Origin of the sequence: Mesobacillus maritimus, from assembly GCF_044803185.1 — a bacterium.
GTDB lineage: Bacteria > Bacillota > Bacilli > Bacillales > Cytobacillaceae > Mesobacillus_B > Mesobacillus_B maritimus_B.
The window spans coordinates 2,076,172-2,191,514 of the sequence record NZ_CP085225.1; the positions used below are offsets into that span (position 1 = coordinate 2,076,172).

Annotated in this window: 97 protein-coding genes, 22 tRNA genes, 3 rRNA genes and 2 pseudogenes (2 of these 124 only partly in view); 80 read left to right on the forward strand and 44 right to left on the reverse strand. The window is 40.3% G+C overall.

All coding sequences use genetic code 11. From position 1 onward, the window contains the following. From LG336_RS09790 to LG336_RS09810, 5 genes are all read right to left on the reverse strand, one after another. Positions 1-639, reverse strand: partial view of a hypothetical protein gene (locus tag LG336_RS09790; RefSeq protein WP_404332388.1) — the 5' portion only. 615 nt of this gene lie to the left of the window's left edge; 639 of the gene's 1,254 nt are visible here — the first part of the coding sequence; the start codon lies at positions 637-639; its stop codon lies beyond the left edge, outside the window. Beyond that, on the reverse strand, positions 626-1,702 hold the full coding sequence (locus LG336_RS09795; protein WP_404332389.1) for a glycosyltransferase: 1,077 nt from the start codon (positions 1,700-1,702) through the stop codon (positions 626-628). Before LG336_RS09795 ends, LG336_RS09790 begins: the two co-directional genes overlap by 14 nt. Positions 1,703-2,047: 345 nt before the next feature. Further along, a complete protein-coding gene (gene ahpF / locus LG336_RS09800) occupies positions 2,048-3,577 on the reverse strand; it encodes an alkyl hydroperoxide reductase subunit F (RefSeq protein WP_404332390.1) in 1,530 nt (509 codons plus the stop codon). Between the two features lie 14 nt (positions 3,578-3,591). Continuing rightward, positions 3,592-4,155 (reverse strand): alkyl hydroperoxide reductase subunit C, encoded by a 564-nt coding sequence (gene ahpC, locus LG336_RS09805; RefSeq protein ID WP_404332391.1) that lies wholly within the window; start codon positions 4,153-4,155, stop codon positions 3,592-3,594. Positions 4,156-4,790: 635 nt separating this feature from the next. Further along, a complete protein-coding gene (locus LG336_RS09810) occupies positions 4,791-5,264 on the reverse strand; it encodes a CBO0543 family protein (RefSeq protein ID WP_404332392.1) in 474 nt (157 codons plus the stop codon). 273 nt (positions 5,265-5,537) lie between these two features. Here LG336_RS09810 and LG336_RS09815 point away from each other — a divergent pair, with 273 nt between their 5' ends. The 11 genes from LG336_RS09815 (at position 5,538) to LG336_RS09865 (ending at position 19,471) form a co-directional block, all read left to right on the forward strand. After that, positions 5,538-6,968 carry an amidase gene (locus LG336_RS09815; protein WP_404332393.1) on the forward strand — a complete coding sequence of 477 codons (1,431 nt, stop codon included), beginning with the start codon at positions 5,538-5,540 and terminating at the stop codon, positions 6,966-6,968. Positions 6,969-7,740: 772 nt separating this feature from the next. Further along, on the forward strand, positions 7,741-9,105 hold the full coding sequence (locus LG336_RS09820; RefSeq protein WP_404332394.1) for a spore germination protein: 1,365 nt from the start codon (positions 7,741-7,743) through the stop codon (positions 9,103-9,105). Beyond that, positions 9,102-10,196, forward strand: coding sequence for a GerAB/ArcD/ProY family transporter (locus LG336_RS09825; RefSeq protein WP_404332395.1), 1,095 nt, complete (start codon positions 9,102-9,104; stop codon positions 10,194-10,196). The genes LG336_RS09820 and LG336_RS09825 overlap by 4 nt, the downstream gene beginning before the upstream one ends. Next, positions 10,193-11,314 carry a Ger(x)C family spore germination protein gene (locus tag LG336_RS09830; RefSeq protein WP_404332396.1) on the forward strand — a complete coding sequence of 374 codons (1,122 nt, stop codon included), beginning with the start codon at positions 10,193-10,195 and terminating at the stop codon, positions 11,312-11,314. The genes LG336_RS09825 and LG336_RS09830 overlap by 4 nt, the downstream gene beginning before the upstream one ends. 142 nt (positions 11,315-11,456) lie before the next feature. Further along, positions 11,457-12,935 carry a YcdB/YcdC domain-containing protein gene (locus LG336_RS09835; RefSeq protein WP_404332397.1) on the forward strand — a complete coding sequence of 493 codons (1,479 nt, stop codon included), beginning with the start codon at positions 11,457-11,459 and terminating at the stop codon, positions 12,933-12,935. Positions 12,936-12,957: 22 nt separating this feature from the next. Continuing rightward, positions 12,958-14,160: a DUF4085 family protein gene (locus LG336_RS09840; RefSeq protein WP_404332398.1), complete on the forward strand. Its 1,203-nt coding sequence runs from the start codon at positions 12,958-12,960 to the stop codon at positions 14,158-14,160. Positions 14,161-14,558: 398 nt separating this feature from the next. Then, entirely contained in the window at positions 14,559-15,140 is a 582-nt protein-coding gene (locus LG336_RS09845; RefSeq protein WP_404332399.1) for a histidine phosphatase family protein, read from the forward strand. Positions 15,141-15,385: 245 nt separating this feature from the next. Beyond that, positions 15,386-16,177 carry a DUF2935 domain-containing protein gene (locus tag LG336_RS09850; RefSeq protein WP_404332400.1) on the forward strand — a complete coding sequence of 264 codons (792 nt, stop codon included), beginning with the start codon at positions 15,386-15,388 and terminating at the stop codon, positions 16,175-16,177. A 182-nt stretch (positions 16,178-16,359) separates the two neighbouring features. Then, a complete protein-coding gene (locus tag LG336_RS09855) occupies positions 16,360-17,079 on the forward strand; it encodes a 3-ketoacyl-ACP reductase (RefSeq protein WP_404332401.1) in 720 nt (239 codons plus the stop codon). Between the two features lie 129 nt (positions 17,080-17,208). Then, positions 17,209-19,080: a dihydroorotate dehydrogenase gene (locus LG336_RS09860; RefSeq protein WP_404332402.1), complete on the forward strand. Its 1,872-nt coding sequence runs from the start codon at positions 17,209-17,211 to the stop codon at positions 19,078-19,080. A gap of 13 nt (positions 19,081-19,093) precedes the next feature. Further along, complete coding sequence (locus tag LG336_RS09865; RefSeq protein ID WP_404332403.1) at positions 19,094-19,471, forward strand: enoyl-CoA hydratase; 378 nt, start codon at positions 19,094-19,096, stop codon at positions 19,469-19,471. A gap of 73 nt (positions 19,472-19,544) precedes the next feature. On the opposite strand, the pseudogene LG336_RS09870 reads toward LG336_RS09865, so the two are convergent. After that, a pseudogene (locus LG336_RS09870) lies at positions 19,545-19,970 on the reverse strand (peroxiredoxin-like family protein); the annotation flags it as partial. Positions 19,971-20,106: 136 nt separating this feature from the next. After that, entirely contained in the window at positions 20,107-20,550 is a 444-nt protein-coding gene (locus tag LG336_RS09875) for a MarR family winged helix-turn-helix transcriptional regulator (protein WP_404332404.1), read from the reverse strand. Positions 20,551-20,850: 300 nt separating this feature from the next. Between LG336_RS09875 and LG336_RS09880 the strand changes: the two genes are divergently transcribed. The 4 genes from LG336_RS09880 to LG336_RS09895 are packed head-to-tail and all read left to right on the forward strand — an operon-like array spanning position 20,851 to position 28,902. Then, a complete protein-coding gene (locus LG336_RS09880) occupies positions 20,851-22,353 on the forward strand; it encodes a TIGR02677 family protein (RefSeq protein WP_404332405.1) in 1,503 nt (500 codons plus the stop codon). A 44-nt stretch (positions 22,354-22,397) separates the two neighbouring features. Next, positions 22,398-23,513 (forward strand): TIGR02678 family protein, encoded by a 1,116-nt coding sequence (locus LG336_RS09885; RefSeq protein ID WP_404333128.1) that lies wholly within the window; start codon positions 22,398-22,400, stop codon positions 23,511-23,513. Continuing rightward, entirely contained in the window at positions 23,514-27,626 is a 4,113-nt protein-coding gene (locus LG336_RS09890; protein WP_404332406.1) for a TIGR02680 family protein, read from the forward strand. Next, entirely contained in the window at positions 27,619-28,902 is a 1,284-nt protein-coding gene (locus LG336_RS09895; RefSeq protein ID WP_404332407.1) for a TIGR02679 family protein, read from the forward strand. Before LG336_RS09890 ends, LG336_RS09895 begins: the two co-directional genes overlap by 8 nt. 123 nt (positions 28,903-29,025) lie before the next feature. Here LG336_RS09895 and LG336_RS09900 read toward each other — a convergent pair whose 3' ends face one another. Further along, positions 29,026-29,211, reverse strand: coding sequence for a hypothetical protein (locus LG336_RS09900; protein ID WP_404332408.1), 186 nt, complete (start codon positions 29,209-29,211; stop codon positions 29,026-29,028). A 533-nt stretch (positions 29,212-29,744) separates the two neighbouring features. On the opposite strand from LG336_RS09900, the gene LG336_RS09905 reads away from it, so the two are divergent. Genes LG336_RS09905 through LG336_RS09915 form a run of 3 tightly spaced genes read left to right on the forward strand, consistent with a single transcriptional unit; the run spans position 29,745 to position 31,730 of the window. Beyond that, positions 29,745-30,290, forward strand: coding sequence for a GNAT family N-acetyltransferase (locus LG336_RS09905; RefSeq protein WP_404333129.1), 546 nt, complete (start codon positions 29,745-29,747; stop codon positions 30,288-30,290). Positions 30,291-30,310: 20 nt separating this feature from the next. Next, positions 30,311-31,138 (forward strand): GNAT family N-acetyltransferase, encoded by an 828-nt coding sequence (locus LG336_RS09910; RefSeq protein ID WP_404332409.1) that lies wholly within the window; start codon positions 30,311-30,313, stop codon positions 31,136-31,138. A 19-nt stretch (positions 31,139-31,157) separates the two neighbouring features. Further along, a complete protein-coding gene (locus LG336_RS09915; protein ID WP_404332410.1) occupies positions 31,158-31,730 on the forward strand; it encodes a hypothetical protein in 573 nt (190 codons plus the stop codon). A gap of 65 nt (positions 31,731-31,795) precedes the next feature. On the opposite strand, the gene LG336_RS09920 is transcribed toward LG336_RS09915, so the two are convergent. The 5 genes from LG336_RS09920 to LG336_RS09940 all read right to left on the reverse strand — a co-directional run bounded on the left by LG336_RS09920 (position 31,796) and on the right by LG336_RS09940 (position 35,902). Further along, positions 31,796-32,212: a hypothetical protein gene (locus tag LG336_RS09920; RefSeq protein ID WP_404332411.1), complete on the reverse strand. Its 417-nt coding sequence runs from the start codon at positions 32,210-32,212 to the stop codon at positions 31,796-31,798. Positions 32,213-32,249: 37 nt separating this feature from the next. Continuing rightward, the gene (locus tag LG336_RS09925) at positions 32,250-33,701 is read right to left on the reverse strand and encodes a DUF4153 domain-containing protein (RefSeq protein WP_404333130.1); all 1,452 of its coding nucleotides are present in this window, start codon (positions 33,699-33,701) and stop codon (positions 32,250-32,252) included. 78 nt (positions 33,702-33,779) lie between these two features. Then, complete coding sequence (locus LG336_RS09930; RefSeq protein ID WP_404332412.1) at positions 33,780-34,418, reverse strand: hypothetical protein; 639 nt, start codon at positions 34,416-34,418, stop codon at positions 33,780-33,782. Next, positions 34,399-34,746 (reverse strand): PadR family transcriptional regulator, encoded by a 348-nt coding sequence (locus tag LG336_RS09935; protein WP_404332413.1) that lies wholly within the window; start codon positions 34,744-34,746, stop codon positions 34,399-34,401. The genes LG336_RS09930 and LG336_RS09935 overlap by 20 nt, the downstream gene beginning before the upstream one ends. A 166-nt stretch (positions 34,747-34,912) precedes the next feature. Next, positions 34,913-35,902, reverse strand: coding sequence for a DUF4003 family protein (locus tag LG336_RS09940; RefSeq protein WP_404332414.1), 990 nt, complete (start codon positions 35,900-35,902; stop codon positions 34,913-34,915). Between the two features lie 197 nt (positions 35,903-36,099). On the opposite strand from LG336_RS09940, the gene LG336_RS09945 reads away from it, so the two are divergent. After that, positions 36,100-36,603 (forward strand): RNA polymerase sigma factor, encoded by a 504-nt coding sequence (locus LG336_RS09945; RefSeq protein ID WP_404332415.1) that lies wholly within the window; start codon positions 36,100-36,102, stop codon positions 36,601-36,603. Continuing rightward, positions 36,596-37,543 carry an anti sigma factor C-terminal domain-containing protein gene (locus LG336_RS09950; protein ID WP_404332416.1) on the forward strand — a complete coding sequence of 316 codons (948 nt, stop codon included), beginning with the start codon at positions 36,596-36,598 and terminating at the stop codon, positions 37,541-37,543. Before LG336_RS09945 ends, LG336_RS09950 begins: the two co-directional genes overlap by 8 nt. 178 nt (positions 37,544-37,721) lie before the next feature. On the opposite strand, the gene LG336_RS09955 is transcribed toward LG336_RS09950, so the two are convergent. The 3 genes from LG336_RS09955 to LG336_RS09965 are packed head-to-tail and all read right to left on the reverse strand — an operon-like array spanning position 37,722 to position 39,618. Continuing rightward, positions 37,722-38,489 (reverse strand): ABC transporter permease subunit, encoded by a 768-nt coding sequence (locus LG336_RS09955; RefSeq protein ID WP_404332417.1) that lies wholly within the window; start codon positions 38,487-38,489, stop codon positions 37,722-37,724. Beyond that, a complete protein-coding gene (locus LG336_RS09960; protein WP_404332418.1) occupies positions 38,486-39,391 on the reverse strand; it encodes an ATP-binding cassette domain-containing protein in 906 nt (301 codons plus the stop codon). Before LG336_RS09960 ends, LG336_RS09955 begins: the two co-directional genes overlap by 4 nt. Before the next feature lie 29 nt (positions 39,392-39,420). Continuing rightward, positions 39,421-39,618 (reverse strand): PLD nuclease N-terminal domain-containing protein, encoded by a 198-nt coding sequence (locus tag LG336_RS09965; RefSeq protein ID WP_404332419.1) that lies wholly within the window; start codon positions 39,616-39,618, stop codon positions 39,421-39,423. A gap of 233 nt (positions 39,619-39,851) precedes the next feature. Here LG336_RS09965 and LG336_RS09970 point away from each other — a divergent pair, with 233 nt between their 5' ends. Then, a complete protein-coding gene (locus LG336_RS09970; RefSeq protein ID WP_404332420.1) occupies positions 39,852-40,283 on the forward strand; it encodes a YtxH domain-containing protein in 432 nt (143 codons plus the stop codon). An 896-nt stretch (positions 40,284-41,179) separates the two neighbouring features. Here the strand turns inward: LG336_RS09970 and LG336_RS09975 are convergent. Together LG336_RS09975 and LG336_RS09980 are read right to left on the reverse strand one after the other, a co-directional pair. Further along, positions 41,180-42,004 carry an ABC transporter ATP-binding protein gene (locus tag LG336_RS09975; protein ID WP_404332421.1) on the reverse strand — a complete coding sequence of 275 codons (825 nt, stop codon included), beginning with the start codon at positions 42,002-42,004 and terminating at the stop codon, positions 41,180-41,182. A gap of 234 nt (positions 42,005-42,238) precedes the next feature. Continuing rightward, positions 42,239-43,204, reverse strand: a complete 966-nt coding sequence (locus tag LG336_RS09980) for an iron-hydroxamate ABC transporter substrate-binding protein (RefSeq protein WP_404332422.1) — start codon at positions 43,202-43,204, stop codon at positions 42,239-42,241. Between the two features lie 122 nt (positions 43,205-43,326). Here LG336_RS09980 and LG336_RS09985 point away from each other — a divergent pair, with 122 nt between their 5' ends. The 4 genes from LG336_RS09985 to LG336_RS10000 are packed head-to-tail and all read left to right on the forward strand — an operon-like array spanning position 43,327 to position 47,430. After that, positions 43,327-44,340 carry a FecCD family ABC transporter permease gene (locus LG336_RS09985; protein ID WP_404332423.1) on the forward strand — a complete coding sequence of 338 codons (1,014 nt, stop codon included), beginning with the start codon at positions 43,327-43,329 and terminating at the stop codon, positions 44,338-44,340. An 8-nt stretch (positions 44,341-44,348) separates the two neighbouring features. Next, complete coding sequence (locus tag LG336_RS09990; protein ID WP_404333131.1) at positions 44,349-45,362, forward strand: FecCD family ABC transporter permease; 1,014 nt, start codon at positions 44,349-44,351, stop codon at positions 45,360-45,362. 36 nt (positions 45,363-45,398) lie between these two features. After that, positions 45,399-46,802 carry a M14 family zinc carboxypeptidase gene (locus LG336_RS09995; protein ID WP_404332424.1) on the forward strand — a complete coding sequence of 468 codons (1,404 nt, stop codon included), beginning with the start codon at positions 45,399-45,401 and terminating at the stop codon, positions 46,800-46,802. After that, a complete protein-coding gene (locus LG336_RS10000) occupies positions 46,795-47,430 on the forward strand; it encodes a pyridoxamine 5'-phosphate oxidase family protein (protein WP_404332425.1) in 636 nt (211 codons plus the stop codon). Before LG336_RS09995 ends, LG336_RS10000 begins: the two co-directional genes overlap by 8 nt. 115 nt (positions 47,431-47,545) lie before the next feature. On the opposite strand, the gene LG336_RS10005 is transcribed toward LG336_RS10000, so the two are convergent. Then, the gene (locus LG336_RS10005; protein WP_404332426.1) at positions 47,546-47,761 is read right to left on the reverse strand and encodes a hypothetical protein; all 216 of its coding nucleotides are present in this window, start codon (positions 47,759-47,761) and stop codon (positions 47,546-47,548) included. A gap of 230 nt (positions 47,762-47,991) precedes the next feature. Here LG336_RS10005 and LG336_RS10010 point away from each other — a divergent pair, with 230 nt between their 5' ends. The 3 genes from LG336_RS10010 (at position 47,992) to LG336_RS10020 (ending at position 51,109) form a co-directional block, all read left to right on the forward strand. After that, the gene (locus LG336_RS10010; protein ID WP_404332427.1) at positions 47,992-48,711 is read left to right on the forward strand and encodes a FadR/GntR family transcriptional regulator; all 720 of its coding nucleotides are present in this window, start codon (positions 47,992-47,994) and stop codon (positions 48,709-48,711) included. Between the two features lie 189 nt (positions 48,712-48,900). After that, positions 48,901-50,685 carry an L-lactate permease gene (locus tag LG336_RS10015; protein WP_404332428.1) on the forward strand — a complete coding sequence of 595 codons (1,785 nt, stop codon included), beginning with the start codon at positions 48,901-48,903 and terminating at the stop codon, positions 50,683-50,685. Positions 50,686-50,878: 193 nt separating this feature from the next. Next, positions 50,879-51,109 carry a glutaredoxin family protein gene (locus tag LG336_RS10020; protein WP_404332429.1) on the forward strand — a complete coding sequence of 77 codons (231 nt, stop codon included), beginning with the start codon at positions 50,879-50,881 and terminating at the stop codon, positions 51,107-51,109. 124 nt (positions 51,110-51,233) lie between these two features. Here LG336_RS10020 and LG336_RS10025 read toward each other — a convergent pair whose 3' ends face one another. The 3 genes from LG336_RS10025 to LG336_RS10035 all read right to left on the reverse strand — a co-directional run bounded on the left by LG336_RS10025 (position 51,234) and on the right by LG336_RS10035 (position 54,018). Then, positions 51,234-51,482 carry a DUF2535 family protein gene (locus LG336_RS10025; protein ID WP_404332430.1) on the reverse strand — a complete coding sequence of 83 codons (249 nt, stop codon included), beginning with the start codon at positions 51,480-51,482 and terminating at the stop codon, positions 51,234-51,236. Positions 51,483-51,659: 177 nt separating this feature from the next. After that, entirely contained in the window at positions 51,660-52,787 is a 1,128-nt protein-coding gene (gene nspC / locus LG336_RS10030; protein WP_404332431.1) for a carboxynorspermidine decarboxylase, read from the reverse strand. A gap of 4 nt (positions 52,788-52,791) precedes the next feature. Next, the gene (locus tag LG336_RS10035) at positions 52,792-54,018 is read right to left on the reverse strand and encodes a saccharopine dehydrogenase family protein (protein ID WP_404332432.1); all 1,227 of its coding nucleotides are present in this window, start codon (positions 54,016-54,018) and stop codon (positions 52,792-52,794) included. Between the two features lie 806 nt (positions 54,019-54,824). Between LG336_RS10035 and LG336_RS10040 the strand changes: the two genes are divergently transcribed. Further along, positions 54,825-55,007: a hypothetical protein gene (locus LG336_RS10040; RefSeq protein WP_404332433.1), complete on the forward strand. Its 183-nt coding sequence runs from the start codon at positions 54,825-54,827 to the stop codon at positions 55,005-55,007. Between the two features lie 280 nt (positions 55,008-55,287). Next, positions 55,288-55,530, forward strand: a complete 243-nt coding sequence (locus tag LG336_RS10045) for a hypothetical protein (protein ID WP_404332434.1) — start codon at positions 55,288-55,290, stop codon at positions 55,528-55,530. A 109-nt stretch (positions 55,531-55,639) separates the two neighbouring features. On the opposite strand, the gene LG336_RS10050 is transcribed toward LG336_RS10045, so the two are convergent. Then, a complete protein-coding gene (locus LG336_RS10050; protein ID WP_404332435.1) occupies positions 55,640-56,506 on the reverse strand; it encodes a nitroreductase family protein in 867 nt (288 codons plus the stop codon). A gap of 259 nt (positions 56,507-56,765) precedes the next feature. Here LG336_RS10050 and LG336_RS10055 point away from each other — a divergent pair, with 259 nt between their 5' ends. Both LG336_RS10055 and LG336_RS10060 read left to right on the forward strand, forming a co-directional pair. Further along, positions 56,766-57,680: an LD-carboxypeptidase gene (locus LG336_RS10055; RefSeq protein WP_404332436.1), complete on the forward strand. Its 915-nt coding sequence runs from the start codon at positions 56,766-56,768 to the stop codon at positions 57,678-57,680. Positions 57,681-58,024: 344 nt separating this feature from the next. Beyond that, positions 58,025-58,987: a LacI family DNA-binding transcriptional regulator gene (locus tag LG336_RS10060; protein ID WP_404332437.1), complete on the forward strand. Its 963-nt coding sequence runs from the start codon at positions 58,025-58,027 to the stop codon at positions 58,985-58,987. A 139-nt stretch (positions 58,988-59,126) separates the two neighbouring features. Here LG336_RS10060 and LG336_RS10065 read toward each other — a convergent pair whose 3' ends face one another. Both LG336_RS10065 and LG336_RS10070 read right to left on the reverse strand, forming a co-directional pair. Further along, on the reverse strand, positions 59,127-59,270 hold the full coding sequence (locus tag LG336_RS10065; RefSeq protein ID WP_404332438.1) for a hypothetical protein: 144 nt from the start codon (positions 59,268-59,270) through the stop codon (positions 59,127-59,129). 236 nt (positions 59,271-59,506) lie between these two features. Then, on the reverse strand, positions 59,507-59,797 hold the full coding sequence (locus LG336_RS10070; RefSeq protein ID WP_404332439.1) for a hypothetical protein: 291 nt from the start codon (positions 59,795-59,797) through the stop codon (positions 59,507-59,509). Between the two features lie 402 nt (positions 59,798-60,199). Here LG336_RS10070 and LG336_RS10075 point away from each other — a divergent pair, with 402 nt between their 5' ends. The 4 genes from LG336_RS10075 to LG336_RS10090 all read left to right on the forward strand — a co-directional run bounded on the left by LG336_RS10075 (position 60,200) and on the right by LG336_RS10090 (position 64,302). After that, positions 60,200-60,769, forward strand: a complete 570-nt coding sequence (locus LG336_RS10075; RefSeq protein ID WP_404332440.1) for a DUF2179 domain-containing protein — start codon at positions 60,200-60,202, stop codon at positions 60,767-60,769. A gap of 168 nt (positions 60,770-60,937) precedes the next feature. Beyond that, positions 60,938-61,408 (forward strand): hypothetical protein, encoded by a 471-nt coding sequence (locus LG336_RS10080; protein WP_404332441.1) that lies wholly within the window; start codon positions 60,938-60,940, stop codon positions 61,406-61,408. A gap of 175 nt (positions 61,409-61,583) precedes the next feature. Beyond that, entirely contained in the window at positions 61,584-61,955 is a 372-nt protein-coding gene (locus LG336_RS10085; RefSeq protein ID WP_404333132.1) for a HEAT repeat domain-containing protein, read from the forward strand. Between the two features lie 358 nt (positions 61,956-62,313). After that, positions 62,314-64,302, forward strand: a complete 1,989-nt coding sequence (locus LG336_RS10090) for an FAD-dependent oxidoreductase (protein ID WP_404332442.1) — start codon at positions 62,314-62,316, stop codon at positions 64,300-64,302. Between the two features lie 180 nt (positions 64,303-64,482). On the opposite strand, the gene LG336_RS10095 is transcribed toward LG336_RS10090, so the two are convergent. Continuing rightward, a complete protein-coding gene (locus tag LG336_RS10095; protein ID WP_404332443.1) occupies positions 64,483-64,677 on the reverse strand; it encodes an IDEAL domain-containing protein in 195 nt (64 codons plus the stop codon). A gap of 644 nt (positions 64,678-65,321) precedes the next feature. Between LG336_RS10095 and proC the strand changes: the two genes are divergently transcribed. The 5 genes from proC to LG336_RS10120 all read left to right on the forward strand — a co-directional run bounded on the left by proC (position 65,322) and on the right by LG336_RS10120 (position 70,720). Next, complete coding sequence (proC, locus tag LG336_RS10100) at positions 65,322-66,164, forward strand: pyrroline-5-carboxylate reductase (RefSeq protein ID WP_404332444.1); 843 nt, start codon at positions 65,322-65,324, stop codon at positions 66,162-66,164. Positions 66,165-66,204: 40 nt separating this feature from the next. Then, positions 66,205-67,329 (forward strand): glutamate 5-kinase, encoded by a 1,125-nt coding sequence (proB, locus tag LG336_RS10105; protein ID WP_404332445.1) that lies wholly within the window; start codon positions 66,205-66,207, stop codon positions 67,327-67,329. A 46-nt stretch (positions 67,330-67,375) separates the two neighbouring features. Next, positions 67,376-68,641: a glutamate-5-semialdehyde dehydrogenase gene (locus LG336_RS10110; protein WP_404332446.1), complete on the forward strand. Its 1,266-nt coding sequence runs from the start codon at positions 67,376-67,378 to the stop codon at positions 68,639-68,641. A 392-nt stretch (positions 68,642-69,033) separates the two neighbouring features. Next, complete coding sequence (locus LG336_RS10115; protein ID WP_404332447.1) at positions 69,034-69,432, forward strand: VOC family protein; 399 nt, start codon at positions 69,034-69,036, stop codon at positions 69,430-69,432. 172 nt (positions 69,433-69,604) lie between these two features. Then, positions 69,605-70,720 carry a DUF5667 domain-containing protein gene (locus LG336_RS10120; RefSeq protein WP_404332448.1) on the forward strand — a complete coding sequence of 372 codons (1,116 nt, stop codon included), beginning with the start codon at positions 69,605-69,607 and terminating at the stop codon, positions 70,718-70,720. A gap of 148 nt (positions 70,721-70,868) precedes the next feature. On the opposite strand, the gene LG336_RS10125 is transcribed toward LG336_RS10120, so the two are convergent. From LG336_RS10125 to LG336_RS10135, 3 genes are read right to left on the reverse strand one after another with little or no spacing between them, the layout of a single operon-like run. Continuing rightward, a complete protein-coding gene (locus LG336_RS10125) occupies positions 70,869-71,534 on the reverse strand; it encodes a PspA/IM30 family protein (RefSeq protein WP_404332449.1) in 666 nt (221 codons plus the stop codon). Next, positions 71,534-72,052, reverse strand: coding sequence for a hypothetical protein (locus LG336_RS10130; RefSeq protein WP_404332450.1), 519 nt, complete (start codon positions 72,050-72,052; stop codon positions 71,534-71,536). Before LG336_RS10130 ends, LG336_RS10125 begins: the two co-directional genes overlap by 1 nt. 39 nt (positions 72,053-72,091) lie before the next feature. Next, positions 72,092-73,384 (reverse strand): S1C family serine protease, encoded by a 1,293-nt coding sequence (locus LG336_RS10135; protein ID WP_404332451.1) that lies wholly within the window; start codon positions 73,382-73,384, stop codon positions 72,092-72,094. Between the two features lie 252 nt (positions 73,385-73,636). Here LG336_RS10135 and LG336_RS10140 point away from each other — a divergent pair, with 252 nt between their 5' ends. After that, positions 73,637-73,789 carry a hypothetical protein gene (locus LG336_RS10140; RefSeq protein WP_404332452.1) on the forward strand — a complete coding sequence of 51 codons (153 nt, stop codon included), beginning with the start codon at positions 73,637-73,639 and terminating at the stop codon, positions 73,787-73,789. A 145-nt stretch (positions 73,790-73,934) separates the two neighbouring features. Here the strand turns inward: LG336_RS10140 and LG336_RS10145 are convergent, their stop codons facing one another. Both LG336_RS10145 and LG336_RS10150 read right to left on the reverse strand, forming a co-directional pair. Beyond that, positions 73,935-75,146 carry a SpoIIE family protein phosphatase gene (locus LG336_RS10145; RefSeq protein ID WP_404332453.1) on the reverse strand — a complete coding sequence of 404 codons (1,212 nt, stop codon included), beginning with the start codon at positions 75,144-75,146 and terminating at the stop codon, positions 73,935-73,937. After that, positions 75,146-75,973 (reverse strand): alpha/beta fold hydrolase, encoded by an 828-nt coding sequence (locus tag LG336_RS10150; protein ID WP_404332454.1) that lies wholly within the window; start codon positions 75,971-75,973, stop codon positions 75,146-75,148. The genes LG336_RS10145 and LG336_RS10150 overlap by 1 nt, the downstream gene beginning before the upstream one ends. Before the next feature lie 218 nt (positions 75,974-76,191). Here LG336_RS10150 and LG336_RS10155 point away from each other — a divergent pair, with 218 nt between their 5' ends. Both LG336_RS10155 and LG336_RS10160 read left to right on the forward strand, forming a co-directional pair. After that, positions 76,192-77,382, forward strand: a complete 1,191-nt coding sequence (locus LG336_RS10155) for a MalY/PatB family protein (RefSeq protein ID WP_404332455.1) — start codon at positions 76,192-76,194, stop codon at positions 77,380-77,382. Between the two features lie 175 nt (positions 77,383-77,557). Beyond that, entirely contained in the window at positions 77,558-78,904 is a 1,347-nt protein-coding gene (locus tag LG336_RS10160; RefSeq protein WP_404332456.1) for a diguanylate cyclase domain-containing protein, read from the forward strand. Between the two features lie 366 nt (positions 78,905-79,270). Here the strand turns inward: LG336_RS10160 and LG336_RS10165 are convergent, their stop codons facing one another. Beyond that, positions 79,271-79,630, reverse strand: coding sequence for a hypothetical protein (locus LG336_RS10165; RefSeq protein ID WP_404332457.1), 360 nt, complete (start codon positions 79,628-79,630; stop codon positions 79,271-79,273). A 132-nt stretch (positions 79,631-79,762) separates the two neighbouring features. Continuing rightward, on the reverse strand, positions 79,763-81,445 hold the full coding sequence (locus LG336_RS10170; protein WP_404332458.1) for a hypothetical protein: 1,683 nt from the start codon (positions 81,443-81,445) through the stop codon (positions 79,763-79,765). Positions 81,446-81,622: 177 nt separating this feature from the next. Here LG336_RS10170 and LG336_RS10175 point away from each other — a divergent pair, with 177 nt between their 5' ends. Further along, entirely contained in the window at positions 81,623-82,375 is a 753-nt protein-coding gene (locus LG336_RS10175) for an AAA family ATPase (protein WP_404332459.1), read from the forward strand. Between the two features lie 55 nt (positions 82,376-82,430). Here LG336_RS10175 and LG336_RS10180 read toward each other — a convergent pair whose 3' ends face one another. Both LG336_RS10180 and LG336_RS10185 read right to left on the reverse strand, forming a co-directional pair. Next, positions 82,431-82,751 (reverse strand): hypothetical protein, encoded by a 321-nt coding sequence (locus LG336_RS10180; protein ID WP_404332460.1) that lies wholly within the window; start codon positions 82,749-82,751, stop codon positions 82,431-82,433. A 464-nt stretch (positions 82,752-83,215) separates the two neighbouring features. Next, a pseudogene (locus LG336_RS10185) lies at positions 83,216-83,550 on the reverse strand (glutathione peroxidase); the annotation flags it as partial. Between the two features lie 345 nt (positions 83,551-83,895). Here LG336_RS10185 and LG336_RS10190 point away from each other — a divergent pair. From LG336_RS10190 to LG336_RS10310, 25 genes are all read left to right on the forward strand, one after another. Further along, positions 83,896-85,494: ribosomal RNA gene (locus LG336_RS10190) — 16S ribosomal RNA — on the forward strand. Between the two features lie 273 nt (positions 85,495-85,767). Continuing rightward, a 23S ribosomal RNA gene (locus tag LG336_RS10195) occupies positions 85,768-88,724 on the forward strand. A 220-nt stretch (positions 88,725-88,944) separates the two neighbouring features. Continuing rightward, positions 88,945-89,060: ribosomal RNA gene (gene rrf, locus LG336_RS10200) — 5S ribosomal RNA — on the forward strand. Together the 16S, 23S and 5S rRNA genes with 22 tRNA genes alongside form the textbook arrangement of a ribosomal RNA operon. Positions 89,061-89,096: 36 nt before the next feature. Continuing rightward, positions 89,097-89,171, forward strand: a tRNA-Glu gene (locus tag LG336_RS10205). A 70-nt stretch (positions 89,172-89,241) separates the two neighbouring features. Continuing rightward, positions 89,242-89,317, forward strand: a tRNA-Val gene (locus LG336_RS10210). 37 nt (positions 89,318-89,354) lie between these two features. Continuing rightward, positions 89,355-89,430, forward strand: a tRNA-Thr gene (locus LG336_RS10215). Positions 89,431-89,461: 31 nt separating this feature from the next. After that, a tRNA-Lys gene (locus LG336_RS10220) sits at positions 89,462-89,534 on the forward strand. 38 nt (positions 89,535-89,572) lie between these two features. Then, positions 89,573-89,657: transfer RNA gene (locus LG336_RS10225), tRNA-Leu, on the forward strand. Positions 89,658-89,693: 36 nt separating this feature from the next. Further along, positions 89,694-89,770 (forward strand) — tRNA-Arg (locus LG336_RS10230). A 6-nt stretch (positions 89,771-89,776) separates the two neighbouring features. After that, positions 89,777-89,853 (forward strand) — tRNA-Pro (locus tag LG336_RS10235). A gap of 27 nt (positions 89,854-89,880) precedes the next feature. Beyond that, positions 89,881-89,953, forward strand: a tRNA-Ala gene (locus LG336_RS10240). A 25-nt stretch (positions 89,954-89,978) separates the two neighbouring features. Continuing rightward, positions 89,979-90,052: transfer RNA gene (locus tag LG336_RS10245), tRNA-Ile, on the forward strand. A gap of 7 nt (positions 90,053-90,059) precedes the next feature. Beyond that, positions 90,060-90,152: transfer RNA gene (locus LG336_RS10250), tRNA-Ser, on the forward strand. 172 nt (positions 90,153-90,324) lie between these two features. After that, positions 90,325-90,401 (forward strand) — tRNA-Met (locus LG336_RS10255). Between the two features lie 29 nt (positions 90,402-90,430). Then, a tRNA-Asp gene (locus tag LG336_RS10260) sits at positions 90,431-90,507 on the forward strand. A gap of 60 nt (positions 90,508-90,567) precedes the next feature. Then, positions 90,568-90,640, forward strand: a tRNA-Phe gene (locus tag LG336_RS10265). Positions 90,641-90,649: 9 nt separating this feature from the next. Next, positions 90,650-90,733, forward strand: a tRNA-Tyr gene (locus LG336_RS10270). A 26-nt stretch (positions 90,734-90,759) separates the two neighbouring features. After that, positions 90,760-90,833: transfer RNA gene (locus LG336_RS10275), tRNA-Trp, on the forward strand. 8 nt (positions 90,834-90,841) lie between these two features. Beyond that, positions 90,842-90,917, forward strand: a tRNA-His gene (locus LG336_RS10280). A 41-nt stretch (positions 90,918-90,958) separates the two neighbouring features. Further along, a tRNA-Gln gene (locus LG336_RS10285) sits at positions 90,959-91,033 on the forward strand. Between the two features lie 10 nt (positions 91,034-91,043). Beyond that, a tRNA-Cys gene (locus tag LG336_RS10290) sits at positions 91,044-91,115 on the forward strand. A 4-nt stretch (positions 91,116-91,119) separates the two neighbouring features. Continuing rightward, positions 91,120-91,201 (forward strand) — tRNA-Leu (locus tag LG336_RS10295). Between the two features lie 12 nt (positions 91,202-91,213). Continuing rightward, positions 91,214-91,287 (forward strand) — tRNA-Gly (locus LG336_RS10300). Positions 91,288-91,322: 35 nt separating this feature from the next. Beyond that, positions 91,323-91,396, forward strand: a tRNA-Ile gene (locus tag LG336_RS10305). 69 nt (positions 91,397-91,465) lie between these two features. Continuing rightward, positions 91,466-91,539: transfer RNA gene (locus LG336_RS10310), tRNA-Arg, on the forward strand. Between the two features lie 110 nt (positions 91,540-91,649). Here LG336_RS10310 and LG336_RS10315 read toward each other — a convergent pair. Further along, positions 91,650-93,233: a glutathione ABC transporter substrate-binding protein gene (locus LG336_RS10315; RefSeq protein WP_404332461.1), complete on the reverse strand. Its 1,584-nt coding sequence runs from the start codon at positions 93,231-93,233 to the stop codon at positions 91,650-91,652. Between the two features lie 363 nt (positions 93,234-93,596). Here LG336_RS10315 and nikC point away from each other — a divergent pair, with 363 nt between their 5' ends. The 4 genes from nikC to LG336_RS10335 are packed head-to-tail and all read left to right on the forward strand — an operon-like array spanning position 93,597 to position 97,468. After that, a complete protein-coding gene (gene nikC, locus LG336_RS10320) occupies positions 93,597-94,496 on the forward strand; it encodes a nickel transporter permease (protein WP_404332462.1) in 900 nt (299 codons plus the stop codon). A 19-nt stretch (positions 94,497-94,515) separates the two neighbouring features. Next, positions 94,516-95,439, forward strand: a complete 924-nt coding sequence (locus LG336_RS10325) for an ABC transporter permease (RefSeq protein WP_404332463.1) — start codon at positions 94,516-94,518, stop codon at positions 95,437-95,439. A gap of 8 nt (positions 95,440-95,447) precedes the next feature. Further along, positions 95,448-96,467, forward strand: a complete 1,020-nt coding sequence (locus LG336_RS10330) for an ABC transporter ATP-binding protein (RefSeq protein WP_404332464.1) — start codon at positions 95,448-95,450, stop codon at positions 96,465-96,467. Continuing rightward, a complete protein-coding gene (locus tag LG336_RS10335; protein ID WP_404332465.1) occupies positions 96,464-97,468 on the forward strand; it encodes an ABC transporter ATP-binding protein in 1,005 nt (334 codons plus the stop codon). Before LG336_RS10330 ends, LG336_RS10335 begins: the two co-directional genes overlap by 4 nt. Positions 97,469-97,732: 264 nt before the next feature. On the opposite strand, the gene LG336_RS10340 is transcribed toward LG336_RS10335, so the two are convergent. After that, positions 97,733-98,941, reverse strand: a complete 1,209-nt coding sequence (locus LG336_RS10340; RefSeq protein WP_404332466.1) for an MFS transporter — start codon at positions 98,939-98,941, stop codon at positions 97,733-97,735. A gap of 208 nt (positions 98,942-99,149) precedes the next feature. Continuing rightward, positions 99,150-99,614 (reverse strand): hypothetical protein, encoded by a 465-nt coding sequence (locus LG336_RS10345; protein ID WP_404332467.1) that lies wholly within the window; start codon positions 99,612-99,614, stop codon positions 99,150-99,152. A gap of 206 nt (positions 99,615-99,820) precedes the next feature. Between LG336_RS10345 and LG336_RS10350 the strand changes: the two genes are divergently transcribed. The 3 genes from LG336_RS10350 to LG336_RS10360 all read left to right on the forward strand — a co-directional run bounded on the left by LG336_RS10350 (position 99,821) and on the right by LG336_RS10360 (position 102,830). Continuing rightward, entirely contained in the window at positions 99,821-101,848 is a 2,028-nt protein-coding gene (locus tag LG336_RS10350) for an ABC transporter permease subunit (RefSeq protein ID WP_404332468.1), read from the forward strand. Positions 101,849-101,920: 72 nt separating this feature from the next. After that, the gene (locus LG336_RS10355) at positions 101,921-102,199 is read left to right on the forward strand and encodes a hypothetical protein (protein ID WP_404332469.1); all 279 of its coding nucleotides are present in this window, start codon (positions 101,921-101,923) and stop codon (positions 102,197-102,199) included. A gap of 106 nt (positions 102,200-102,305) precedes the next feature. After that, entirely contained in the window at positions 102,306-102,830 is a 525-nt protein-coding gene (locus LG336_RS10360) for an ankyrin repeat domain-containing protein (RefSeq protein ID WP_404332470.1), read from the forward strand. Positions 102,831-102,917: 87 nt separating this feature from the next. On the opposite strand, the gene LG336_RS10365 is transcribed toward LG336_RS10360, so the two are convergent. Further along, complete coding sequence (locus LG336_RS10365; protein WP_404332471.1) at positions 102,918-103,298, reverse strand: VOC family protein; 381 nt, start codon at positions 103,296-103,298, stop codon at positions 102,918-102,920. A 178-nt stretch (positions 103,299-103,476) separates the two neighbouring features. Between LG336_RS10365 and LG336_RS10370 the strand changes: the two genes are divergently transcribed. Beyond that, positions 103,477-104,391, forward strand: coding sequence for a LysR family transcriptional regulator (locus LG336_RS10370; RefSeq protein WP_404332472.1), 915 nt, complete (start codon positions 103,477-103,479; stop codon positions 104,389-104,391). 105 nt (positions 104,392-104,496) lie between these two features. On the opposite strand, the gene LG336_RS10375 is transcribed toward LG336_RS10370, so the two are convergent. Then, positions 104,497-107,853, reverse strand: coding sequence for a gamma-glutamyltransferase (locus LG336_RS10375; protein ID WP_404332473.1), 3,357 nt, complete (start codon positions 107,851-107,853; stop codon positions 104,497-104,499). A gap of 263 nt (positions 107,854-108,116) precedes the next feature. On the opposite strand from LG336_RS10375, the gene LG336_RS10380 reads away from it, so the two are divergent. Beyond that, positions 108,117-109,160: a hypothetical protein gene (locus tag LG336_RS10380; RefSeq protein WP_404332474.1), complete on the forward strand. Its 1,044-nt coding sequence runs from the start codon at positions 108,117-108,119 to the stop codon at positions 109,158-109,160. A gap of 295 nt (positions 109,161-109,455) precedes the next feature. Here LG336_RS10380 and LG336_RS10385 read toward each other — a convergent pair whose 3' ends face one another. Beyond that, a complete protein-coding gene (locus tag LG336_RS10385; RefSeq protein ID WP_404332475.1) occupies positions 109,456-111,081 on the reverse strand; it encodes an ATP-binding protein in 1,626 nt (541 codons plus the stop codon). Between the two features lie 338 nt (positions 111,082-111,419). Next, positions 111,420-111,704 carry a DUF202 domain-containing protein gene (locus LG336_RS10390; RefSeq protein ID WP_404332476.1) on the reverse strand — a complete coding sequence of 95 codons (285 nt, stop codon included), beginning with the start codon at positions 111,702-111,704 and terminating at the stop codon, positions 111,420-111,422. A 183-nt stretch (positions 111,705-111,887) separates the two neighbouring features. Between LG336_RS10390 and LG336_RS10395 the strand changes: the two genes are divergently transcribed. Next, positions 111,888-113,285: a hypothetical protein gene (locus LG336_RS10395; protein ID WP_404332477.1), complete on the forward strand. Its 1,398-nt coding sequence runs from the start codon at positions 111,888-111,890 to the stop codon at positions 113,283-113,285. A gap of 125 nt (positions 113,286-113,410) precedes the next feature. On the opposite strand, the gene LG336_RS10400 is transcribed toward LG336_RS10395, so the two are convergent. Next, positions 113,411-114,004 carry a TIGR00730 family Rossman fold protein gene (locus LG336_RS10400; RefSeq protein WP_404332478.1) on the reverse strand — a complete coding sequence of 198 codons (594 nt, stop codon included), beginning with the start codon at positions 114,002-114,004 and terminating at the stop codon, positions 113,411-113,413. A gap of 48 nt (positions 114,005-114,052) precedes the next feature. After that, positions 114,053-115,343: the 3' portion of an ABC transporter ATP-binding protein gene (locus LG336_RS10405; protein ID WP_404332479.1), read on the reverse strand. 443 nt of this gene lie beyond the right edge of the window; only the last 1,291 of its 1,734 coding nucleotides appear in the window; the start codon falls outside the window, past its right edge; its stop codon occupies positions 114,053-114,055.

Here is a 115,343-nt window from a genome sequence, read left to right on the forward strand (position 1 = left end):
TTCAACCTTTACACCTTTGCCTGATCCGCCCGAGGTAACCGGAATGTTTTTATAATCGAAACGGTTGTCTTTGAAATAGTTATCCCATAGTTGATACGTTTCTGGCTCTAGTTGCTTTACTCTGGATAAAAAAGAGTCTTTTAATAGAATAATGTTTAAGTCCCTTAACAGCTTTAGCGGGACAGGGTGAATTCTTTTGAACGCATTTACGTGGTCAACAACTTTTAATACTTCATTTTCAAGGACAAAAATGTGTCTAAGAGGAGCATCAAGCATCGTGAATTTTGCTTTTTTCATTTCTCTCAGTATCGTCAAGAGTTTTCGAGTAATAGATTCCGGGATATAGGTGGAATTCCGAAGGTACTCTTTTAGTGTAGGAGCATTAAAATATTCCATCACAATATAGTTTGGACCAGTGTCAAATAATTTTGGGAAGAAGGGGAAATGTTGTCCAGCTTTAAGGGCTTCTGCTTCCATTTTGGCTTGAATGGAGTCGGTGTAAATTTTGACGCATTTTTCGTCTGACAGTTTAAAGACCGCTCCTTGTGAGCCCATCCCAATTAAAGGGTAAGCAGTAGGGTTATCAATGGCTAAAGATTTTATGCCTTTTGTGACTTTAATGGTTTTAAAATCTTCCATGATTTCTGCCTCCTAACAGTTCATCGTAATAGTTCGCTTGTAAAAGCAGCTGTTTTTTCGCATCAAAAGAAAGTTCGACTTTTTTTCTTGCAGCTATTGTAAACGCTTCCCAAAGTTCCTGTCGGGTTAGCATAAATTCAAGGCCCTCTACAAGTTCGTCCACATTGTTTTCTTGAACTAAAAAACCTTCCTGATTATGAGTAATCAATTCAGGGATGCCGGCATGATTGGTGGAGAGGACGGGTACACCTAAAGCCATTGCTTCCTTAAGGGTATTGGGGATTCCTTCTACATCTCCATTTGACGCTTCTAAACTAGCAGCACAAAATAAATCAGCTTTTTTCATATACTCTTGAACCTGTTCTTTAGTAAGATGCTGCAATAGACGGAAGGATTCTCCTAAATTTAGTTGAGTTGCCAATGAAGTAAGCTCTTCTTGAAGTTCTCCGCGGCCAATTATGGTTAAAGTGGCTTGTGGGAATTTCATTTTTAGTTTTTGAAACGCCTTCATTAAAATATGGTGGCCCTTTTTTTCTACTAATCTGCCAACTGAGAGTATATTTTGGGTACCTTTCAAAATTGGTGTGCTGTATTGGTACTGACTTAGGTCAACGCCCCCGTAGAGAACTTTGATTTTCTCTGGAGGACAGCCCCAAGCTAGAATTTTATTAGCTAAATACTGACAGACAGGATAAAACTCCTCTCCTATATCAAAAAGCATTTTCATATTTTCTAAATAACCTACAGGTTGATTCGCTAGGGTTGCATCTCTACCGCGAATGCTGGTCACCAACGGAAGGTTGGTCTTTTCCTTAAAAGGAAGTAATAGGATACCTAATTGCCCGTGATGGGCATGTAAAAGGGAAACTTTGTTTTTATCAACAAACTCTTCAGGCAAGAAAATCTCATTGAGATAATGAACCTTCTCATTTAGTAACGAGAGGTCAATCATATATTTGGGTTGACGAACTAGATGAATATAGTCATAACCAGGGACTTGACGTATCTGAGGAATATATTGGGTGGGGTCCACCCTTAAATTCAAATGCATAACGGTTGCCAATTCACTTATCTCCTTTCCATAAAATAACAGTGATAATGTAGAGTATGCATAGGATAAAGGAGGAGTTGTGGACAAAGTGGTAATGAAATTCACATTAAGAGTTAACAGTGATAGCTTATGGAAAAACCAAGGTCAGGTTTATAAATAATTCCGTGCATTAAATTTACCCGTCAATATTTAGAACAATCCTAGTCATTCTCGGTAATCAGCCAAAATTGGGGAGGGAAGGGAGGTAGTATTGAAAATCATAAAAAAAAGTCACTAAATTATCAATCAGATAATCTAGCGACTTTCTTACTGGGACAATGAACCTGTCCCTATGTCCCACTTGGAACCTATATCTCATTAATTTCGGATGAGGTAGTCAAATGCTCCTAGTGCTGCGGTTGCACCTGATCCCATGGAAATAATGATTTGGTTGTAGGCGCTATCTGTACAATCTCCTGCAGCGAAAACTCCAGGCATTGTCGTAGATCCGTTTTTCTCGACGATGATTTCACCGATGCGATTGCGCTCTAGTGTTCCTTCTAACCATTCTGTGTTCGGAACAAGACCGATTTGGACAAATACACCTTGTAATGCAACATGATGGTCTTCGCCTGTTTCACGATCTTTATAAGTAATCCCCGTTACGTTGTCTGTACCAGTGATTTCTGAAGTGGCTGCGTTCGTGACAACTGTTACGTTTGGTAGGCTGTGAAGACGTTCTTGAAGAACTTGGTCTGCTTTTAATTCAGGAGCAAACTCAAGAACTGTTACGTGTTTCACAATGCCTGCCAAGTCAATTGCTGCTTCGATTCCGGAGTTTCCGCCACCGATAACGGCTACGTCTTTTCCTGCAAACAATGGACCATCACAGTGTGGGCAATACGCGACCCCTTTGTTTTTAAGTTCTTGTTCACCAGGGACGTTCACATTACGCCAACGAGCACCAGTTGAAATGATCACGGATTTACTTTTCAGAACAGCACCGTTTTCAAGTTCAAGCTCGAAGAGTTCTTTCTTTTCTAAGCCTTTCGCACGCACCAAGTCCATGACATCAATGTCATACTCTTTAACATGCTCTTCAAGAGCCATTGCGAGTTTTGGACCTTCCGTTGCTTTTACAGAGATAAAGTTTTCGATGCTAAGGGTATCAAGAATTTGACCGCCAAAGCGTTCGGCAACAATACCTGTTTTAATTCCTTTACGGGCTGCATAAATAGCTGCACTTGCTCCAGCTGGACCTCCGCCGACAACAAGAATGTCGAATGGACCTTTATCAGAAAAGTCCTCTGCTCTTGGACCTTCACCAAGTTTCGCAAGAATTTCTTGAAGAGTGATACGACCACCATTGAAGAATTCTCCGTTTAAGTAAACAGCTGGAACGGCTAATACGTCTTTGCGCTCAACTTCTTCCTTAAACGCTGCGCCATCAATCATCGTATGCGTAATATTAGGGTTAAGCACACTCATGATGTTTAATGCTTGGACAACGTCAGGGCAGTTGTGGCAAGTTAGACTCACATACGTTTCAAAGTTGAATTCACCTTTAATGTTCTTAATCTGGTCAATCACACTTTGATCAACTTTTGGGGCACGGCCACTTACTTGAAGTAGGGCTAAAACTAATGAAGTAAATTCATGTCCTAACGGAACACCAGCGAACGTAACGCCAGTTTCTTCGCCGACACGGTTGATACTGAAGCTTGGGGTACGATTTAATTCTACTTTTTCTACAGTGATTTTAGATGACATAGATGCTAGCTCTTCTACGAGAGCTAGCATCTCCTTTGATACGTCATCTGAACCTGCACTGACTTTAAGCAGAATATCGTTTTCTAGTAGTTGTAGATACTGGTTTAACTGGGATTTAATTTCTGCGTCAAGTGCCATTCTTATCGCTCCTCTTAAATCTTTCCTACAAGATCAAGGCTTGGCTTAAGTGTTTCAGAACCTTCTTCCCATTTAGCTGGGCAAACTTCACCTGGGTTGTTGCGAACATATTGTGCTGCTTTGATTTTGTTTACTAGTGTGCTTGCGTCACGGCCAATTCCGCCAGCGTTGATTTCAACAGCTTGTACAACACCGTCTGGGTCGATGATGAATGTACCGCGGTCAGCAATCCCTTCTTCTTCGATTAGAACGTCGAAGTTACGAGAAATCACGTGAGAAGGATCTCCGATCATTGTGTAAGTGATTTTGCCAATCGCTTCTGAAGAATCATGCCATGCTTTATGAACAAAGTGAGTATCTGTAGAAACAGAGTATACTTCACAGCCAAGGTCTTTTAGAGTTGCATATTGGTTTTGTAGATCTTCAAGCTCAGTTGGGCAAACGAATGTAAAGTCTGCAGGGTAGAAGCAAACTACACTCCACTGACCTTTTAAGTTTTCTTCTGTTACTTCAACAAAATCTCCGTTTTTGAATGCTTGTGCTTTGAATGGTAGAATTTCTTTTCCAATTAATGACATAGTTTGTTTCCTCCTAAAGATATGTAGTTTTGAATTACTACTAGAGTGTTCTACTCTGTAATAATTCTAATTCAATATAAATTATTATATTAGAGTTATTTATATTGGTCAAGTGAAAGCAATCACTTTCTGTATATAATTATAGTCCTTTCAATGAAAAAGGGTCAATTTATTCGCATTAACCCCGTTCCATTCTCATCTGTGGGACAAGGGGACAGGCACCTTGTCCCAAAAATTTATTTAGAAGACTAACGTTTATTATGAAAAAGCTCTTAGTATTTTATCAGTATAACCAGGTTTCAGAATATTATAAATTTAAGTCGAAGCAAGTAGGGCTTTGTTAAGAGACGAGGGGACTAGATTTGCAATCCATCTATTCAGTTTATACAGATTCAAACAAATGCCAAAAATCAATCTGCAAATAAAATAGTCCCTCTGGGAAACAGAGGGAAAGAATGTATGCATTAAAGAAAATGTAGTTAACAAAGCTTATGTTTGTAAAGCTACGGTGCTGAATGAACAAAAAAATTACGCGATCTAAATAAACGATGAGGTAAAGGATAGCGAGGTAGTATCTTTACAGAACAAAGGAAATAGGTAACTGAACTTATCGCCCTTCCTTATATACAGATTTTTTAAGGTGTTTTCTCATAGTTTCTTTTAATAAATATAAGCATGATTCTCGAAATGATTTTTACGACAAACACAAGAAATAAAGAATAAAACCATCTCCATTTTCCAATAAAAAGTAAAGCGTTTGTTTTTCTTTCAAGAATAATCTCATAGGCAGCCTGTGGTAATCCAAAAAGAAGTAGCTTTCGTATTGCTTCTTTAATATTCGATTTGTAGGTGGATTGACAATACCAAATAGACAAGTAAGGACACACTAAAAAGTCATAAATAACATTAATTTTAAAGACTTTTGGTAGAAAACGTACAGGGTATGTTACTTGTTTTGTCTCTACTAAAATTTTATCAAAGATCCAGTTAACTAAGCAGTTTATTAAATATAAGGCGAACCATATTTTTCCTGACGGTTTTTTAAATAATGTTGGGAAAGAAAGTATACCAAAAATCATGCCAAATTTAAGAATAAATCGTTCAAGCATAGTAAGCACACTCCTTTTATCAAAAATAGAATATCCAGATATCGAACGTACAATGCAAAAAATATAGAAGACAAGGTTCCCTGTCCCATTTCCCATATTAAAAAGAGCCCAACGTTTATCTGAACAAGCCCCTAGTATTTTTTTAACATCAATAATTTCAGAATATTATAATATCAGTCCCAAAAAAGCCTTAGTTTTCGTTATAATAAAACTAACGGTTTATTAAGATAAAAGGTATTCTCAATTTTTATGATAACAAAGGAGTTGAAAAGATTGACCATTACCGATTTAACTGCAACCGAACTAGTAAACTTAATGAAACAAAAGGAACTTTCACCGGTGGAAGTCACAAACGCTTTCCTTGAACGAATCGAGAAGGGTAACCCAAAATGGAATGCTTTTGTGACCTTAAATGAGCAAGCGATCGAAGAGGCAAGATTAATAGAAGATAAAATAATGAAGGGGGAAGAAGTCGGTAAACTCCAGGGGATTCCGGTAGCGATAAAGGATTTGACCCCAACAAAAGGGCTGCTCACTACTTATGGATCCCCCGCTTTTAAAGACAATGTTCCAGATGAGGACCCAGTTTTCTTGAAAAGAATTAAGGCTGCTGGCGGGATTGTGATAGGAAAGACTAATACCCCGGAATTCGGACACAAAGGGGTCACCGATAATCCTTTGTTTGGCGTAACGAAAAATCCGTGGAATGAAAACTTAACCCCTGGTGGTTCAAGTGGAGGTTCGGCTGCAGCGGTAGCCGCTAAGCTTGCACCTTTTGCTGAAGGAAGTGACGGGGGAGGTTCGATTCGAATTCCAGCCGCGCTTACCGGAATCTTTGGGTTTAAGCCAACTTTTGGGGTCATCCCACATGAAGGGGAAGATAATTTATATGGCTCAGAGCATCCATTTTTACATAACGGGCCGATGGCGAGAACGGTTGAAGATGCAGCGTTGTTATTTTCTGTTATGCAGGGCTATGATGCCAATATTCCGAATGCCGTTCCGACTCTGAGAGAGGATTTTACGAATTTAAATCGCGATATGAAAGGTGTAAAAATCGCCTATACTCGTAATTTTGGCTTATATGAAATTTCTCAGGACGTTGCTGGTGTTGTGGATCAAGCGGTTCAGCATTACGTGGACCTTGGTTGTCAGGTCGAAGAGGTGGACGTTGATTTACAGATGAGTCTAAAAGAGTTGACTCGTGCGTTTTCAGGGATGTGGTGTGTGAAATTTGCGGGTAGCTATGGAAAACTCTATGACCAGGATCCAGACAGTTTTTCTGAGGGAATGGCGAAAATGATTCATATAGGAAGAAAATATAATGCGGTGGATTATAAAGCAATCGAAATTAAACGGACCCTTGTCTGGAAAGAAATCCAGAACATCATGAACAACTACGATCTTATCCTTTCGCCTGTATTAGCAACGACAGCTTTTGAACATCATTTAGCAGGTCCATCCTTGATCAATGGGAAAAGTGTAAATCCTGCAACCGATTGGATGTTGACGCAAATCTATAACTTTACGGGTCACCCGGCCGCTTCCTTACCAGTAGGACTAACGCCTGCAGGACTACCGGTTGGTCTACAAGTCGCAGGGAATCGATTTGCTGATAAACTCGTGCTAGAAGCTTGCCACGCCTATGAACAAGCCTTTCCAACCTATATAGAACCGTTTGAGCGAAATTTAAGTAAAAATTAGGGCGAAATACCAGAGTGCTAGTTTGCATTCTGGTGTTTTTTGCTCCTCAGCCTTTTTCCGTTAGAAGCCTATTTATTCAAGTATACTTATTTCTATGAGGAGTTTTTAAGATTTCATGCGGCGAGAATGTTAGCTGTTTTTTCAATTAAAAGTATGACTGACCTTCGTAAAAAAACTCAAACAAACTATAAAATCCCTGCCGCCTAACTGGCCAGGGATTTTATTTGATTATTGGCGAGGATATAGAGAGACACAATGGTGCTTCATAAGGAAGGGGACGTTGAACTTCTTAAGAAATTAGCGAAAACTGCTAAAAGCCGATGAACCCGCAATCTCGAATGGAATCAAGAAAACCCCCGCTTCATAAGGCCGATGAACCCGTAATCTCGAATGGAATCAAGAAGAACCCCACTTCATATGGCCGATGAACCCGAAATCTCGAAAGGAATCAAGATGAACCCCGCTTCATAAAGCCGATGAACCCGAAATCTCGAAAGGAATCAAGAAGAACCCCGCTTCATAAGGCCGATTAACCCGAAATCTCGAAAGGAATCAAGAAAAACCACCGCTTCATAAAGTGGATCAATCGAGAAAACCCTCAAATTAGGGGGTGAAAAGCACTATTGCAGTGTTTTTTAGACTCTTTCTCCACGTCTTATATAAAAGGAAGCAAGAGAGCGTCCATGGCCGCATTCCAATAGTAGATGAATGACAACTCCGTTTTCGGACACGATACTAGTATACTTTGAACATGATAATAGGAGAAATTTACATGCTGTTTAAGAATCGTAAGCCTAATGTTGAAGAGGAGCTTGAGTGGCTCATAAACGAATTGAAGCCATCAAGCGATATCCTACATAAACCGTTGCGCTTAGAAGATAAACACGCCGAATTGGTTTATATTCGATCGGTCGTGGATGCTGTGCAACTTCAACAGATTGTGATTAAACCCTTTTTTGAATTAGCGAGTGAACAACATGTAGAAGCCTATTTAAAGTCACTACCCAATCAGCAAGAAGTCACTTCTAAAGAACAAGTCCTTTTAGAACTCACAAAGGGCAGTGTCGTAGTGAGGCTGAAAGACGAGCTTTTGTTATTAGATATTAAAAAAGTCAATACCGACACCGTCAGGGAAACGAGTATTGAGCCCACGATACTAGGGCCTCAATATGCGCTAAGTGAGGATATTATAACGAATCTTAATTTAATTCGGCAACGGTATCATAAGCCTTCGCTTACTGTCGAAACCGTGGAAGTAGGACAGAAAAGCCAGCAGTCGTTAGCCATTGTCTATGATGAAGAGTTTGTTCGTGAAGGGGTACTTAAACAGATTAAAAGCAAGATAGAATCATTAGATGAACCAGTTATTCAATCCACAACCCAGTTACAGCGGTTAATCAACGTACGGAAACGCTCATTAATTCCAACCATGATGACGACTGAGCGCACGGATCGGGTTGTGTACAACCTTGCAGGAGGAAAAGTGGTTTTATTATTGGATGGCGCTCCAACGACGATTATAGCCCCAGCCGTTTTTTGGGATTTCATGACGTCCATGGAGGACAATTATGGCCTGTATTGGGTAACGAAGTTTTCGAAATTCCTTCGTTATCTTGGGTTGTTTACCAGTCTCATTCTACCCGGGCTTTATGTGGCAGCGACATCGTTTAATCCTGAGGTATTCCGAGTTGAGCTAGCACTATCAATTGCTGGGAGCCGGATTGGGGTCCCATATCCCTCTTTTGTTGAAGTTTTGTTTATGTTGATCGTCATGGAGCTCCTAACCGAAGCAAGTATTCGTCTTCCGAAAGCCGTAACGGGCACAGCCACAACGGTTGGCGGGTTAATCTTAGGGACAGCTGCAACCGAAGCGGCTCTCGCATCGAACATTATGATTATAATCGTGGCCTTGGTCGCGATTTCAACCTTTGTTATTCCAATCAATGAAATGGGTTTTGCCATTCGATTTGTAAGGTATTTATTGCTATTTGCCGCAACTGCAGCTGGTTTGGCTGGGTTAGCACTGGGCCTCATTGGAATTTTGATGTATTTGGCCAGTATGGAAAGCTTTGGCGAACCTTATTTTAAACTCTTTTTTGAAAAGAAAAGGGAAGAAACAAGGGTGAAGACGTCATGAGCCGTTATTTTTACTATTTAGTATTTGTAAATATGGTGGCAAATGTTGTGGCATCGGTTCCGAAGATTCTTTTAGAAAAGAAATCAGAAGGAGCGATTGTCTCCATGGTTTTAGCCATTATTATAGGAATGGTCTTATGTTATATTGTGGCAAAGTTTTTCACTTCTTTCCCTGGGCAGGGACTACCTGAATTGATGAAAAAATATTTGCCCCGTTGGTTCGCGAACATGCTCCTTCTTTTCGTGGCTAGCGCTTGGTATATTGCAGGATTAATCACTTTAGTTACTTACTCATTTTTACTAAAACGGTTCTTAACACCGGACATGCCATTGGTGTGGATTACTAGTATTTTTCTGCTTTTTATCTCGTATGGGATTCTGATGAAGACAAGCAGTGTCCTTTATACGATTGAATTTGTCCTACTATGCTCCACGCCAATCATTGTCCTCATCATGATAAAATCCTATACAACACCTCAACTAAAATGGGACTTTATTAGGGAATCGGTCATGCATATCTACCATGTACCTAGCTTTTCGGCCCTGTCCGCATCGACTTATCTGTTGTTGGGGGGATTCAACCTAATTGTTTTCAATCGCTTTTTCACCAAAAACCATAAGATTACCTTAAAACAAATTCTATTCATTGGCATGGTAGGGGCAGGAGCTTTGTTTACAACCTATTTTATTCCAATCGGGATGAACGGTTTTGAAAGTGTGGAAATGATTGCATATCCATGGATTTCAACAAGCGATACGCTTCGATTAGAGCTTGGGGTCATTGAGAGAATCCTATTTGTCTTTTTGATTTTATACTTGGCGATCTCCTTTTTAAGTTTATTAATTCACTGGCATGTATCTTTAGAATTGTTTAAAAGCGTGCTTGAATTTAAACGTCTTAAATGGAAGGGGAAAAGTGTAACGCCGTTTCTTGTTATCGGTCTTTTTTGGTTTAGTAGCATCCGAGTAACAAAGTACCTGACCGAATACCAACTAACCTTATATACAAGTTATTTCTTCAATCTTTTACTTTGTTCCCTAATTGTGATGATAGGCCTTTTTTGGTTTATTTTAAGGAGGGCAAAGTCATGAAAAAGAATATTCAGCGTTTAGGAAAATCATTTTTTATCATCGTTGCTGTTAGCGTCCTTCTTTTCCAATCAGGGTGTGGGTTTAAGGATATCGATAAGCGGATTTTTGTGTTGTCTATTGGAGTTGACCACACTGATAATGAAGAAAGACCGTACCGAGTTATTTTAAAACTTGCGGTCCCATCGGGGTCAATCAAACAATCGGGTACAGAATATACCTATTTGGTCGGGGAAAGTGAATCATTCAGTACGGCCATCAGGAACTTAAAAACGCAAACCGATAAGGAACTTGATTTTGGTCATGCAAAGGTCATTGTCTTTGGGGAAGATATTCTTCACCATGAATTAGAGGAAATCATGGATTTTTTCCTAAGAAGAAGGGATATTCAATTGGTTTCTTGGGTGGCAATTGGTCAACCATCAGCCGAAAATGTGTTAAAAGCGGAGCCTGAATCAGAGATGGCTGGTTCCCATGCTTTATTTAACCTTTTTGACCAGAACGGGGTCGAAAGCCCACTTGTCGTGACAACTTATTTATTTGATTTTAGGAGGAGAGTGTTGGAGAGGGGAATTGATCCGATTTTACCTGTGTTATTCGCAAATGAAGACAAGAAGAGAATTGACGTTAATCGTGCAATTGTAGTGAACGGCAATAAAAAGCGCGTCGAGTTGAATCCAAAACAAACAACGATTTACAACTTATTGAGCAATAATTCCAAACGTTTCGACGTTAGGGTTAAAAATGACGATTTGAACTTTACGGTGGCAATCGATACGTCAAATGTTCATTTTCACATCAATACCGAAACCAAACAAAAGCCCATCATAAAGATGGATATCGAAATGGTGGGTATTATTCAGGAAGCCGATGTGTATACAGATTCTAGTAAGTTGCAAACCTACAGCAAAGCCACTAGTAAAACTATCGAAGAAGACGTGTTGGAAGTCTTAAAGAAGTTTCTGGAAGAAGGGGTGGATCCGCTTGGTTTTGGCGTCAGATACAAAGCAACGAGACTTCATAATAATAAACGAAATGAAGAGTGGCAAGAACTTTATCCTAAGGTAACGTTCGAAGTAAACGCTAAAGCATCTCTTAAGAGTACGGGTGTGATAGAGTAAGGTGTGTGGCCTTTTTTGCGTGAAAGTCAGACAAAACGGTCTGGCTTCTTTTTTTAGGAGAAGAAAGGCAAGCTCATTCATGTCTAGGGAAAGATAGACTAAGCGACAAGCGGAAAAATTGATTTTCTAAAAGGAGAAAAAGATGGAGTCTCTATTACATTTACTACAGCCATTTTTATCGGTGGAGGTTTATCAAACGTATGCTGATTATGAAGTTTATGAATTGTTTGATAAAAAAACGAATGAACAAATGGGCATGTACACCTTGAATGAACAAGGGGAGTTAGCTAATTTCTCATTAGATGGGGAAGCTGTGACTGGAAATTTATCCAAGCAAGAGCTTGTTTCAGTTGCAGACCTATTTATCGAGACGTTTCATCCTGATAAAAAGCAGGAATATGAGCTTTCTGCCATCATCGATTTAGATAATCCTTATATGATTTCTTATGAAAAAAGAGAGGATAAGTACGGACTGTTTTTACATAGTGAAGGTTTTACCGTGTCTGTTTCAACCAATGGGAGAGTTCAGCAGTTTTTTTATGAAAAGGAAGACTATCAAATCATCTATCCAGATAGGATGATCCCTGAAGAAAAGGCACTTGAAACGTATATGGAACACCTCAATTTTGAACTCATTATCACAAAGTTTGATCAGGAGGTTTTTAAGAATGGAGACAACAAACTCCATCTATCCTACAGCGTGAATGAGCATGCTTTTGATATCCCAGCTGATGGGCGTGAGCCGGCTGTACTGAAAGAGGAAATTGACTGGAAACCTATCTCTCCGCAGGATGCACCAAATGACAATCTCTATAAGTTAATTGGTTTAACCGCTGAGCATAAACAATTGGAGGTATTTGTTGAAGGAAATAAGCGGATTGAAATCTGGTCCTTACGGGAGGCTAACGGTCCTGTGAATAGCGATATGGACGAAATCGATCCTCATATTACTAAGCTCTGTTTTGGTCAAAAAAGTGGGCACCTTCTGCAAGTAACTAGCGGGGAACAGGCTGACCAGAACGGCAATGAAATAGGGATTGAAGCCGCTAAACAAAAAGCGTTAGAAGTCATGTTCAAACTTTTCCCTGATACAGATGAACGGTTTCGGCTCGAAGTGTTGGAGGATTATGTGGAGGACGCCGAAGACGAAGCCTTTTTTGAAGAGGAGAAGTTCGAAGAGATTTCGAATTCGTTAGTAGAGGGATTAGAAGAAATAGGTGTAGAAGGTTCCATCGAAGATGACATCGAGTTTGAGGACAATTACACGTTCTATTTTCATCTCATGTTTAACGGTGTTCGAGTGGACGACTGTGTATCAATCATTGGGATTGGAAAACATTCAGGGAAGGTCAATCATTTCCAATTGAATGTTTTGGAAGAGGCTGACTATCAGCAGCTAACTAGTATGCCAGTAATCTCGCAAGAGGAAGCGAAAAGGATCTACAAGGACCTACTAAAGATGGAGTTATTATTTGTCCGCGAGTATGATGAAACCTATAAAGCCCTCTATACACTAAGCTATGGTCCATCTTTCCCAAAAACCATTGGTCATGTTCGTGCCCTTGATGCCATCACAGGCAAAGCGATGTATGTCGACGTGGGCGATGCGACGTTTTATTAATAGAAAAGGGAGGTGAGTGGACTTGAAGTGGAATCTATCAAAAGAAGCGAAAGAAAAATTCTTGAAATGTAATCTCCTGCCGATTCATGAATCGGACGAAGAATGGGAAATGGTTTTAAGGGAAGCAGAAGAAGAAGAAGGGGAAAATCTTCAGGGGCGTTTGACAGCGGAGCTTGAAGAAGTGAAAAAGGAATTGGTTCAGGTTTTGCCTAGTCGTTTCCTGCAGTATGTAGAAAATGGGCAATTGAATCAGCCTACCTTGCCAAAATCTGTTCGCGAGGATTATTTGCAGTGGATGCGAGAACATGAGGAGGAATTTGAACAAGTATTAGATGCTGCCTATGATCAGACAAAGCAGGCTGTGATATCCTTGCCTACCAGCGTCCAGGAAATCTTTGCAGAAAGTTTGCATGATTCGACGATTGTGCGCATCGTGAGGGAAAGGGACACTCTTCACCTGTATCTCAATACAGATGGAGGCTTTTCAACGAAAGCGCTGATTCATTTTATTTTTAAAAAGGTTTTCTCGGAAACAAGCGATCAACCAATCGAGGTTGGGCAATGGTTGGTTTACGACGAATTGCAGAAAATCGATAATGGATATGCATTTCGAGTATTGTTTGAAAGTCCCGAAGATGAATGGACAATAACAATGGAGGATATGGATGCTGCGTATTATTATCGCCCTAGTGTTTTTGTTAGGTTGAGAGATGAAGACAAGCTAGAGGAAACCACCTTAACAGAATATACGGAGCAACTAAATCCAGATCATTCTTATTGGTTCATAACCCCGGATGTGACGTGTGCCATTCAATCTTTTAGGGCTGGGATTACTTTAGAAAATGGGAAGATTGAGTATGGAGCCAAGGCCCTGGTTGTAACAGTAGGAAATGAGCGGTTTACATATAATATAGAAGAACGCAGTCTGATTAAGTTTATTTACACAGACATCTATGAGGATCCCTATGCTCAATTGAACGAACCTGTTCCAACAGAAGAGCTCGAGCAAGCCGCATTGAGTGATGAATTAGAATGGCAGGTACGAGCATGGAATACGATGTATAATAATCCCAAAGAGCTAGCAGATATCATTAATACAATATTGCTAGAAATCGAGATGACCGAAGAAAATGAAATGATTTTAAGTGTTTATACGAGTCATTTTCAAAAAGAGGGAATATTATCAGAAGCCGTCATTGAAAAATTCAAGACTATAATGGAGTAGCGGTATGTTTCATTGTGGGATTGTTTTGTTCATAACAATCCTACTGATAAGGAAGACTAGAAAAGGTTTTTAAGGGAGGAAAGTACTGTTTCGTGTTGCCAACGTTTTTCATTATCATCCTATTCTCCTTCCTCGTTTCAACACTAACCAGCATTTGGATATTAAAAATAAAGAATAATAAATGGATAGGGATATGGGTTTCTTTCATTATAAATATCCTAATTCTATCAATAGCAACAATAATCCTCTTCCAGTTGGACGTTCAAACATTTCATAAGAAAACTGAGGGATTATTCGGTAGTTTAGGTATTTTGGCTTTAGTATTTTTCATCCCAATCAACACTATCCTTAACTTCTATATATTAGAATTTGTGAAAAACAAATAAAGGGGGAGTGCAATGACAACCATAGGACTCGTTCGACATGGAGTAACCGAATGGAATACATTAGGTAGAGCACAGGGAGTAACAGATATTCCTTTAAGTGAAGTTGGAAAGCAACAAGCGTGTGATATGGGGGAAAGACTACTCCAAGAAGAAGAAAAATGGGATATCCTGATTACAAGTGACTTAAAAAGGTCTATTGAAACTGGACAAATCATTGGAGAGAAACTAAATATATCTATCAGTCATTTTGATAAAAGAATTCAAGAAATCAATTGTGGGGAAATCGAAGGGACCACTGAGGAAGAAAGAATTCATAGGTGGGGAAAGAACTGGCGTGATTTAGATCTTGGGATGGAAAAGTTTGAAGATGTATCTAAAAGAGGAGTAGAATTCTTAGAAGAAATAGCTAATACCTATAAAGGAAAAAGAATATTGATCATTAGTCACGGTGCGTTAATTGGGTTAACGTTACAACGAATCCTTCCTGAAAAGTTTCAAAAAACCTATATTGATAATACCTCTATCACTCTATTAAAATACACAGAAAATAAATGGGATTGTATTTTGTATAATTGTACAAAGCATTTAAAATGACTTACTCCACAGGACAAGCCCGCTGCCCGCGTGGTTTTACGGGGAAATTCTATAACGAATATGTCCTATTTAAGTTGAAGAGTACAAGAGGTTAAAATCGAGCTACCATATACTTGGTGGCTTTTTTAGGTAACAGAAGTATTCTTAATGAAGAGCGTTATAAAATAAAAAGGAGGATGGAAGAATTTGTATAAGTATAGGGCGAATAAACTCTAATTGGGGAAATCTTATTTAGGGGTGAAGACATGTCCAATGCATTTGTCTCTCGATCGCTTGATGAAATTCGTTTTTGGTCAAGGATTATGAAGGAACATGCTTTGTTTTTAAGCCTCGGATTCAGTTTTAATGATTCAAAACTAATCCAAGAAGCACAGCAACATATTACTTTATTTGAAAGAATCGAAGAACAGCTTAGCCGTTATTCTCCAAGCTCCGATCCACAGCTCATTCGAAATTTTAACAATTATGTGTATCAGGCTGCGACTTCAATCTGGGCTTATAAGCGAAAAGTTCTGGGATTGGTTTTGCGTTGTGAGATTCACTCAAATAACTTTCCATTGCTGGTTGATCACATTAGCAGAGAAGCTGCTTATTTTGCTAATCGCTTAAAAGAACTCAATGAGGGGAGAATCATCCCTTTACCTGAAGCCATTATTAAGGAAAACGTCTTTTTTCTAAAAATTATGGCAGACCATTCAAAGTTTATTGGTCACCTTCTTGATCCTTCCGAAAGGAAATTAGTTGAGCAAGCCAGAGAATTTAGTCACGACTTTGACCAACTTGTTTTTCAAGCAATTGACTTGGATTCCATGCGTCCTCAATCAGAAACGCCACCCATTCTAGATCAATTCCTAGACCAAAACCGTGTATCCGTCGTTGCTCTAAGGGATTTTAAGAAGACGGCTAGAGAGTTAATTGAAGCATGTAGAATCAAGAGTAATATTCATCCATTGCTTGCGGATCACACTTTCCGCGAGGCCGAACGCTTTTTGTCTATCATTGATCTGTTTGAGGCTAGCCTTACTTCAGGGAAATAGATTTGTTTTTGTAAAATTAATAGGTTTATATATACTGTAGGGATATTCAATGGTTGCCGTGTACTATGGCTTATCTCTTCATAATAAATCAATCATCACCCATGAAATTGCGTATGCTTTGTACTAACCCAAATTTATCGTTAGAATGAGGGAAACGTACTTTTTATGGAGGGATGAGGCTGATGCAATCTTTAAAAGGGAAAAAAGCACTGATTACAGGTGGAAGCAGAGGGATTGGGCGAGCAACGGCCCTAGCGCTTGCGAAGCAAGGCGTTGAGCTTGGGTTAATTGCCCGTTCAGAGGGAAGCTTCGACTCAATTCGAAAAGAATTAACTGATCTTGACGCAACCTTTGTTACGGCTACCGCAGATGTTTCTCAAGAAAGTGAGGTTCAACAAGCGGTCAGTAAGATTGAAGACGAACTTGGTGGGATTGATATCCTCATTAATAACGCCGGAGTTGGGGCAAGAGGGTCGTTTCTCGAACTAGCAACGGATGAGTGGAAAAAGGTACTGGACACCAATGTCATGGGGATCGTTTACGTCACGAAAGCAGTACTGCCGGGGATGATTGAGAAAAACAAGGGGGACATCATTAATATTTCCTCGATGTCTGGCCTAAAAGGGACCGAGGGTTCTAGCGCATATAGTGCCTCGAAATTTGCGGTGATCGGTATGAGCGAGTCCCTTATGCAAGAAGTGCGCCGTCACAATATCCGTGTTAGCGTGCTAACCCCAAGTCTTGTCGATACCGAGTTTACGCGCGGACGAGATTCCGAGCCGAGAGACCCTAACAAATTCATGCAAGCGGAGGATATTGCAGAACACATTCTCGGATTGCTCCAGCTAGAACAACGTATCTTCATTAAAACCTCTGCACAGTGGGCAACAAATCCGTTTTAGGAAAGAAGATGGACTCCCTTGTTAGCAAGGGGGTCTTCTCTCTGTAGCTAAACATGGTAGAATATTAATGAGGAAAGTAGAGGAGGACTGCAGCGAGCAGCCTAAATTTATTTTTAGAAGGTGTTGTATATGCCAGATTGGTCTTATCATCCACTAAAAAAGTTTGTCCTCGATAAAGTAAGGCCGAAAACAAGCAGAGAGTTCATACATAAATCGATGAGTACGATTGCCTCTATTCCTGGTGGACGGGGACTTATTGGATTTTTAGGACATATGCAACCTTCATCGGAAATACAGAAGGTAGTGAATGACACAACCTTTTCGTCGCCTATTGGGTTAAGTGCCAATATTGATCCCCATTTGTCAGGAACGAACGCCTTTCAAGAGTTGGGGTTTGGCTTTATAGAAATTGGACCCATCGTAATGAATGAACCTACATCCCAACAAGAACCGAAAAGGGACAATCATCATATTCTATTTTCTACTCATCAAGAGAAAGTTCCTCTCAAACTAGCCATTAAAAAACTAACAAAATCGAACATTAAAATTCCTATATTCGCCAATATCGGTACGCAAGTAACACAAAATGAATTGAGCATCATTGTGCAGCATTTAACCCCTTTTGTGGATGCTTTTATCGGGACAAGTGAACAGTTTACCTCTTATATAGATAAGAATAGAATCGTTTCGGAGCGTCCTTTTTATGTATCATGCTTCGCTGATGAAATGAACCCTGAAGAGATAGAATCGTTCAATCAGGAACCACCTCTGGCGGGGATTGTCATAAATGCTCCTCGTCGAACAGAGGACGGATATTGGCATGAAGCGGCAAATTCAAATGAATGCCTTGTAGAGACGGTTAAACGCTTGAAGAATCTCTATCCGGAGCTAACGGTCGTCACCTCTGGCGGAGTGGAGACGCCAGAAGAAGGGGATACCTTAATTCACGCGGGTGCCGATTTAATCCTTTTAACAGACGGCTATGTAAACGCGGGGCCAGGTTTGCCCAAGCGAATTCATGAAAGATTATTATATGAAGAAGCTCAAATGGTTCACAACCCAAACTGGTACTGGTCTTTTCTGTTTGGTCTTGCCATCTTCATTGGTGGTTTGATTGCTTTATATTTTGCATTTACAAGCGTGATGCTTCCTTACGATGAATCCTTTATCGGTCTATCAAGAGGGGATCTTTTACAAGTAAACCCGTTCATCTTGTCCTTTATGTCCCATGATCGAATGGCACTCGCCGGGACAATGATATCGGGAGGAATCATTTATATCCAGCTTGCACGCCACGGAATAAAAGCAAACCTGCATTGGGCAAAGATTGCTTTTCACAGTGCAGCCATCATAGGATTTATTGGGATTGTTCTTTTTATCGGCTATGGTTACTTTGATTGGCTACACGGTTTATTTTGGCTAATCCTGCTCCCAATCTATTATTTTAGTTTTAAAGAAGGGAAAGGAGTCAAAGGTTCCCCAACTTCCTGTCATGGACAAAATGATAAAGCCTGGAAGTATGGACTTTATGGTCAGCTCATGTTCGTGATCCTTGGCTTTTTAATCGTAATAGGTGGAATCGTCATTAGCACAATCGGCGTATCTAAGGTGTTTGTGTCAACCGATTTAACCTTCTTATGTATGTCACCTCAAATGCTTGAAAACATTAGTCAGAATCTGATCCCCGTCATCGCCCATGACCGAGCAGGATTTGGCAGTGCCCTTATAAGTGTGGGATTGCTGGTGCTGATGATTTCCTTGTGGGGCTTTCGACAAGGCGAAGGTTGGATTTGGAATACGCTCGCAATCGGAGCCATGCCTGCATTCATCACAGGAATTGGAACCCACATCTACATTGGCTACACACCATTTATCCACTTGCTCCCCGTATACCTATTAGTCCTTCTATATATACTGGGATTAATATTTTCATATCCATTCTTAAAGGGAAGGACGGGGCGGCCCGGGACGGAGGGACAGGTCCCTCGTCCCAGAAAATAAAGGGGGAATATAATTGTCTTTAAAAGTTGGAGATATCATTTCCTTTGAACGTACGTTCACAATAGAGGATGTTGAACTGTTCAGTAAGGATTCTGGTGACGAAGGCATTCATCACGTTACTCCAGATGAGCAGGGGAGACTTATCGTTCAGGGCTTGTTGACAGCGACGTTGCCAACCAAAGTGGGCGGAGATCACAATGTGCTAGCTCGGACGATGGATTTTGAGTTTTTGAAGCCGGTTTTTACTAGTGATACAATCAAGTGTGAAGTCACAATCGAGAAATATGAAAAGACAGATAAAAACAGAACAGCCATAATGGCTACTTTCTTATGCACGAATCAAAATGAGAAACAAGTGTTGCGAGGGAACTTTGCTGGGGTGATTCTTTAAATTGATAGAAGAAAGGAAACTTTGAACAGAATTGCTCTATGTTTCCTTCCTTCTATTTTAATATTGCTAAATTCTATTTCATTTGTCCTAAAAGTTGGTCAATCGTAGCATGGTCTTCTGGCGCTGTGTCGACATGACTCCATGTTACTTCACCAGATTCACTAAACAGCCAAGACCCACCTTGAATGTAAATGTCATGTGTTTTCATAGCTTTTTTGACGAGGTTTTGTTGCTTTTCATCACTAGGAAGGAAGGTCTTAGATCCCCCTTTTAACAAGGCTTTTCCGGCTTTAAGAAGCAGCTTTGTTTTTGCCATACTGACGTGCCCCATTTCACGATAGAGAGCCCGGGCTGGATCGCCATAGATTGGAAACGGATACGGCCCAAACGCAGTATCAAATTGTTCTAAGAAAGAACGATTCGAAGGGGTAATAATGATAACTTGATAACCTGTTGCAGAAATTTCTTGGTATCGATCACGCAACTGCGTGAGCATTTCTCGACAAACCGGTCAACCAGGGTGGCGAACGAAAACAACTAAGCTTTTTTGCCCGTTTAAAATGTCGCGAAACGTCTTATCTTCATGGAAAGGTCTTTGTAATGGAAGATCCATGTTTTCACCTCATAGTAGTATTTTAACGCGTTACGTTTTGCAAACTTTGAATCATTTGGTTCATTTGTTTCAATAGCCCCAAGTATTCGTCTTTCGTTAGACCAAAATGAGGAATACACTTTTCAGGCAAGTTTAACGCCTCTTCTCGCAGCTGTTCTCCTCGCTCTGTAAGGGCAATATAAACCTTCCGTTCATCCTCTGTTCCTCGAACTCTTTTCACTAACTCTAATGCTTCCATTCTTTTTAACATTGGTGTAAGTGTTCCACTATCTAAAAACAGCTTTTCACCAATTTCTTTTACAGTTAAACGCTTATGCTCCCAAAGAACCGTCAACGCTAAAAATTGCGGATAAGTAATCCCTAACTCATCTAAAAAGGGACGATACAAACGCGTGATTTCCCGCGAACAGGCATAAATGGCAAAGCAAAGTTGATTATCAAGCTTTAAAAATTGTTCACTTTCCATAAAACTATTATCTCCTCCACAATTAAATTGTGTGCAATCTAATTATCTTGTTTGCTCTCGAGAAAGTCAAGGTTTGGTGTTTAAAAGCATAATGAAAGGTCCTCATGTATGGACCGAACCTTATAAACCAAGTAATCATGTATTAAACATAAAATAAGGTCTACCTAGTATATAAAAAGGATGAACACTAGAGAAACCCCCGCTTCCTATACACATATATTACTATAATTTTCATTTCCCATTCTTTTTCCTTTCTACTACAATAGAACTAATAGACTATATTTTTTAAGGATGATTATTTTGGACGTAACCATGAAGAAAGTGGTCGAGGCTAGTTATCTAACGGTTGACTCTGCCGCTCATTATCGGACCATTCTGCGCTATTTTTATCATCAGCATGAAAGAATGAGGGATTTTATTGCACCAGAGGAAATTCTCGACTATATGCGCTCGATCCCAGCATTCTCTGATTACCAAGAAGATCAGCTGCATCAACAACTAGGGCAGCTTGTAAAATGGAATAATTTAATTGCCCGCCAGGATATGACGAGTGCCAAGACCATTGAGGAGTATAAGAAAAAGCGATTTCGCTATCAATCTACTCCTTATACAATAGAAATCGAAAGAATGCTTGTTGTGTTAGAAAAGAAAGTTGGTGACACCTTCCAAGGTTCATTGGAAAGGTCTCAATTTGATCGTCTTCTACAAGCATTGATTGGCTTGCAAAAGGAAATTGATGAGGGCTTAACAAAAAACGCCGAGGAATATATGCGTATTTGGGAAGATGTTTTCCGTTATTTTCAAACCATCCGTACAAGTACGGCGGACTATATCGCCTATATTAATAGTGAGCAGACCGACCAACGGATGCAAACGGAAGCCTTTCTTGTTTATAAAAATCAATTTACAACCTATCTACGAGATTTTATTGTCTCGCTGCAAAAAACGTCCTTGCAAATTGGAGAACGACTAAACGAGCTTTCACTTGGAAAATTAGATTCCTTTTTTCAAAAGTTAATTGAACATCGTCGGTCCATTCCTAGATTAGAAGATGTTAGTTCCTCTGAACAAGAATGGAAAACGGAGTATCAGGAATATTGGGGCTCTCTAAGGCAATGGTTTCTAGGGTCCACTTCTCAGCAAAGTGAATTGGAAGTCTTGCAATGGCAGACAAACGAAATGATCCGGCGGATGACGAGGTATGTTCAACGAATAGGGGAAAGGCAACAACATTTTCGGAGCCGCAAAAATGATTACCTGCATTTAGCTAAATGGTTCGCCAATAGTGAGTCACTTGATGCCGCTCATAAAATCTCTTCCGTTGTTTTTGGGAGCATGACGATTCAGCATTTGCAATTAGAAGAAGGAACAACCGATAATTTGCATTCCGATACATGGGAGGAGAATCCGACCATTCTGGCGTTAAAGCCCAGGACAAACCGTTATCGAGAAAAAACAAAACCAGGGTCGATGACTTCTAACGAGGAAAAAAAGACGCGCCAACGAGAGCAATACCTCGAGGAACGAAGACAAGAACGAGCTCTCATCGATCGATATATGACCGAAGGGGTGATTCAGTTATCTGCCTTATCAAAAGTCGAGCCTTTCATTCGCAAAGTGTTATTAGGATGGATTGGGAAATCGATGGCCAGTAAAGATAGAAAAGTAAAGACAGACTATGGATTGGTGGTTAAGGTAACGATTGATAAGGAGAACAGCATTTTACTAGAGTCTGATGATGGAACATTAAAAATGCCCGATGCTTTGTTTGAATTTGAAGTGCAGGGAGGTGGCGCGCGTTGAAGCTAGAGCAAACACTTGAGTTTGATGAAAAAGCAAACCAGGGTATGGATCTCTTATTTCATCATTACTGGGTCTTAAGGTCGGAACATCCAGAATGGTACCAGCTAATTCGTGAACGAGAAAAAGTTCTTCGTCGATACATTGATGAAAAGTTTGGTTTGCGTTTGATTGTCCATCAGCATTTTATCAAGCTAGAGAAAATCCCGGTTGAACCAGAGCGCTGGATGGGCATTCAAGATTTTCAGGAACCAATGGATTATGCGATTTTTTGCTGTGCTTTATCTTTTTTAGAAGGGAAATCGGTGGACGAGCAATTTCTCTTATCCGATTTGAGTCAGGAAATTCAAGCCGATTATCCCGGTGATTTTCCATTAGACTGGACCCTTTATGTTCATCGAAAATCCTTGATTCGGGCGATGAAGGTATTGGTTGATTTTCAATTAATCCGCACGATTGATGGCGATATCGGTCGATTTGACCATAATGAAGACCAAGAAGTGTTATATGAGGCGACACTATACAGTCGATACTTTATGCGCACCTATCCCGATGATTTTAGTAGCTATCAGGATTGGCAAGAATTGTTAAAAGAAGATTGGAAACTGAATCAAGAAGATGAACGTCGGAAAAGGGTTTATCGGAAGCTGTTCTTTTCTCCTGGCTTACATCGGGTTGATCAGCAGGATCCGGACTTTTTATATATACGAAACTTCAGAAATCGATTATCAGAAGATATCGAGAGTCATAGTGATTACAAATTGCATCTGTATAAAAACACGGCCTTTTTGTCGGTTGCACAGGCAAAACAATACCAGCAACTATTTCCTACTTCTAAAGCATCAACCGATATTATTTTGCAGTTTTCAAACTTTTTGCATGAACATCTTGACTGTTATAGTCCGAAGGAAAATGGGGAAATTGTCATGACAGAAGGAGAAATGGAGGAAGTGCTCGAGGTTCTTCGCAAACAATATGAGCAAGGCTGGTCAAAGTACTTTCGAGAAAAATCCACAAGTGCGATTAGGGTTGAATTAATTGAAAGCATGAAGGATTGGATGATGGTTGAACTTGATGAAGATAGTTTACTGATTAAAATAAAGCCTTTGTTGGGTGTACTAGCAGGAACGTTTCCGGCAGATTTTGAAGGAGGAGAAAACTAAATGTCAACCAATAGGTGGGTGATGAATCGAGCGGGTCTGTTAAATTTTTGGTATTACGATGAAGAGACCTTTCAATTTCAAGATGGCAAGCTTTTACTCCGCGGATCGAATGGTTCGGGGAAATCGGTGACGATGCAGAGCTTTCTTCCTGTTTTACTAGATGGGAAGAAATCCCCAGATCGCCTCGATCCCTTTGGTTCAAAAGCGAGACGAATGGAAGATTATTTGCTTGGTGAAAAAGAAGTAGTCGACCGCGATGAACGGACGGGATATTTATTTATTGAATATAAAAAACAAGATTCTGAGCAATACATGACCACAGGAATTGGTATGCAGGCGAAGCGGAATAAGGGGATTAAATCATGGTACTTTCTCATAACCGATAATCGCAGGATTGGACTAGACTTCCACTTAGCGCAAAAGCATGCAGGAGAGAAAGTCCCGCTGTCTGCGAAAGAATTAGAAAACCGAATTGGCCAAGGCGGGTATGTTGTCCAGACACAACGAGAGTATATGGAGCTTGTGAATAAGTATGTATTTGGCTTTAACTCGAATGAAGCATACGAAGACTTGATTAAGCTGTTGATTCAATTAAGAAGCCCAAAACTTTCAAAGGATTTTAAGCCAACGGTAATCTATGAAATTTTAGAGTCCGCGTTGCCACCGTTAACCGACGATGAGTTGCGGCATCTGTCCGACACGATTGAAAACATGGACCAAGCGACACAGCAATTGGAACAGTTAGAGCGAGAATCAGATTCGATACAAAGGCTTGAAAAAGTGTATGACACCTATAATAAATTCATTCTTGCTGAACGATCTCAGCAGTGGAGACGAGCTCAGCAAAAGAGCAAAGGTGCTGAGAAGCTTGTTCAAGACTATAAAGAGCAATATGAGAGTTTAGGGGAAGAAATTGATCGATTGACCGTTAATTTACAGGCATTTACACAACAAAAAACGGTTGCCGAACAAGAAAGATCTTCCTTGCAGAAACATGAAGTTTGGTCGTTAGAGGAAGAAAAGGGGAAAAAGTTAGCTGAGTCTGAAAACCTTTCAAATGAAGTGAAGAACCTTCAAACGAAATGGGATGACTTAAATACAAAACTTCGAAGTAAATGGAAGGAAAAAGAGACTACGGAAAATGAACTGTTCGGCTATGAACAAAAGGCAAAAGAACTTTTAGACGAGTTAGCGCTTGATGCCGAAAATGCAGCTTTCCATCAACATGAAGTAAATGTAGACGATTATGAACGCTCTTCATCAGAATCCTTTGATTTTACCGTTTGGTTAAAAGAAGCAAAAGACCATCAGGGGCTGTTAGTCGGGTTGGAAAAACTAGCGGAAAAAGCAGAGCGTTTAGGTGATGAGCAGAGTCGTTTACAGCGTGAGTCTTCGGAGAAGAAGAAGATTGTCGACGAACACATCAAGGAATTGGATCACCTCCAGGAGTGGTTTGATGACCAACATCAACAATTGGAAAGCAACGTTTTTCGTTGGATGGAAGAGCACCCGAAGCTCGTTTATTCTGCAGAACTTCGGCAAGAAATGGCTAGATTAATCCAAGGACTATATGAACGAAACCGATATGACCAAGTCCGGGATAAATTGTATTCCGCCATTCATGATTTTGAAGCAGAAGCGAAAAAAGACATTGCTGTAACCAAGAATGAGCGAGATGGAAAGCTAGGTCAAATAAGAGAAACCGAAGTCGAACTGCATAAGATTAAAACTCAGAAGATGTTAGAGCCTGAAAGGGCAAGTGGAACGAATCTTCATCGTGAAAAATTAAAAGAAACTGGACAAGCCTTTTTACCATTTTATGCGGCTGTAGAATTTCAAGACCATGTTACCGACGAACAACGTGAACGTATTGAATCGGCTTTAAAAAAGACCGGTGTCTTAGACAGCTTGATTGCGGACCGACCGCTTCTTCCTGAGCAAGATGCAGTACTCGTGACGGAGCCGCGCTTATTAGGCTATACGCTTGCAGACTATTTAATGCCCGACTTAGATGAAGATAGTCCGATTTCGAAAGAATTAGTCGATGAAGTGCTGCGCTCAATTCCACTTGAACAAGACGGGAGCGGGTTTAATCTAGATGTCGATGGTTCGTATTCAATCGGATGTCTAGTTGGTCATGCACCTAAGGAATCGGCCTCTAAATTCATTGGCCGGACTTCACGTAAGCGACATCAACGAGAGCAAATCCAATTATGGACAGAAAAACTCCAGCAACTTCAAATGGAATTGGATCAGATTAATCAAAAACTACTAGCTTTAGATGTAAATCTGAAAGAAATTGAAAGCTGGAAAAAAGAGATTCCGATTGATACAGATTTATCCGACCTTCATGATCAAATGGTGAAAAAGCAACAGGTAATCCATAGGGAACAGGAATTACTTCGATTGATTGATGACAAATGGAAGCTTACCTATGAAGAATTAATGAGTACAAAAAAAGAACTTCGTGATCGCGGCCACCAATTGAACATTTCGTTAACCATTGAGGAAATCAGTCAGGCGCTTGAAGCGGCTGGAAGTTACGTTGAATTTTTATATAAATTCGAGAAGAATTCCATTCATTTGTTGAATGCTCAATCGCGTATAAATGACCATAAAGAAAGAATCGAAGAAATCGAGGGAGAATTGGATTCAATTAAAGGGGAGCAAAATCGGAAAAACGACCAATTTTCTCAACTAAAAGCAGTGATCCATTCGATTGAAAAACAACTCCAGTTAAAAGGAATCGATGAAATTAGAAACAGAATTCGGGAGGTTCAACATTTATTAAGGGAGGCGGAACAGGAAATAAATAAGATTCATCAAGCTCTGCCTAAAAAACAAGCCGATCAAGAACGGTGCACAGAAAAGCTTGCTGAGGCAGAGAAAGAGCTACGTTTCTGGCAAAACATGAACACCGAATGGGAGCATATCGTCGAAAGTGAGAAAAATCGAGGATTCTTTGAAGTGGAAGGACAAGACCCTTCTGCCGTTTTTGTCCAGTTCGAGTCAGTATTTACAAAATACGAACGCTCGAAGCTGTTAGAACAACTTTCAAAAGTTTTTATTAATGAACAAACGCATTTAACCGAATATCGGATGTTTGAGTATACAGAAGATGCCGAAACACCGGAGTGGTTTAGCGAAGACTACGGGGATCATTTTGAGCCCTATAAAAATGAATGGCGACAATTAAGGGGCCGACGACTGATTCAAATGGAATATCACGGGCAGCGGGTAAGTCCATATTTTGTTTCCTCTGCATTGAAGAAAGAGCTAGCAGAACAAAAAGGGTGGTTGGATGAACAAGATCGCCAGCTCTATGAAGATATCATTGTGAAAAGTGTAGGGGTCATCCTTAGGAATCGAATTAAACGAGCGCAAACCTGGGTAAAAGAGATGGATAAAATTATGGCTGACCGTGATAATTCATCTGGATTAATTTTCTCGATTGCTTGGAAGCCACTTACCGCTGAATCAGAACAAGAATTGGATACACAGGATCTTGTAAAACTTTTACAAAGAGATAGTAAGTTTTTGAATGAAGAAGATTTAGAGCGAATTACAAAGCACTTCCAGTCGCGGATTGCGAAAGCAAAGGAGCTCATTCAATTACGTAATGAGGGGTCTACGCTTCACCAAGTGTTAAAAGAAGTGCTAGATTATCGAAAGTGGTTCACCTTTGTACTTTCCTTTCGTCGAGTTAACGAACCAAAACGGGAACTGACAAACAATGCTTTCTTTAAATTTAGTGGAGGAGAAAAGGCGATGGCGATGTACATTCCGCTGTTCACTGCTGCCTATTCTCGTTATAAGGAAGCAAGTGAGATGGCACCTTTTATTATTTCACTAGATGAAGCATTTGCAGGTGTCGATGAAAACAATATTCGGGACATGTTTGAGGTCGTCGAACAGCTCAGGTTTAACTATATTATGAACTCTCAAGCGCTGTGGGGAGATTATGATACAATTTCAAGTTTATCAATCTGTGAACTGGTCCGTCCGAAAAATGCGGACTACGTGACGGTGATTCGCTACCAATGGGATGGCAAGCAAAAGTCGCTAGTCATTGATGAGCACGAACAAATGGAGGAACTGGTTACACATGAATAAAAAGCTTAAAGTTTTTAAAGTTGAGCCGGGATTTCTTAAACTGTTTACATTATTTAAAGAGAAGTACCGTTCCCTAGGTCGGGTAGGGGGAACGGTGAGCATCAAAACGTTTACCGAAGAGGAACTCGAATCAATTGCTGGCTTTCTTGGTCAATCGAAGGAAAGACTTCAAGAAAAAGGAAGCATTGCGTTACTTGATTTTGAAAAAGAATTAACGCACACGGGCTTTTCTGATTACACTCTTTTACCGTTGTTAGAAGCTGTATTGCAGGAAACGATTTTTACCAAAAAGGAAGAGTCCGAACGAGCAAAACAACAAGAGGATCAGTTCGTTGATTCTCTTGTAAAACAAATTCCTGATGGTAAATGGTGGCTTGAGTGGATCCAAGCAAAATCCGCTGATACAAGATGGATATGGTCTCTCTATAAACATAATAAAGAAGAATTATACGAGAAATTACTGGCTGTTTTTCAGGCGTTTACTGCCCGTCCAACTAAAGGAGACTTTGAACGTCTTCCATTCTTTTCTCAAAGAACGACGGGGAATCCACATTTTTTTGATCCCAATGAGGTTGGCGGGAAATTGCTGCTCCATTGTTTGTATGTGAATCAAATGAAACAAGGGAATTCTGATGCAGTTATGCCGAAAACAGTGGAGGAATTAAATGATCTTCTCGCTGAATACGGAATTATGCGAGACGACTTGTGGAACTTTGTAACGTGTCAAGGTTTGCTTGCTTCAACGAATGACAAGGTGCATCCTGTTTGGCAAGCGGCAATTAACACTCACTCGGTTATGAACATGCCGATAAAAGAACTGACTAAAGTCGACAGAGTATGGCCGGCGTTGGGAACAAAAGTCTGGATTGTCGAGAATTCAAGTGTTTGTTCGACACTCATGGATGCAGTTCCGATTGCGCCAATCGTCTGTACCCACGGGCAACTCCGGGTTGCGAGTTGGCAGCTGTTAGACCGGCTCGTTCAATCAAATTGCACCCTCTATTATTCTGGGGATATTGATCCAGAAGGCATTGTCATCGCGGAGAAATTGAAGAAAAGATATCAAGACCGGGTTATTTTATGGCGAATGGATCAGGAAACATATAAAGGGAGCATATCTAATGAAGATATTTCTAGTAGATTGTCTAAATTAGAAAGCCTTTCGTCACCTGAGTGGAAGGGTTTAATCACGATGATGAAACAGGTTAAAAAGGCAGGTTATCAGGAAGCGATTGTTTCGAGTTTAATAAGGGATATTCAGAGGAGTCTGGATTAGGGATTAATTTAGAAGATACTAAGATGGTTAATTTAGGTGGTCCGAAATTACCAGCATATTAACTGTCTCGGTTTATAAAATGTATATTTTATTCATTATCTAAAAACTCTTTTCTTAGCTCCTCTAGTGTGTAGGAGGTTGTTTCTCCCACTTCGTATTCTTTACGTGCTTCATGGATTGCTTGAACTTCATCCTCAGTTGGCTCTTCTTCAGAAATTGTAAAAGCTTAATGACCTTTACAAGTTCGGCTAGTTTTTCATCAGGACCTGTTTCAATTAATTTATAGATATCTTCTCTTTCGATTGCCATTTTTTCATCTCCTTTTCCATCATTATATCTCATCTAATATTGATATAATATAACAACTTAGAGCTTTCTCTATAAAGCAGAGCACCCATCCTCAAAATAATCAGCATGGCAGCAAAACATTTCTTCAAAATCGTAGGTTAATACTGTTTTTAAGGATTCAATCAAGGTTGGAATACTTTCTTCGTGTAAAACAACCTTTTTAATTTCACCCCTTGAACCGCCACTGTCCCGTTTCCGAAATGAACCTTATTGATAGTTTGTTGCTCGAAGTTTCTTTTTAATAACATAAATGTAATCCCTCGCTTAATTATGAACTTAATAAAATTTTAACATAAATTGAATGAATATTCATTCAATTATTAGCGATAGATAATTTGGGGGTGTAGTACTCTATTCACCTAGTTTTTAAAGGTAACAGTTATAAAAGTAAAAAAACCAAAAAAAATTATTTTACCAACTCCCTCAAGCAATCTATTTACCTAATGTAAATTTCGGTATAATCAGAAAAGGGAGTGGGGGACAGGATGAAAACAATGAAGACTTTTCCAATACTAGAAACAAATAGATTAGTATTACGCAATATTGAAAAAAATGATGCCAAGAGTGTATTGAAGTATCTGTCTGATGTTGAGGTTATGAAATATTATGGGCTAGAACCTTATCAAACGGTAGAGGATGTTTTGGAGGAGATTTCATGGTATCAATCCATCCTGAATGAAAATACGGGAATAAGATGGGGCATTACCTTAAAAGGGGAAAATGAATTGATAGGTAGCTGTGGTTTTTTAAATATTGTAGTTCAACATTACCGCACAGATATTGGTTTTGAACTAAGCAAAGATTACTGGGGCAAAGGAATTGCCAGCGAAGCGTTGGAGGCAGTGACCAAGTACGGTTTTGAACAAATGAACCTACAAAGAATCCAAGCACTTATCGAACCTCCTAATATACGTTCTCAAAAGCTGGTTGAAAAGCAGGGCTTTCTCAAAGAAGGTTTGCTGCGAAAATATGAGTATACTTGTGGGAAATTTGATGATTTATACATGTATTCGTTATTAAAAGAGGATTGTGAATTTTAAAATAGACTAGGGGTAAGAGAATGCTAACTGAAAAACAATTAAGGGAAATAAAACAGCTTCAAGAAGTTTGCGAACAAGACGGGGGATTCCAGCTAAAGCTGAATTACGATATGCTTGAGAACCGGGAAGAGGCTCGGGTAGAGGACTTCTTCCACTATGAAGGAAATCTACTTGTCGGGTTTCTAGGTAGCTATAATTTTGGAAACAAAGTAGAGCTTTGTGGAATGGTTCACCCTGATTTCCGGAGAAGAGGAATCTTTTCAAGCCTACTTAAAGTGGGGCTTGAAGAGGCAATGAAACATGACATCCAAACAATTCTGTTAAACGCGCCTACTGAATCCCTAACGGCAAAGGCATTTTTAAAAACCGTTCCATGCACTTTCGCAGTAGCAGAATATCAAATGAAATGGCATCAAAAAGATTTAATTAACGATGATAGCGTTATTGTCAGGCCATCTGTATCGAAGGAAGATTGGGATGCAGAAATTAAACTCGAGATATCAGGCTTTGGTATGAGTGAAAAGCAAGCTCAGGAAATGCAAAAAAACATTAGCGAACAAAGCAGTGATCAAAAAATCATCATTGAAGTGGAAGGAAGAATTGCCGGAAAAATGCGTGTTTCCGAGTTGAATGGTGAAGCTTGGATTTATGGCTTTGCTGTTTATCCAGAACTTCGAGGCAAAGGGATTGGCAGAAAAGCTTTATCCAAAGTAGTTATAATGGAACAGCAAAAAGGGTTACCAGTTTTTCTAGAAGTAGAGGCGAAAAATGCCCACGCACTGCGATTGTATGAATCATGTGGCTTTAAAACTTACCATTCTCAGGATTACTATAAGTACAATCAATAAAAGCATAAGGGGTGAATAAATGAAAGATTTGATCGGCGGATTACCTGATATGCTAATTTTTTTCATTTTATATGGTTTTCTCGTCATTGGCATTATGATCACGGTCAAACTGTTAAAACGTTTAGACTCAACAAACCAAAATGCATACAACAATCTAACAATCCTGATCGCATTGCTGTTTCATGCTCTTAATTTTTATTTAATCTATGATTTGATGACTGTTTCACCCCAAAGCATTTCTGGTAATGGTAACCCACATATTCCGTATATATTTATCTCATTCTTTCTATTTCTCTCTTTTTGTATTGTTTTTTCAAAGTATGTTTTTGTTACGCTGTTAAACAAGAAATTGTTGTTGAGTCTACCAATCATGTTTATTACTATAACGATTGGTTGTTTTTCAATTGTCCTTCAATTGGATTTTGTTTCGACAATAAAAGAAGAACTTTACTATCCAATGAGTAACTGGGCGAATTGGTGGAAAGACATCCATTTGAACTATCTATACTTCAATCTTTATACCTTTTTATTTGGAATTAGTAGTTCTGGTTTGATTGCTGGAACACTCGCTTTAATCAAGAAAAGCAATTGATTATAAGGAATTTAAAAAACGCTCAGAGTTTTCTGAGCGTTATTCTGTGCACATTAATTCTGTGTTTATTTTACTCTTTTTAAAACCGCCTCATTTACGGATCCACCTGTCAGTTCGAAAAAGATTTCTTGATTAGGACGGAGTTCAAGTAGGGCTTTTTTGTTTAATAGGGCTCTATCCCCATTATCAGTTAAAATATAAACTTCCATTTCAACATCTCCATCTAACTCAAAGTCTTCAGTTAGGAACTCAAACCTAAGAACTTCGTCTTTTTCAATGATAGAACCATCTGCATTCACGCCGCCTTGTGTATGATTGAGTAACGCTAATTCGATTCCATCAAATTCAAATTCAGCCTTGTTTTTAATCGTAATGATCGTATTATTTTCATTGGGTTCAATAGGTGTTCCTGTAGCCTCTCCACAAGCTGACAATACAACTATCAGAAACAGGGTGTTAAGTAGAAGGAATAATCTATTCATAAACTCATCTCCTTATTATCTCATCCTATAAAGGTGTCTACAGATTCAATTCCCCAAGCTTTTCGTAAGCTTTGTCTCTCACAAGATTATGAGACTGCCATGTATCGCTTTTGATATTTCTTCTATCGGCCTTGCGTTGTTTTAGCAACTCTTCTAAGCCAGGAACATCTGGATTCTTTTCATAAAGCTCGATTAAACCGAGCACCCCGCTTGAGGACAAGCTACTTAAATAATGGATATCAATTTTGCCGGTCGTTTCAAAGCGGGCGATATTGCGCTCAACAACAACTTGGTCAAGGTTTACAAGATTGATGCCTGTATAGAAAATAATCGAGGCCATGAAATAAAAGTGGAACAAGGAAAGACGCTCCAGCCAAATTTTTACGAGTGTATAAGCAAAGATGACCATCAGGAAAATCATGAAAGAGGTCACGAGCACTCTGGTAAAAGTAAACCCATACGCATCTTCATACATCGCCATTCGCATGAAGGCGGAGATGAGCAGCACTCCGCTTGATAAAACCAGAAGAGTTAAAGCCGACTGAATCGTCTTTTTTAAGCCACCGAGAACGTTTTTCGTAAATTGTATGACAACGGTTGTGACCGTCAGATTAATCAAGGTAACAAACAGCAATTCAAAAAAGCCACGACGCGCATATTCCGCATAGGTGTAACCATCCTCAAGGGTACCACTGAAAAAATACTTGAATTGGACGGCAACAAATAGTACATACACCAAATCAAGCAGCAACAACACAGTTAGGGTAATAATGCCGTCAAGTGACACCGAATTGGGGAGAGCATTCTTCTGAATCACCTGGATATTTTTATGCAAAAGGACTTGCATGAAACCGAAGAAACCAAAGGTATAAATCAGGATGACGACTGAACGGAAGAACGTTTCCGGATTAAAGCTTAGTAGATTAGGAAGATTACTTAAAAGCCGTTCAAATTGAGCATCGGCTGAAATCAACAAATTTAGTATCACAAATAAAATGGGTATGGAAATGGCAATTCCAATTAGCACCTTTTTCCAAACAACATATTTCTCTGGATTGCTGTTTCGCTTTAGGATTCCGGACAAATGAGCGATGAAACGGAAAGGATAGAGAAGTCCATTTCCTAGGCGCAAGAAAGCATAGAGCAAGAAGCTTAGCTTGTTCCATTCCATTTTTTTCGGTGACGTAATTAAGGCGAGATGAAAAATGACCATAGCCGGAATCACCAGAACATTTAATACGTAAAAAACTGTTACATCATACAGATAATAGCCAGCAGATAATAGCCAAATAGAAATTAACACGAGATAACCGACACGCTGATGCGAAAACAAAAAGGTGCGAAATCGCCAGAAAAAGATTGCGTAAAAAACACTGATAAACACAAAGTAGGAAATTCCAATTTGGTCGCGGAAAAATGCTTCTTCGGCGACAATTCCCAAAATAAGGCACAACAGCAAAAACATCCAGTCTTTCTTTTCGAGTTTCATTTCCAATGTTATTACCCCCAATAATTAATTAGATTTTCTTTGTATATAGAATTTCTATGTATATATTCAAAAAAAAGCTTAGACAGAAGCTTTTTTTCCCCATTTGTAGCTAATCAAGCACAGTGGGTATAAAAGAATCGTGAGCAAAATGCAGACTCCAATAAACGTTTCCTTCAATAATGGATAAAACCATTCGTGAGGAATGATGTGGAATACCGTTAACACCATGAGTGTTAAGTTTGGAATTAAGGCGAGAATGAACGTCCGCGTCATCAACTTTTTGCCTTTATGTCCAAAGCCTCTGCCAATTTCATAGCCAAGTAGGGCCCAAAAGAGCATGTATACGAAAGCGATTAGGATTGGAAAGGAAGTTAGTTTGAACCATAGGTTCGTTAGCCAATTCCAATCAAACAAATTATGTGCGAGGGTGAGGGCACCTCCACCTGCAAAAAAAAGAATGTTCACGAGGATAAACAACCATTTCATATTGCTGGGTGTCACCGAAAGTTCTTCCTTCCACATCGCTGCAATCTCTTCAGGACTCCCGACCCTAGAATAAATGTGTGAACGCATTTTTGTTTCATCCTCCAAGTGATGGAGGCTAACAAGGAGTTCATCAAGATGTGCATCATATTCTGCTAGGATTGAATTTTTATCTGGATGATCTCCGAGACCATTTGACAAATCGGTTAGGAACTCATTCTTTAGTCGTTCCATGATTTTTTCTCCCCATCAACTTGTTCATGACAGAAACAAAGTTATTCCACTCATTGGTTTTTTCAAGAAGCATTTCTTTGCCTGCGTCCGTAATCCGATAATACTTCCGAGCAGGTCCTTTTTCTTGTTCTTGCCAATAGCACTCAATATATTCCTGCTTTTCAAGCTTGTGTAGAGCCGGATACAATGTCCCTTCCTTAACGGAAAATTCATTTCCACTGCGCTTCTCTAGTTCTTTAACGAGCTCATAGCCGTACATGTCTCGTTCCTCAAGGAGCTGAAGCAACAAAAGGGAGGTACTGCCTTTCACCAATTCCCGATTAAACATCTTTTCACCTACCTAGAGATTTTATGTATATAGAAATTCTACAACGTAAGGAAGGAAATGTAAAGGGGGGAATGTCATGGAAAAACCCATTCCAAGTGGCATTCTCAGAACTGAATTCTTGTACTCAAAGAAAGCCGTATCCTAATAAGGAAACGGCTTCTGTGTGTTATCCACCACTATTTGAGTTGTTCGCTGCAGCTGCAGCGGTAATGCTTGCTGTCATCGCTGCTTGTTGAGCTTGAAGTAAGACTTCGATCGTTGTGTTTAGTCCAGTCGTTGCAGCATCTGTTAGCAGCGCTTTATCGCTCATTAAAAATAAAACACTTAGCATAAAATTAATATCCTTATTCCATTTAAAAAGGCGATCATTATTTAAATCATCATAAATGGCATAGAGTTGCGGGATTTCACTCTCGACTTGATCTAAATAGCTTAGCATACCGATATACGGATAATAAATTTTCTTTGATTTAAAATTTGCCTTTTCAAGTAGAGTTTTCACTTCCAAGCATTTTTCTGCACTCTCATCAGGATTTTGGTCTTCATTTAAAGCAAGAATATGACTTAAAAACTGCAGGTCATTTCCAATTGTAAAGCCTATTTTCTTTAAAGCGTAGTAATGATCCTCTACATGTAGAATCATCTCTTCTTTATTTTTATCAGAAGAAGCGGCAAGGATTGAAGCTAAAGGATAATCTCCCGAGTTTGTTAGGAAAGGATGATGCTCCTTCATTCCTCGATATACATCGACTGTTTTTTGGACATATTCTTCCACTCGGTGAGGATCGATTTTAAGTAGAGTACCTGCAGCAATATAGGAATAAATCGCTCGGCTGTAGCCGTTTTTTATTAATTTTTGATAGATATCAAGAAAATGAGAGAAATTTTCTTTAGGGTTACCTGTTGTTGTTTCCAATGTAGCAGCCACAGTAAAGCGGTGTGTAGATCTTAATTGTGAAAAAAGCCCAACTTCATTTTTAATATAATCTGCTAGTTCTAGGAAACGCTCTAACTGAAATTCCTTTGAATTGGTCACATACATTGCGGCTATTAGCATAAGGGACCGTTTGTCACTTTTCCACTTTAATGCAGAATAAAGCTCTGAGTAAATTTCCTTAAAAAGATCCAATCGTTCCGTAACCGTTTGATTGAGCATGCAAAAAAGACCACCTTTCCTATTTTTACTATTATCTGGTAATACGGATGGAATTTCAGAAAGTTTCAATTGGAAGCAGTTTACATTTGAACAATTCATTTTTTTTACTAAATGTTATAAATTTATTTCAATTTTGCTGTAAACTTTTTTAGGGGAAAGGACTCTGTATTTATAGAAGCTTTTAGAGGGGAGGAACTATGGATTCTCAGCTTTTGGAATTATATCATAAGCAAGCTAAAATGATTTATTTTTATTTAAAAAAGAACGGATGTAGCCATGAAGATGCAGAAGATATTGTTCAAGAAAGTTATATGAAATATATCACATACAGTAGCGGTGTTTCTTCAGACAAAGCCCTTTCTTATATTTTTTCTATTTCTATGAATGAATTTAAAAAAATCTTAAAGAAAAAAGGAAAAGAACAGGTCGTTTCTATTAATGATGATCGCTTCTGGAATAATTTCGAGAATGACGATGATACCGAATCTAGTGTGTTGAGGATTGAAATGAATCATGAAATTTTACATACTTTAAATCAGTTACAAGAAGTCTACAAGCAACTTTTATTAATAAAATATGAACTTGAATTAAGTTATAAAGAGATAGGGTTATTACTAGGCATGAAGGAAGAAACCATTAGGACTTATTTATTTCGAGCAAGAAAAGAATTTCAAATGAAGTGGAGGAATCTTCATGAGTAAATATACAGATGATTTGGATATTTTTGATGAAAAGAAGATAAATAAGGCGATAAAAAAAGGCAAAACGAAGACGATTATTACAATTGTTTTAGTTTCTATTTTAGTATTTGTTGTCTTGAACATATTGAATTTCGCTATTTCTGCTTATTATAGCCAAAAGGCATTTAAACAGTGGGATGCTTATGTCCGACTAAGCACCCCTAATGGCTATATAAGTGAAACCGTTGATTCAAGAGGTTTTTTAGGAGGAATTAGCACCTATAAGGTTTCAAAGGACATGAAATTTAAATCACTCGTCATCGAACAAAAGCAATATCCATTTGGTCTGATTCCATCTGTTTTGATTTCAAGAGGTTCAGGAGGCAGTATAGGGGTTACAGGAGAGGATTGGCAATTCAGATATAAAGAAAACGGTTGGAGAGATATGGTGTTTTTCCATCCCGATGTGACTTATAAAAAATACAAAAATGATTCAGATTTGATTCAAAGTATGCAAGGGGAAAAAATATATGAGGTAGCACTTTCATTTGATAAGCCATACAAGCAAAGTGAGTTGTTTTCTATTGAGCTACCAGAAATGACGTGGTTTTGGATAAACACCTATACCGATAACCAAATAAAAACGTTGCAAAAAGAAGCAAAAGAACATGATTGGTCTTCAACGTTTATTCATGAACATGAAGCTTTAGGTTTTTCCACCAATTCCACTTATCCTTCAACAACTGATTTGGCATATGAGTATGGAAATTTTCTTGACTTGCTTCAAACCAGTGTTTCAAGTAGACATCAGAAAGCATACAACACGATTAAAAATGTAAATATGGAGGAAATTGAAATTTTAGGAGTGGTCGTTTACGGGACTAAAGATGAAATCTTAGAAATTATGAAAGAGCCTAGTATTAAAGCTGCTTCTCTAGGAGGAATTGTTGAAAATTACTAGAAGTTAAACATTCAAAAATGAGATGTGAGCATGTAACAATTACATTTGAACAAACGGCGCGACCGTTTGTTTTAGGTGTACAAAAAGGATAGATTGAGCATAGTTGGTACTGCTCACCTATCCTTTTTCTTTATCATTTTAAAGAAATAACACGACTAGTGAATTTGATTAACGACTCTTATTTCCTTTGCCAGTGTGTGGTAGAGAGGTAAAGAAATAAGACCACTAATAATCCAGTTATCCCAAGTGGGAGAAGGAGGGGGCCATCAACACTTCCATCCACCAAATAGGAGGAAGCGGCCGTTGTAAGTTGGGCAGGACTCCATTCCATCCATTTACCGAGGAGCGAAGTTGAAAGCGATAAAAGAATACTCACTAAAAGCGCAAATGCGGCTACAAGCCCACTGCTTTTTAAAAGACTGCTCAGGTAAATAGTGAACGTTACTATAAATAAAATCCAAACAAAATAGAGCCCAGTGCCTTTAACCAAATCGATAAAAGGATACTGATCTATTAATATTTCGGTATAGTACCACGATGCGAGCATGCCAAGAGCTACCGCTACAGCGCTAAGAAGGAGAGCACTCAACCATTTTGCGGTAATATATGAAGAATAATTAATAGGCTTGACGAGAATCGCTTTAATCATCCCACTTTTTCGTTCAGCTGAAACGATGCCCATAAAAGCGAGGACAAGAATGAGCACGCCCATCTGATTAAACTGACCAAGTGTCTGGGCGAGAACTTCTCCGCTTGAGGGGAGGGGGATTTCAATGATGGTTCCTTCTGGGAGATCGCTAGCGTTTTTTAAGATGTCGGGCATATAGTAATTGGTCACCGGCTGTAAGAGTCCGAATAAAATAAACACAAGCGGAATCCAGATAATCTTATAGTTACGAGACATTTCTAGCCATTCTTTACGAAATAAAACAGACCATTTCCTCATTTTCCCACCACCTTCATGAACAGATCCTCGAGCGTCGTATGACCCACAGTAAAACTTGTGACAGGTATCTCTTTTTCTGTAATTTCCGCGAGAAGTTTGCTTCGGCCCTCGGTTACGTCCTTTACAAAGATCTCCATTGTGCCATCTTTCAAGACAACCTTGGAAACAACATCCCATGCTTCAATGCTCTGTATCCAACCTTCTAGGTTTTCCTCAGCAGAAATCATGATGACATCCTCCTGATGCTTGCGGCGGAGTTCGGGAAGGGAACCGGTAATGGCTAACTCTCCATCGTGAATCATAATGACATCATCACAAATTTCCTCGGCATCATGGAGGATATGGGTTGAAAAGAGAATCGTCATTTTTTCTTTCAGCTTTTTCATCATTTCAAGAACTTCTCTGCGTCCAACAGGATCTAGTGCTGAAACTGGCTCATCAAGCATCAGCAGCTTTGGTTCATGAATCATTGCCTGGGCGATCCCAAGGCGCTGCTTCATGCCACCTGAATATCCGCCAATCCTGCGCTTTTTGCTATCTGCCAAACCCACGACCTCAAGCATTTCATGTGCACGATTCATCGCTTCGGCCTTTGATAATCCCGATAATTCTCCCATAAATAAGAGGAATTCTACGGCATTCATCCAAGGAAAGAAAACAGGCTGTTGGGACAAATAGCCAATCTGCTCTCGGTAATCCCCTTTTTTAGCATCCAAAAACGAGATGGTACCTTTTGTTGGTTTTTGCAAGCCTGCGAGCATTTCCAGTGTGGTTGTTTTTCCCGCACCATTCGGACCGAGTAAAGCGACACATCGGCCTTCTTCGATTTTAAAGGACAGGTCTTTTACGGCCATATGATTGCTAAATGCTTTGGTTAATGATTTTACCTCAACCATTTTCATTCTTCATCCCCCTATTAGGAAAGCGATTTTTAATCGTGCCTTTTGCCAATCGTGAAATACAAAATTGGACCAATAATACTAATGAAGAGAGAGATGAGAACCCACATCCATTTAGGACCGTTCGTTTTTTCAGCTTTCGATAGGTCTAATAATGCGATAATGATGAGAATCACTTGAATCCCGATTAATGGCGCAACTAGAGCCCAATTTACTTCTGATAATTCCATCGTTTTTTCTCCTTTACAAAAGATTGGAAGAACAATTTGCAGAAGTTTAAGTTTATCTGTCTACTTCTATTTTACCTTTTCTAGTAAGCTCTTCCAATTAGAATAAAAATGTTTTATTTAGATAATAAAACCATCGTTTAAGGGTTTAGTGGAAGCTAGAAAACAAAAGGAAGTTTCAACAATAGGAAATTAGGTAATAGAATAGATAGATACTAGAAAGGGAGCTGATTGGAATGAATAAACAAAAAGGTCTTGCACTAGGTACAGTTGTTGGAGCTGCTGTTGGAGCGACAGCTACATTACTTGTGTCTCCAAAATCAGGCGATGAAGTACGAGAAGACATCGGTAATCAGCTGACTAAAGGAAAAAATAAAACAGCAGAAATGAAGAATGAGTTAACGAATAAATTAGGAGAGCTTTCTGAAATCGTGAATGAAAGCACATCAACTGTTTCACAATCGGTAAAGGAAAAATGTGAAAAGGTAATGAATGAAGCCGCCCAGGCACTAAACAAGATTGATGAGAAGGATAATTTTGGCGCCGCTGAGCTAAAAAAATTAGTAAGAGAACTTATGAACGAGGGAAAGCATGCTAGTGAGGAGATAAGAGAAATAGTCGAAAATGAACTCAAGGAAATAGAAGTGGGTATTAGTGAAAAAGAATAATTCATATACAATGATAGGGGGTAGAGAGGAAAAGAGCCCTCCGAATGCTGTGAAAAATAGTAGTCCCCATTTTCTAGGAAATTATTGTAAAATAAAAAATCGCTAGGGAAGGATGAGGCGATGCGTTTGTACCACCGAAATGAAAGCGTCATGATGAAGCCCGAAGAGATGTACGGGAGGGAAAAACGGTCACCATGAAGCGTTCATAGAGCCTAAAATGAAGGACGCCAAGGAAAAACGGTCGCCATGAAGCGTTCATGGAGCCCAAAATGAAGGACGCCAAGGAAAAACGGTCACCATGAAGCGTTCATGGAGCCCAAAATGAAGAGCGCCAAGGAAAAACGGTCACCATGAAGCGTTCATGAAGCCCAAAATAGTGGACAGCAAATAAAAACGGTCACCATGAAGAGTTCATGGAGCCCAAAATGAAGAGCGCCAAGGAAAAACGGTCGCCATGAAGCGTTCATAGAGCCCAAAATGATGAACAGCAGTGAAAAACGGTCGCCATGAAGAGTTCATGGAGCCCAAAATGAAGAGCGCCAAGGAAAAACGGTCGCCATGAAGCGTTCATGGAGCCCAAAATGAAGGACGCCAAGGAAAAACGGTCACCATGAAGCGTTCATGGTGACCAAAATGAAGAGCGCCAAGGAAAAACGGTCACCATGAAGCGTTCATGGAGCCCAAAATGAAGGACGCCAAGGAAAAACGGTCACCATGAAGCGTTCATGGAGCCCAAAATAGTGGACAGCAAATAAAAACGGTCACCATGAAGCGCCCACATGAAGCCCAATACCATGAATGGCACAGAAAAATGGCCTCCAAAAAGAAAGGGACGGTCTCTTAGCTTCCTTAGCAGCAACTGCCAAGGAAACTAAAGAAACCGTCCCTTTGTTTCACTATACAACCGAAACTCGTTTCGGTTGCTTCGGTGCAATCGAACGTCCTTTTCCGTGTGGTACGCATACTGGAGTTCCAAAAATCGGATCACAAGAAATATTACACTTCATTTGGAAAACGTCGTGGACTAACTCACATGTGATGATATCCTCAGGCTTCCCTTGTGCGTAAATCTTTTTATCTTTCACAGCCACCATATGATGAGCATAGCGACTAGCAAGGTTTAAATCATGCAACACCATCACAACGGTATGGCCTTTTTGCTCGTTTAAGTCAAACAATAAATCGAGGATTTCGATTTGATGGGTCATATCTAAATAGGTAGTAGGTTCATCTAATAAAATGATATCGGTTTGCTGTGCCAAGGTTAACGCAATCCATGCCCGTTGGCGTTGACCGCCTGACAATGAATCAACCGCACGATCTTGTAGATGCAGGATATTTGTTGATTCAAGCGCTTGGTGAACAGCATTTTCATCTTCTTTTGTCCATTGCTTCATCATTGACCTGTGTGGGTGTCTGCCTTGTTTCACAAGCTCATATACGGTCAAACCCTCAGGTGTAACTGGGCTTTGAGGCAGGATAGCAAGCTTTTTGGCAATATCCTTTGTTTTCATCTTGGCAATTTCCTCGCCATTTAAAAGAACATTCCCCGTTTTAGGCTTAAGCAACCGTGCCAAAGAACGTAATAAGGTTGATTTCCCACAACCATTTCCGCCAATTAATACCGTGATTTCCCCTTTAGGAATTTCTATATCTAAATGATCAATGATCGTTGTTTCTCCGTAACCTAATGTTAAATCCTTTGCTGATAATGAATGCATCGGAATCTCCCCCCCTTGTGCGCAACTAAAACACACATGTGCGACCGAAATGTATACCATTATATTATTTGCTTTGGGCGTTATAGTCAATGATACTCGTTATCATTTGAAAAATTGACACATTTAACAAGTGATACTATTAGAAAAAAATGCTGTCCCGCTCGAGAGAGGGGACAGCATTTAATATAGATAAGATACTCGCAATTCAAGGCTAAGACTGCACATTATTAAAATCTATTCCCCTACAGCACTCAAAACATCATCAATCGTTTTTTGAGAAGCGATGAGTCCTTTATTTGTCCAATTACTTGGGTCGTTAAAAATATGCACATTTCCATTTTTAGCAGCCGGTGTACTTTGCCATACAGAGCTATCTTCTAATGTTTGAATTCCTTGTTCACCTTCTAAGGCTAAAAGAAATACATGATCGGCATCAAGCTCAGAAAGCTTCTCCACTGAAATAGGGTTCCATGAAGCAGCATCAGCCTCACCCAATTCTTCAATAAGTTTGGGCTGTTTTACTCCTAATTCAGAGTAGAGAACCTCTGCACTGTGACGGTTTTGTTCAAACAAAAAGAATTGATTTCCAGCGGCCCAAATTACAGCTGCTGTTTCATCGCCAAGTGCTTCAGCTAACTGTCCACGCGCAGCTTCAACTTTTTCCTCGTAATCGCTTAACAGTTTCTGAGCCTCATCTTCTTTGCCAAGAATGATTCCGAACGTTTCAATTTGGTTACGCCAGTCTGCAACTGTTTCTTCTTTCATGGCATAAGTTGGAGCAATTTTATTATAATCGTCAAATGTCCCCTCGTAGCTGTCCATATTATTTTGTAAAATAATCAAGTCTGGCTCATGACTTAGTACCTGCTCTAATGGGAGATTCCATTCAATGGTTGGAACATCCTTCAAATCTTCCTCTAAATAGTCTTGGACACTTTGGCCAATGGCCCATTTTGCTACTGGGGTGACCCCTAATGCCAATAAAGCATCTTCATGATAAGGAGCCATTATTCTTTCAGCATTTGCCGGAATCGTGACTTCACCCATTGCCGAATCAAGTGTCACTTCGGTGTTTTCATTCTCACCTTGTGGTTCAGGATCAGGGGATGAATCATTGTTTCCACACGCAGAGATAATAAGGACAAGTAAACCCAAGACGATAGTGGAAAAAAGTCGACGAAACTTCACATTCTTTTTCATATGTATTTCTCCTTTATGGTATAATTTCTCTGTCAATGATAATCATTTTCAATTACATAGTCAATTAGAAGTTGGTTTCTTTTATGACAAATTAAAGAACTTTGTAGAAACAGGAGAGAGCAATGCGATCATTTATTCATCATTCGAACACGACAAAAATCATCATCAATCTCATCACCTTTCTTGCTTTAATTCTTTCCATTGGTGTATCCGTTTCCTATGGAACAACGAACATTGATTTTACAACAGTGTGGCAAGCTGTTTTTCAATTTAACCCTGAGCTAACCGCTCATCAGGTCATCCAAGAACTCCGGTTACCTCGGGCCGTAGCTGCCGCCTTTGTAGGTGCTTTTCTTGCCGTCTCTGGTGCGATTATGCAAGGAATGACGCGAAACCCATTGGCATCCCCTTCGATTATGGGGGTGACGGACGGTTCAGCGTTCGCCCTTGTGTTGATGCTAGCCTTTGTTCCCGGTATTTCAAGCATGGGGCTCATTGGTTCTTCTTTTGTAGGTGCTGGTCTCGCTGTTGCCCTCATCTTTACAATTGGATCGTTTTCAGCTGGTGGGTTAACGCCTGTAAAATTAGCGCTAGCAGGTGTAGCAATTGGAACGATGTTACGGTCGGTTTCTTCGATTATCTCCCTGCATTTTAATTTAGAAAAAGAAATGGGCTTTTGGCTTGCAGGGGGGCTAAATGGAACCAGCTGGTCTTCCGTTCAGATTTTAATGATTTCCGGCGTGATTGGTTTGTTGCTTGCGCTGTCCATTTCGAAATCAATCACCGTACTTAGTTTAGGCGAAGACATCGCTACTGGGTTAGGGCAAAATAACCTGTTGATTAAGGTTCTTGGAATTCTTACCATATTAATCCTCACAGGGGCAGCCGTTTCTGTTGCAGGAGTTGTTGGTTTTGTCGGACTCATTGTTCCCCATATTACGAGATTTATAATCGGAACCGATTATCGCTGGATCATTCCAACCAGCATCCTGTTTGGAGCGTTGCTACTGGTTTTATCTGATGTTGTTTCAAGATTGGTCAATGCTCCCTTTGAAACACCTGTTGGAGCGATTACCTCCCTTATTGGCGTACCATTCTTCCTGTACTTAGCTCGCGGTAGTGGGGGTGGAAAATAATGAATCAAATGGAAATGAAGAAAAAGAAGAAATTATCGGTCGTTCTCGTCCTGTTAGTCGCTTTGATTGTGGTGATGTTTTTTGTCAGCTTAAGTACGGGTGTCATTAAAATCGCCCCAAGTGAGGTCATCAAAACATTCTTAAACCAAGGTACGGCTCGGCAGGAGCTCGTTTTGTTTGATTTCCGTTTACCAGGGATTGTGTTGGCGTTGCTTATCGGTGCTGGACTTGCAGTATCTGGTGTCATCTTGCAAGGAATTACGCAAAATGAGCTTGCCGACCCTGGGATACTAGGAATCAATACCGGGGCTGGTCTTGCGGTCGTCTTATTCCTTTACTTTTATAAGGGCCAGCTTGATCCAACGAGTGCGTTATCCTTTATTATCATGCCTTTTGCGGCATTAATTGGAGCGATTGGGGCTGCCATTCTTATTTATGCCTTAGCGTGGAAAAAGGGCGTGAACCCGATTCGACTCGTCTTGGTGGGGATTGGTGTCAACGCTGGATTTGCTGCTTTTCTAACGATTTTTCAATTAAAAATGGATCCGCAAGATTTCCGCCAAGCGACGGTTTGGCTGACAGGGGATATTTGGAACGCCAATTGGAATATGGTATTTGCCTTATTACCATGGATGTTGATCTTAATTCCGATTGCTCTTCAAAAAGCCCATTCTCTCAATGTGATGAATTTAGGAGATGAGGTTGCTTCAGGTTTAGGGACATCGGTTGAAAGAGAGAGGATGTTCTTATTGTTTGTAGCTGTGGCATTAGCTGGTGCGTCTGTCGCAGCAGGTGGGGGAATTGCTTTTTTAGGATTGGTAATTCCGCATATAGCTAGAAAAATAATGGGGCCATTGCATCAATATATTATCCCGGTCTCAACACTACTGGGAGCATTGCTATTAATGGTGTCTGATACGATTGGGAAAAATTTGTTAGCTCCAACCGAAATTCCCGTGGGCATTATTGTCTCAATTTTAAGTGCGCCTTATTTTGTATATTTACTAATAAGGACAAAGTAAAAAGTCTGAACAACTCAGCTGAAAGGAAACCTTTACATGAATTTTCAATCTGTAGTGGACCAAGTTCCCGATTACAAGGCTTTTTTAACAGTAGATGAACTAGATGAGAGCAGTCGAAAACTGGCTGAAGAGTTTCCTGACATTGTCACCGTGTTTGAAGCTGGAAAATCACGAGCGGGGCATTCAATTTTATGTATGAAAATTGGGGATGGACCAAAGAATGCGTTGTGCTTTGCCTGTCCTCACCCTAATGAACCGATTGGTGCGATGACCCTTGAGTACTTTTCTCGTGCTTTAGCTGAAAATGATGAGTTGCGAGAAGGCTTAGGTTTTACCTGGTACATTATCAAATGTATTGATCCCGATGGTGTTCGTTTGAATGAAAACTGGTTTAAAGGACCGTTCAATGTCTATTCGTATACAAAGAATTATTATCGTCCCATCGGCTACGAACAGGTGGAATGGACGTTTCCGATTGATTATAAGGAACTTCACTTCCATGACTCGCTCCCTGAAACTCAGGCATTGATGAAATTAATTCAAGTGACGAAGCCTGACTTTATGTATTCGCTCCATAATGCTGGGTTTGGCGGGGCTTATTGGTATCTCACACATGATCTTCCTGAGTTATATGAACCGCTAAGGAAATCAGCACTAAAACAAGAGATTCCCTTAAGTTTAGGAGAGCCAGAGGAGCCGTTTATTACGAAATTTTCACCAGCGATTTTTAAAACGATGAGGATTGCTGATGCCTATGATTTTACCGAAAAATTCACAGGGGAGACTCCGAATATTAAAAACGGTACTTCGAGTTCAGACTACGCCTCAGCCATCACAAGTGACTGTGTAACGTTGCTGACGGAGTTGCCCTATTTCTTCGATTCTCGTACCGAGGATATGAGAGAGTGTGAGATGACACGGAAAGAAGCGATTATAAAAAGTGTAGAAATGTCCCAAGCTCATTTTGCTAGCTTGGATCAACTATTGAATGAAGTTCGGCCTTTTATTACCGACCAAAATCCATTTATTAAACTTGTAGATGAGGTTATCCAGTACATACTTAACGGAAGTGAAGCGAAAATCAAATGGGCGGAAAGCAATCCTGAATTTGATAGGCCTGCTAAAATAGCTGAAGTTTTTGATAACCTACATGGTGCAAAGTTTTATAACGGATTATACTTGGGGTTAACGGTTCGCTCATGCGAATATGAACTAGACAGACTGCACAGACAAGAAACGAACGAGGAAGAGGCCATCAGGAAACTACAAGCAACCCATAATAAGGGGGAGCGCTTTTTAAAAGAGTATTGTGAGGCCCTAGAGCGGGAGCTTGATTACTCCTTTATCCCGATACAAAAACTAGTGCGCATCCAAGTAGAAAGTGGCCTTATCGTTGCCGATTCCATACGCAGGAAGCAAGGGGAGAGACAAGATGTCTAATTTTACATGGAAAGAAAAAATCGAAAGTGAAGAGGAACTACGTTCGATGCTAGGGGAGTCTAGTGAGCTTGTGAAAAGAAAGGTGATTCCCTATCTAGATGAACATTGTCAGGATTTTATTTCGCGATCCCCTTTTCTAGTGATTTCTACTGCTGACGCATCAGGATTTAGTGATGTTTCTCCTCGGGGAGACCAGCCAGGATTTGCGCTTATCCTTGATGATAAGCATCTTGTGATTCCAGAACGACCTGGCAATAAACGAATGGATACGATGCGGAATATATTATCGAATCCAAAAGCAGGTCTACTGTTTTTCATTCCCGGGTTAGGCGAAACGTTACGAGTGAATGGAAATGCTTCTTTGGTGAAAGACGATGCCCTCCTTGAACGAATGGCCGTTAACGGGAAGAAACCGCTTATCGGAATTGGTATTGAAGTCGAGGAATGCTTTATCCATTGTGCAAAAGCCATGAAGCGTTCAGGATTATGGGAACCAGAAACCTGGAGTCAAAAGGACACATTGCCAAATGCAGCGAAGATCCTCTTAGCGCATTCGAAGCTACCCAACAAAACAGAAAAAGAACTGGACGAGGCACTACAAAAAGATTATAAGTCTACCCTTTATTAAGGAAGCAAGAGACAATCATACGAAAATAAAAATCCCCTAGTTTGTTCAGTTCTCTTTAGAACATGCTAGGGGATTTCTCTTGGTCATAGCCATTTCATCTACCTGCCATTTTTGGTTATTGTATAACTACTGGATCCCTTTTTTTCTCGGTCGGTACAGATTCTTCTAGACCTTCTTCGAAGTCTTCCAAGCCTGGCGCTTTCGAATAATTCGGATTTGTCTCGTTTGATTGTAATTGTTTACAAGAGATCATGATGAAATCTTCCTTCACACCCTCGAAGTTCGAATCACTACATATCCTGTAAAAATCATCAAAATCGATATTTAACATCCTTAATCCCTCCCTGCTTGTTATGGGGAATAACAATCCTCCTTTCAATTCCATTATATGATTTATTGGAGAAGGAAACGGGTCATTTTTCAACAATTTATTGAAGATTATAATAATTAGAAGGCGAAAAATAGTTTGGTACCGATGACGGAATCGCTTACAAAATTAGATTGTCGCTTTAACCAGAATATTATAGAATCATAGTTATACAAACATTGGGGTGAGTACTTTTGAACTATCAGCAAATTAAACCACGAAAAATATACGAGCAAGTTGCCGAAGCCATTTTGGAAATGATTAAATCCGGACAGTTAAAGCCTGGGGAAAAGCTTGATTCTGTTCAACAGATTGCAGAAAATTTTCAGGTGGGGCGCTCAGCAGTCCGGGAAGCATTAAGTGCCTTAAGAGCGATGGGATTGGTAGAAATGCATCAGGGGGAAGGTACTTATGTACGTGAATTCGATTCTAAAATGTTGTCACTTCCAGTACATGCAGCGGTTTTAATGAAAAAAGCGGATGTGAAAAATCTGCTTGAGGTTCGCCGGATCCTGGAGGTTGGAGCTGTGGAGGCCGCAGCGTTAAGATGGACAGCGGGCCAGCTTGTTGAAATCAAAGAGGCATTAGAACAAATGAAACAGGCAAATGACGAGGAGCTAGGGGAAGAAGCGGATTTTCGTTTCCATTTGGCTATCGCAAAAGCCTCACAAAATGAATTGCTAATTAGCCTAATGAACAATGTCTCTGAAATGATGGTCAGAACCATGAGGGAAACACGTAGGCTTTGGCTTTATTCTGAGAAATCCACTTTGGGTCGTTTAAATCAGGGGCATCAAAGCATTTATAATGCAATTGAGCAAAGGGACGGAGTAATGGCACAGAAATTAATGCTAACTCATCTTCAATGCGTAGAAGTAGTGTTAATGAAATACTTTAATGAAATAGAAGAATAATAATAGAGTTTAATTGTTAAGGTGACCCCTTAACGATTAGACTCTATTTTTTTAAATAATTTTTAAATAGTATTGTAGTATGAAAGCGTTTTAATTATAATAATATTGTTTAACGGATTATGTCATCAGATGACCTGTTAATGTGATTAGTGAAAAGGGGAATGATTTTTAGACAAGGGGGAATAGAAGTTGGCTATTGGTACATTGGCTTTAATTGCAACATTGCCTATCGTTTCTGTGTTTTTATTTTTGGTTATTTTAAGGTGGCCTGCCAAGAAAGCAATGCCTATATCGTTGGTTGTAACGATTCTGATGGCGATGTTTATTTGGAAAGTGCCAGGAAATCAGGTGGCTGCAGCAAGTATAAAGGGGATTGTGACAGCGATTGAAGTAGGGGTCATCGTATTTGGGGCGATTTTATTATTAAATACGCTAAAAGAAAGTGGAGCTATTTATACGATTCGGAAAGGTTTTACAAGTATTTCTCCAGACCGCCGGGTTCAGACGATTATTGTTTGTTGGTTATTTGGCTCCTTTTTAGAAGGGGCAGCTGGTTGGGGAGCACCGGCGACCATTGTTGGTCCGCTCTTGGTTGCCATCGGGTTTCCTGCCATGGGAGCAGTAATGGTAGCGCTTATCCTGCAATCAACCCCCGTTTCCTATGGGGCAGTTGGGACACCCATTTTAATCGGTGTGAATTCAGGATTAAAGGATTCGCCATTAGTTCAAGGTTACATAGCGGAGCAAGGAACAACGTTTGATGCATATATTAATGGCATTGGTGGACAAGTTGCCCTTATCCACGGCATAATCGGCATATTTATACCGTTATTTATGGTGACAATGCTGACATACTTTTTCGGGAAAAATAAATCGATTGCGGAAGGATTGGCGATTTGGAAGTTTGCCATCTTTTCTGGTTTCGCCTTTACTGTTCCATATGCGTTGGTCGCAAACCTATTGGGACCGGAATTCCCTTCCTTGGTTGGTGGATTAATCGGCTTAGCGATAGTCGTGCCGGCAGCTAAAAAAGGATGGTTCATCCCTAAAAAAGCTTGGGATTTCGATGATAATTCGAAATGGGATCCAGCGTGGACGGGCTCCCTTCAGGTTGACGAAACGGAAAAACCGAAGAAAAGCATTTCCTTCGTGGCTGCATGGATGCCATACCTGTTAGTAGCTGTTTTATTGGTTGTCACTAGATTAAAATACTTACCATTCTCGGCGTGGATTCAAGCTTGGGTGGTCAAATTTGAGAACGTTTTAGGCACGGCGATTACCATTGAATCGAAGCCATTAAATATTCCAGGAGTTATTTTTATCTTAGTTTCACTTTTATCAATCATCATTTTTAAAATGAATATGAAAGAGTACGGGCGTGCGGTAAAAGACTCTTTTAAAACGATTGTGAGTGCAATGGCTGCGTTGATTTTCGCTGTCCCAATGGTACAGGTGTTTATCAATTCAGGAATCAATGCAGCAGAATATGCAAGCATGCCGCTTGCATTGGCGGAAGGAATTTCGAACGCGTTTGGTGGCAATTGGCCGCTAGTAGCACCTACCATTGGTGCAATCGGGGCCTTTGCAGCCGGAAGCAATACGATTAGCAATATGATGTTCTCTCTCTTCCAATTTGGTGTGGCGGATAATATCCTTGCAGCACCGGCCACAATTGTAGCCTTACAGGCAGTCGGTGGTGCTGCTGGAAACATGATTTGTGTCCACAATGTTGTTGCCGCTTCCTCTTCGGCAGGGTTAATAGGAAAAGAAGGGAATTTAATTCGAAAGACACTCATTCCAATGACGTTCTATGTGATCTTTGCTGGTGGAATTGGCTATGTTGCCATCAATGGCATAGGTTTAAATGTGGGTACGATTGTTCTCGCGGGAGTAGCAGGATTTATTTTAACTTTTATTGTCAAAGGGCAGAAGCAAAATAAATTAGAGGTCGAACAATTTAGGAAATCAGCGTAAGTAAATGGGCAAGTCCTTTCCGGGCTTGCTTTTTATTATTAAGGCGGCCAAATTATTTATTCCCATATAGGGAAAAACAAAGATGTGCCTCGGCTATTCTGCCATTAATAAAAGCAGGCAGATAAATTGACAGTTTTACCGGGACACATTAAAATACCTATTAGGGTATATAAAATTTAAGGAGGAAAACCAAATGAACGATATTACCGTCTACTCAACCAATACTTGACCGTACTGCACCATGATGAAAGAATTCCTTGAGGCTCAAGGATTATCATACAAAGAAGTGAATGTGCAGGAAGACGCTGTCGCCGCTCAAAAGCTAGTGCAAGAAACAGGGCAGATGGGTGTACCACAAACTAAGGTCAACGGCCACTGGGTCCTCGGGTTTGACCCGGAAAAGCTCATGAAACTTGTGAAATAGGGTAGGGATAGAAGAGATTTATGCTTCTCGATTACTCAAGAAAAGCTCGATCCTAGATTGGACCGAGCTTTTCTGTTTCATCGTTTCATTTTTTATTGTAGTAAGATTTGCTTCCGTATGTAAACTAAGCATTTTTATAGTCACGGAGGGTAAATATCTCTTCAAAATCAGACCACTTCATTTTTCGTTTTACATAGTCACGAAAGGAATAACAGCTTTTTGGTTGAGGCGTTTCGTAAAGAGAGGAAACGAGGTTTTGCAACCGAACTTGTATAATAAAATAATGACGATCCTCTATCCCTAATACAGGGATATCAACCACCTTTACCTTCTGACCATAAATATTTTTAAATTCAAAGCTTTTGTATAACACCCTATCATCTTCTTTTGCCAGTTTCTTTCTATTATAACGTATTAACACATTAACGTGTTGAAAAATATGTAATTTTTAAAAAAATCATATAAATTTAATGGGGCAAATTAAAAAACCAGATTCCGTTAAGAATCTGGTTTAAGTACTTGTATGTGATAAAATGATCGAAAAGGTCGATTAAGCCAATCTCACTTTAAAATCTTGGTACCCAAATTGGCGTACAACCTGACAATCTCCATCTGATTTTTTGACCGCAATCGCAGGTAACGGCATGCCGTTAAAGGTGGTGTTTTTAACCATTGTGTAAATCGCCATGTCACCAAACACTAAGCGATCGCCGCTCTTTAATGGCTGATCAAAGGTATAATCACCAATCACATCGCCTGTCAAACAGGTTTGACCACCTAGACGATACATAAATGGCTTTTCGCCAACTTCCCCAGAACCGAATAGGGGAGGGCGATAAGGCATTTCCAATACATCTGGCATATGACAGGAAGCAGATGTATCAAGAATCGCAATTTCCATCCCATTTTGAATCGTATCAAGGACGGTTGTGACTAAGTACCCAGCATTTAGGGCAACCGCTTCACCTGGCTCAAGGTAAACCTCCAAGCCATATTTTTCTTGCATTCTCTTAATACAAGCTTCTAGTCTCGGGATATCATAATCTTCTCTTGTAATATGATGACCGCCACCAAAATTAATCCATTTCATTTGCGGTAACCATTCACCGAACTTTTCTTCTACAGCGTTTAGCGTTGTTTCCAAATCGTCTGAGTTTTGCTGACAAAGTGTGTGGAAATGTAGTCCGTCCACACCATCAAGCAAATCAGGACGAAAATGCTCTTTTGTTACCCCAAAGCGAGAGCCAGTTGTGCATGGGTCGTAGATCTCATGACCAACTTGTGTCGAGCATTCAGGATTAATGCGCAGGCCGACACTTCGACCTGCATCCAAAGCTTTCTGTTTAAATTTCTCCAATTGGGAGAAAGAGTTAAAGATAATATGGTCACAAATAGAAATGATTTCGTCAATTTCATCCTCGCGATAAGCAGGGGAGAAGACATGATTTTCTTTTCCCATTTCCTCGTAACCAAGGCGGGCCTCGAAAAGCCCGCTTGCAGTTGTACCACTTAGGTACTCTGCAATGAGTGGATACATCGTAGTCATCGAGAAGGCCTTTTGTGCTAAAACAATCTTGCATCCTGTACGGTCCATGACGCCCTTTAGGATTTTAAGATTCTTTTCGACAAGCGCTTCATCTACTACATAACTTGGGGTTTGCAATTCCTCGAACTTCATCTTATTATACGTACTCTTTCACTTTCTTAGGTTCATCAACAAGAGTTGGGTTCAGATCTTCATGCCATGGAAGTCCCCATTTATTTAATGCTTCCATGAATGGATCTGGATCAAATTCTTCGATATTGAATACGCCCGGCTTATTCCATTTTCCAGTCATGATCATCATCGCACCAATCATTGCTGGGACGCCTGTTGTATAAGAAACGGCTTGAGAGCCAACCTCTTGGTAGCATGCTTGATGGTCACAAACATTGTAAACGTAGTAAGTCTTATCTTTTCCATCCTTTTTCCCTTGGAAAATACAACCGATGTTTGTTTTACCAACTGTACGTGGTCCAAGTGAAGCAGGGTCTGGCAATACAGCTTTCAAGAACTGAAGCGGAATAATTTGCTTGCCTTCAAATTCAATTGGCTCGATGGACGTCATGCCAACATTTTCAAGAGCTTTCAAGTGAGTCAGGTAGCTTTGACCAAATGTCATGAAGAAGCGGATACGCTTAAGACCTGGTACGTTTTTCGCAAGTGACTCAAGTTCCTCATGGTACAACAAGTACATGTCTTTTTCGCCAACTTCAGGGAAGTTATAGACGCGTTTGATTTCCATTGGCTCTGTCTCGATCCACTCACCATTTTCCCAGTATCTTCCGTTTGCTGATACTTCACGGATATTGATTTCAGGGTTGAAGTTTGTTGCGAATGGGTAGCCATGATCGCCAGCATTACAGTCAAGAATATCGATGTATTCAATTTCATCAAAATGATGCTTTAATGCGTGAGCAGAGAATACACCCGTAACGCCTGGGTCAAATCCGCTTCCTAAAAGAGCTGTAATCCCAGCTTTTTCAAAACGCTCTTTGTAATCCCACTGCCATTTGTACTCAAACTTTGCCGTATCTTCTGGCTCATAGTTTGCTGTATCCATGTAGTGTGTTTTTGTTGCAAGACAAGCATCCATGATTGTTAAATCTTGGTATGGTAAAGCTAAGTTCATCACGATATCTGGTTTTACTTCTTCAATAAGAGCGATTAGCTCATCGACATTATTTGCATCAACTTGTGCAGTTGTAATTTTTGTTTTTCCACCATCTAATTTCGCCTTAAGATCATCACATTTAGATTTTGTACGGCTTGCGATACAAATCTCTTCGAAGACCTCACTGTTTTGAACACATTTGTGGATGGCTACGGAAGCCACTCCACCACAACCGATAATAAGCGCTTTTCCCATTATAAAAACCCCTAACATAATAGATTTTGCAACTTAAAGAGCTCATGTTCCTGACGAACTAGTAAGGAATCTACTAGTTTAGCTGTCTATTGCCATACCCACTCTATAAGTTTTTAAACAACAAAAAAAAGCATGTGCAAAACGCATAATGCGCACAACACTTGCTTTAGATATAATCAATATTAAAAAGGCATGGTTCATCCTTACGATAGCAATTATGTATTCGTCCTTAAAAAGAGCACAAGGACATGCTGGAAGGAAGCTCTTTAATATTCAAAATATATCATAATAGGACTCAGAGTCTATATAGCAAATAATTACTAAGTACTCTTATTGACCGTTTCACAAGTTTTGTGCATATGCACTGGTTGTAAAGTAACCAACTTATAAAATTTGAGCTTTTAACTCAATCAATAAGGCAAACTAAGTTGCCAATCGGCATTTGACCCGGCTGTCCGTATGGCCTTAACTCCCTTTCAGAAGTGGTCAAAATTATCTGCTTGGAAAGACCCGAATACCTTGAATATTAGCTTTCCAATTAACGCTTTCTATAATGTATCAACATGGAATAAAAATAGCAAGAGAAAATTTAAAAATATTTCTCTATTTTTTTCTGCAGGATTTTGTAAAAGATGGAAATGAAAAAAGTTCTTTCATAATATATAGTGCCACCCTGGAATATCTATTCCAATAATTAGTTTTAAGGGATGCGTGCTTTGAGAAGGAAGGGGAGACACAAGAAATTCCTTTCAGAATGAATGTTATAATGAAACTAACAAATAGTGGAAAGGCGAGGTGTTGTTCTTTTGATTTGGTTAATCCTGCTTACTCCGGTCTTAGTAATCGGTGCCATTGCCGTTTATTTTGAGAAAAAATCAGGAATGGTCCCACCCGAAGGCAGTACAGATAAACAACTTGATAAAATGGCAGAAGTAGATGCACAAACACGGAAAGATTTTGGCGGTACGAACACAGGTCCTTTTCAGTAAGTAAATACTATTTAGGGCGATTTTGCATTCGTTTTAAACGCTGGCTACATGTGCAATAAAACACTTCAAACTTAAAGCCAGGCAAATCAATTAACGATTAGCCGGGCTTTTTTTCGCCTTTCACATTTCACTTCATTGTGACATTTAAGCCCCTGGTTTAAATTTCAACTATGGTATTCTGAATTTGTTATAGAATTTGTCCGTAAAACCACGTGGGCTTGCCCCGTGGAGTAAGTCAGCTATTGAACAAGTAAAATAATAACTCTTTGGAGGGTCATCGATGAGCTGTGGTTGTTCTTCAAAATTAAAAGATGGAAGAGATATTGTGGATCATGTGAAAAGCAAAGGCAAAGATTTGCTTCCACCAACGGTACACCATAAAATTGCCTGTGAATGTGGGGAAGTTTTTACCTTGGAAACTGTCATTATGAACTGTCCAAAATGTGAAATGACTTATGCGGTGACCCCTTGTGGATCAGATGATATCAATAAAATTAAACAGGCTGGGATTCGTTACGCATAATGTAGAACAGGTTAGAAGCCGATAATGCGAAAAGGCTGAGATAGAAAGACAAGCAGATCTACCCACGACCTGCTTGTCTTTTTTACGTTCATTATTTCCAGTACAGTCATTACTTCCCGCGCTTCCAGCTAACAATATACTCTGTATGTTCATTTCCTGATTGGAGTTGAGGGTCGTCTATTTCCCAGCTTCCTGCTATTTGGAGTTCCTTACAAGCTAATTCAAACTGACACATGGCAATTCCCATATCTAATAGTTGCATATCATAGCCTAAACTCGAACTATAATTGGGTGTATGCTGAATATAAAAATGACATACTTTCCGGTCTTCTGACAAAACGAGTCTCCAAGGCTGTTTATTTGAGGCAGATGGTCCTAGCCTCACCATTTCAATGGGGATTTCCAATTGTTCAGCTTTTTCCTTGGTTAAGGCTTTCTTAAAGGTAGAATCGTAAAAAAGCTGATCCCAGCGTTTCTTATTATCTGCTTTTACAACGAAACGTAACGCTTTATCAAACACGCGCTGTTTATCTTTTGGGTACCCAAGTGGGGTAACACATGGGATGAATTCTTCCCCAGCTAACTGAATTTCCTCCTCAAAGGAATTGCGATTGAAGGTACCACCCATCCAACATGTGCCTATGCCTAGCTGTGTTAGGAATAAAGTAGCTCGGTGGAAAATGTATGCATACTCAACTAGTGCGTACTTTTCATTCACTGCGGTTCCTACTAAATAGGCTTTTGGGTTTTTAATGAAACCATATGTCCCAAGTTTAATTCCTTTATCAGTAACATTGTGGTTCACGGGAACAAAATGAATTCGTCCTGTTCCACCAAAGGGTCCAATGAAATTCTGGCTTTCCTTTAAATAGGCGTTAATTTTATTCTGATCTGAATCTGATAAAGATTTTGTATCATATGTCCGAATAGACTGTCGACCACGCATCGTTTCGATAAGTGAATGAATCACACTCATGGTTACACCCCTAAGGAAAATATTTTTCTCTTCATGATTGATTATACTACTAATCACAAATCACCTTTTAAATAGAATGTTACTGTTTTGGGGATATTGGTTCAGTCAAAGTAAATTCTATAATACAATTCCTGTCATCTTCCTTCTCATCCCGTTATATGGTTATAGAAGTAAACTTCTTTGCTATAGAGATAAATGGGATTAATTGAGCTATGTTTTTTTATTGTTGAACAGCCTTTTATTAACTGTGAGGTGAACCATGAACTTTCCAAACATCTTAACAAAAGGGGATACTGTTGGTATTATCGCACCTTCTTCTCCCGTTACCAAAGAGGAAGCCGATTTATGTAAAGACCTTGTTGAAAACATGGGCTACAAAGTAAAGATGGGGAAAACGGTTTATCGGTCAACCCATGGATATTCCGCAGGAACAGGGCAAGAAAAAGCGGATGATCTCCATCAAATGTTTGCCAATCAAGAGGTGAAAGCCATCTGGTGTATCCGAGGTGGAGATACAAGTTCTCATATGGTTGATAAAATTGACTACGAGTTGATTCGCAAACACCCTAAAATTTTTGTTGGATACAGTGATGTCACAAACCTACATGTAAATTTTAATCAAAAGTGTAATCTCGTTACGTTCCATGGACCAATGGTGAAATCGAATATGCTCCATGATTTTGATGGTTTTACAAAACAGAGTTTTGAAGCAGCCTTAGCGATGAAAAACGAGTTGCTCTTGGAGAATCCAGAGGGCGTGGATTTTCAAGTAATGGTGGAGGGGCATGCTGAGGGGACGATTGTTGGAGGAAACTTGGCTTTGCTAACGTCGATGATTGGAACGCCGTATGAGATGGATACAAAAGGGAAAATTCTCTTCATCGAAGATATTGGTGAAAGTGTAAGAAGGTTGGATCGTATGATGCATCAGCTAAAATATTCGAATAAATTACAAGATGCTGCGGGCTTTATCGTGGGAGACTTCGCAGATTGTCACAATGCTGTTGATGAAAATTATACCGTGATTGAAATGCTAAAAGACATCCTAGCAGATTACAAAAAGCCGGTCATGTATAATATACAATCCGGCCATTGTTTCCCAATGTCGACCATTCCTTTTGGGGTAACGTGTACCATGGATACTAGGTCTAAAAGCATAAAATTTACGAGATGAGTTCCACCAAACGGGTTCCGTTACCTATCACAAACATTAGATTGTAACATGGTGTGACCATTAAATTGATTCGAATTTGATGGTCGTTTTTTATTGGTAAAATACATCAAATAAAATGCTGTAATAATTATTTATCTTGTTATCAAATTTCTTTTTTACAGGATGTTTTTTTGTGTACTGAGAGATTGGAATTGATGCTAGTATCAAAACAGAACTACATAAGAATAGTAAGCACATAATACTTATAATAATGGACATCTTAGTACCTCCTTTATTAAACTCGAAATCAGTGTAATTTATGAAACGCGTATCATAGCAAGAAAAAAGTTTAAGGAGTTATCACTGTGGCAAATATTAAAGATATTGCAAAACTAGCTGGGGTATCCGTAACGACAGTTTCTCGTGTGTTAAATCATCATCCATATGTAAGTAAAGATAAAAAGGAAGCTGTTCTACGGGCTATGGAGGAATACGATTACCAACGTAATATTAATGCAGTCCACCTAAGTAAAGGAAAAACTTTCCTTATAGGGGTCGTGGTTCCATTTACAAATCATCCTTACTTTGGGTTGCTCGTTGAGGGGATTGCGAAAGAAGCAGTGAAAAACAATTACAAGTTGGTTCTATTTCAAACCAATTATGAAGAAGATAGAGAAATTGAAGCCTTAGAGATGTTACAGCATAAGCAAATAGATGCACTTATTATATGTTCAAGAAGTTGCGGATGGGATGTTATAGAGGAATATGTGGAATACGGGCCAATCATTTTTTGCGAAGATTCGAGAGGTCGAAATGTATCTTCAACATTCATTGACCATTATAAATGTTTCTCCAATGCATTAGATTATCTTTATAATAAGGGACATCAAAAGATTGGCTATTGTGTGGGAAGAAAATCAGGAACCAATAGCAAACAAAGGGAGAAGGCTTACAGAGATTTTTTGAATAAGGCAAACTTGTCATTTGACCCTGATTATATTTTTTTTGAATGTCTCAAATTTGAGGATGGAGTAAAAGTCGTACAAAAATTAACTAGAATGGACAATCCACCAACAGCTTTGCTGGTTACCAGCGACATCGTTGCGGCGGGAATTATCACCTACTGTAAGGAAAAAGAAATTTTATTACCTGATGACCTTGCTATAGTGGGATTCGATAACCAACCAATTGCAAAAATTATGCATATAACAACACTTGAAATTCCTTTGGTTGAAATAGGAGAAAGGTTGTTTCTTCAAGCAATAGACAATTGTACTATTTCTCACGAAGAGATCAATGTGAAATTAATTAAACGACAAACTGTATAAATAGTATTGGAGGATTAATATTTCGTCATAGTTGAAGAAGAAATGAAAAAAAGTACAAGGGAAAATTCAGGTCAGTGAACTGGATTTTTTAAAAATTTCAAATTTCACAACAAAACGATGCGCTTTCGCATCGTTTTCCTTAAGAAGAATCCTTTTCTGGTAATTTATCAACCCTAATCGAATCCTCTGAATTGACCGCGCCCCTGATAAATCTGAAGAAGAAGTAAAGCATTGCGAAGAAAATGGTCATAGCACCAATCGTTGTCAGCCATAGCCCTAACACATCTATCCCCTCCTTATGAGGATTTATATGCAGAAACGAAGCTACTTACGACAAGGTTTTCCAGTTTATGACCAAAGGAAAGATTCCTAATTCCAAATAAAAACGCTCCCCAGTGGGGAGCGTTATTTCTGCAGCAAGCGCCGCATGAGGGTTTATCTATCTATATTAAATTGTTTTGTTGAGCCCATTTTGTCACGTTTAACTGCTTATCTCCTCCTTCCTTTATCTTTATTTAGTTAACGATCACCTGGACCTATAAATTGTAATGCCGCAGGGGAATATACCCCGACTCTTCTCTTCATTTCCTCGGTTGGAATTCGGATTAGACTAGCAAGTCTACGTCCCTGTTTAGCGGAGTTGGTTAGGTTCGCCAGTTTTTCGGCTGCTCCTTTTACATTCTCCATTGTTCGAAACATCGTCATCACTTTTACACGGTGGAGGACTAATTGAACGACCTCCCTCACTTCATCACCTTCGGATTTGTTGGATCGGGCTTGGACCTTTCGCTGTAGTTTAAGAAATAGCATGCTTCATCACTACCTTTCCGAAAAGATGCAGGGGAATATTACCCTATGTGTAGGTAATTCATGATAAGTCCGTAAATTCCTTTGTTTGAAACTGCTCTTTTTAACGTCAATTTTCTTAGAGAACTGCGGTAAATCTAGCTTTCTCTAGCTATTTGGATAAATTCTATTATCGAATCAGGAAGGATGCTGTGGGATGTTGGAGAAAGAAACTTAAATTTTTTTCTTGGTTTACAAGCATAAAGCAAAGGGAATGGACATAGAGGTCAGAGGAAAAATGGGCTAGGTTTTTTCGCGTAGCCTTTAAAGGGAAAATGGTCAAAAAATTCAGGGGAAACACTAGCCTCAGCTAATGAATCCTGTTACACTACATAGGTTGAACTTTTTAAGGAAGAAGGTGGGAGAATGCTTCAAGCACTAATCATTTTTGTTGCCCAACTTATTTATGTTCCAGTGTTAACATTGAGAACAATCACGATGGTCAAAGGAATGAAAGAAAAAGCTGCCGCTCTTGGGATGCTCGAAGGAGTCATTTACGTTGTTGCACTTGGAATTGTTTTTAGTGATTTATCTAATTATCTAAATATGGCTGCCTATGCAATAGGTTTTGGTGTAGGTTTATATATTGGTCAAATGATCGAACAAAAGCTAGCGATTGGCTTTGTTACGATTGAAGTGAATATTATGAGTAAGAATGAAGAATTAACAAAGCATCTTCGTGATGAAGGTTTTAGCGTTTCTACCGCAGAAGTGGAAGGGATGAATCATGCTCGTCGTTATCGTCTCGATTGTACCGCAAGGCGTGACCGTGAACAGGAATTTATCCAAATTGTGAGTTCTTATGAACCAAGTGCCTTTATAGTTTCCTATGAACCACGTAACTTTAAAGGTGGATACATCACGAAGGCAATGAAGAAAAACAGAAAAAACAAGCAAAATAAAGAAACACAAAGCAAAGCCCCAACTCCCCTATAGAAAGAAGTGTCCAAAAGGACTATAATGTCCCAATGGACACTTCTTTTTATTATCCTTCAAGCATAGCTTAGGGACAGAGGGACAGGTACATTGTCCCGTTTCGGTCAAACGGGGCAGGGTGCCTGTCCCACGAGCATTTTATTGGATGAATAAGGGAAACCTACAGGAATGAGGTACACTATAAAAAGTGACTGGGATGATGTCATAGAAGAGGAGAGGGTTTTCATAACTACGTATAATGAACTAATTGAAAAGCTTAAGGAATTTGGAGTTCCGGATGAAAGTCTTCCGACGATTGATGAACCTAAAGTAACCATTGAACGGGATGTTAAAGTGTTTAATAATGATTTCAACATCCTGCAGTTAAATTTGCTTTATTCAATGATCACGGTTGAGGAGTGGGAGAAGGAAAAGGTTTTTTATATCACTTGGCAGAATACGGATTTGAAAGCGAACTTAAAACGATTTGTTCTATTCTACAATCAGAAAAAAGGAATCCTTCGTAGAAAGTATGTGTATAGGAACAATACACCATCTAGAAAAGAGGAAAAACGTTCTGTTCCTAAAGAGCAACTAATGGCCGCAGCAAGTAAGGGATTGCTTTCCATCATAATGGAAGATTTTAAACCGATGGAATAGCAAGGACCTAGGATAAAGACTTCCTGTTATGCAGGAAAGGAAGTCTTTTGGACAAGCTATAAATAAACTATAAATGAATTAGATTTCGTAATTTAGTAAGAGAAGGAGCTAGAATACTTTGAGAAAAAATGAACTACCTGAAAACTACGAGGAACTGAAGAAAAGTGTGAATCGAATGTCTAATTGGCGGGAGCGATTGGATGCGATTGATGAGTTGGCACAGTGGAAGCATGCGAAAATCATTGATGTACTCACGAACGTGATGAATACGGATCCCGTTGTGAAAGTGCAGGATGCTGCATACCGTACGCTGAAAAAGTTCGGTGAAAATGTTGATACACCTCCTAGGAAAAAAGGCGATGCTGTTAAGGGTGTAAATAAAATTTTACTTAGGATTAAGAAAAGTCTCCCAGAAGGACATTCATACGAAGAATTCAAAGAGAAGCTGAAGAAAATGCGACTTGATGTGTATGATACATACGAGGGAAATAAGGGAACCGATTTTGATAAGTGGCTTGAAAACACGTGGGCAGAACTTAATAAGTAAAAATGGAGAAGCAAGGGCAAGGAGCCTTGCTTCTTTTTTATAGTGGTTGAGTTAATATAAAATATTAATTTTTAACCGTTGATTGGAGCGGGAGGCACGAAGACTCCTGCGGGAGTACGGGGCAGGGGAGACCCCACAGGCGCTTAAAGCGCCGAGTAGGCTCCCCTGCACGCCCGCGGAAAGCGAAGTGCCTGGAGCGGAAATCAACACCAACGTTTAACAGAGCTTGGTTTTTAAATGACTCCTAATAATTGTCACTTTTACCCCGTAAATCATCCTCGTACTTCATTTATAATGATGGATAGAAATATATTTTTTACCTAACATTGTGAAATTCTTAACAAAGAAAGGGATGACTATGCCCACTATGAAATATCCTCATTTATTTGAACAGGGAAAAATCGGGAGTTTAACGTTAAAAAATCGTGTGGTGATGCCTGGAATGGGAACCAACTTTTCTGGTCATGATGGCCAGATTACCGACCAACAAATTACATACTATGAAGAGCGTGCCAAAGGGGGGACTGGGTTAATTATCACCGAGTTTACTTCTGTGGATTATGAATATGGTCGAGCAGGGTTTAATCAGCTGAGGATTGATGAAGAACGCTTCGTGCCTGGGATTCACCGACTGGCAAATGCAGTACAAAAATATGGCGCAAAGCTCTTTGTACAATTGCAGCATTCTGGTAGAGAAACGTATTCCATGGTCTTAGGTGGAGGCAGACAAATTGTTGCTCCAAGTGCCGTAACATGTGCGGCAATCGGCGAAGAGCCAAGAGCGTTGACGACCGAAGAAGTGAAAGAAATCATCAATAAATTTGTAATGGCGGCCCTTCGTTGTAAAAATGCCGGGGTTGACGGAGTAGAGCTTCACGGGGCCCACGGGTATTTAATTAATCAATTTCTCAGCCCAAACACTAATTTGCGGACCGATGAATATGGCGGTAGTTTTTATAATCGGATGAAATTTGTTGAGGAGATTGTGGTCGGGATTAAACAAGTCTGTGGCGCTGATTTTCCGATTTCCGTTCGACTAAGTGTCGATGAATTTGAAGAAGGCGGCATGATGATTCCTCTAAGCCAGGAAGTGGCACGTCGTTTAGAAATGGTTGGGGTAGATGCGATTCACGCAAGCTGTGGAAACTATAATTCGATGAATACGATGGTTGAAACGATGCAATACGAACAAGGCTGGAGAGTCTATCTTGCAGAGGAAATAAAGAAAGTGGTCAACATTCCGGTCATTACTGTTGGCGTTATTCGTGAACCGCAATTTGCTGAATCCATTTTAGCCGAAGGGAGAGCCGACTTCATCGCGATGGGACGTACTCATATCGCTGATCCTGAATGGGCGAAGAAAGCACTTGAAGGCCGTGACGATGAAATTAGAAAGTGTATTGTTTGCTTGTATTGTACAACGAAATCACAAGGCCATGTGAAATGCTCTGTCAACGTTAGAGCTGGCCGTGAACTAGAGTTTAGAGAATTCAAGAAAATTGAGGGAAAGAAACATGTTGCAATTGTCGGTGGTGGCCCTGGTGGCATGGAAGCGGCAAGGGTCCTGTCGCTAAAAGGCTATCAGGTTACAATATTTGAGAAAGACAATAAGCTCGGGGGCCAATTAAACCTTGTTACAGCACCCATTCCGAAAGAGAAAATGAACTGGATTATTCAATATCTCAGTAATGAAATGAAGCGGTTAAACGTTGATGTTCGTTTAAACACGGTTGCTTCAATTGAGGCGATCAAAGCGTTAAACCCATATGCCGTTTTATTAGCAACAGGCGCAAAACCAATAATTGCCGATATCGAGGGAAATACCCTCCCAATCGTCTGTGATTACGAAGATGTGTACCTGAAGCGGAAACACTTTGCGGGTAATAAAATTGTCGTCGTAGGCAGTGGCATGGTTTGTTATAGTGTAACAAGTCAGCTTGAGAAACAAGGCAATGAGGTAACCTTGGTTGAAATTCCTACTGAAACAGGCAGTAAAGTAACAGCGCCAACAAAAGCAATGCTGCATAATCGTTTAACAACAGCAGGTGTGAAGATTATTGAAGACCATATGGTATCAGCGGTTCGTCCGGATGGAATGTTAATGACCAATGTAGCAGGAGAACAAATCGAACTTGAAGCGGACCATGTAGTCTTTTCGATGGGAACAGAATCCTTTAACCCATTAGAAGAAAGTTATCGCAACCACTTTGATAATGTTTTTGTCATTGGAGATGCCATCAATCCTGGTTCGATTACACATGCGATGAGAGATGGCTTTGAAAAAGCTTATGTACTCGAAGACATTGCTATCAATAAAGTAGCAACTGCTGAATTAGTAGAGTCATAAATGCTTTTGGGGCTATATGGTATCGTGTATAAGTCTCTGGCATCAACTCACAGAAGTTAGATAACCGATTTTAATCACAAGGGAATAAAACCAAAAAGGAAGCCCAATCTATGATTTAGAATGAGCTTCCTTTTTTGTTTCTTATGTTACTACTTGCTATTAGCTAAAAGTTTAGTTGATTTAATTCACTTTCTTTAATTCTTCGGTTAATCGCAGAAATTCACTTTTGTTTTTGTCTAGTAAGGACTGATCGATTTTTTGCTGGATTTTTTCTTTTCGGAACTTAAGAAGAGCCTGGTCTAACACCATTTCAGCCATTAATGAATCTATTACATTTTCTTTGGATTTTGGTGAATTCAGCAATTTCTTATCCATTAAAATCACTCCTTAACCTTTTTTCTATTATACTAAAAATTGTTACAATATTCAAACTATTTATATTGGTAATTTACAAAAAAGAAAAAATCATCACCGTTTCTTATCCAATTTCCACTTTTGAATGAAGGGCTGCAACTTATAAATCAGGAAAGACTGACTCGATGCTTTTTACAAGACGCATTCCCCTTTCTACAAAGATTTAAAGTGTTAAGGGTATCATAATCAATTTTTGGGATGTTTCCTACAAAAGTGTGAGGTGTCCTGACACGGTAATTTGGGAGCTTATTCGAAAAAGGTAACAGGGGCATTTTTTTATAGGAAGACAACCTCCCAAACACTCATTTCCTATATTTGGTTGGCAAATAACAGGAACCTGTCACATATTGTCTAGAAAAGCAGGTTAATAAAAAATCGCATTTATGAAACAGGCAAATATCGCCTTTATCAAGGATTATCTAGCTTGAGAAGGCTTGAGAGGATGCTTAGATACCCATTTTGACCATTTCATTGACTATCTCGCCTTTATCCTGCTTACTTTCTTGTATCCTCTTGAATATGAAACTCAGCGTGTTACGATAGATAACGTTGGAAAAATTTGAACGTTTAGACGAACAAAATGAACCATCTCTAGGAGGATATGAATGTTAGAAAATAAAACAATCGCTTTTTTAGGAGCGGGTTCGATGGCGGAATCGATGATTTCAGGAGTCATCACCGCTGAAAAAATGCCAGCAAACCAAATATATGTCACGAATAAAAGCAATGCCGACAGACTTGAAGAGCTTCATTCAAAATACGGTGTGAACGCATTGCCACAAAGTGAACTTCCTTTTGAAAAAGTCGACCTGTTCATTTTAGCGATGAAACCGAAAGGGGCAGAAGAAGCCCTCCTTTCAATCAAGAATAAAATAAAGCCTGACCAAGTGATTCTTTCCGTACTTGCTGGGATTACGACAGAGTTTATGCAGGATCACTTAAATAAGAGTCAACAGGTCGTTCGTGTGATGCCCAATACATCTAGTATGATTCAAGAGTCCGCGACTGGAGTCGTTGCTGGTGAGTCAGTCACGATGGGGAATGTGAAATTGGTAACGGAATTACTTGAATGCATGGGCAAGGTTTTTTTAATCGAAGAGGACCAGATGGATGTGTTTACAGGTTTAGCCGGAAGTGGTCCAGCGTACTTCTATTATCTAATGGAGAATATGGAACGCATTGGTATTGAAAATGGAATTGATGAAGAAAAGGCGAGAAAGATAATTGCTCAAACGATTTATGGCGCAGCTAAAATGGTACTAGAGCAAGGGGAAGCTCCAGCTTCGCTAAGAGAAAAAGTCACTTCTCCAAATGGTACGACCGCTTCTGGAGTCGAAGCTCTAATAAAATTTAATGGCGGAGAAGCCATTTCACAGGCAGTTCTACATGCGGCAAACCGCTCAAAGGAAATCAGCAAGGAGCTTGAAGGGACGATTGTCACTCCTTAACGACTATTTTCAGGCTGCATATGTACACAGGAGGTATTAGATGTTAAACAGTGATAAACAGATAAAAAGAGTTGTTATTAAGATAGGAAGCAGCTCATTAACAAGTATGCACGGAGAGATTAGCCGGAGAAAGCTAGAAAATCTTGCAGAGCAAATTGTGGAGCTAAAGGATGCAGGTTATGAAACAGCGGTTGTTTCTTCCGGTGCAGTAGCGGCAGGATATCGGAAGCTTGGTTGCCTGGAACGGCCAACATCCCTCCCTGAAAAGCAAGCAGCAGCGTCCATTGGCCAGGGGCTCTTAATGGAATCTTATTCAGAACTCTTTTTATCTCACGGGTATGTTGCTTCGCAAATTTTAATCACGAGAAGTGATTTCTCCGATGAAACACGTTTTGAAAATGTAAAAAACACCATGAATGTTCTATTAGATCGTGGAATTATTCCGATTATCAATGAAAATGATACGGTGACTGTCGACCGTTTAAAATTTGGCGACAATGATACACTTGCGGCAAAGGTTGCCGGTCTAATTGATGCTGATTTCTTGATTATTTTATCGGATATTGATGGCCTTTATGACAGCAACCCGAATGATAATCCCGATGCTAAGCTACTAGAAAATGTCCATTGTATCACGCCCGAGATTGAAGAGGCTGCTGGAGACTCGGGGAGTGCGGTTGGAACAGGTGGCATGAAATCTAAGATTGAGGCTGTGAAAATTGCGATGGCCGCAGGAATTGATTCCTTTTTAGGAAAAGCAGGATGCGAACATATCTTGATGAATGCTGTAAATGGGACAGCAAGAGGCACTTATTTTGAACAGGAACCTGATGCATTAAACCTAGATGATAAGCAACAATGGATTGCGTTTCATTCTGGTCCTGAAGGAAAAGTCACCATCAGTTCTCACGGTAAAAATGCCATTATCGAGAAGCATGAAGACCTGTATCGATCTGATATTCAGGAAGTGATCGGGGAATTTGGTGACGGTGCCGTCGTTCGAATTCTTGATGAGACAGGAATTGAACTTGGACTGGGTCGTATCAATTATTCACATGAACAGCTGAGTGAAAGCGGAACTGAAGGGGAACAAGACCTTGTACCTGCGATTGCTCATGAGACCTTTGTCTGTGCACTTGACTTCCAGTTGCCAGCCATTGGGTAAGGTGATAAATCATATTAACTATGAATCTATTTTTAGGAGGGATTTAATGACTGCATCAGCCATACAAAACATAACCGTAGAAGAACAAGCGAAAAAGGCGAAAAAAGCAGCAAGAACATTAGGAATCCTTACAACTGAGGAAAAAAACCAAGCACTGCGGACGGTAGCAGATGCATTGGAAGCAAATTTTGAAGCCATTATAGCAGCAAATCTGATTGATTTAAAAAAGGGAGAAGAAAAAGGCTTTGAACAGGCGTTTATGGATCGTCTTTCTCTTAATAAAGAACGGATTTTTGATTTTGCCGAAGGGTTGCGCCAAGTAGCAGAGCTACCAGATCCGATTGGCGATGTCATGTCAGGATGGACTTTAGAGAATGGCCTGAAGGTGGAAGAAGTGCGTGTGCCCCTTGGTGTGATTGGGATGATTTATGAAGCACGTCCAAATGTGACCGCAGATGCTGCTGGTCTTGCTTTGAAATCGGGCAATGCGATTGTGCTAAAAGGCGGTTCTTCTGCGCTTAATTCCAACCGATCCATTGTTAAAATTATTCATCAGGCGTTGGAGAAGACGGCCATTCCGAAAGATGCGGTCCAGTTTATTGATAGTTTGAATCGAGAAGCGACGCAACAATTGTTCACCATGAAAGAGCATATTGATGTGTTAATCCCTAGAGGTGGAGCATCCTTGATCAAGGCAGTGGTGGAAAATGCGACTGTACCGGTTCTCGAAACAGGTGTCGGGAATTGCCATATTTATGTAGATCAAGAAGGCGATGCGGAAAAGGCAATCAATATTCTGATCAATGCAAAGACAGACCGTCCGGCAGTGTGCAATGCGGCAGAGACACTGATTGTTCATCAAAATTGGCTGAAGGAACACAAGGGCCTGTTGGCTGATGCGCTAACCAAACATGGAATTACGGTTCATGGTGACGAGACAGCCTTAGCTGAACTCCCTAATGTTCAACCAGCTACCGAAACTGACTGGGCGAATGAATACTTAAGTCTGGACCTAGCGGTAAAAACGGTAAACAGCTTAGAGGAAGCGATTGATCATATTGATCTTTATGGAACAAAGCATTCAGAGGCGATTATCACTGAAAACACTGCCACAGCTAAAAAGTTCATGCAGCTAGTGGATGCTGCAGCTCTTTACCATAATGCATCAACCAGGTTTACCGATGGCGGTGCTCTCGGATTCGGAGCAGAAATCGGAATCTCCACCCAAAAGCTCCACGCAAGAGGACCCATGGGCCTACCAGCCTTAACAACCAGAAAGTATTTAATGTCAGGGAACGGGCAGGTAAGGTAACGTTTTTATAGAATAGCTTGTAAAAGGAGCGATTGTTCAATATGAGCAATCGCTCTTTTAGCAAGAGAATCAACTAAAGTCAGAATGAGAGAAAATACAAAACAAATTAAATCAGCTCATAGAATGTGGTATCATCTAAAAAAAGGCTGTTTTCGTAAAGATTGTTGTTAAAATTGTAAAAATCTTAAAGCCGATTTTTACTACCTAAAGCCGATTTTAACGCAAGATAAGCTATTTGGTACGTGATAAGAAGTTTGCGCGCTCTTTTCTCATAATTAAGGGGGACTTTGAAGTGAAACAAAGCTTAATTCAACCGAATTTGTATCCAAGGAGTAACAAAGTTTGAGAAAAGAGCCCAAAAAAACACTATTTTAATGAAAGAAGTGAAGATTTTGATTACATACAAATGTCTACATCACGTAAGTCTTACGGTTACAGATTTAGAGAAAGCAAAAAACTTCTATGGGAAAATATTAGGGTTAAAAGAAATATCTCGTCCTGATTTCGGTTTTCCAGGCGCCTGGTATGAAATAGAAGGGCAGCAAGTTCATTTAATCGTCGAGCCCTCATCACAAACCATTCGTCCGGATAAAGGTCTATACAGTAGAGAAGGTCACTTTGCCCTTAGAGTTGAGAACTACCATGAAGCACTGCAATGGTTAAAACAAAATCAAGTTGAAACCCTCGAAAAACCAGACGGAAAAAGCGGATTCGCACAAATATTCTGCGCCGACCCAGATGGAAACTTAATTGAACTAAATGTTGATCAAAAAGATCTAGAAATAAAATAAAGGCTGCCATCCAGGTGGCTTTTCTTTTCGCCTTATTGCCCATGTTCATTAATTCCTGCCTAGATTCCTTTATTTTCCACAAAAAACACTGGATTTTTTTCAGATAGACGGACATATACCTGTTTGCTTTCCTCGAAGGGTGTAGCGTAAACCAATTTAGGAGGAACTATAAATGAAGTTGAGAAAATCTATTATTAGCGGCACAGTCGCGTCAGCCCTTCTTTTTTCTTTAGCAGCACCAACCGCTTTTGCAAACGAGGATGTAGCAGAACAACCAGAAACAGGATTAACTGTTGAGGAAGTGTCTGATCCAGTTCTAGAAGATTCAGCTACAGAAGAAGTTTTAGTAGAAGAAGAGACTACTAGTTATGATGAAGGAACAGAAGAAGCTGAAAAAGTTGTAGAGGAAGGATTAGAAGAAAATTCTAATACTGAAGATGTAGCAACTGAAGAAGAAGATCAAACAGAAGAGCCAACTTTAGTTCCAGGTGATTTCTTCTATTTTGTAAAGATCATGATGGAAAAAGTACGACTTGCCGTGTCTTTCGACGACTATAAAGAAGCTCGTCTGTTAGCTGATTTCGCAGCAGAACGTATTGCTGAGGCAAATGCACTAATTGCTGACGGAAAAACGGAAGAAGCAGAAGAGGTTCTTAATAAAGCCATTGCGACTCAAGAGGAAGCTGCTGAAAATCTAGCAGAATCGGTAGAGGTAGCAGACGAGGAAACAGATGCGGTGGAAGTAGTTGCCGAAGACGTTGTGGTTGAAGATATCGAAGAAGATGTAGTGGAAGTAAAGCTTGCAAACAACATTGACGCATTATCTATGGCCTTGACTTATGTGGAAAATCCAAATGCTCAAAAAGCTTTAAGGAAAAATATCGAAAAATCTTTTGCGAAATTAGATAAAAAATTGGCCAAGCTTGAGAAAAAAGCCGCTAAATTTTCATCTGAAGAAGGCGTAGAAGTAGCAGAAGAGCCAACAGAAGAACCTGTTGTGGAACAAGTTATGGAAGAAACAGAACCAGTAATCGTTGATCCTGTTGTCGAAGAGCCAATTGTAGAGGAAGAAGGACAACCAGTGGTTTCAACTCCAGTTGTCGAGAAACAACAAAAATCAGAAGAAAAGCGTGCTCAAGGACAAAAGGCTGAAGGTAAACAGCAAGAAGCTCCTGCAAAACAAAAAGAACAGAAACAAAAAGAGAACCACCCAAAGCAAAACGCTAACAACAAAAATGCCGAGAAGAAAAATGAAAAAGGCAGTGGAAATGGAAACGGTAAAAACTAACGAAACTCCTTAAAGGATGAAGCCAAACATTTGGTTTCATCCTTCTTCGATTAGGCTCCTACTTCTTCCCATTCAAGAGGATATTCCCCTAAAAGATTAGGATAGAAAAGTCAAAAAGCTGTTGAGGGGAAGCAACAGCTTTTTGGCTTTATTGGGCTTGTCCTACTGCTTTGGCTTCCTTTAATTTGCTGAGTTCCTTTTCAACATCTGCATCTAGGAGGGCAGGTTCAAGAGGATTAGACTTTGCCATCCCATATTGGTTTGAAGCTGTCTTTGCCTCTAATCTTAAGACTTTGTCTTCTACTTCTTGAAAGCCTTTGGTCGCAATTTCAGGGTTGCTGGAAGCGGTGATGTTGCTAAGATTAGCTGTGGTTTGGGCCACATTCAGTCGTGAAATTATTGTTAGTTTACGAGATTGCAATTCGTCGTATTTTATACGTAAGCGATCGATATGGCTACAAAGCAAGTCTGTCTGATTTTTAATCGTTTGATATTGCTCTTGGTAGGTGGTGAGTTTCTTCTCGTTTTCAAGTCTGTCTTGAATCGCGAGCCTTGCGATATCGTCTTCTTGTTTTTCAACTGCGAGTTCTGCCTGTCGGCTACGCTTTTGGATAAGGGTATACGTTTCTTTTATCATGGCTTCGTATTTCCTTTCAATATACATTTGATTTGCCAGTGAAGTGTGAGCCTTTTGAATTTCCTCTTCCATTTCCCGTAAATGTTGTTTGAGCATGGCAACCGGGTCCTCGTATCGATCTAACGCATCATGGAAATCGGCACTAACTATATTTTTTATTCTTTTAAAAATACCCATTATGCTTCCTCCTTACGAATGGATTTTTCCCATTCATCTAAGTAATCTCTTGTTTGGTATGAACTAGCTGTGGCTAGGTCTGCTGGTGTTAGATAATCGACAGATTGATGATTCTTTTTTATAAATCCTTTGTATCCTAAGTAGGCAATAATAAGTAGGAACGGGATTCCAAAAATTTTAGGAAGCAGGGTGAATAGTGCTAAGCTAAATAATGCGCCTCCGAACCATTTTCCAGTTTTCTCTTTTGAAAACTTCCAAATCGCAAGTCCTGCTAATACTATAGCGATTTTTATTAAAATGAACAGCATGGTGGTTGGAAAAATGAGTGCATATACTTCGTGGAATCGACCAGCTCCCCGAGGGCCAAAGTGATGACCAGCACCATGTCCAAATTGTTGAGTAAACGGACCTCCTTGGGGGTGAATACCATTTAAATGGAAGCCTGTTATTTTAACTAAAATCATTCCTAAAAGAAAAATGGGGACTAAAATAAACAACCATTGAAACAATTTCTTCATTTAGATTCACCTCCTTTCAAACTGTTTAGTGTTGCTCCCTTAATTAGTAGGGGACTTAGAGTTTGATAGGTTCACTTCCACGTCGATTTCTTTACCCTCGCGGTAGACCTTTAGAGTTGTTTTGTCACTCGTGGTCAAATTGCCGTACATATATTTCCTCAAATCGCTTGAGTTTTGAACCTCCTCGTTATCGATTGACACAATAACATCCATCTGCTTTAACCCTGCATTTGCTGCAGCACTATTTGGTTCGATGTATGTGACCATTGTCCCGCCTTTCACACTTTCAGGAAGGGATTGAAGATACATACTTGGAATCTCTTGTAAATCAGCAAGGCTGACGCCGAGATAAGGACGTTCAATTTTTCCATTTTCGATTAGCTCGTTGATGATTGGAACCACATCGTTACTTGGAATCGCAAATCCGAGGCCTTCGACACCACTATTGGAGATTTTTAGACTGTTGATGCCAATCACATGGCCGTTTGTATTGATCAAAGCGCCACCGCTGTTTCCAGGATTAATGGCTGCATCGGTTTGAATAACGGAAAGCTCCCATTCGCCGGCGGAAGTCTCAACTGGAATATCGCGGTCGATGGCGCTGACGATTCCTTGGGTAACCGTTCGGGATAAATCCAGTCCAAGCGGATTTCCGATTGCCATGACTTGGTCACCAGGTCTCAACCCGGAGGAATCTCCAAACTTAAGCGTATGTGTTGCATATTTTTCGTCGATTTTTAGAACAGCTAAGTCGGTTAATGCATCAGCCCCAACGACTTCTGCGGTTGCTTTTTCGCCATCATAAAGGGAGACTTCTACCTCTGACGCGCCTTCAATAACATGATTGTTCGTTACAATATAGGCACTGTCACCCTGGACATTAAAAATGACCCCAGAACCTGAACCACTTTGTATGGTTCCTTGAGCACCGGAAAATGGATTGCTCTGATTCTGATAATTGATAATCCCAACAATCGCTTTTGATGCACTTTCAACTACATCCGCTAATGAAGCGGTGGTGTTATTTGAATTGGATGTAGGGACAACGCTAGTTGCTAATTCACTCTCTGATAGTTGCTCTGTAGAGGGAGCTGCATTTTGCTGGGCTTCTGTTTTAAGGAAATCAAAAACATCTGTGTAGGTAACGGCTCCTAGTGTTAAAGCTGATCCCATTACTCCTGCAGTCAGCATCGATAGAAAGCTTTTCACTCCACCAGTCTTCTTTTGCTTCCTCAGCGGCTCGACTGGTTTTTCATATGGATTTGGTTTGATTGGTTCCTCATTAGGAGTAGAGTTTATCTGTTCATCGAATGGTTTATATAAATCGCTCATGGCTTGTTCCCCCTTGGTTTTCTTACTATGCCTTTATCTTAGCGGGGAATTATGAACAAACTATTAACAAATTACGACCGGATTTTTATCAATTTGGAAAGATTTTTGAAAGAAGAATCCAGCGTGCCCAAAGGAAAGGTGGAAGTCCAGTATGTCCTCCTTGATTTCCCGTAAAAGGTGAGGGTGCTTGGAAAATTGCATAATAAGAACGATACTTTTTGGGGAAATTACAAGAAAAAGGAGGTCACAACAATGAAAAAGTTCTTATTCATGTTACTCTTAGCCTTTTCTACCTTCACATTAGGAGCGTGTGGAAACAACGAAGCACCACCAGAAGATGGAGAACAGATTGAGGAAATCGAAGAAGAAGATGAAATTGGCGATGGCGAAATTGATGATGAATAAGTAGGAACACCGAAAATCTCTTCATGGAAACAGGATTCTTGTTTGAAAATATCCTAGTCCTAACAAAAAAGGAGTTCAGACAAAGCTGAACTCCTTTTACAATCCTATAATAGGGGTGGATATTTTCCCAGCAATTATCCAACTCTTATTTCAGTTCAATTAAAATTAAACATTGATCATCGCTTCTCTGTTTTTCACTTTTTTGATGCTCTAATGACGCAATGATACTATCTTTTAATGTTGAAATGGAAGTCGCTCTGTTCTCGGAAAATAGCCCACTCAAATGGTTTGCACCGATTAAATCCGTGATTCCATCTGTATAAAGCAGGAGACGGTCTCCCTTAGAATAAGTAACACTGTTCGTTTTATATTCAATTCCTTCGAACATTCCAATTGGAACACTTTTAGAAAATAATTCATGTTGCTCACCGTTTTTATCTCTCCAGAAAGCAGGGGGGTGCCCTGCATTGATATATTCAATCTTTTGTTTCTTTGTATCGATTAAAAGATAAATAGCGGTACAATAATGTCTAGCCTCTTCGTTATTCTGGAACAAAGAATGGAGATGTTGGTCCAATTCTTTCATCACAATATTCGTATTCAACCCATAAGAAATCAGCCTCTGGAACAAGGAATGCAAAGACATCGTAATGAGGGCAGAGGAAATCCCGTGTCCCATTACATCAAGTAGAATGATTCCGTATCGATGTTGGTCGATCTGATAAAATCCGTATATATCCCCTGATAATTCACTAGACGCTTTATGAAAGGACTCAATTTTGATTTCATCTGTCTCAATTGGGTCGGTCAAGGACGTTTTTTGGATTATTCTAGCAAGCTCTAGTTCTTTCTTTGTTTCTATTTTATACTTTTGATTTTGTTCATTAAGGTCTAGGAGTTTTTCTTGTTTTTCTTTTAGCTCCTTTAATGCATTCTCCAATTCTGCATTGGCCTTGTGTTTGGCAACTAAAGCAGCTTCTGCATCTTTTTTGGCGATGAGTAGTTCATTTTCATATTCACTTCGATTGCGCATTGGAAACAGCACGCAGTCTGAGTAAATTTTCCCGTCTCTTTTTCTCTGAAGGGCATTTACCATAACCGGAATTTCTTCATCAGAAATGGATTTTAACGAAATAAACATTTCCTCCACCTTTTGTTTCTTTATTAAAAGTGGGACAAAATAGAATTGATAAAACATTTGAGCAGGCACGGTCAGAATGGAATGAAAATGTTTTCCTTGCACTTGCTGTAGAGGATAATCAAGCATTTCGAGTAATGTATGATTGATAGATAAAATCGTACCATCCTCAGTTAAGGTTAGAAAACCACAAGGTGCATGATTGAGTTGTTCGTCCATTAAAGCGGGCCGCCTACAGACATTCCACTCTTCAGATATTGCCGAATTAAGCCAATCGTTTCTTCTGGATCACTCATATGCGGACAATGTCCAATGGCTTTCATCTTTATATACGTACTGTTTGGAAGGTGCTGCTGCAAATACTGGCCAACCGTCTCTGGTGCAATAATATCTTCGGAACATTGCATGATTAAGGAAGGGACACTTACCTTCATTAAATCTTGGCGGTTATCTGAGAAAAAAGTAGCCTGTGCAAATTGACGCGCAATAATCGGGTCTGTTGAGCAAAAGCGATCCTCAAGGTCACTTTTCACCTCAGGGTGGTTGGAATTGTTTAACAAGGTATCCGCAAACATCGTCGCCCAGCCGATATAATTTTTCTCCATCATTTCAAGTAAGCCTATAAGATGCTCTCTTTCAAATCCACCAAAGTACTCAGGAGGATCATTAAGGTACCGTGGGGAAGGGGCCAGCATAATTAAATTGGAAAAATACTCAGGCTGACGAAGGGATGCAAGCGTGCCAATCATTCCAGCAACAGAATGTCCTATGAAAATAGCATTCTCAAGTTCCAACGCGGAACATACATCTAGGACATCCTGTGCATAGCCTTCTAAAGTACTGTATCTGTTCACATCATAGGCTTGTAAATCTGAATTCCCAGTTCCAACATAGTCGAATAAAATAATGCGGTAATCGTCTTCAAAAGCTTTTGCTACTTGGTTCCATACCGTTTGATCACACCCAAATCCAGGTGCGAATAGAATAGACTTCGCCCCGTTTCCAATAATCTTTACATTATTGCGAAATATAATGTTCTGTTCCATATTAGGCTCCTTACTAAAAGGGGTTATTTAACACTATGTTTATGCTATTAACTATCATACCATTTAGTTGGATTTCGTTGTATGAGTTTGTATGTAGTGAGCCCTAAAGTGAAGCACATTGATGGACATTTAATGCGTCGTGTTTGAAACTAAGAATAGAGAAGACCAATAAATTTGTAGCTCTAATCATATCCTAATACTAAAAGGAGAGAATCTAGATGAAATACAATTTTGATGAAATCGTCAATCGCAGAAATACATACTCGATGAAGTGGGATGGCGGGGAGTTTTTAAAACAAATTGGGCTAACAGAGAGATATGATGAAGAAACCATCCCGTTATTTACGGCGGATATGGATTTGCCAGTCCCTCAACCATTATTAGATGCGTTACATAAAACCGTTGACCACAAAATTTTTGGGTACTCGATTTTCCCACCTGAATATTTTGAAGCGATTCAGCATTGGTTTAAAAAGAGACATGATTGGGACTTCAAAAAAGAAGAAATCGTCTATAGTCCTGGAACGGTTCACGCTGTGAATGTAGCTGTAAGAGCTTTGACGAAACCAGGGGACGGCATCATTATTCAAAGACCTGTTTACCCACCGTTTACCTCTGCTGTTGAAGGGAACGGAAGAATCGTCAGAAATAATGCTTTAAAAGTGGATGAAAATGGGTATTACACGATCGACTTTGAAGATTTTGAGGCGAAAGCAAAAGAAGAAAATACAACAATGTTTATTTTATGTAACCCTCATAATCCAGTAGGGAGAATTTTTAAAGAAGATGAACTCAAACGTCTGTCAGATATTTGCGCAGAAAACGGAGTCCTTATCGTCGCGGATGAAATTCACGGAGATTTAATTAGACGTGATCAAACGTTTATTCCAATCGCGAAAGTAACGAATCAGCTCGACCATATTGTCACTTGTACGGCAATTAATAAAACCTTTAACGTCGCGGGCCTCCATTGCACAAATGTCATCATTACGAATCCTAAAGTGAGAAAAACGTTTAGCAAAGCAATGGGCATGCACCTGCCATCTCCGTTTACGGTATCTGCACTTATCGCCGCCTACCGAGAGGGAGAGGATTGGTTAGAGCAGCTAAAAGAATATCTCGACGGAACCATGGAATGGGTAGTCAATTTCCTAACCGAAAATATGCCAAAAGTAAAAGTAAACATCCCAGAAGGCACTTATGTGATGTGGATGGATTTTAGTGGGTATGGCATCACTCCAGAAGAAGTCCATGACCGTATTTATAACAAAGCCAATGTGTTGTTAGAAGATGGAAAAATGTTTGGCGAAGAAGGGTTACAGTACCAAAGAATTTGTCTTCCATCCCCACGACCAATCATAAAAGAAGCATTTGAAAGAATTTCCAGAGAATTTGCCGACTTAAATTAAAAAGAATCCCCTCAATTATGTCCTAGCGAGCAGCTGTTTGATTAGTTCGCTAGGGCAAAATGTACATTCCGCTCCCAGATCTTCAAGAACTTTTCTTAATTCAAAAACAATCCACTCTTTTCAACCTGTATAATGTTACATATAGAGCATTCATGCTGTTTTAAGGAGGGTGGCTGTGACTAATCATACAGATAAGCATACAAAAGAAATCGCGGACTTGTACGCACAGATCACTGAATTGGAATCAAAAAACAAAGAGCTCTCAAAACAAATTCGGGTAAACGAGTCCTTGTACCGTAATGTTCTGGATGCTTTGCCTATCAATATATTTCTTGAAAATCGAAAAGGGCAGACCATATTTGCCAATCAGCAGGCTTGTCTGGTAAACGGTCGTAGTCTTGAAGAGTTATATGGGAAAACGGTATTTGATTTTTTTCCTCAACCAATTGCCCAGGTTAATCGAGATTTTGACCTTGAGGTCTGGAAGCAGCGCCAATTAATAACAAAGGAGGCTGTTGCAGGGTTTAAGGGGAAAGAGCACCATATGTATACAGGCAAAACCATCATCCATATAAATGAGTCGGGTGATGACTATCTTCTAGGTTTTGGTTTAGACATTACTGATCGTGTTAAAGCTGAAGAGTTGTTAAGAGAAAGTGAGGAAAAATTCAGGAGTGTCATTGAGCAAGCAGCGGATAGTATTTTTTTAATTAGTATAGATGGAACAATCATGGAAGTGAACCCAACTGCATGTGAGAATCTACAATATTCTAAAGCCGAACTTTCGCAAATGAGGATTGAAAAGATTTTTACTAGTCTATGTAGTAAATTAACAAAGCTAGATGCAAAAGACAATGCTCTTTCGAATTTTGAGGATACAATCATAGGAAAAGATAACTACCAAATCCCTGTTGACGTAAATATCCGGCTAATTAAAATTGGCAAGAAACAAATGTATTTGGCTATCTGTCGCGATATCCGTGATAAAAAAAGAGCTGAAGCACAAATTAAGCACATGGCGTATCACGATGCTTTAACCAATCTACCTAACCGTTGGTATATTCAATCTTATCTTCAGGAATACCTTACAAATACCGAAATAAATACATACGAATTGGGCTTAATTCTTCTCGACCTGGATCATTTTAAAGTCATAAATGATCGTTTGGGTCATGATGCAGGGGACTTACTGTTAAAAGAAGTGGCTAGACGCTTACAGCTTGCCATTGTGAAAAGAGAGACATTCCTTGCTCGATTTGGTGGAGATGAGTTCTTACTTCTTATTCCACACCTAGCTGGTGAAGAAGAAATATACATAGTTTGTGAAGACATCTTGGAAGTGTTACGTGAGCCCTTTGAAATCTTCGGTCAGAAGTTTACGATTTCAGCAAGTATTGGTATTAGTCTTTACCCAAAGGACGGAAAAGACTTAAATACTTTGATCAGAAATGCTGATCTTGCGATGTACGATACAAAGGAACATGGAAGAAGCGGTTATAGCTTCTTCACGCAAACCTTGTAACAGCAGGGAATGGAACGCTTGGATATGTAGATGCTTTTTAGAAAAGATATAAATCATTCATTTATGCAAGTAGAAATGGACAAATCAAAAGCTTAGAGATGGTTGCTCTCTAAGCTTTCTTCTTTTTTTAGAAAGGCTCTTTTCTCAATCTTTGTTGCTTTTTTGATACAAAAATAGGAATGGATTAAGCTTTGTTTGATTGCAAAAATAGCTTGATAATTATGAGGAAAGAGCTTGCAAACTTACTAAAACGTACAAAATAGCTTATCTTGGTTTAAAATCGGCTTTAGGTAGTAAAAATCGGCTTTAAGATTTTTACAATTTTAACAACAATCTTTACGAAGACAGCCTATAGAAAGGCTCCGTTCACTTGAGCGGTGTAGGCAATTTAATCGGCGTATTTAATTCATATGAATCTCGGTAAGAACGATAAGAGACAAATTGTTTTCCACCTGAATATCCATCTAGTTGTAAGATTCGCGCTTTGTTTGTTTCCATATAAAAATCATCATCATCGGTTTTTAATTGATAAAAGGTGTAGGTGATTCCGAGTAACTCTTTTTTGGTTATATGAGAGTTCGGGTGGTTTTTGATCTTTTCTGCCAGTTCTTGGACAGTTATTGAAGGGATATCCTTCATGTGGTAATAAGTCTCTTTCACATTTGCTTTTATTTTGTTTACGGCAGTAAGAGCCTTGTCTTTGTATTTATTTTTACTCATCATCATCACTTCTCCTCATTATCTAGATATTAAGCATAATCTCCAAAAATGGAGGGATTAAACGAAAGGGAAGGAACTTATTCTAAATCATTAGAAAGAGGCTGTTCAGTCGAGTCCGAAACAGCCTCTATTCGCTTCTTAGTTCAACCCTTTAATCACAATTTCCTTCGCGGGCATAAAGTCTTCGCCTGTATCCATATAGATGACGTCGACTTCATCGTCTGCTTGTAAGTAAATGGCTTCTGCTGTGTTTTCAGAAGAGATAATATAACTTTGGCCATTATCTAAAAGGAAGGAAACCAACGTGAATTGCTCGGCTTTTTCTTTGTAAACTCTAACCACAATCCCGCTTGTTTGTTTTTCCTCTGCTTTCGAATTGCCATCAACAGAACCGCCCCCACGTTGCAGAGCTGTTTTGTATTGTTTTAACGCTTCATTAGGGGTATTGCCATAGACAGAGATTTCTGGATTGGCAGCTGATACAATAAAATAGTTTTGGAGAAACCCATTTGCATCTAATACCGGTGTTAACCAGCTAGCTTCACCGTAGAAATTATAGAGAATGGGCATTTCACCTTGCCATTTTTTCTCAATAAATTTCTTTTCGATAATTTGCAGCGCACCTTGGGAATCCATATAAGATTCCTCTAAGTTCCCTGTATAATACACAGCGTCACCTGTCCTTGAATTGGTTAAAGAATATCCCAGCATGGAATCGACCCCTTCCTTAGGGCTGGTGAAATCCGTGAAATAATACATGTCTCCATTCTCGTCAAAAATCGGACTAACATTGGCCTCTGTTCCTTCATCTGAAGGAAGTTTTACGTCAGATTTCCCGAATTTACTGTTCCAAAAGCCGTGAATATAGTTTCCAAAATAACTATTATGCAAGCTCACTACTTCCGGGGAAACAGCGCCATCAATAAATTCTGGAACATCCGCTAATGCAACCATTTCCGTTGTTCCCGTTTTTGGCTCAACCATGATGATACCTTCAACTTCAAACCCATTACGAGCAGAAATAAACTCACCGTAGGTACGAATATAATAAGGTGCTCCCTCATCATCAATCTCCAGTTGGGGCTTTCCATAGAAAATAAGATTTGGATATTGCATCCGGATATGGCGTTCTAAATTTTGATTAAAATAAGACGATGGAGTGTAAGTCATTTCCGCTTTGATAAATTTCGGATTATCAGAGGAATCGGTGGCGCTGATGGTAAAATACCCTGGGGTATGATCACCGTTCCACCATTTGAAAAAACCTGAAAACTCTACTGGAGCAATATAAACGTATTCATCTTTCACTTTTTGAATTTGTAGGTTTCCTAGCTCGTAATAGCTGGTATTTGGTACTTGACCAAAAGCCTTCTTCATTTTATTGCGGGCAAACTTAGGTGGAACACTTGCAGGAGTCTTTGTTTCATCAAACACTTCAATTTCCATTTTCTCCGTCATACTTGCTACCTCATATTTCTCGTCGGCGTTAAAGAGGGGAGCAGTTAAAATAAAGATGCTTACTAGCACACTACCTAAACAGAGTAGCGTTTTTACCATTCGCTCTTTGCCTGAAGAAAATACAGCTCCAGCAGCAGTTATTAAGATAGCGAAGGGCCATAAAGAGGAAGGGTTACGGTCAAGGTTCGTCAAATAATAAAAGGCAAGAACAAGTATAATGATAACAATAGGTACACTAATGAACATTCCTGCACTAGTTTGTGTATCCTCTTTTCCTTTCGCTTTTTTCGATCGTGAAAAGGGAATGAGTATCAGGGAAGAAGCAAGCCCAATAATCAATGAAAATAAAAATATATTACCCATGGTTTCTCCTTTCAGAAAGTAGTTTCTATATTTACGTATTTTTAATAGGAAAAGTTTCAGATAAAAAAGTGGGGGGAGTCTTGTGTGAACAGTAGATAAGTTTTGGTTTGCGTTAGCATTAACTGTGGTCCTCTGATCATGTTAAAATAAGAAAAAATAAACCCGAGGTACATTCAAATGGAAATGCTAAGTGGGCAATATGTAAGAGAAGTTCGGATGAAACGAGAAGAAGTACCTTCATTTAACCAGTACCCTTATAATCTTCCTAGTTTAAAGACGTTGGATGAACTGACTTTCCATCCTAAGGTAACGTTCTTTATCGGTGAAAATGGCATGGGGAAATCGACATTATTAGAAGCTGTAGCAGTGGCTTTAGGATTTAATCCTGAAGGAGGTTCGTTTAATTTTAATTTCTCGACCTATGATTCACATTCCAGCCTTGATACATTCCTTAGAGTAATAAAGGGGGTTGAGAAACCGCGGGATGGATTTTTCCTGCGAGCAGAAAGCTTCTATAATGTTGCGTCTAATATTGAAGAGATGGATCGGGAATGGAGTGGGCCACGAGTCATTGATTCCTTTGGTGGACGTTCGCTTCACGAACAATCACATGGCGAGGCATTCTTTTCAACTTTTCTTCATCGGTTTCGTGGAAATGGGATTTATATTCTAGATGAACCAGAGGCAGCCCTGTCGCCATTGCGGCAAATGTCGATGCTTACAAGGATTCATGATTTAGTCAAAGAAGACTCACAGTTCATCATTGCCACACACTCCCCTATAATCATGGCCTACCCAGATGCAGTCATCTATGAATTTAGCGAGAAAGGTATAAAAGAAAGAAAGCTAGAAGAAACCAATCATTATCAAATCATGAAACAATTCTTCGATGATAAAGGGAGAATGATTCATCATTTGTTAAATGGGTAAAATAGGCTAATAACAAAAGAGGATGATGCCCATCATCCTCTTTTTAAGTTCAATCCTAAATGAAAATTGTTCCTGCAACAACAACACTAATTAAGGTTCCTATGACTAAACCTACCGCTGCAAAAAACATTAGGAACATTCCGTGAACCTTGTTTCGATTATGATAGAGCATAAAGCCCATAAGCAATGCCGCAGATCCAAAAACAATTGGTAGAAAAAGAAGTGAAATCGCAAAGAACACCCATCCAAACAGTGCATAAGCTACTCCCATGATTTTACTTGTGGCTTTGTTTTGATGTTTTAGGGAAGCTCGCCCGCAACTTTGACAAATGACGGTACTGACCACGTTGTTCGATTCACTTTGAGAACTATACATGCAATCCACTCCATCTAATTTAAATTTTTTACGCTAACGCCATGAACAAGGATACTCTAATAGGTGGTGGTGTATAGGACTTTTTTTAAAAGTGGAATCCCTCCAGTCATTTTGTATTAGCTCATGCTAACTGAATCTTGCTTTAGTATACAAAGTTGTGGATAGTAGCATAGAGTTGTTTAACTCTATTGATAAATTGGAAATTCTAGAAATAACGTTAACATAGTTATCAGATAATTTTAACAAAAAGAATCTTTTGAATATTTATTTTGAGGTTGATAGTGAAAACCCCCTTTTTATTAGATTATTCATCTTTGGTTATTACTGATTTCAAGTTGTTTATAGGGATTTGATTCAGAATATAAGTGGAGGGGAGGTGCTTGTTTGAAATAATATTATATGCAAGAAATTAGGTTGTAATAAGTTATTGAAGAATAGAAAAGTGGGTAAACAAAAAAAGGTTCCTACGAAGAATCTTTTTCAATTTTATTCGGTTCAAAAGTGGGGGCATACCCTCAATAACCTGACCTTTACCAACTATAAGGAACTTTGTGAAATTCCATTTAATCATACTAGATAGCATGCCTTTCTTTTGCTCTTTTAGGAAAGTGAATAAAGGAACTGCGTTTGTACCATTCACGTTGTTTTTTGCAAAGATAGGAAAGGATACCCCATAGTTCATTTAACAGAATTGGGTTGTTTCATAAATATTATCAAACACTTGAATGTTGAACTGATCACAAAGAAATCCTAAAATCTCTAGACCTTGGGCATGGTATTTTTCATAAATTCCCTGGAGCCTTAAACAAATAATTCAGGATATAGATGAAATTTTTAAGGCACTAAAAAAATATGAACTTTGTAAAAAAATTCTATTGATTCCCTAATAGAAAACATGTTATTCTATTTTAGCTGCTTCGGTAGTGCTAGTAACAAAACATTCATTTCATAAAAACTTTTAAAAAAGTGTTGACGAAATGAGTTGGATATTATATGATTATTCCTGTCGCTAAAACGACAAGATAAAAAATTGCTCTTTGAAAACTAAACAAACAAGCGTCAACAAACAATATTTATCATGTTTCTTCTATTAATATAGAAAAATATGAGCCAACGTTTTATTTATGAGCTAATCACTCACTCTTTATTGGAGAGTTTGATCCTGGCTCAGGACGAACGCTGGCGGCGTGCCTAATACATGCAAGTCGAGCGGATTTTTGGGAGCTTGCTCCCAAAGATTAGCGGCGGACGGGTGAGTAACACGTGGGCAACCTGCCTGTAAGACTGGGATAACTCCGGGAAACCGGGGCTAATACCGGATAATTCATTCTCTCTCATGAGGGAATGCTGAAAGACGGTTTCGGCTGTCACTTACAGATGGGCCCGCGGCGCATTAGCTAGTTGGTGAGGTAACGGCTCACCAAGGCCACGATGCGTAGCCGACCTGAGAGGGTGATCGGCCACACTGGGACTGAGACACGGCCCAGACTCCTACGGGAGGCAGCAGTAGGGAATCTTCCGCAATGGACGAAAGTCTGACGGAGCAACGCCGCGTGAGCGATGAAGGCCTTCGGGTCGTAAAGCTCTGTTGTTAGGGAAGAACAAGTACCGGAGTAACTGCCGGTACCTTGACGGTACCTAACCAGAAAGCCACGGCTAACTACGTGCCAGCAGCCGCGGTAATACGTAGGTGGCAAGCGTTGTCCGGAATTATTGGGCGTAAAGCGCGCGCAGGCGGTCCTTTAAGTCTGATGTGAAAGCCCACGGCTCAACCGTGGAGGGTCATTGGAAACTGGGGGACTTGAGTGCAGAAGAGGAGAGTGGAATTCCACGTGTAGCGGTGAAATGCGTAGAGATGTGGAGGAACACCAGTGGCGAAGGCGACTCTCTGGTCTGTAACTGACGCTGAGGCGCGAAAGCGTGGGGAGCGAACAGGATTAGATACCCTGGTAGTCCACGCCGTAAACGATGAGTGCTAAGTGTTAGAGGGTTTCCGCCCTTTAGTGCTGCAGCAAACGCATTAAGCACTCCGCCTGGGGAGTACGGCCGCAAGGCTGAAACTCAAAGGAATTGACGGGGGCCCGCACAAGCGGTGGAGCATGTGGTTTAATTCGAAGCAACGCGAAGAACCTTACCAGGTCTTGACATCCTCTGACAACTCTGGAGACAGAGCGTTCCCCTTCGGGGGACAGAGTGACAGGTGGTGCATGGTTGTCGTCAGCTCGTGTCGTGAGATGTTGGGTTAAGTCCCGCAACGAGCGCAACCCTTGTCCTTAGTTGCCAGCATTCAGTTGGGCACTCTAAGGAGACTGCCGGTGACAAACCGGAGGAAGGTGGGGATGACGTCAAATCATCATGCCCCTTATGACCTGGGCTACACACGTGCTACAATGGATAGAACAAAGGGCAGCGAAGCCGCGAGGTCAAGCAAATCCCATAAATCTATTCTCAGTTCGGATTGCAGGCTGCAACTCGCCTGCATGAAGCCGGAATCGCTAGTAATCGCGGATCAGCATGCCGCGGTGAATACGTTCCCGGGCCTTGTACACACCGCCCGTCACACCACGAGAGTTTGTAACACCCGAAGTCGGTGGGGTAACCTGGGACAAAACTTAGCCTCTTATTATCGTTATAGGAAGTTAAGTTTTGTCCTAGGGTCCAGCCGCCTAAGGTGGGACAGATGATTGGGGTGAAGTCGTAACAAGGTAGCCGTATCGGAAGGTGCGGCTGGATCACCTCCTTTCTAAGGATAATGCCGTAAGGGCATTCGGAATGCGAACCTTCGGTTCGTACTAAGCAAATTAAAAATTTGCACTGTTGATTAGCTTGTTTGTTTAGTTTTGAGAGTGCAATTCTCTCAAAGCTTTTTAATTTGTTCCTTGAAAACTAGATAATCGTAAGTAAGAAGGCAAAAGTAAAACACACATTTGTATCGCTTTTTTAATTTTTCTCTCTTTTATTAAAAAGAGAAACCAAAGACATGATTGTCTTATAGAGACGAATAAATTCGTCCATAGGTTAAGTTAGAAAGGGCGCACGGTGGATGCCTTGGCACTAGGAGCCGATGAAGGACGGGACTAACACCGATATGCTTCGGGGAGCTGTAAGTAAGCTTTGATCCGGAGATTTCCGAATGGGGAAACCCACTGTTCGTAATGGAACAGTATCTTTACCTGAATCCATAGGGTATTGAAGGCAGACCCGGGGAACTGAAACATCTAAGTACCCGGAGGAAGAGAAAGCAAATGCGATTCCCTGAGTAGCGGCGAGCGAAACGGGATTAGCCCAAACCAGAAGGCTTGCCTTCTGGGGTTGTAGGACACTCAACATGGAGTTACAAAGGAACGGGGTAAATGAAGTGGTCTGGAAAGGCCCGTCAGAGAAGGTAAAAACCCTGTAGTTGAAACTTCGTTCCCTCCTGAGTGGATCCTGAGTACGGCGGGACACGTGAAATCCCGTCGGAAGCTGGGAGGACCATCTCCCAAGGCTAAATACTCCCTAGTGACCGATAGTGAACCAGTACCGTGAGGGAAAGGTGAAAAGCACCCCGGAAGGGGAGTGAAAGAGATCCTGAAACCGTGTGCCTACAAGTAGTTAGAGCCCTGTGCATATTTCCTTCGGAAAATGCCGGGTGATAGCGTGCCTTTTGTAGAATGAACCGGCGAGTTACGATTACATGCAAGGTTAAGTCGAGAAGACGGAGCCGCAGCGAAAGCGAGTCTGAATAGGGCGAATAAGTATGTGGTTGTAGACCCGAAACCAGGTGATCTACCCATGTCCAGGGTGAAGGTAGGGTAACACCTACTGGAGGCCCGAACCCACGCACGTTGAAAAGTGCGGGGATGAGGTGTGGGTAGCGGAGAAATTCCAATCGAACCTGGAGATAGCTGGTTCTCTCCGAAATAGCTTTAGGGCTAGCCTCACGAAGTGAGAGTCTTGGAGGTAGAGCACTGTTTGGACTAGGGGCCCTCATCGGGTTACCGAATTCAGACAAACTCCGAATGCCAATGACTTATCCGTGGGAGTCAGACTGCGAGTGATAAGATCCGTAGTCAAGAGGGAAACAGCCCAGACCACCAGCTAAGGTCCCAAAGTATACGTTAAGTGGAAAAGGATGTGGAGTTGCTTAGACAACCAGGATGTTGGCTTAGAAGCAGCCACCATTTAAAGAGTGCGTAATAGCTCACTGGTCGAGTGACTCTGCGCCGAAAATGTACCGGGGCTAAACGTATCACCGAAGCTGTGGGTGGACATCTTACGATGTCCGCGGTAGGAGAGCGTTCTAAGGGCGTTGAAGCTAGACCGTAAGGACTGGTGGAGCGCTTAGAAGTGAGAATGCCGGTATGAGTAGCGAAAGATGGGTGAGAATCCCATCCACCGTATGCCTAAGGTTTCCTGAGGAAGGCTCGTCCTCTCAGGGTTAGTCGGGACCTAAGCCGAGGCCGAAAGGCGTAGGCGATGGACAACAGGTTGATATTCCTGTACCACCTCTTTATCGTTTGAGCAATGGGGGGACGCAGGAGGATAGGGTAAGCGCACTGTTGGATATGTGCGTCTAAGCAGTTAGGCTGGTAACGAGGCAAATCCCGTTACCCTGAAGGCTGAGCTGTGATAGCGAGGGAAATATAGTACCGAAGTTCCTGATTCCACACTGCCAAGAAAAGCCTCTAGCGAGATAAAAGGTGCCCGTACCGCAAACCGACACAGGTAGGCGAGGAGAGAATCCTAAGGTGAGCGAGAGAACTCTCGTTAAGGAACTCGGCAAAATGACCCCGTAACTTCGGGAGAAGGGGTGCTTTTTAGGGTGTTAAAGCCTTGAAAAGCCGCAGTGAATAGGCCCAGGCGACTGTTTAGCAAAAACACAGGTCTCTGCGAAGCCGCAAGGCGAAGTATAGGGGCTGACGCCTGCCCGGTGCTGGAAGGTTAAGAGGAGAGGTTAGCTCACGCGAAGCTTTGAATCGAAGCCCCAGTAAACGGCGGCCGTAACTATAACGGTCCTAAGGTAGCGAAATTCCTTGTCGGGTAAGTTCCGACCCGCACGAAAGGCGTAACGATCTGGGCACTGTCTCAACGAGAGACTCGGTGAAATTATAGTACCTGTGAAGATGCAGGTTACCCGCGACAGGACGGAAAGACCCCGTGGAGCTTTACTGCAGCCTGATATTGAATTTTGGTACAGCTTGTACAGGATAGGTAGGAGCCTTGGAAGCCGGAGCGCCAGCTTCGGTGGAGGCGTCGGTGGGATACTACCCTGGCTGTATTGAAATTCTAACCCGCACCCCTGATCGGGGTGGGAGACAGTGTCAGGTGGGCAGTTTGACTGGGGCGGTCGCCTCCTAAAATGTAACGGAGGCGCCCAAAGGTTCCCTCAGAATGGTTGGAAATCATTCGCAGAGTGTAAAGGCACAAGGGAGCTTGACTGCGAGACCTACAAGTCGAGCAGGGACGAAAGTCGGGCTTAGTGATCCGGTGGTTCCGCATGGAAGGGCCATCGCTCAACGGATAAAAGCTACCCCGGGGATAACAGGCTTATCTCCCCCAAGAGTCCACATCGACGGGGAGGTTTGGCACCTCGATGTCGGCTCATCGCATCCTGGGGCTGTAGTCGGTCCCAAGGGTTGGGCTGTTCGCCCATTAAAGCGGTACGCGAGCTGGGTTCAGAACGTCGTGAGACAGTTCGGTCCCTATCCGTCGTGGGCGCAGGAAATTTGAGAGGAGCTGTCCTTAGTACGAGAGGACCGGGATGGACGCACCGCTGGTGTACCAGTTGTCTTGCCAAAGGCATCGCTGGGTAGCTATGTGCGGACGGGATAAGTGCTGAAAGCATCTAAGCATGAAGCCCCCCTCAAGATGAGATTTCCCATAGCGTCAAGCTAGTAAGATCCCTGAAAGATGATCAGGTTGATAGGTCAGAGGTGGAAGCGCGGTGACGTGTGGAGCTGACTGATACTAATCGATCGAGGACTTAACCAAATTGAAAAGCGAAGGCGACTGTTCAACTTCGACAGACGTTGGAGAGCCAGCCATGCAAATCCCGGTTTTGGATTTGTTTGGATGGATCGAAACGGCCGAGGAGTTAGGAGCCGTAGCTAGACAACGATACTTGTTTTACCATTTACTTCTTACACATTATCTAGTTTTGAGGGAACAAAGATTTTTGCGTCAGCACAATATCTATCCTTTAATTAAATAGTCTGGTGGCGATAGCGAGAAGGTCACACCCGTTCCCATGCCGAACACGGAAGTTAAGCTTCTCAGCGCCGATGGTAGTTGGGGGTTTCCCCCTGTGAGAGTAGGACGTTGCCAGGCTAGCCTGAAAAGGCTCATAGATTTATAAATTAATATGGCCCCTTGGTCAAGCGGTTAAGACACCGCCCTTTCACGGCGGTAACACGGGTTCGAATCCCGTAGGGGTCACCATAGTTTTTTCTCGATAGAGAAAATAACTTTCCATATTATTAAACAAGTTAAAACCATTTATCTTATTTTCGGAGGATTAGCTCAGCTGGGAGAGCATCTGCCTTACAAGCAGAGGGTCGGCGGTTCGATCCCGTCATCCTCCACCATGATTTTTTCACTAAGTGAAAATAATCATCAAGACTTGCCGGCCTAGCTCAATTGGTAGAGCAACTGACTTGTAATCAGTAGGTTGGGGGTTCAAGTCCTCTGGCCGGCACCACTTTCAATAAGTTTTTTATCTTTAACATTTAGAGCCATTAGCTCAGTTGGTAGAGCATCTGACTTTTAATCAGAGGGTCGAAGGTTCGAGTCCTTCATGGCTCATAAGTTTTTTCTCTCCCGGGAATAAAACTTTAAATATAGCGGGTGTGGCGGAATTGGCAGACGCACTAGACTTAGGATCTAGCGCCGCAAGGCGTGGGGGTTCGACTCCCTTCACCCGCACCAAAATTTTTTGCGCTAGCAAAATAACTTACCTTAATTGCGCCCGTAGCTCAATTGGATAGAGCGTTTGACTACGGATCAAAAGGTTAGGGGTTCGACTCCTCTCGGGCGCGCCATTATAACGGGAAGTAGCTCAGCTTGGTAGAGCACTTGGTTTGGGACCAAGGGGTCGCAGGTTCGAATCCTGTCTTCCCGACCATCGTTAAGTTTCATAACTTAATACCATGGGGCCTTAGCTCAGCTGGGAGAGCGCCTGCTTTGCACGCAGGAGGTCAGCGGTTCGATCCCGCTAGGCTCCATTTTATATAAACAAAAAAATTTACTGGACCCTTAGCTCAGCTGGTTAGAGCAGACGGCTCATAACCGTCCGGTCGTAGGTTCGAGTCCTACAGGGTCCATTAATGCGGAGGAATACCCAAGTCCGGCTGAAGGGATCGGTCTTGAAAACCGACAGGCGGGTCAAACCGCGCAGGGGTTCGAATCCCCTTTCCTCCTCCATTTGATTTTTATTGAATACATTATCGCGGGGTGGAGCAACGAGCGTTACTTCATCGAATATTCTGCGAGTTGTACCGATTGAACCGCATCTTGAATAGGGTTTCTGAAATCGGGACAGTCGTTGCTCACTATGAGCATAGTAAATAGTAAAAATAATTTTATATACTATTATCGCGGGGTGGAGCAGTCCGGTAGCTCGTCGGGCTCATAACCCGAAGGTCGCAGGTTCAAATCCTGCCCCCGCAACCAATTCATTTTTTGTAAGATTTTTATCATTTGGTCCGGTAGTTCAGTTGGTTAGAATGCCTGCCTGTCACGCAGGAGGTCGCGGGTTCGAGTCCCGTCCGGACCGCCATTTACATAATAATACACCAGTAGATTCCTACTGTTGATATAGATTATGATATTGTAGTGTGGCTCAGTAGCTCAGTCGGTAGAGCAATGGACTGAAAATCCATGTGTCGGCGGTTCGATTCCGTCCTGAGCCACTTTTATACGGAGGGGTAGCGAAGTGGCTAAACGCGGCGGACTGTAAATCCGCTCCTTCGGGTTCGGCGGTTCGAATCCGTCCCCCTCCACCAGTGTTTTAACAGATTATGTTTATTATAGGGGTATAGTTTAAAGGTAGAACAGAGGTCTCCAAAACCTCCAGTGTGGGTTCGATTCCTACTACCCCTGCCAATATTATGGCGGTCGTGGCGAAGTGGTTAACGCATCGGATTGTGGTTCCGACACTCGTGGGTTCGATTCCCATCGATCGCCCCATTTTTTATCACATTTTTAGGATTGTTTGAATAGGTTATTAATGGGCTATAGCCAAGCGGTAAGGCAACGGACTTTGACTCCGTCATTCGTAGGTTCGAATCCTGCTAGCCCAGCCATTTTTACTATGGCGGCATAGCCAAGTGGTAAGGCAAAGGTCTGCAAAACCTTTATTCACCGGTTCGAATCCGGTTGCCGCCTTTATGCCGGTGTGGCGGAATTGGCAGACGCGCACGACTCAAAATCGTGTTCCGTAAGGAGTGTCGGTTCGACCCCGACCACCGGTACTTAAGATGAACGCGGGTGTAGTTTACTGGTAAAACCTCAGCCTTCCAAGCTGATGTAGTGGGTTCGATTCCCATCACCCGCTCCAAAGACGAAAAGCTTGGAGCCAAAGCTAGACGATAGGGGCCTATAGCTCAGCTGGTTAGAGCGCACGCCTGATAAGCGTGAGGTCGGTGGTTCGAGTCCACTTAGGCCCATTATAGTTTATATACGTTGGAAATACTTCCAATGTTCGAGTTTAACCTTGATACATAATCTTTTAATTAGCGCCTTTAGCTCAGCTGGATAGAGCAACGGCCTTCTAAGCCGTGGGTCAGAGGTTCGAATCCTCTAAGGCGCGTACAAAACCTAATCCTTACTATGGATTAGGTTTTTTTTATAGAATGATAAAAAAGGAGAGACATAAGAAACCCCATTTCAAATCGATGAAATGGGGTTTCTATGACTATATTATTCTGTTAATGTTACATTCTGGAAGAACGGTGTTCCGCTGAAGTTCACGAACAATCCATCAATTCCATTCATACCATGTACAAAGTCAGGATGCTGTAAGTAAATCATTGGTGCTTCGTCAATTAAAATCTGTGATACTTCTGCATATGCAGCATTACGCTCATCTTGGTCAGTAGAGGTACGACCTTTATCTAGTAATTCATCGACTTTATCATTGCTATAGAAAGCGCGGTTTCCTGGGCTTCCATGCATTGAAGAATGGAAAAGGGCATATAGACCGTAGTCCGCATCTCCAGTCACTGTTGTCCAACCAAGAACAAACATTTCATGTTCGCCGGCTGCTGTTTTCTCTAGGAACGCACCCCATTCGATGATTTCAATCGATACATCAATACCAATTTGCGCCAATTGTGCTTGAACTAATTCAGCGATATCGGAACGCTCTTTGCTTCCTTCATTTACATAAATTGATGTTTCGAAACCGTCTGGGAACCCTGCTTCAGCTAGCAACGCTTTCGCAGCCTCTACATCGAATTCAAGTGCCTTTAAGTCTTGAGAGTTTCCTACGACAGTTGGTGCAAGTGGACCTACAGCAGCAACCCCTTGACCATCAAGAATTCCTTCTACGATGTCGTTTTTATTGATAGCCATACCAATTGCTTGACGTACCTTTTCGTTGTCAAAAGGCTTTTTATTTAAATTGAAACCGACATAGTCCATACGTGTACCTTCCACACGATCAAGTTCAATTCCGTCCATCGATTCTACTTGTTTAACATCTGAAGAACCTAGTAGCATAACATGTGCTTCTCCTGTTTCAAGCATTGCTACACGTGTAGCTTGTTCTGGAATAACTTTGAATACAATTGAATCAACCTTGGCTTTTTCGCCCCAATAGTCATCATTCTTTACGAACTTAATTTCTGCCCCGCGGTTCCATGTATCATATTTAAATGGACCTGTACCAACTGGATTTTCATCCACTTTCTTGCCACCATTATTCTCTTCTTCAATCGCTGATGGCGCAATGATTGAACCTGCATTATGAGCTAAATGAGCTGGAAGTGGAGCAAAAGGCTCTGCCGTTTTCATTTCCACGGTGTGATCATCTACGATGTTTACTTCCGTAATCATGTTTAATACAACTGCACGTGGAGAGGCAAAATCAGGATCGAGAATTCGCTCAAGGCTCATTTTTACCGCTTCTGCTGTAAAATCAGACCCATCATGGAATTTAACCCCCTGACGAAGTTTGAACTCCCAAGTGGTATCATCAACAGGATTAAATTCCTCCGCTAGTGAAGGGACAACAGAACCATCTGGTGCAAATTCTGTTAAACGTTCAAAGATTTGCGATGTAGCATTTGTAGTCGCTGTGTCATTCATTCCGTGAGGATCCAAAGTAGGAGCGTCAGAAGGTGTTACGAATACTAGTTCTCCGCCTCCTTGTGCTGTTGGAGTTTCTTCATTGTCCTCTCCTGTATTTTCTTCTTCAGTAGAAGTGTTGTTCCCACTACATGCCGCTAAAGTAAGCATAAAAGCTAGCATTAGCATGAGGAAAACATTCTTTTTTGCTTTCATAACAAAACCCCCTTGTTTTTCTAAAGTATGGTCATGCCCACATGTACAAATTAATATTATTCCCAATATTACGAAATATTAACATGTTTTGCGGATCTTTTTCATATTTCATCACTTTTTAGCAGTAAAGCGATATAGTATGCGTTTTGCTAAGATAATAAATAGTAGAGAAAATAAATATGAGATCCTACTATGCAAGCGGTTTTAGTTACGAGAAATTATGAATATCGAAATCAAATATAATAATAGATAACAATCAAACTATTGTAATATTTCTGTAAAATATCGGTATTATATAACAAGCTGTGAATGTTAAGAGTAGGAAGTAGTTTACTAATGAAAAGGAAGGACGGGGAGTAGGGGATGAGTCAACCTCAGTTAAATCCAACAAATGTTCCTGTTAGGACATCTGTCAGCAACAGAGACGTTCCTTGGAAAAGGTTTCTCAGGAATTTGTCTAAAAATAAAGCTGCGGTGGCAGGGGCTATAATCGTTTTCATATTTGCCATAATAGCCATATTTGCTCCATATATTGCACCTCAAGATCCACTACATATGGAAATTACCAATAAATTAGAATCTCCTTCTGCTGGGCATTGGTTAGGGACCGATGATAAAGGACGGGATATTTTAAGTAGGATTATATATGGTTCGAGAATCTCGTTAACCGTTGGGGTGCTATCAACGCTATTAGGGGCGACAATTGGAATCGTCCTTGGCATTGTCGCCGGGTATTATGGGAGATGGGTAGACTCGTTGTTAATGAGAGTTTGCGATGTACTGCTTGCCTTTCCTGGAATCTTACTTGCGTTAGCAATCGTAAGTGTTCTTGGAGCTAGTACGACGAATGTCATTATTGCTGTCGCCTTTTTTGCTGTTCCAACGTTTGCGAGAATTGTACGGGGTTCAACCTTAAGTGTGAAAAAGTTGGAATACATCGATGCCATTCGTGCGATGGGTGCGTCTGACTTTAGAATTATTTTTAAGCATATTCTCCCTAATATTCTGTCACCTATTATTGTCCAAGCAACGCTTTATATTGCTTCTGCGATTATTACGGCCTCTGCTCTTTCCTTTCTCGGCATGGGTACACAACCACCAGATCCAGAATGGGGAACGATGTTGAGCCAAGGACGATCGTATATTCGCCAAGCGCCACATATTACGTTATTCCCAGGCCTAGTCATTCTAATGGTGGTCATCGGCTTTAATTTATTCGGTGATGGATTGCGCGATGCCTTAGATCCAAAGTCAAAAAAATAGCGAGGGAGAGGTGAGCCGAATGTTGGTATTCATTCTAAGAAGACTATTTCAAACAATTCCAGTCATGATCGGGGTTACATTAGCTGTATTTTTAATGATGCACCTTATCCCAGGTGATCCGGCAAAAATTATGGCTGGAGAAAATGCGAATCCGGAACAAGTCGAACAAATGCGAGAAAATTTAGGACTGAATGACCCGCTTTATACTCAGTATTTCCGTTATATCGGGAATGCCGTTCAAGGGGATTTGGGGACATCAATCAGGACCTCTCGTCCAGTAACCGAAGAAATTTTTAATTCCCGGTTTGCGATTACCGTGCAATTAGCGTTAATTGGTACTGCTGCAGCTGTACTACTCGGTTTAGTGGCAGGTATTATTTCAGCAACAAGAAAATATTCTTTTGCAGATGTTGGCATTATGCTGGTGGCCTTATTTGGTCTTTCAATGCCTAATTTTTGGCTAGGAATCATGTTGATTTATCTTTTTTCTGTTAATCTCGGAATGCTTCCTGTTGCAGGCTGGGGAACGTGGGAGCATATGATTCTTCCTGCAATCACCTTGGGTACAGCGGGTGCAGCGATTATTGCAAGGATGACTCGGTCAAGTATGTTGGAGGTCATCAATCAAGATTATGTCCGTACGGCTTACGCAAAGGGTGTAAGTGACCGAGTCGTTATTTATAAGCACGCTCTCCGCAATGCTTTAGTACCTGTTGTAACTGTTGTCGGTCTACAGTTTGGGGGGTTACTAGGAGGAGCGGTCATAACAGAAACAGTCTTCGCCATTAATGGGTTAGGGCGATTAATTATTGACTCCATCCGTGCACATGATTTTCCAATGGTCCAAGGAACGATTTTAGTATGTGCGGTTTTGTTTGTATTTGTCAATTTCCTTGTTGATATTACATACCGCCTCATTAATAAGCGAATTGACTTGAACTAAGGACGGTGATGAAGGTGAATTTAAATAAAGAAAACATTCTTAAAGTAAACAACTTACGGACCTCCTTTTTCACTGATGAAGGGGAAGTAAAGGCAGTCGATGGGGTGGATTTTACAATAGAAAAAGGAAAGACCCTTGGAATCGTTGGTGAATCTGGGTCTGGTAAAAGCATTACCTCGTTGTCGATTCTCCGGTTAATCGAAGAGACCACTGGAAGAATTGTCGATGGAGAAATCCTTTTTAAAGGGGAAAATCTGCTCGATAAGACGAAAAAGCAAATGATGAATATTCGAGGCAATCATATCTCGATGATTTTCCAGGAGCCAATGACATCCTTGAATCCAACTTTGACCTGTGGAGAGCAGATAGCTGAGTCTATCCGCATCCATCAAAAGCTTAAAAAGAAAGCAGCCTGGGAAAAAGCGATTGAGATGCTTCGTTTAGTTGGAATTCCCTCACCAGAAAAGCGCGTAAAACAATATCCATTCGAATTATCCGGGGGAATGCGACAGCGTGTGATGATTGCTATCGCACTGGCCTGTAATCCTGAGTTGCTGATTGCGGATGAACCGACTACGGCACTAGACGTTACCATTCAAGCACAAATCCTCGATTTAATTAAAAAATTACAAGAGGAATTAGGGACTTCACTTATGATTATTACCCATGATTTAGGGGTGGTAGCCGAAATGTGTGATGATGTTGCGGTGATGTACTGTGGAAAGGTTGTTGAGTATGCAGATGTTAAGACTTTATTTAAAAATCCAAAACATCCGTATACGGTGGGTTTATTGAATTCCGTTCCAAAGCATGACGAGGACCATGAAGGGGATTTGGCTGTTATCCCTGGTTCGGTTCCAAGTCCATTTGAATTACCAGTAGGATGCAGATTTGCGCCAAGATGTTCCCATGCTCGAAACATTTGTCGTACGGAGCTTCCAGAATTACTGGACATGGAGGATGGAGGTCAAGTTCGTTGTTGGATTCATAGTGAGAAATGGGAAGAACAGGAGGTGCGTCAGCCATGAGCACAAATTCCTTACTAGAAGTAAAAAATCTCAAACAATATTTCCCGATAAAGGGTGGAGTTTTTGGTCGGACCATCAATCATGTTAAAGCAGTGGATGATATTAGCTTTTCAATTAAAGAAGGAGAAACGGTTAGTATTGTAGGCGAATCCGGTTGTGGAAAGTCAACGACAGGAAGAGCAATTCTGCGCCTAGATGAACCATTTGCTGGAGAAGTTTTATTTGAAGGAATAGACTTGCTAGGTTTAAGTAAAAAAGAAATGAGAAACAAACGTCAGGATTTACAAATCATCTTTCAAGATCCTTATGCCTCATTAAATCCGAGACAAACGGTGAGTCAAATTTTAGAAGAAGCGATGGCCATTCAGGATATTGTTCCAAAAAAAGAGCGACGCAAAAAAATTGAAGAACTCCTTCAAACGGTAGGAATTGGTGGTCATCAAATGGATCGCTATCCTCATCAATTTAGTGGTGGTCAGCGACAACGAGTAGGGATTGCCCGAGCCTTGTCAGTGAATCCAAAGCTAATTATATGTGATGAAGCGGTATCTGCTTTGGACGTTTCGATTCAGGCACAGGTTCTCAATCTATTAAAAGATTTACAACGTAAATTTCAATTAACCTACTTGTTTATTTCTCATGACCTAGGTGTGGTCCGTCATATTTCAGATAGAATCATTGTGATGTATCTAGGGAAAATCGTCGAAATTGCGGATAAAAAGTCCCTATTCGAAAATCCACAGCATCCTTATACGTATGCGTTATTATCAGCGATTCCTAGTACAAATATCGAGGAGAAGAGAGAAAGGATTATCTTGAAAGGGGACGTTCCATCACCAATTAATCCTCCACCAGGTTGTCGCTTCCACACGCGATGTCCATATGCCTTCGACCGCTGTCGAACCGAAGAACCGAAACTTCATAGGATTGACGGTGGGCAACAAGCCGCTTGTCATTTAGTTGAAGATGGGCGGATACAACTTTCAGAGCTTCCTTCGTAGTGATTCTCTAGTAACATTGGGGTTTTCACGTATTGAGGAAAAGCTTATAGAATTTGCCCGTAAAACCACGTGGGCTTGCCCCGTGGAGTAAGTCAGAAAAGATAGTTATGGATGCTTGCCATTTATAGTTAGTTATAAAGTGACTAAAAGCAAAGATGAGACACAGGGACAGGTCCCTTGTCCCAGTGAGACACGGGGACAGGTCCCTTGTCCCAGTTAAACTCGCAAAAACAACTAAAAAGCACGGAGCCTTTTTCTCGCTTCCTACATGGAAGCAGAAGAATGTTCTCTGTGCTTTTCTTTGTAATCTCGTACGAAAATAATCGCAAGCCCTACGCCTAGTAAGCATAAGTTAAAACTGATCACCCCAACCCAGTGCAAACTCTCCCAAAAATATCCCCCGACCGAGCCAACAAGAGAGGTGCCTAAGTAATAAAAGAGCAAGTACAAAGAAGAAGCTTGGGCCTTATTTATCCCGGCCAGCTCAGTCACTAGAGCACTAACGATTGAATGACTAGCAAAGAAACCAAAGGTGAAAATAGAAAGTCCAATTATTTTGAAAATAACACCCGGGAAAAGGGTGAGGAGCGTCCCGAAAATGGTAATCGCAAAAGAGAGTTTCAAAATAAATGGCTCTCCATATACGCTCGCCTTTTTGCCCATATAAATAGAACTAAAGGTTCCACACAAATATACAATAAATACAAACCCAATGATTGTTTGACTTAGATTATAAGGAGGTTGCGTAAGTAAAAATCCAATATAGTTATAGATGGAGACAAAGCTACCCATCAACAAAAATCCTAGTATAAAAAGGGGAGTTAACCTCCTATTTGTTAAATGCATTTTATAAGCACCCCATATAGCGCCCCAACTCAATTTCTTTGTTTTATGAGGTTGCGAGGCTGGAAGGGTATACATAAAGACCAAACTTAACATTAAGGTGAGAATCCCAATTGAAGCAATTGCGATTCTCCAATTGAAAAAGTCTGTCAAAATTCCAGTTAATATTCGGCCCGACATCCCGCCAATACTGGATCCTGCTATGTAAAACCCCATGATCATCGAAGTGTGTAGGGGATTAAACGTTCTTCCAATAAAGGCCATCGCAATGGACGGCACACCTGCAACAAATACGCCTAAAAGTGTCCTGAACAATAGTAGGGTATAGAAGTTGGGGCTTAAGGTTGACAAGACTCCTAAAATGGATGTGAGAATCATAGACAAAACCATGATTTTTTTCATCCCAATATAATCTGAGATGGTTCCTGCTGCTAGTAAGGTGAAGGCAAGCAAGCCAGTGGTCATCGATAAAGACAAACTAGCTACTGGTGCTGAGACGTTAAACTCCTCAGCTAGTAAAGGCATCGTTGGTTGTGTCGTATAAATGGAGATAAAGGGGACTAAACCCGCAATAAATAAAGCAATCCTCGCTCGTTTGTAATCGGTCGTCCCAGGTTCAATATAGGTCATAGAATTCCTCTTTTCGCTTCCCATCTATCCTCCATACTAAAACTAGTTCCCTTTTTTGTCTAATCATGAAAATCGCAAAAGGATAGGTTGTTCCCAATTAACAGTGTGTCGGAGATTGTGTATGTAGAATCTGGCCAGTAATGAAACCATGTAAAAAAAGACCGACACTTACCATTAGATGGTAGCGTCAGTCTTTCTCATGTTTTTGCTAGATTGTTCGTCCTTTTTTCTTTGCATCCTCATCCAACCCGATGCCAATGGCAATTCCTATGCTGAACCCAAACGATATTGCAAGTGCTAGGTTGTCTAAGAGAAGTAGGCCTAAGACAACACCTAAACTTAAACCTAGAGACATATACATACTTAGGTTCGAACCATATATCACTAATTTATGTTCCTTTTGCAAATGCGAAATGAAGTTTGACATTGTATTATAATGCTCTCTAAAATCAGACTTCTGGAAGGGTTGATCCTTTTCTCTTAACTGGTTAAGATGGTCTTCAAATGCAATCAATAATTGGTTGCATGCCTCACAATCTCGAGAAAAGGAGTCTAATTTTTTCAGCACACGCTCCCCTTTGTCTAAATCTAGTTTTTGGGAAACCTTTGGCTCAAGGCTAGATTTTAGTACGAGAAGTTCTTCAAGTATTTTTTCGGATTGTACGTTATTCATAATAATCATACCCCCAATAAATAAATCGATTTGCACCCACTGTTCTGTCACTTAATCTTAACTTAATTTAAATACGGATTAGCTAACGAGAAGGTTTCGATTACACTTTTCCTAGGGGATTATTTAAAAAACTCTCCAAAACTAGTATTATTTGGTATTATGGGATTACATATTTTTCAACTATTCTGAATGAACAGGGTGTAACAATGAAAATAGTTAAGTTAATAGTCTTCTATTTATTGGGAATCGTGGCAATTCTCTGCGTGAGTGTCTTTCCACAGTATTTTTCAACAAGGGGAATGCCGGATACTACAGGGTATTTTCAGCAACTTTTCTCGTTCCTAGTGGAATTCTTAAATCCGAACCAATGGCTTTACACTGTCTTTGGTTCAAAAGGGGAGTTTCCGATTTTTGAGGTTCTGTGGGAACCCTTTATTTATTCGATGCAAATTTTACTCGGTGCGTTGGGCTTAGGTTTCTTCTTTGCATTTTGGCTTGCATTAGGAGCCACTTTCTTGCCTAAAATTGTGCTCAATCTGGTAAAACGCGTATTAGATTTCCTTGAATCAGTTCCAGACCTTATTATTGCTGCGCTTCTACAAATGCTAGCCATCTATCTTCTTAAAGTAAGTGGCATCCATGTTTTTCGCGTAGCTAGTTATACCGAAAAAGTCTACTTTGCGCCAATCCTTACCTTATCAATATTGCCAATGGTGTCGATGTTCAAGATTTTACTCCTTATGATCGAGGAAGAACTATTAAAGGTTTATGTGGTTTTTCTTAAAAGTAAAGGAATTTCTGCCTTCGGTATCCTAATGAAACATGTATTAAAAAATATCATGCCAATATCGTTTCATCATATGAAATTAATTATCTGGGGAGCGCTTTCTAGTCAGTTTATTATCGAACGGATTTTTAATATTCATGGTCTGACATATTACTTGTTAGAGAGCTTTACTCCTATGACAATTGCTTTCACTCTTATCCTAATCTTTACACCTTTTTATTTCTTCTTCCAACTCTTTGAGCTCTGGCTAAAAGAGGAGAACGCTCTTATCCATCGACTTAGTGGAAAAGGCACATGGAAGAAATGGAAGTTTCAAAGGGTGAAATCGTTAGTTTCTATTATAAAAGAGTGGAAAATACCGAGTATAAGACCGTGGGCTACAGCGGTATCTATTACACGCCTATTTGCTCAGCATATGAAAAACTGGAAATTTGCACTAGGATGCTTATTTTTCATCATCACCATAAGCTATAGCTTGATTTATTCAGGTACGACAGACAATCATGTCAATCAGGTTAGACTCTTATATGAGGAAGATGGGGTTACGCTAATTGGTAAGGCACCATTTCCACCACCTGAACCTTTTTTATTTGGTTCAGACAGTCTAGGGTTTAGTATCTTTGATCAATTGGTGATAGGGGCAAAATACACATTATTCTTTGCATTACTAATTGCATTTTTACGTGTATTTACTGGTCTATTATTTGGAACCATTTATGCTTTTCGCTTAAAACCACACACGCAACTGTGGGTAGGAAGGATGGTCGACTCCATTCACTTCCTGCCATTAAGTTTAATTGCTTATATTTTGCTAGCACCAATTTTACTGCCGACTATGCAGGGCTTTTCCTACGCGTTTACAGAGAGGATACTATTAGAAATACTTATCTTAACTATTTTGGTTGTTCCGCTGACTACTGTTTTACTAGGAAAGGAGATAAAGGTGGTTCTTGAAAACGAGTTCATTTCGAGCGCAAAGGTTTTAGGGGGAAACGGATTTCACATTTTTTGGCGACATGTTTTCCCACATATCGGCCCTCGTTTAACCATTTTATTTGGACAGCAGTTTATTCAAGTCCTTTTAGTTTTTATCCACTTAGGTGTTTTCAATTTCTTTTTTGGCGGGACACTTATGACCTTTGGAATGGATGCTGACCCGCCAAGATCGATGACATATGAGTGGTCCGGTCTAATCGGTCAAATTGGTCGAACAGGTCTAGCATCAGGAAGGTACTGGTATTTATGGACAATGGTAGCCTTTATGGTCTCTATTTTTGCCATGCAGTTCATCATCCAAGGAGTCAAAGAAGTTCAACAGATGAAAGTAGGAGTTTTATATAAACTCCCGAAAAAGAAAAAAAGACACCATAAGTGTCGAGATACAAGTTCTACCAATCAAGTACAACACATCACAAAGGATCGTTTTATTAGGAAAAAAAGTTCATAATAAGGTAAGTAGTTCCGTTTCGGTGGAGGTACATATGAAATAGCATACTCATTAACAATATGGAGGTAAGACATGGAAAATGAAAAATGTGACATGATTCACACTAATGGTGTTAAAGAAAAGGCACTAGAAGTGATTGATGGATATACGATAAAGTACCATGCAAACGGAAAAACAATATGGTCAAAGGGAAAAATAATTGAAAATCAGCCTGACGGCTATTGGGAATGGTATCGTACCAATGGAACTATAAAGCGTTCAGGCTATTTTGAGATGGGTGAGCCTGTTGGTGAATGGGTCACCTATGATAGCAAAGGTGAAAAATACAAAACCACCCAGCGTAAGAATTAATTTAAGGGTAGCTTCTGCCATCTGGCATTGATTGAAAGTTGGAGTCGCATCAAATGTGTCTTTGTGGAAATTAAAAGAATGTCTATTGAGAAGAGAGATGATCATAATGAATGAAGAAGTAATGGTGAAGAAGTTTTTTCAAGCCGCAGAAAGTAATGATATTCGCACATTAAAGGATTTACTTCAGATAACGCCAAGTTTAGCAAATACAGAAAATGAAGAGGGGCTAACTCCACTAGCTTATGCCGCACACTTTGGTCAACAAGAGGCAGTCGAGCTGCTGTTAGCGTTTGGGGCTAATGTGAATGCGGTTTCTCATTCGAAAGTAAGCTATATACCTTCGAATACCGCATTGCATGCGGCCTTAGCGAGGGAGAGGGACCTGGGTGTGATTAAAACACTTTTAGAACACAAGGCACAACCAAATATATTTGACAGCAACGGACACACCTGTCTCCATACAGCCGCATTCCATGAAGATAATACCGATCTTATTCATCTATTAATGGAATATGGCGCCTCTGTCACTGCGAAAGTAGAAGGAGGGAAGACAGCTTTAGAATTAGCAGAAGCACAAGGAAATGTGAAGATTGCCGAGCAATTACAAGGCTACATTATAAAACACCAATAAGAGGGTGAAAAGGCAAGCATAGACATTATATTCGCTAGCTTGCCTTGGTGTATTCGTTTCGATTTCAATTCCGTTCAGCCACCGAAGTCATATATTATGATTCATTTCGATTAAATTTCCCTCAGGGTCTTTGAAGTGTACGACTCGAATTCCCCAGTCTATTCTGTCATGAGGCTCATTAATAAAGTGTACTCTCGATTTTAACTCTTCATATTTTTGATCTACATTTGCTACTCTGAAAATTAACATTGCCTGAAACATGTTTTGCTCTAAGTCAGGCAAACTCTCGCCAATATCCTCAAGCATTTGCTGCTTTTCAAAAATAGCAAGCTGTGTAGCACCGACAGTAAATTGCGCATAGTTGGTAGAATCGTCTCCCCACGTACAAGGGAACTTTAATACTTCGCGATAAAATTCATAACATTCTTTATAGTTTTTTACTAATAATCTTGTATGTGTCAATTCCATTTAGATTCATCCTTTCAGCTGCCTTTAGACCAATTAATTTTTCGTTTCTACATCGTTAATTCTATAAAAATTAGAAGCTTCCTTTTGATTTGATCCTGATTATCCAGAAATACTGGTACTTTCGTAAAATTCACAAAATATAGTATTATTATCATACATATATCAAAGGAGGTACCATGTGAATTATTTATCTCTGTACTATTTTTTGGAAATTGCGAATTCGCTCAACTTTAGCCAAGCTGCAAAGAACTTACATATTTCGCAACCAGGTTTGAGTCAGCAGATAACTGCTTTAGAAAAGGTATTAGAGGTAAAGCTTTTTAGTCGAACCACTCGGAAAGTATCTCTTACGGAAGAAGGCGAGTATTTATATAAAAGTTTGCTTCCATCCTTTCAAAACATTGAGAACACAGTAAATGAACTAAAAAATTTAGGTGCTGCCCCACAAACAACTTTAAAAATTGCTACCGTCCCCTCAGCAGCTAGTCATTTAGTTCCTACTCTAATAAAGGAATTGAAAGCCGAAATTCCCAAAATTGATTTTTTCATTAAAGAGACGACATCCGTAAACGCAACGGAGCTTGTCAATAAAGGGGAATACCATTTAGCGTTTATTCGAACTCCAAATGATATAAGACAAACGATACAGGAACCGCTAAAATCAATGGAATTTCAAAGTTATCCCATTCAAGTAGCTATTTCCAAAACCCATCCTTGTGCTGAGAAACAGTCTGTTCATTTACAAGAATTCATGAATGAGACTTTCCTTCATTATGATCCTGAGCATTCTCCTTCTTTATATGTTTTACTTGAACATGCGTGCTTGACGGCTGGATTTATCCCCAAAACAGTAGGTACTGGGCCGGAATTGTTTACGATGGCAAATCTAATTTCAAATGATGTAGGAATAACTTTGATGCCGGAGGATATGATTTCGCTTTTACATGCTTATAATATTAAAGGAGTGCCTTTAAAAAATATTAACCTATCAAGTTCCCTGTCTGTTGTTTGGAGTGGGATGTATTCAAAAGCAATCGTTGAAAAGGCGGTCAATATTTTGAAGAAATTTCAGACTTTACGGCTAACTAGTTAAATGGCTTACATATGAAAGAGTGTGGCTTAGAAGGGGTAGAATCAAAACCCTTAAACCACACTCTTTTTTAGTTAGTTCACTTATTGAATAAAAGAAATCATTCTTTTACTTCTTGTTCAGTCCTCTCCCAGGTGGATCGAAAGGTGGTCCTGGTTGTTTATTCCCTAAACCTGGAGGAGTTCCACCATGCCCTGGAGGGGTGATTGGAGGATCATTTCCTGGTTTTTCCTTCTCAACGATTGGTTCTAATGATTGGACCATTGCACTTCCACCACCGCGTCGAACTGGTTCTGTTGCCGGACGAACACGGCCATCCTCTAAAAATTCAATCCCAATGGCGGCTCCAATTCCTTGAACCGCCTTAACAGCGTTAAAGCGATGGCCCATTTTTTCTAATTCTGCAATTGTGTCTTTAAGGGATTGATTAGGATACTTTGTTAGGAAAATTTCTTCATAATCAGTCAACCCATTAAAGTTGTTTCGTTGAGAAATTCTAGGCTCTGCAATGGCATCAGATAGTGGCATGCCAAATTCTAAATTATTCAGCATGATTTGCAAAACGGTCGTAATGATGGTGTCACTACCTGGTGCACCTACAGTTAGGACAGGCTTTCCATCCTTCATAACAAGAGTGGGGGACATACTGCTTAGTGAACGCATTCCAGGTCTAGGATAGTTTGGATGAGATGGACTTTGTGTTGGAATCCTTCCATATAGTGCATTGTTTAAAAGGAATCCGTAGCCTGGTACGACCATACCGTTCCCGCCAATCGATACAATGGTTGATGTGTAGCTAACAATATTTCCATCATTATCGGACACGGCTAAATGAATCGTAGACTCGTCAGCTTCAGAGATTTCTTCTTCTGCGGATGTCTCTTCATCTGTTTCGAAAGGATTGATAGACAATTCACCAATCCTAAAGGCATCCTCACCATCTAGCGAACTTTGAGTAAGGCCGTGAAAGCCCATTAACACCTTGCCTGATTTTTCCTCAATGGTTGTTTCTACATCCCATTCATCTGGTTCAGTCGTTCCTTTTTCCCAAAGGCGAGCTTTCATTTGATCGCCTTCCGCTCTCACTTTCAGATACATCCACTCTTCAGACCATTGATGGTCAATAGAAGTAGAGTTTGAACCACTATGAAGAGTAAGCCTATTCTCATTCGTATTAATCTCAGCACCGTAACCGTCACTGACAATTGTACTTCTTGCCGAGCTCCAGTCATCGGCGCGTAACCATAAGCGTAATCTCCGGTTTTGCGTTTCTTTTGGATTCTCAAGTCGGAAGCTCAAGAGCACTTCACCGTTTGTAAAGTCATTCATGATTGGATCTGCTTTTCCGAACGAAGAAGCGTAACTTCCGGGTGGGGCATGAAATCTTACTTCGCCACCATCTTCAGCAATCGTAAAAGTAGCACCTTCTTCCACGAGATTAAATTTGCTAGAATCCCACTGATCATCGAGTTCGCCAGTAAACTCATAAACAAAATTACTAGGATCTTCAGGTTGTTCCGGAGCTTCTGGGATTTCAATTTCACCTAAGTCGGTCACTCTTGCCTCATCAAGGTAGAAGCTTACATTTTTATCTGTTTCAAAGTTGATCGCACTAATGAGTAATCTTCCGTGTTGATCATCTAGACGGTCATCGACGGTTAAACGGTGTGAAACCGACCATTTTTTCGGTTCCGCTTCTCCATCTGAATCATCTTCCGAGTCAGGATTGCCCCATACTTGTGCCGTTAACTCATTTCCTTCCACTTTAAATTGTAGATCATGCCAGTCCTGTGTTAAATCAAAAGAAACCTTTTCAAGTGTTTTAAGACTTGAGTTTTTAGCACGATAAAGGATTAACTCACTTGTTTGAGCGTTAATTTCTACTCCATACCCATTGCTTGGAATCGTACTTCCCGACCTCCAAACATCCGCTTGAAGCCAAAAACGTAATCGTTGGTTATCACCTAGGCTTTCCGTCTTAATACGTATATCTAATTGACTGTTTTCAAGAGCATCCATGTTAGCTGTCGCTCTCCCGTAGGCACTTCCACGCCCATCTTTACGTTCATTCACTTTTAATTGTCCACTATTATTTACTAAACTAAACTCTGCATCATATGGACTACTTTGAGGTCCAGTATCTAATCGGTGGAATTTAGTGCTATCCCATGTATCGCCATCATTTCCTATGAAATTATAGGAAAAAGCATAGGGGCCTTCGGTTGGCGGTTCTGGTCGTTTATCTGGATTTTCTTCATAAGGCCACGGGTTTCCAGGAGCAATTTGTCCAATTGTTGCTTGGTCGTCCTGAATATTATATCGTCTTTCCGCGGCATATCCTTTTGACAGTAGCCCATTTACTGGAACTAGTGTAAAGTCAGGGTCCCCAATATATTGACGGCGGTCAGCAAAGGCATAGCGAGAAGCTTCTAAATAATAATGAAACGCCTGTGTTCTTGGCATATTACTAAGTTCATACGCTTCTAGAATATTTAACGTTTCCGCAATGGTAATCCCACCACTTGAGGAAGGGGGAACACCATATACTTCATAATCCCGATAGGTTGTTTTGGTAGGCTCTCTTGTAATTACCTCATAGTTTTTAAGGTCCTCTAAAGTTATAGCGCCTGGAACGACACCAAATTCTGAACTCCATTGGCTATTCACGCTCGAATAGTCAGGGTTATCAACTATTGGAGGCGTATTAACGGTTTCAACAATCGCTTCTGCAATCTCTCCTTCATAAAAGACGCTGCTACCATGTTTAGCAATAAGGCGGTAGGTATGTGCCATGTCGGGGTTCTTTACAATCGAACCAGCTGTAGGCACCTGACCATTCTCGTCCAAGAATACCTTTTTCGTAGATTCAAAGAGTTTAAAGCGATTGGCGTTTTCAGTCGTTTCGCGAACAAAATTGCTGTCGGCCACAAATCCATTTTCAGCAACCTTAATCGCAGGCTGGAGCACTTCTTTTAAGGTCATGGTGCCATATTTTTCAAGCGCTTCCTCCCATGCCTTCACTGCACCAGGAATAGAAGTAGCCGCTCCACTAGAAATTCGCGTTGCTTCTGGATAAACAAGACCTGTTTCAGGATTGATTAACGCAGTGGGACCAAAGTTTTCCGAGGCGGCTGAGCGATTATCGATGGTTATGTATCGATTTTCCTCTGCAAGATAAATGAGCATCATGCCACCACCACCGAGGCCGCCAGAATAGGGGCGAGTGACGCTTTGGGCAGCAGCTGCTGCAATCGCTGCATCAACCGCATTTCCTCCTTTATCTAAAATCGTCAGTGCAGCTTTTGATGCGTCCGGATCCTCTGTTGCTGCTGCACCTCCATACCCAACAATAGAAGAATCTTGTTCTTTCAAGACTTCCGCAAAGATGGATTGTGGAATGGAGACAGTCAACAACATTGTGAAAATTATCAAACCTATTAAAGTTTTTAACTTTGGTTTAGTCATTATTTCCCTCCCTGTTTTAATGAATATTTAGAATTATTTTATAATTGTAACACTAATTTCTATTTTGTAGTAATAGATGAAACTTATAGTTTAATAAGTTTGCATTATAAATTGCTAGAACGAGTGCAGAGTAGATTGATTCATTAGAAAGGGAAATAGAATAACGCTCCATTTATAATTTCAGCTTATATATGTATAAATTATTTCTATTTCTTCTTGAAAAAATATCATGCTATAGTTCGCTTATACTATTCGGAAGGGTGATGGAATTGGGAAAACAAACGAATGTCCTCTTATATGGATTAGGTCCAATCGGAATCCAGATTTTAAAAAATTGCCTAGAAACGAACAGCGTGAATGTGATTGGTGCGGTGGATATTGACCCAAATAAAGTAGGAGTGGATATCGGTGTTTTAGCAGGGAAGGATCCTGTAGGGATATTGGTGGTCTCCAATCTGGAAGAGGTTAATCAAGCACAATTGGAGGGAGAGAAAGTAGCACTACATGCTACAGGCTCTAATGTTGCCGTCGTAGAGCCACAATTCGAAGCATTGTTAAATCAAGGCTATTCGGTTGTTTCAACATGTGAGCAACTCTCTTACCCTTGGTATCGCCACCCTCAAGCGTCTAAAAGAATTGACCAGTTAGCTCGTGAAAAAAAACTTACCGTTGTCGGAACAGGAATTAATCCTGGGTTTGTCATGGACTCATTGGCTGTTTTTGCGACCACGGTTACCCACTCAATAAGAGGAATTTATGTTTCTAGAAAAGTAGATGTATCTAAACGTCGGATTCCGTTACAACAGAAAGTCGGAATTGGGATGACACCCGAAGAGTTTCTTGCGCTTGCTGTGGAAGACAAAATCGGTCATGTGGGGTTAGAGGAGTCACTTCGATTAATTGGGTATGGGTTGAATCTTACTTTAAATGAAGTGAGAAATAGTACAGTTCCAACCATTGCTTCAACAGACACAGAAGTAGCACTTGGTCCAATTAACAAGGGGGCTGTCAACGGAATGCATCAGATTTCTTCTGCTTTAACGTCTGAAGGGTTTCCGATTGAACTTGATCTGATTATGTCAGTGGACATCCAGCAGGAGGACAGGGTAAGAATTGCATTAAAAGGTCAGGATGATTTACAAATTGTCATACCAGGTGGTATTTTCGGAGATACAGCTACAGCAAATGTGATGCTTAACACGGCCAAAACAATAAGTTCTAGTCAAAATATGGGGCTGCTTACCATGGTGGATATACCTTTAGTACGAAATGCGAATTACGGGGTCATTTCTTCAGTAACAAGTTAAAATAATTAGGATTGATGAAAGTGGGAAAGGAGCATAGGCTGCCATTCCCATTTTTTAGAGGTGGTGAAGTGTGGTCAAAATACCAAGTTCCTTGTTATAAAAAAACGAGGTGTCTTTTTTTGCTGAAGAGCTTCATTATCAAATGGTTGAAACCATATGGAGGAGCATAATGCTCGTCAAGCAGACATACTGCGTCACGTATGAGGGAAGTAAACTGGAAAATTCATAATGCGAGGACTAAAAGAGGACCGAATCCCAACCTTCAATTTGGGAATCAGTCCGTTTTTCTTCTTGGTTAGAGTGATGATGTTTCAGTATTTCTAAAAGGCAATTCAATCATAAAGCTTGTACCATATTCATTGCTTTCCATATGCATGGTGCCTTCGTGGTTTTCAACAATTTTTCGAGATACAGATAATCCCAAGCCTGTTCCTTCGTCCTTTGTGGTAAAGAAAGGTTCAAAGATATTTGTTCGGATTGAAGCTGGAATTCCTTTGCCGTTGTCTCGAAAGATAAGTTGTACTTTACTGTTTACCACATTCGTATAAATATTGATTATTAAAGGAGAGACCTTTTTTGCCTGCAATGAATTTTGAAATAAATTAATAAAAACCTGCAAAAGCTCCTCACGGTTACAAAGGATAAGAAGAGAGTTAGTTTTAGAATCCAGCTCGATGTTAATCTCAACGTTGTGTAACAAGGCTTCACTTTGAAGAAATTTCCATATGTAATCAATAAGCAAATGTTCAACCGAAATCATCTCTACATTTTTATATGTAGGTTTAGAAAGACTTAAAAAATCAGAGATAATTTTATTTGCACGATCAATTTCTGGTATTAAAAGACTAGAAAATAATTGTGAGGTATTGTCGTCTACATGCTTTTCAAGGTACTGTAAATAGCCTCTAACGGTTGTTAATGGATTTCGAATTTCATGGGCAATTCCAGCGGCGATACGACCGGCTAGCGCTTTTTTCTCTGCTTCTTTTATTTTTTCCTCCATAAGATATCTCTCGGTAATATCCCTAAATTGGCCAAAAACACCAATCATTTTTTCATCTTTATAAACGGGCTGTACATCTAGTAAACAGATGATAGGTTGACCACTTTTGTTTGTAAATTTTAATTCCTCATTTTCATACCGATCCCCGAATTCTATGACTCGTTTAAAATAATTCCCCGTAAAAGGGAACTCATAGATGCTTTTGCCTATCACAGAACTCCTCGTGTGATTGGAGATTTCTTCAGCGAATTGATTAAACTCGGTAATCACACCTTTCTCATTAGTCAGGATAATTCCATTTCTTGTTCTGGTGATCATCATTTGATTTAATAAATTCAGTTTTCTATTTTGTTTTCTAAGAAGTAGCTCTCTCTCGATGGATTCTACTACCTGTGACAACATCGTCAATAACAAAGGGTTATGGAAAGGGATAGGTGTCATGATATTAATAGTCCCTAATAAATTATCTTCATCTGTATAGTGAAAGGCTGCTCCATAACAGGCGATTTCATGGAGATGCTTATGATAATGATTTGTCCCTATTAAGCTGATTGGATGTCTTTGCTGTAATGCTAAACTAATGACATTAGTTCCGACTGCTTCCTGGGTAAAGTGACTTCCGATTTTAATCCCCAATTCTTCAACCGTTGATTTAATGGTTTCGTCTCCTACAATATCCATCAAGTATCCTTCCGAATCGGAGACGACAATCAATACAGGTGTTCCTACTAATGAATCCAAGACCTTGTTTGAGAAATAACTAATAACGGATAGAATCTCGCTATACTCCGTTCGTTTTCTAGATAGCTCCTGCTCAGACATAAACGTTTTGGGACTCGGAATGTTGTTTGGATCCATGCCATTTTCTTTACAAAACTTTTTAGATTGAGTTATATAGTGTGGTTCGTTTTCACTCATCCTTTTGTCACCTCAAAAATAATTCAAGAATACCTAGTAATATTGTAATCATAATTGCATAAAAGTTCTATAGGCTTATTGGAAATATGAGAAATGAAGAGTGACTTCCCATTCAATTATTGGAAGAGTGAGTATTGCCATGGCTAATCGTGGCCCATACTCATGCGAATCAGGGGATTATGGTCAACGAGAAGTTCCATCGTTACCCATACAAATGATATTTAGTAGAGTGTGGTCACTGAGAGGGGAGTCAATGCTCATACAAGGGTTATTTAGCAGAGTATGGTCAACGAGATTCCAGTTGTTAGTGAAAAAGGTTGATGAGGAGTTAACATTTTCTATTCTTTTATTATTTCTTTCATTTGTTTTTTAGCCTGGTATAAACTATAGAGACCAAATCCCAATATGATAAATCCAATCGGAATAAGGATATAACCTGTAATTCTGAATGCTTTGCTTTCAAAAAAAAACTGTATGAGGCTGGCAGCGGCTGCAAAGTTAGTTAAAGCAGTACGAAGATAGGCCAATATGGTCCTTTCATTGGCGAGTTTTGTTCTTTCTAGCGGCAATAAGTCGCTAGTTGTTAAAGAGTTCTGTTGTGTATGCGAATCGTTACTTAACATAAAAACAAACCACGCTCTTTCCTTATTTCTGTTAGTGTAAGTGGATTTAAATCATTTCATGCAATGAATTTTAATCGGTAAAAAATCAGTATATATCCACCATATACGTACCCCACCATTCTAAGCTACTGAGTTTCTTTGGAAACTATGTTATATTTAAATAAACAAGAAGGGGGATATGATATGAACCAAAATCAGTTTTTACTAATGGATCATGAAAATTCGATTCAACTTCAAGCAGAACGAGTGGCATTTTATTTACAAGGTGAAATCATTGAAGCGTTCAATGAAGCGAAAAATGAGGTCTATTATTTGTTTTTTTACAAATCCCAATACCTTACTACGTGTAGAGCTAAAAGACTTCGCCGAAATTCCTACATTGAGCACGCCTTTAAAGAAGGGTTGGTTTTCGAAGCTCCACATCCAATCATCCATAAGCTGCTTTCCTCTAACACCCCCTATAAAATAACTACATTCAATCCATTAGTAAAAAAAATAGAGAAGCTCTATTCAAAGCATGAAAGGGCATGGATACTCACTTTTTTCGAATCCTTTTATCCAAAAAAAGACCTGTTTCATGAGATTAGTTCAATCTTTTATGAATACCGCCGGAATGGACAGATGTTCTTAGGCTATCGGATTGTTCGAATCTTAAATGATTTCGCTCCTAATCATAGCTTGGTGAAGGAGCTTACGAGTAGTTTAATATTCAATAAATATGCTGAACTCTATAACCAAGTTTCTGAAAAACTAGTAGAGAAAGACCCCATTTTTGCTGAGAAACTTCTCTTTGCTCAAAGAGAGAATCCTCAAAGATTTCACCAACTTGTACAATGCTATGAAAAAGATTCCCGCTCGCTCGAGTTAATCGCATTGTATTATGAAAGGTTGACAACTATCCCTTCAAATGATTCCTACAGACCTTTTCTTAAACTACTCCATCAGACCTTTTATGAACATGAGACCGTTTCGATTTTAGAAAAGCTAAACTTGAAAATCCCTGCCTATCTACCACTCCAGCAGGAATTATTTAACCATTATGTAAAAATCCATAAAGTGGAAGAAGTATTTCATCTGGTAAATCAACAGGAATTTCATCTGAATAAATCTGAATCACGAACCTTTGGGAGCATACTAGATGAACTTGATTTTCAGGATGAGTTTATCAAACCTGAAATGCTTAGGTCACTACTAAAAACTGTCATAAAGTTCTTTCCTGATAGGGTAGAGGAATTCCTGAATAAATCCGTTGTCACATTGCTCAACGCTCATGAACTAGCTTTTATAAAAGAATGGCTTGCACCTTTTAAAGAAAGCCACTCGCAGCTCCCACTATTTGAAAAGATTGATGTCATGCAAAAATTTAATGATGACTTAGATCATATGCAAACTCTCGGAGAACTGTACGTCGAATTCAAGCAACTAGAAAAAGCGATTGAGTGCTTCTGTTGGGAGATGGAATTAAAGCCGAATGACCCAAAGCCACTCCAATGGTTGGCGAAAGTCTATCAGGATAAGGGAATGGACCAAGAAGCAGATGCCTTCCGACAATTGTGTATCAACCTTCAAAAGCGAGCCTAGGAAAAGGGGAGATAGTATTATTTCCAATTTACCTTTTGCTATAAAAAATCTGGCATCCGTATGAATGCCAGATTTTTAACATTGATTTTTCTAGGTCAGGCTTGTCAGTCAAACAAGCATTCGCTTTACAAAGAGCTATTAGCATTTTCATCCTCACTATATGTTTTAATGGTAGGGGGAATATAATGTGAAAATTTTTCAATTAAAAGAGCAGGCTCCTCTTCCACAATTGGCATTGAACGAAATTTCTCTTGTAAAAACCTCTGTTCGACCATGTGATCCAGTAAATGCATGAGCGGATTGTAATATCCTTTGATATTGAGAAGGCCACAAGGCTTTTGATGGATGCCAATCTGTCCCCAAGTGAACACTTCAAAAAACTCTTCAAGTGTGCCAGCTCCACCCGGCATGACCACGAAGCCGTCCGCGAGCTCAGCCATTTTTGCTTTTCGCTCATGCATATTTTCAACAACATATAGTTTGGTTAAGGAAGGATGGGAGATTTCCCGTTCCTCCAATAATCGAGGAATTACTCCAATCACTTGTCCACCTTCCATAAGGACTGTGTTAGCCAAAATTCCCATGAGACCAATGCTCGAACCACCATAAACCAAGGTGATGTTTTTTTTCGCTAATTCTTTTCCAAGGGCAATGGCTCCTAACTTGTAATGCTCTGAAGCGCCCAAACTAGAACCACAATAAACTGCCAATCGCTTCAATTTGAATCCCTCCACATTTTAGCTAATTCTCGATTTCTTCCTGGTCCGCTAAGCTAATTGTTGTTCTGCAAATTGCCGGTACAAATGATGTGATTGGATTAATTCCCTATGGGTACCGATGCCAGTAACTTTTCCTTTTTCAATAAAAATAATCTGATCAGCATCCACAATCGTCGATAAACGGTGTGCAATCACAAAGGTTGTTCTTCCTTCCATCAACCTAGTTAATGCTTGCTGTACAATGCTTTCGGATTGGCTATCCAAGCTTGCTGTTGCTTCATCCATCATCAAAATTTTCGGGTCCCGTAAAAAAGCACGAGCGATGGCAATTCGTTGTCGTTGTCCACCAGATAACTTGATGCCACGTTCGCCTACTTCTGTGTCTAAACCATTTGGAAAAGCCTTAATAAATTGATCTGCATAGGCCATCTCTGCTACTTGCCATAACCGTTCGTCCGTGATTTCATCTCGATTCTTTAAACCGTAACACAGATTTTCGCGAATGGTCCCGGCCATCATCGCACTTTCCTGTGATACGTAGCCGATTTGGCTACGCCAAGAATCAAGCGATAATTGTTTAATAGGAGTGTTTCCAATAAATATTTCACCAGCAGTTGGTTCATAATAGCGCTCAAGCAAACCAAACATGGTTGTTTTCCCACCGCCACTCGGTCCAGCAAAGGCAACCATTTGCCCGGGCTGTGCGTCGAAGGAGACATTTTCGATAACAGGTTCATCCTCACTAAAAGCAAAGGAAACGTTTGAAACAGTAATCGGCTTGTTTGTAATATCTAGTTTCATGCCGACTTGCTTTTCCTCTAATGGTAGGTCTAAGATTTCAATAATTCGTTCGGTAGCTCCTTTTGCTTTTTGAAGCTGTGTAAAAAACATCGCAAATGAGGTGATGGGGAAGATAATCTGGAATAAATAGAGTAAAAAGGCAACAAGGGAACCCGTTGACATCGTTCCGTTTGCAACCCGAATTCCACCGTAGCCAATAATCACTACAATGACGACCATCACAACAAGGTACATGAAAGGTCCAATCAAAGCGAAGATTCGAGATTCCTTCAATCCGAAATTTAATAAACGATTGATTCCCTTTATGCCTTTTGTTTCCTCGTAATCCTCAGCTGTTGAAGATTTCATTAAACGAATTTCACTCAATGTTTGTTGAACATTTCCCGTGAATACGGCTGTCTCGTCTTGCAAGCCTCTTGAGATTTTCGCCATTTTTCTTCCGAGAGGAATCATGATCACCATCGTGATGGGGACTGAGACTAACATGAGAAGGGTCATTTTCCAATCCATGATTAGTAAAATAATAAGTGCACCAATA

Bases quoted from the DNA above. Each gene is read 5' to 3' on its own strand.
- LG336_RS09905 (WP_404333129.1), top strand. From the start codon at position 29,745: ATGAAGACTTTTCCAATACTAGAAACAAATAGATTAGTATTACGCAAT.
- LG336_RS09915 (WP_404332410.1), top strand. From the start codon at position 31,158: ATGAAAGATTTGATCGGCGGATTACCTGATATGCTAATTTTTTTCATT.
- LG336_RS09910 (WP_404332409.1), top strand. From the start codon at position 30,311: ATGCTAACTGAAAAACAATTAAGGGAAATAAAACAGCTTCAAGAAGTT.
- LG336_RS09955 (WP_404332417.1), bottom strand. From the start codon at position 38,489: ATGAGGAAATGGTCTGTTTTATTTCGTAAAGAATGGCTAGAAATGTCT.
- LG336_RS10120 (WP_404332448.1), top strand. From the start codon at position 69,605: ATGAAGTTGAGAAAATCTATTATTAGCGGCACAGTCGCGTCAGCCCTT.
- LG336_RS09820 (WP_404332394.1), top strand. From the start codon at position 7,741: ATGCTGTTTAAGAATCGTAAGCCTAATGTTGAAGAGGAGCTTGAGTGG.
- LG336_RS09835 (WP_404332397.1), top strand. From the start codon at position 11,457: ATGGAGTCTCTATTACATTTACTACAGCCATTTTTATCGGTGGAGGTT.
- LG336_RS10035 (WP_404332432.1), bottom strand. From the start codon at position 54,018: ATGGGAAAAGCGCTTATTATCGGTTGTGGTGGAGTGGCTTCCGTAGCC.
- LG336_RS09830 (WP_404332396.1), top strand. From the start codon at position 10,193: ATGAAAAAGAATATTCAGCGTTTAGGAAAATCATTTTTTATCATCGTT.
- LG336_RS09860 (WP_404332402.1), top strand. From the start codon at position 17,209: ATGCCAGATTGGTCTTATCATCCACTAAAAAAGTTTGTCCTCGATAAA.
- LG336_RS09885 (WP_404333128.1), top strand. From the start codon at position 22,398: ATGGATCTCTTATTTCATCATTACTGGGTCTTAAGGTCGGAACATCCA.
- LG336_RS09935 (WP_404332413.1), bottom strand. From the start codon at position 34,746: ATGTTTAATCGGGAATTGGTGAAAGGCAGTACCTCCCTTTTGTTGCTT.
- LG336_RS10135 (WP_404332451.1), bottom strand. From the start codon at position 73,384: ATGAGCGATTTATATAAACCATTCGATGAACAGATAAACTCTACTCCT.
- LG336_RS10345 (WP_404332467.1), bottom strand. From the start codon at position 99,614: ATGAATAACGTACAATCCGAAAAAATACTTGAAGAACTTCTCGTACTA.
- LG336_RS10080 (WP_404332441.1), top strand. From the start codon at position 60,938: ATGAGGTACACTATAAAAAGTGACTGGGATGATGTCATAGAAGAGGAG.
- LG336_RS10335 (WP_404332465.1), top strand. From the start codon at position 96,464: ATGAGCACAAATTCCTTACTAGAAGTAAAAAATCTCAAACAATATTTC.
- LG336_RS10355 (WP_404332469.1), top strand. From the start codon at position 101,921: ATGGAAAATGAAAAATGTGACATGATTCACACTAATGGTGTTAAAGAA.
- LG336_RS09875 (WP_404332404.1), bottom strand. From the start codon at position 20,550: ATGGAAAGTGAACAATTTTTAAAGCTTGATAATCAACTTTGCTTTGCC.
- LG336_RS09810 (WP_404332392.1), bottom strand. From the start codon at position 5,264: ATGCTTGAACGATTTATTCTTAAATTTGGCATGATTTTTGGTATACTT.
- nspC (WP_404332431.1), bottom strand. From the start codon at position 52,787: ATGAAGTTCGAGGAATTGCAAACCCCAAGTTATGTAGTAGATGAAGCG.
- LG336_RS09945 (WP_404332415.1), top strand. From the start codon at position 36,100: ATGGATTCTCAGCTTTTGGAATTATATCATAAGCAAGCTAAAATGATT.
- LG336_RS10085 (WP_404333132.1), top strand. From the start codon at position 61,584: ATGTCTAATTGGCGGGAGCGATTGGATGCGATTGATGAGTTGGCACAG.
- LG336_RS10070 (WP_404332439.1), bottom strand. From the start codon at position 59,797: ATGCTATTTCTTAAACTACAGCGAAAGGTCCAAGCCCGATCCAACAAA.
- LG336_RS10175 (WP_404332459.1), top strand. From the start codon at position 81,623: ATGGAAATGCTAAGTGGGCAATATGTAAGAGAAGTTCGGATGAAACGA.
- nikC (WP_404332462.1), top strand. From the start codon at position 93,597: ATGAGTCAACCTCAGTTAAATCCAACAAATGTTCCTGTTAGGACATCT.
- proC (WP_404332444.1), top strand. From the start codon at position 65,322: ATGTTAGAAAATAAAACAATCGCTTTTTTAGGAGCGGGTTCGATGGCG.
- LG336_RS10075 (WP_404332440.1), top strand. From the start codon at position 60,200: ATGCTTCAAGCACTAATCATTTTTGTTGCCCAACTTATTTATGTTCCA.
- LG336_RS10095 (WP_404332443.1), bottom strand. From the start codon at position 64,677: ATGGATAAGAAATTGCTGAATTCACCAAAATCCAAAGAAAATGTAATA.
- LG336_RS10000 (WP_404332425.1), top strand. From the start codon at position 46,795: ATGTCTAATTTTACATGGAAAGAAAAAATCGAAAGTGAAGAGGAACTA.
- LG336_RS10005 (WP_404332426.1), bottom strand. From the start codon at position 47,761: ATGTTAAATATCGATTTTGATGATTTTTACAGGATATGTAGTGATTCG.
- LG336_RS10380 (WP_404332474.1), top strand. From the start codon at position 108,117: ATGGAATTGGGAAAACAAACGAATGTCCTCTTATATGGATTAGGTCCA.
- proB (WP_404332445.1), top strand. From the start codon at position 66,205: ATGTTAAACAGTGATAAACAGATAAAAAGAGTTGTTATTAAGATAGGA.
- LG336_RS10170 (WP_404332458.1), bottom strand. From the start codon at position 81,445: ATGGGTAATATATTTTTATTTTCATTGATTATTGGGCTTGCTTCTTCC.
- LG336_RS10360 (WP_404332470.1), top strand. From the start codon at position 102,306: ATGAATGAAGAAGTAATGGTGAAGAAGTTTTTTCAAGCCGCAGAAAGT.
- LG336_RS10055 (WP_404332436.1), top strand. From the start codon at position 56,766: ATGAACTTTCCAAACATCTTAACAAAAGGGGATACTGTTGGTATTATC.
- LG336_RS10385 (WP_404332475.1), bottom strand. From the start codon at position 111,081: ATGAGTGAAAACGAACCACACTATATAACTCAATCTAAAAAGTTTTGT.
- LG336_RS09980 (WP_404332422.1), bottom strand. From the start codon at position 43,204: ATGAAAAAGAATGTGAAGTTTCGTCGACTTTTTTCCACTATCGTCTTG.
- LG336_RS09925 (WP_404333130.1), bottom strand. From the start codon at position 33,701: ATGAAACTCGAAAAGAAAGACTGGATGTTTTTGCTGTTGTGCCTTATT.
- ahpC (WP_404332391.1), bottom strand. From the start codon at position 4,155: ATGTCATTAATTGGAAAAGAAATTCTACCATTCAAAGCACAAGCATTC.
- LG336_RS10130 (WP_404332450.1), bottom strand. From the start codon at position 72,052: ATGAAGAAATTGTTTCAATGGTTGTTTATTTTAGTCCCCATTTTTCTT.
- LG336_RS10315 (WP_404332461.1), bottom strand. From the start codon at position 93,233: ATGAAAGCAAAAAAGAATGTTTTCCTCATGCTAATGCTAGCTTTTATG.
- LG336_RS10110 (WP_404332446.1), top strand. From the start codon at position 67,376: ATGACTGCATCAGCCATACAAAACATAACCGTAGAAGAACAAGCGAAA.
- LG336_RS09845 (WP_404332399.1), top strand. From the start codon at position 14,559: ATGACAACCATAGGACTCGTTCGACATGGAGTAACCGAATGGAATACA.
- LG336_RS09895 (WP_404332407.1), top strand. From the start codon at position 27,619: ATGAATAAAAAGCTTAAAGTTTTTAAAGTTGAGCCGGGATTTCTTAAA.
- LG336_RS09930 (WP_404332412.1), bottom strand. From the start codon at position 34,418: ATGGAACGACTAAAGAATGAGTTCCTAACCGATTTGTCAAATGGTCTC.
- LG336_RS09890 (WP_404332406.1), top strand. From the start codon at position 23,514: ATGTCAACCAATAGGTGGGTGATGAATCGAGCGGGTCTGTTAAATTTT.
- LG336_RS10365 (WP_404332471.1), bottom strand. From the start codon at position 103,298: ATGGAATTGACACATACAAGATTATTAGTAAAAAACTATAAAGAATGT.
- LG336_RS09850 (WP_404332400.1), top strand. From the start codon at position 15,386: ATGTCCAATGCATTTGTCTCTCGATCGCTTGATGAAATTCGTTTTTGG.
- LG336_RS10395 (WP_404332477.1), top strand. From the start codon at position 111,888: ATGAACCAAAATCAGTTTTTACTAATGGATCATGAAAATTCGATTCAA.
- LG336_RS10125 (WP_404332449.1), bottom strand. From the start codon at position 71,534: ATGGGTATTTTTAAAAGAATAAAAAATATAGTTAGTGCCGATTTCCAT.
- LG336_RS09950 (WP_404332416.1), top strand. From the start codon at position 36,596: ATGAGTAAATATACAGATGATTTGGATATTTTTGATGAAAAGAAGATA.
- LG336_RS09970 (WP_404332420.1), top strand. From the start codon at position 39,852: ATGAATAAACAAAAAGGTCTTGCACTAGGTACAGTTGTTGGAGCTGCT.
- LG336_RS10165 (WP_404332457.1), bottom strand. From the start codon at position 79,630: ATGATGATGAGTAAAAATAAATACAAAGACAAGGCTCTTACTGCCGTA.
- LG336_RS10145 (WP_404332453.1), bottom strand. From the start codon at position 75,146: ATGGACGAACAACTCAATCATGCACCTTGTGGTTTTCTAACCTTAACT.
- LG336_RS10390 (WP_404332476.1), bottom strand. From the start codon at position 111,704: ATGTTAAGTAACGATTCGCATACACAACAGAACTCTTTAACAACTAGC.
- LG336_RS10050 (WP_404332435.1), bottom strand. From the start codon at position 56,506: ATGAGTGTGATTCATTCACTTATCGAAACGATGCGTGGTCGACAGTCT.
- LG336_RS10155 (WP_404332455.1), top strand. From the start codon at position 76,192: ATGAAATACAATTTTGATGAAATCGTCAATCGCAGAAATACATACTCG.
- LG336_RS10350 (WP_404332468.1), top strand. From the start codon at position 99,821: ATGAAAATAGTTAAGTTAATAGTCTTCTATTTATTGGGAATCGTGGCA.
- LG336_RS10090 (WP_404332442.1), top strand. From the start codon at position 62,314: ATGCCCACTATGAAATATCCTCATTTATTTGAACAGGGAAAAATCGGG.
- LG336_RS09920 (WP_404332411.1), bottom strand. From the start codon at position 32,212: ATGAATAGATTATTCCTTCTACTTAACACCCTGTTTCTGATAGTTGTA.
- LG336_RS09940 (WP_404332414.1), bottom strand. From the start codon at position 35,902: ATGCTCAATCAAACGGTTACGGAACGATTGGATCTTTTTAAGGAAATT.
- LG336_RS09995 (WP_404332424.1), top strand. From the start codon at position 45,399: ATGAATTTTCAATCTGTAGTGGACCAAGTTCCCGATTACAAGGCTTTT.
- LG336_RS10180 (WP_404332460.1), bottom strand. From the start codon at position 82,751: ATGTATAGTTCTCAAAGTGAATCGAACAACGTGGTCAGTACCGTCATT.
- LG336_RS09855 (WP_404332401.1), top strand. From the start codon at position 16,360: ATGCAATCTTTAAAAGGGAAAAAAGCACTGATTACAGGTGGAAGCAGA.
- LG336_RS09825 (WP_404332395.1), top strand. From the start codon at position 9,102: ATGAGCCGTTATTTTTACTATTTAGTATTTGTAAATATGGTGGCAAAT.
- LG336_RS10375 (WP_404332473.1), bottom strand. From the start codon at position 107,853: ATGACTAAACCAAAGTTAAAAACTTTAATAGGTTTGATAATTTTCACA.
- LG336_RS09985 (WP_404332423.1), top strand. From the start codon at position 43,327: ATGCGATCATTTATTCATCATTCGAACACGACAAAAATCATCATCAAT.
- LG336_RS10330 (WP_404332464.1), top strand. From the start codon at position 95,448: ATGAAGGTGAATTTAAATAAAGAAAACATTCTTAAAGTAAACAACTTA.
- LG336_RS10045 (WP_404332434.1), top strand. From the start codon at position 55,288: ATGAGCTGTGGTTGTTCTTCAAAATTAAAAGATGGAAGAGATATTGTG.
- LG336_RS09965 (WP_404332419.1), bottom strand. From the start codon at position 39,618: ATGGAATTATCAGAAGTAAATTGGGCTCTAGTTGCGCCATTAATCGGG.
- LG336_RS09960 (WP_404332418.1), bottom strand. From the start codon at position 39,391: ATGAAAATGGTTGAGGTAAAATCATTAACCAAAGCATTTAGCAATCAT.
- ahpF (WP_404332390.1), bottom strand. From the start codon at position 3,577: ATGGCACTTGACGCAGAAATTAAATCCCAGTTAAACCAGTATCTACAA.
- LG336_RS10325 (WP_404332463.1), top strand. From the start codon at position 94,516: ATGTTGGTATTCATTCTAAGAAGACTATTTCAAACAATTCCAGTCATG.
- LG336_RS10150 (WP_404332454.1), bottom strand. From the start codon at position 75,973: ATGGAACAGAACATTATATTTCGCAATAATGTAAAGATTATTGGAAAC.
- LG336_RS09975 (WP_404332421.1), bottom strand. From the start codon at position 42,004: ATGCATTCATTATCAGCAAAGGATTTAACATTAGGTTACGGAGAAACA.
- LG336_RS10340 (WP_404332466.1), bottom strand. From the start codon at position 98,941: ATGACCTATATTGAACCTGGGACGACCGATTACAAACGAGCGAGGATT.
- LG336_RS09990 (WP_404333131.1), top strand. From the start codon at position 44,349: ATGGAAATGAAGAAAAAGAAGAAATTATCGGTCGTTCTCGTCCTGTTA.
- LG336_RS09900 (WP_404332408.1), bottom strand. From the start codon at position 29,211: ATGGCAATCGAAAGAGAAGATATCTATAAATTAATTGAAACAGGTCCT.
- LG336_RS10140 (WP_404332452.1), top strand. From the start codon at position 73,637: ATGAAAAAGTTCTTATTCATGTTACTCTTAGCCTTTTCTACCTTCACA.